Origin of the sequence: Lacinutrix sp. Bg11-31, assembly GCF_002831665.1 — a bacterium.
Taxonomy (GTDB): domain Bacteria; phylum Bacteroidota; class Bacteroidia; order Flavobacteriales; family Flavobacteriaceae; genus Lacinutrix.
In genome coordinates this window covers 1,960,833-2,076,175 of sequence record NZ_CP025118.1, presented here as the reverse complement: position 1 = coordinate 2,076,175, position 115,343 = coordinate 1,960,833, and the positions used below count along the sequence as shown (strand labels likewise).

At 32.4% G+C, this 115,343-nt stretch carries 98 protein-coding genes, 2 tRNA genes and 1 pseudogene (2 of these 101 cut by a window edge); 52 read left to right on the top strand and 49 right to left on the bottom strand.

Annotation, left to right across the window (positions count from 1 at the left end):
* From rplF to CW733_RS09245, 19 genes are all read left to right on the top strand, one after another.
* A protein-coding gene (gene rplF / locus CW733_RS09335) for a 50S ribosomal protein L6 (RefSeq protein WP_100996939.1) crosses the window boundary here: on the top strand, positions 1 to 57 show its 3' portion. 486 nt of this gene lie to the left of the window's left edge; 57 of the gene's 543 nt are visible here — the last part of the coding sequence; its start codon lies off the left edge, out of view; it ends in the stop codon at positions 55 to 57.
* A 10-nt stretch (positions 58 to 67) separates the two neighbouring features.
* On the top strand, positions 68 to 424 hold the full coding sequence (gene rplR, locus CW733_RS09330) for a 50S ribosomal protein L18 (protein ID WP_055446725.1): 357 nt from the start codon (positions 68 to 70) through the stop codon (positions 422 to 424).
* A gap of 6 nt (positions 425 to 430) precedes the next feature.
* Positions 431 to 955, top strand: a complete 525-nt coding sequence (gene rpsE, locus CW733_RS09325) for a 30S ribosomal protein S5 (protein WP_055446724.1) — start codon at positions 431 to 433, stop codon at positions 953 to 955.
* An 11-nt stretch (positions 956 to 966) separates the two neighbouring features.
* Positions 967 to 1,149 (top strand): 50S ribosomal protein L30, encoded by a 183-nt coding sequence (gene rpmD / locus CW733_RS09320; RefSeq protein WP_100996938.1) that lies wholly within the window; start codon positions 967 to 969, stop codon positions 1,147 to 1,149.
* 13 nt (positions 1,150 to 1,162) lie between these two features.
* Positions 1,163 to 1,615, top strand: a complete 453-nt coding sequence (gene rplO, locus CW733_RS09315) for a 50S ribosomal protein L15 (RefSeq protein ID WP_100996937.1) — start codon at positions 1,163 to 1,165, stop codon at positions 1,613 to 1,615.
* A 15-nt stretch (positions 1,616 to 1,630) separates the two neighbouring features.
* Positions 1,631 to 2,986, top strand: coding sequence for a preprotein translocase subunit SecY (secY, locus tag CW733_RS09310; protein ID WP_100996936.1), 1,356 nt, complete (start codon positions 1,631 to 1,633; stop codon positions 2,984 to 2,986).
* Positions 2,987 to 3,048: 62 nt separating this feature from the next.
* Positions 3,049 to 3,264, top strand: coding sequence for a translation initiation factor IF-1 (gene infA, locus CW733_RS09305; RefSeq protein WP_007094967.1), 216 nt, complete (start codon positions 3,049 to 3,051; stop codon positions 3,262 to 3,264).
* Positions 3,265 to 3,269: 5 nt separating this feature from the next.
* On the top strand, positions 3,270 to 3,386 hold the full coding sequence (ykgO, locus tag CW733_RS09300) for a type B 50S ribosomal protein L36 (protein ID WP_076732133.1): 117 nt from the start codon (positions 3,270 to 3,272) through the stop codon (positions 3,384 to 3,386).
* A gap of 2 nt (positions 3,387 to 3,388) precedes the next feature.
* Positions 3,389 to 3,763 (top strand): 30S ribosomal protein S13, encoded by a 375-nt coding sequence (gene rpsM, locus CW733_RS09295; protein WP_034061873.1) that lies wholly within the window; start codon positions 3,389 to 3,391, stop codon positions 3,761 to 3,763.
* Positions 3,764 to 3,872: 109 nt separating this feature from the next.
* On the top strand, positions 3,873 to 4,265 hold the full coding sequence (rpsK, locus tag CW733_RS09290) for a 30S ribosomal protein S11 (RefSeq protein WP_034061869.1): 393 nt from the start codon (positions 3,873 to 3,875) through the stop codon (positions 4,263 to 4,265).
* 193 nt (positions 4,266 to 4,458) lie between these two features.
* Entirely contained in the window at positions 4,459 to 5,064 is a 606-nt protein-coding gene (gene rpsD / locus CW733_RS09285) for a 30S ribosomal protein S4 (RefSeq protein ID WP_100996935.1), read from the top strand.
* A gap of 92 nt (positions 5,065 to 5,156) precedes the next feature.
* Positions 5,157 to 6,149 (top strand): DNA-directed RNA polymerase subunit alpha, encoded by a 993-nt coding sequence (locus CW733_RS09280; RefSeq protein WP_100996934.1) that lies wholly within the window; start codon positions 5,157 to 5,159, stop codon positions 6,147 to 6,149.
* Between the two features lie 123 nt (positions 6,150 to 6,272).
* Positions 6,273 to 6,743 carry a 50S ribosomal protein L17 gene (rplQ, locus tag CW733_RS09275; protein WP_100996933.1) on the top strand — a complete coding sequence of 157 codons (471 nt, stop codon included), beginning with the start codon at positions 6,273 to 6,275 and terminating at the stop codon, positions 6,741 to 6,743.
* A gap of 121 nt (positions 6,744 to 6,864) precedes the next feature.
* On the top strand, positions 6,865 to 7,584 hold the full coding sequence (locus tag CW733_RS09270) for a hypothetical protein (RefSeq protein ID WP_100996932.1): 720 nt from the start codon (positions 6,865 to 6,867) through the stop codon (positions 7,582 to 7,584).
* Positions 7,585 to 7,689: 105 nt separating this feature from the next.
* Positions 7,690 to 8,385 carry a hypothetical protein gene (locus tag CW733_RS09265; protein WP_100996931.1) on the top strand — a complete coding sequence of 232 codons (696 nt, stop codon included), beginning with the start codon at positions 7,690 to 7,692 and terminating at the stop codon, positions 8,383 to 8,385.
* A 96-nt stretch (positions 8,386 to 8,481) separates the two neighbouring features.
* Positions 8,482 to 9,585: a glutamine-hydrolyzing carbamoyl-phosphate synthase small subunit gene (carA, locus tag CW733_RS09260; RefSeq protein WP_100996930.1), complete on the top strand. Its 1,104-nt coding sequence runs from the start codon at positions 8,482 to 8,484 to the stop codon at positions 9,583 to 9,585.
* 153 nt (positions 9,586 to 9,738) lie between these two features.
* On the top strand, positions 9,739 to 11,031 hold the full coding sequence (eno, locus tag CW733_RS09255) for a phosphopyruvate hydratase (RefSeq protein ID WP_100996929.1): 1,293 nt from the start codon (positions 9,739 to 9,741) through the stop codon (positions 11,029 to 11,031).
* Positions 11,032 to 11,208: 177 nt separating this feature from the next.
* Complete coding sequence (locus CW733_RS09250) at positions 11,209 to 12,495, top strand: citrate synthase (protein ID WP_100996928.1); 1,287 nt, start codon at positions 11,209 to 11,211, stop codon at positions 12,493 to 12,495.
* Positions 12,496 to 12,558: 63 nt separating this feature from the next.
* A complete protein-coding gene (locus CW733_RS09245; protein WP_100996927.1) occupies positions 12,559 to 13,473 on the top strand; it encodes a dimethylarginine dimethylaminohydrolase family protein in 915 nt (304 codons plus the stop codon).
* A 63-nt stretch (positions 13,474 to 13,536) separates the two neighbouring features.
* Here the strand turns inward: CW733_RS09245 and CW733_RS09240 are convergent, their stop codons facing one another.
* The 7 genes from CW733_RS09240 to CW733_RS09210 form a co-directional block, all read right to left on the bottom strand.
* A complete protein-coding gene (locus tag CW733_RS09240) occupies positions 13,537 to 16,851 on the bottom strand; it encodes a zinc-dependent metalloprotease family protein (RefSeq protein ID WP_100996926.1) in 3,315 nt (1,104 codons plus the stop codon).
* Between the two features lie 72 nt (positions 16,852 to 16,923).
* The gene (locus tag CW733_RS09235) at positions 16,924 to 20,646 is read right to left on the bottom strand and encodes a M4 family metallopeptidase (protein WP_100996925.1); all 3,723 of its coding nucleotides are present in this window, start codon (positions 20,644 to 20,646) and stop codon (positions 16,924 to 16,926) included.
* A gap of 685 nt (positions 20,647 to 21,331) precedes the next feature.
* Entirely contained in the window at positions 21,332 to 22,057 is a 726-nt protein-coding gene (locus CW733_RS09230) for a DNA alkylation repair protein (protein WP_100996924.1), read from the bottom strand.
* Between the two features lie 139 nt (positions 22,058 to 22,196).
* Positions 22,197 to 23,363, bottom strand: a complete 1,167-nt coding sequence (locus CW733_RS09225; protein WP_198520069.1) for a M28 family peptidase — start codon at positions 23,361 to 23,363, stop codon at positions 22,197 to 22,199.
* Between the two features lie 52 nt (positions 23,364 to 23,415).
* On the bottom strand, positions 23,416 to 25,668 hold the full coding sequence (locus CW733_RS09220) for a TonB-dependent siderophore receptor (RefSeq protein WP_232730340.1): 2,253 nt from the start codon (positions 25,666 to 25,668) through the stop codon (positions 23,416 to 23,418).
* A gap of 52 nt (positions 25,669 to 25,720) precedes the next feature.
* Positions 25,721 to 26,617 carry a FecR family protein gene (locus CW733_RS09215; RefSeq protein WP_100996921.1) on the bottom strand — a complete coding sequence of 299 codons (897 nt, stop codon included), beginning with the start codon at positions 26,615 to 26,617 and terminating at the stop codon, positions 25,721 to 25,723.
* 60 nt (positions 26,618 to 26,677) lie between these two features.
* Positions 26,678 to 27,193: an RNA polymerase sigma factor gene (locus CW733_RS09210; RefSeq protein ID WP_100996920.1), complete on the bottom strand. Its 516-nt coding sequence runs from the start codon at positions 27,191 to 27,193 to the stop codon at positions 26,678 to 26,680.
* A 131-nt stretch (positions 27,194 to 27,324) separates the two neighbouring features.
* Here CW733_RS09210 and CW733_RS09205 point away from each other — a divergent pair, with 131 nt between their 5' ends.
* The 4 genes from CW733_RS09205 to CW733_RS09190 all read left to right on the top strand — a co-directional run bounded on the left by CW733_RS09205 (position 27,325) and on the right by CW733_RS09190 (position 32,190).
* Complete coding sequence (locus CW733_RS09205; RefSeq protein ID WP_157811564.1) at positions 27,325 to 29,019, top strand: LamG domain-containing protein; 1,695 nt, start codon at positions 27,325 to 27,327, stop codon at positions 29,017 to 29,019.
* A gap of 150 nt (positions 29,020 to 29,169) precedes the next feature.
* On the top strand, positions 29,170 to 30,498 hold the full coding sequence (gene ffh, locus CW733_RS09200; RefSeq protein WP_100996918.1) for a signal recognition particle protein: 1,329 nt from the start codon (positions 29,170 to 29,172) through the stop codon (positions 30,496 to 30,498).
* Between the two features lie 72 nt (positions 30,499 to 30,570).
* Positions 30,571 to 31,452: a bifunctional 5,10-methylenetetrahydrofolate dehydrogenase/5,10-methenyltetrahydrofolate cyclohydrolase gene (locus tag CW733_RS09195; protein WP_100996917.1), complete on the top strand. Its 882-nt coding sequence runs from the start codon at positions 30,571 to 30,573 to the stop codon at positions 31,450 to 31,452.
* 15 nt (positions 31,453 to 31,467) lie between these two features.
* Entirely contained in the window at positions 31,468 to 32,190 is a 723-nt protein-coding gene (locus CW733_RS09190; RefSeq protein ID WP_100996916.1) for a TIGR02206 family membrane protein, read from the top strand.
* Here CW733_RS09190 and CW733_RS09185 read toward each other — a convergent pair.
* The 7 genes from CW733_RS09185 to CW733_RS09155 form a co-directional block, all read right to left on the bottom strand.
* A complete protein-coding gene (locus CW733_RS09185) occupies positions 32,183 to 32,605 on the bottom strand; it encodes a VOC family protein (RefSeq protein WP_100996915.1) in 423 nt (140 codons plus the stop codon). The genes CW733_RS09190 and CW733_RS09185 overlap by 8 nt on opposite strands.
* A gap of 20 nt (positions 32,606 to 32,625) precedes the next feature.
* Positions 32,626 to 33,435 (bottom strand): 23S rRNA pseudouridine(2604) synthase RluF, encoded by an 810-nt coding sequence (gene rluF, locus CW733_RS09180; protein ID WP_100996914.1) that lies wholly within the window; start codon positions 33,433 to 33,435, stop codon positions 32,626 to 32,628.
* A 16-nt stretch (positions 33,436 to 33,451) separates the two neighbouring features.
* Complete coding sequence (locus CW733_RS09175) at positions 33,452 to 34,279, bottom strand: alpha/beta hydrolase (protein ID WP_100996913.1); 828 nt, start codon at positions 34,277 to 34,279, stop codon at positions 33,452 to 33,454.
* Between the two features lies 1 nt (position 34,280).
* Positions 34,281 to 34,649, bottom strand: coding sequence for a cupin domain-containing protein (locus CW733_RS09170; protein ID WP_100996912.1), 369 nt, complete (start codon positions 34,647 to 34,649; stop codon positions 34,281 to 34,283).
* 21 nt (positions 34,650 to 34,670) lie between these two features.
* Positions 34,671 to 35,645: a YitT family protein gene (locus CW733_RS09165; RefSeq protein ID WP_100996911.1), complete on the bottom strand. Its 975-nt coding sequence runs from the start codon at positions 35,643 to 35,645 to the stop codon at positions 34,671 to 34,673.
* Positions 35,646 to 35,754: 109 nt separating this feature from the next.
* On the bottom strand, positions 35,755 to 36,306 hold the full coding sequence (locus CW733_RS09160) for a hypothetical protein (RefSeq protein WP_100996910.1): 552 nt from the start codon (positions 36,304 to 36,306) through the stop codon (positions 35,755 to 35,757).
* Positions 36,307 to 36,454: 148 nt separating this feature from the next.
* Positions 36,455 to 37,987, bottom strand: a complete 1,533-nt coding sequence (locus tag CW733_RS09155) for a helicase HerA-like domain-containing protein (RefSeq protein WP_100996909.1) — start codon at positions 37,985 to 37,987, stop codon at positions 36,455 to 36,457.
* A gap of 128 nt (positions 37,988 to 38,115) precedes the next feature.
* Between CW733_RS09155 and CW733_RS09150 the strand changes: the two genes are divergently transcribed.
* The 9 genes from CW733_RS09150 (at position 38,116) to secDF (ending at position 51,783) form a co-directional block, all read left to right on the top strand.
* Positions 38,116 to 38,745 (top strand): 7-carboxy-7-deazaguanine synthase QueE, encoded by a 630-nt coding sequence (locus tag CW733_RS09150; RefSeq protein WP_100996908.1) that lies wholly within the window; start codon positions 38,116 to 38,118, stop codon positions 38,743 to 38,745.
* Between the two features lie 414 nt (positions 38,746 to 39,159).
* Positions 39,160 to 40,833: an asparagine synthase B gene (asnB, locus tag CW733_RS09145; RefSeq protein ID WP_100996907.1), complete on the top strand. Its 1,674-nt coding sequence runs from the start codon at positions 39,160 to 39,162 to the stop codon at positions 40,831 to 40,833.
* Between the two features lie 110 nt (positions 40,834 to 40,943).
* A complete protein-coding gene (locus CW733_RS09140) occupies positions 40,944 to 41,471 on the top strand; it encodes a hypothetical protein (protein ID WP_100996906.1) in 528 nt (175 codons plus the stop codon).
* A gap of 6 nt (positions 41,472 to 41,477) precedes the next feature.
* Complete coding sequence (locus CW733_RS09135) at positions 41,478 to 43,361, top strand: zinc-dependent metalloprotease (RefSeq protein WP_100996905.1); 1,884 nt, start codon at positions 41,478 to 41,480, stop codon at positions 43,359 to 43,361.
* A 332-nt stretch (positions 43,362 to 43,693) separates the two neighbouring features.
* The gene (gyrB, locus tag CW733_RS09130; protein ID WP_100996904.1) at positions 43,694 to 45,643 is read left to right on the top strand and encodes a DNA topoisomerase (ATP-hydrolyzing) subunit B; all 1,950 of its coding nucleotides are present in this window, start codon (positions 43,694 to 43,696) and stop codon (positions 45,641 to 45,643) included.
* Positions 45,644 to 45,737: 94 nt separating this feature from the next.
* The gene (locus tag CW733_RS09125) at positions 45,738 to 46,766 is read left to right on the top strand and encodes a DUF6588 family protein (RefSeq protein ID WP_100996903.1); all 1,029 of its coding nucleotides are present in this window, start codon (positions 45,738 to 45,740) and stop codon (positions 46,764 to 46,766) included.
* Positions 46,767 to 46,848: 82 nt separating this feature from the next.
* A complete protein-coding gene (mdh, locus tag CW733_RS09120) occupies positions 46,849 to 47,775 on the top strand; it encodes a malate dehydrogenase (RefSeq protein WP_100996902.1) in 927 nt (308 codons plus the stop codon).
* 196 nt (positions 47,776 to 47,971) lie between these two features.
* A complete protein-coding gene (locus CW733_RS09115) occupies positions 47,972 to 48,571 on the top strand; it encodes a hypothetical protein (protein WP_100996901.1) in 600 nt (199 codons plus the stop codon).
* Between the two features lie 185 nt (positions 48,572 to 48,756).
* Positions 48,757 to 51,783 carry a protein translocase subunit SecDF gene (secDF, locus tag CW733_RS09110; RefSeq protein ID WP_100996900.1) on the top strand — a complete coding sequence of 1,009 codons (3,027 nt, stop codon included), beginning with the start codon at positions 48,757 to 48,759 and terminating at the stop codon, positions 51,781 to 51,783.
* A 190-nt stretch (positions 51,784 to 51,973) separates the two neighbouring features.
* Here the strand turns inward: secDF and CW733_RS09105 are convergent, their stop codons facing one another.
* The 6 genes from CW733_RS09105 to folE all read right to left on the bottom strand — a co-directional run bounded on the left by CW733_RS09105 (position 51,974) and on the right by folE (position 57,711).
* Positions 51,974 to 52,825 (bottom strand): serine aminopeptidase domain-containing protein, encoded by an 852-nt coding sequence (locus CW733_RS09105; protein WP_100996899.1) that lies wholly within the window; start codon positions 52,823 to 52,825, stop codon positions 51,974 to 51,976.
* A gap of 505 nt (positions 52,826 to 53,330) precedes the next feature.
* Entirely contained in the window at positions 53,331 to 53,828 is a 498-nt protein-coding gene (locus CW733_RS09095) for a DUF192 domain-containing protein (protein WP_100996897.1), read from the bottom strand.
* Positions 53,828 to 54,763, bottom strand: a complete 936-nt coding sequence (lgt, locus tag CW733_RS09090; RefSeq protein WP_100996896.1) for a prolipoprotein diacylglyceryl transferase — start codon at positions 54,761 to 54,763, stop codon at positions 53,828 to 53,830. The genes CW733_RS09095 and lgt overlap by 1 nt, the downstream gene beginning before the upstream one ends.
* A gap of 353 nt (positions 54,764 to 55,116) precedes the next feature.
* Complete coding sequence (gene yidD, locus CW733_RS09085; RefSeq protein WP_193786893.1) at positions 55,117 to 55,350, bottom strand: membrane protein insertion efficiency factor YidD; 234 nt, start codon at positions 55,348 to 55,350, stop codon at positions 55,117 to 55,119.
* Between the two features lie 70 nt (positions 55,351 to 55,420).
* Positions 55,421 to 56,902, bottom strand: coding sequence for a cysteine--tRNA ligase (cysS, locus tag CW733_RS09080; RefSeq protein WP_100996895.1), 1,482 nt, complete (start codon positions 56,900 to 56,902; stop codon positions 55,421 to 55,423).
* Between the two features lie 131 nt (positions 56,903 to 57,033).
* Entirely contained in the window at positions 57,034 to 57,711 is a 678-nt protein-coding gene (gene folE / locus CW733_RS09075) for a GTP cyclohydrolase I FolE (RefSeq protein WP_100996894.1), read from the bottom strand.
* A gap of 262 nt (positions 57,712 to 57,973) precedes the next feature.
* On the opposite strand from folE, the gene CW733_RS09070 reads away from it, so the two are divergent.
* Entirely contained in the window at positions 57,974 to 58,444 is a 471-nt protein-coding gene (locus tag CW733_RS09070) for a hypothetical protein (RefSeq protein WP_100996893.1), read from the top strand.
* A 13-nt stretch (positions 58,445 to 58,457) separates the two neighbouring features.
* A complete protein-coding gene (locus tag CW733_RS09065) occupies positions 58,458 to 65,789 on the top strand; it encodes a T9SS type B sorting domain-containing protein (protein ID WP_232730339.1) in 7,332 nt (2,443 codons plus the stop codon).
* Positions 65,790 to 66,207: 418 nt separating this feature from the next.
* On the opposite strand, the gene CW733_RS09060 is transcribed toward CW733_RS09065, so the two are convergent.
* Together CW733_RS09060 and CW733_RS09055 are read right to left on the bottom strand one after the other, a co-directional pair.
* Entirely contained in the window at positions 66,208 to 67,146 is a 939-nt protein-coding gene (locus CW733_RS09060; protein WP_100996892.1) for a calcium/sodium antiporter, read from the bottom strand.
* 23 nt (positions 67,147 to 67,169) lie between these two features.
* On the bottom strand, positions 67,170 to 69,161 hold the full coding sequence (locus CW733_RS09055) for an endonuclease (protein WP_100996891.1): 1,992 nt from the start codon (positions 69,159 to 69,161) through the stop codon (positions 67,170 to 67,172).
* Between the two features lie 563 nt (positions 69,162 to 69,724).
* On the opposite strand from CW733_RS09055, the gene CW733_RS16625 reads away from it, so the two are divergent.
* Both CW733_RS16625 and CW733_RS09045 read left to right on the top strand, forming a co-directional pair.
* On the top strand, positions 69,725 to 69,877 hold the full coding sequence (locus CW733_RS16625) for an SsrA-binding protein (RefSeq protein ID WP_100996890.1): 153 nt from the start codon (positions 69,725 to 69,727) through the stop codon (positions 69,875 to 69,877).
* A gap of 102 nt (positions 69,878 to 69,979) precedes the next feature.
* Positions 69,980 to 70,053 (top strand) — tRNA-Arg (locus CW733_RS09045).
* A gap of 107 nt (positions 70,054 to 70,160) precedes the next feature.
* On the opposite strand, the gene CW733_RS09040 is transcribed toward CW733_RS09045, so the two are convergent.
* The 5 genes from CW733_RS09040 to CW733_RS09020 form a co-directional block, all read right to left on the bottom strand.
* Positions 70,161 to 70,442, bottom strand: coding sequence for a helix-turn-helix domain-containing protein (locus CW733_RS09040; RefSeq protein WP_100996889.1), 282 nt, complete (start codon positions 70,440 to 70,442; stop codon positions 70,161 to 70,163).
* Between the two features lie 194 nt (positions 70,443 to 70,636).
* Positions 70,637 to 72,292 (bottom strand): type I restriction-modification system subunit M, encoded by a 1,656-nt coding sequence (locus tag CW733_RS09035; protein ID WP_100996888.1) that lies wholly within the window; start codon positions 72,290 to 72,292, stop codon positions 70,637 to 70,639.
* Entirely contained in the window at positions 72,292 to 73,428 is a 1,137-nt protein-coding gene (locus tag CW733_RS09030; RefSeq protein WP_100996887.1) for an AAA family ATPase, read from the bottom strand. The genes CW733_RS09035 and CW733_RS09030 overlap by 1 nt, the downstream gene beginning before the upstream one ends.
* The gene (locus tag CW733_RS09025; RefSeq protein ID WP_100996886.1) at positions 73,428 to 74,612 is read right to left on the bottom strand and encodes a restriction endonuclease subunit S; all 1,185 of its coding nucleotides are present in this window, start codon (positions 74,610 to 74,612) and stop codon (positions 73,428 to 73,430) included. Before CW733_RS09025 ends, CW733_RS09030 begins: the two co-directional genes overlap by 1 nt.
* Positions 74,605 to 77,565 (bottom strand): type I restriction endonuclease subunit R, encoded by a 2,961-nt coding sequence (locus tag CW733_RS09020; RefSeq protein ID WP_100996885.1) that lies wholly within the window; start codon positions 77,563 to 77,565, stop codon positions 74,605 to 74,607. The genes CW733_RS09025 and CW733_RS09020 overlap by 8 nt, the downstream gene beginning before the upstream one ends.
* Before the next feature lie 600 nt (positions 77,566 to 78,165).
* Between CW733_RS09020 and CW733_RS16705 the strand changes: the two genes are divergently transcribed.
* On the top strand, positions 78,166 to 78,300 hold the full coding sequence (locus tag CW733_RS16705) for a hypothetical protein (protein ID WP_255411454.1): 135 nt from the start codon (positions 78,166 to 78,168) through the stop codon (positions 78,298 to 78,300).
* 125 nt (positions 78,301 to 78,425) lie between these two features.
* Here the strand turns inward: CW733_RS16705 and CW733_RS09015 are convergent, their stop codons facing one another.
* From CW733_RS09015 to CW733_RS08950, 14 genes and pseudogenes are all read right to left on the bottom strand, one after another.
* Positions 78,426 to 79,622 carry a primase-helicase family protein gene (locus CW733_RS09015; protein ID WP_100996884.1) on the bottom strand — a complete coding sequence of 399 codons (1,197 nt, stop codon included), beginning with the start codon at positions 79,620 to 79,622 and terminating at the stop codon, positions 78,426 to 78,428.
* A gap of 2 nt (positions 79,623 to 79,624) precedes the next feature.
* Positions 79,625 to 79,942, bottom strand: coding sequence for a hypothetical protein (locus tag CW733_RS09010; protein WP_100996883.1), 318 nt, complete (start codon positions 79,940 to 79,942; stop codon positions 79,625 to 79,627).
* Positions 79,942 to 80,274: a helix-turn-helix domain-containing protein gene (locus CW733_RS09005; protein WP_100996882.1), complete on the bottom strand. Its 333-nt coding sequence runs from the start codon at positions 80,272 to 80,274 to the stop codon at positions 79,942 to 79,944. Before CW733_RS09005 ends, CW733_RS09010 begins: the two co-directional genes overlap by 1 nt.
* 111 nt (positions 80,275 to 80,385) lie before the next feature.
* A complete protein-coding gene (locus tag CW733_RS09000) occupies positions 80,386 to 81,450 on the bottom strand; it encodes a hypothetical protein (protein ID WP_100996881.1) in 1,065 nt (354 codons plus the stop codon).
* A 9-nt stretch (positions 81,451 to 81,459) separates the two neighbouring features.
* Complete coding sequence (locus CW733_RS08995; RefSeq protein ID WP_198520068.1) at positions 81,460 to 82,704, bottom strand: phage integrase SAM-like domain-containing protein; 1,245 nt, start codon at positions 82,702 to 82,704, stop codon at positions 81,460 to 81,462.
* 298 nt (positions 82,705 to 83,002) lie between these two features.
* Positions 83,003 to 83,253: pseudogene (locus CW733_RS08990) on the bottom strand (thioredoxin family protein).
* Positions 83,254 to 83,273: 20 nt separating this feature from the next.
* Positions 83,274 to 83,876 carry a DUF3365 domain-containing protein gene (locus CW733_RS08985; RefSeq protein WP_100996878.1) on the bottom strand — a complete coding sequence of 201 codons (603 nt, stop codon included), beginning with the start codon at positions 83,874 to 83,876 and terminating at the stop codon, positions 83,274 to 83,276.
* A gap of 14 nt (positions 83,877 to 83,890) precedes the next feature.
* Positions 83,891 to 84,154: a heavy-metal-associated domain-containing protein gene (locus tag CW733_RS08980; RefSeq protein ID WP_100996877.1), complete on the bottom strand. Its 264-nt coding sequence runs from the start codon at positions 84,152 to 84,154 to the stop codon at positions 83,891 to 83,893.
* 230 nt (positions 84,155 to 84,384) lie between these two features.
* Entirely contained in the window at positions 84,385 to 84,660 is a 276-nt protein-coding gene (locus tag CW733_RS08975; RefSeq protein ID WP_100996876.1) for an ATP-dependent Clp protease adaptor ClpS, read from the bottom strand.
* Positions 84,661 to 84,683: 23 nt separating this feature from the next.
* The gene (prmA, locus tag CW733_RS08970; protein WP_100996875.1) at positions 84,684 to 85,520 is read right to left on the bottom strand and encodes a 50S ribosomal protein L11 methyltransferase; all 837 of its coding nucleotides are present in this window, start codon (positions 85,518 to 85,520) and stop codon (positions 84,684 to 84,686) included.
* Positions 85,521 to 85,716: 196 nt separating this feature from the next.
* The gene (gene tpiA, locus CW733_RS08965) at positions 85,717 to 86,466 is read right to left on the bottom strand and encodes a triose-phosphate isomerase (RefSeq protein ID WP_100996874.1); all 750 of its coding nucleotides are present in this window, start codon (positions 86,464 to 86,466) and stop codon (positions 85,717 to 85,719) included.
* Between the two features lie 13 nt (positions 86,467 to 86,479).
* Positions 86,480 to 87,556: an ABC transporter permease gene (locus tag CW733_RS08960; protein ID WP_100996873.1), complete on the bottom strand. Its 1,077-nt coding sequence runs from the start codon at positions 87,554 to 87,556 to the stop codon at positions 86,480 to 86,482.
* A gap of 1 nt (position 87,557) precedes the next feature.
* Positions 87,558 to 88,865, bottom strand: a complete 1,308-nt coding sequence (locus tag CW733_RS08955) for a BT_3928 family protein (protein ID WP_100996872.1) — start codon at positions 88,863 to 88,865, stop codon at positions 87,558 to 87,560.
* 85 nt (positions 88,866 to 88,950) lie between these two features.
* Entirely contained in the window at positions 88,951 to 89,490 is a 540-nt protein-coding gene (locus CW733_RS08950) for a DUF1599 domain-containing protein (RefSeq protein WP_100996871.1), read from the bottom strand.
* Positions 89,491 to 89,596: 106 nt separating this feature from the next.
* Here CW733_RS08950 and folP point away from each other — a divergent pair, with 106 nt between their 5' ends.
* The 4 genes from folP to CW733_RS08930 all read left to right on the top strand — a co-directional run bounded on the left by folP (position 89,597) and on the right by CW733_RS08930 (position 92,280).
* Positions 89,597 to 90,418: a dihydropteroate synthase gene (gene folP / locus CW733_RS08945; protein ID WP_100996870.1), complete on the top strand. Its 822-nt coding sequence runs from the start codon at positions 89,597 to 89,599 to the stop codon at positions 90,416 to 90,418.
* Positions 90,419 to 91,075 (top strand): hypothetical protein, encoded by a 657-nt coding sequence (locus tag CW733_RS08940; RefSeq protein ID WP_100996869.1) that lies wholly within the window; start codon positions 90,419 to 90,421, stop codon positions 91,073 to 91,075.
* 33 nt (positions 91,076 to 91,108) lie between these two features.
* Complete coding sequence (locus tag CW733_RS08935) at positions 91,109 to 91,900, top strand: diadenylate cyclase (RefSeq protein ID WP_100996868.1); 792 nt, start codon at positions 91,109 to 91,111, stop codon at positions 91,898 to 91,900.
* Positions 91,901 to 91,992: 92 nt separating this feature from the next.
* Positions 91,993 to 92,280, top strand: coding sequence for a DUF3667 domain-containing protein (locus tag CW733_RS08930; RefSeq protein WP_100996867.1), 288 nt, complete (start codon positions 91,993 to 91,995; stop codon positions 92,278 to 92,280).
* A gap of 374 nt (positions 92,281 to 92,654) precedes the next feature.
* Here the strand turns inward: CW733_RS08930 and CW733_RS08920 are convergent, their stop codons facing one another.
* A complete protein-coding gene (locus CW733_RS08920) occupies positions 92,655 to 94,421 on the bottom strand; it encodes an ABC transporter ATP-binding protein (RefSeq protein WP_100996865.1) in 1,767 nt (588 codons plus the stop codon).
* Positions 94,414 to 95,166: a tRNA pseudouridine(38-40) synthase TruA gene (gene truA / locus CW733_RS08915; RefSeq protein ID WP_100996864.1), complete on the bottom strand. Its 753-nt coding sequence runs from the start codon at positions 95,164 to 95,166 to the stop codon at positions 94,414 to 94,416. Before truA ends, CW733_RS08920 begins: the two co-directional genes overlap by 8 nt.
* 140 nt (positions 95,167 to 95,306) lie before the next feature.
* On the opposite strand from truA, the gene CW733_RS08910 reads away from it, so the two are divergent.
* Entirely contained in the window at positions 95,307 to 95,804 is a 498-nt protein-coding gene (locus CW733_RS08910; protein WP_100996863.1) for a metallophosphoesterase, read from the top strand.
* Between the two features lie 135 nt (positions 95,805 to 95,939).
* On the opposite strand, the gene CW733_RS08905 is transcribed toward CW733_RS08910, so the two are convergent.
* Positions 95,940 to 96,350: a DUF4293 domain-containing protein gene (locus CW733_RS08905; RefSeq protein WP_100996862.1), complete on the bottom strand. Its 411-nt coding sequence runs from the start codon at positions 96,348 to 96,350 to the stop codon at positions 95,940 to 95,942.
* Positions 96,351 to 96,553: 203 nt separating this feature from the next.
* Between CW733_RS08905 and rho the strand changes: the two genes are divergently transcribed.
* Entirely contained in the window at positions 96,554 to 98,272 is a 1,719-nt protein-coding gene (gene rho / locus CW733_RS08900) for a transcription termination factor Rho (protein WP_100996861.1), read from the top strand.
* Positions 98,273 to 98,496: 224 nt separating this feature from the next.
* Here the strand turns inward: rho and CW733_RS08895 are convergent, their stop codons facing one another.
* The 4 genes from CW733_RS08895 to proS form a co-directional block, all read right to left on the bottom strand.
* Positions 98,497 to 98,868, bottom strand: coding sequence for a hypothetical protein (locus tag CW733_RS08895; protein ID WP_100996860.1), 372 nt, complete (start codon positions 98,866 to 98,868; stop codon positions 98,497 to 98,499).
* A 175-nt stretch (positions 98,869 to 99,043) separates the two neighbouring features.
* Positions 99,044 to 99,295 (bottom strand): 30S ribosomal protein S20, encoded by a 252-nt coding sequence (gene rpsT / locus CW733_RS08890; protein WP_100996859.1) that lies wholly within the window; start codon positions 99,293 to 99,295, stop codon positions 99,044 to 99,046.
* A gap of 30 nt (positions 99,296 to 99,325) precedes the next feature.
* Positions 99,326 to 99,397 (bottom strand) — tRNA-Glu (locus CW733_RS08885).
* Positions 99,398 to 99,547: 150 nt separating this feature from the next.
* Positions 99,548 to 101,026 carry a proline--tRNA ligase gene (gene proS / locus CW733_RS08880; protein WP_100996858.1) on the bottom strand — a complete coding sequence of 493 codons (1,479 nt, stop codon included), beginning with the start codon at positions 101,024 to 101,026 and terminating at the stop codon, positions 99,548 to 99,550.
* A gap of 100 nt (positions 101,027 to 101,126) precedes the next feature.
* Between proS and CW733_RS08875 the strand changes: the two genes are divergently transcribed.
* Together CW733_RS08875 and CW733_RS08870 are read left to right on the top strand one after the other, a co-directional pair.
* Positions 101,127 to 102,074, top strand: coding sequence for a hypothetical protein (locus CW733_RS08875; protein WP_100996857.1), 948 nt, complete (start codon positions 101,127 to 101,129; stop codon positions 102,072 to 102,074).
* Positions 102,075 to 102,112: 38 nt separating this feature from the next.
* Positions 102,113 to 103,630, top strand: coding sequence for an OmpP1/FadL family transporter (locus CW733_RS08870; RefSeq protein WP_100996856.1), 1,518 nt, complete (start codon positions 102,113 to 102,115; stop codon positions 103,628 to 103,630).
* A 98-nt stretch (positions 103,631 to 103,728) separates the two neighbouring features.
* On the opposite strand, the gene CW733_RS08865 is transcribed toward CW733_RS08870, so the two are convergent.
* A complete protein-coding gene (locus CW733_RS08865) occupies positions 103,729 to 104,754 on the bottom strand; it encodes a glutamine synthetase beta-grasp domain-containing protein (RefSeq protein WP_100996855.1) in 1,026 nt (341 codons plus the stop codon).
* A gap of 193 nt (positions 104,755 to 104,947) precedes the next feature.
* Between CW733_RS08865 and CW733_RS08860 the strand changes: the two genes are divergently transcribed.
* The 7 genes from CW733_RS08860 to CW733_RS08830 form a co-directional block, all read left to right on the top strand.
* Positions 104,948 to 107,134: a glutamine synthetase III gene (locus tag CW733_RS08860; protein WP_100996854.1), complete on the top strand. Its 2,187-nt coding sequence runs from the start codon at positions 104,948 to 104,950 to the stop codon at positions 107,132 to 107,134.
* Between the two features lie 198 nt (positions 107,135 to 107,332).
* Complete coding sequence (locus tag CW733_RS08855) at positions 107,333 to 108,850, top strand: curlin (RefSeq protein ID WP_100996853.1); 1,518 nt, start codon at positions 107,333 to 107,335, stop codon at positions 108,848 to 108,850.
* A 380-nt stretch (positions 108,851 to 109,230) separates the two neighbouring features.
* A complete protein-coding gene (locus tag CW733_RS08850) occupies positions 109,231 to 110,742 on the top strand; it encodes a curlin (RefSeq protein WP_100996852.1) in 1,512 nt (503 codons plus the stop codon).
* A 414-nt stretch (positions 110,743 to 111,156) separates the two neighbouring features.
* Complete coding sequence (locus CW733_RS08845; protein ID WP_100996851.1) at positions 111,157 to 112,650, top strand: curlin; 1,494 nt, start codon at positions 111,157 to 111,159, stop codon at positions 112,648 to 112,650.
* A 357-nt stretch (positions 112,651 to 113,007) separates the two neighbouring features.
* On the top strand, positions 113,008 to 114,522 hold the full coding sequence (locus CW733_RS08840) for a curlin (RefSeq protein ID WP_100996850.1): 1,515 nt from the start codon (positions 113,008 to 113,010) through the stop codon (positions 114,520 to 114,522).
* Positions 114,523 to 114,630: 108 nt separating this feature from the next.
* Positions 114,631 to 115,176 (top strand): hypothetical protein, encoded by a 546-nt coding sequence (locus tag CW733_RS08835; RefSeq protein WP_100996849.1) that lies wholly within the window; start codon positions 114,631 to 114,633, stop codon positions 115,174 to 115,176.
* A 4-nt stretch (positions 115,177 to 115,180) separates the two neighbouring features.
* Positions 115,181 to 115,343: the 5' end (the start) of a CsgE family curli-type amyloid fiber assembly protein gene (locus tag CW733_RS08830; RefSeq protein ID WP_100996848.1), read on the top strand. 605 nt of this gene lie beyond the right edge of the window; only the first 163 of its 768 coding nucleotides appear in the window; it begins with the start codon at positions 115,181 to 115,183; its stop codon lies beyond the right edge, outside the window.

Sequence of the window (115,343 nt, the reverse complement as noted above, 5' to 3'; positions counted from 1 at the left end):
AAAGGTGTGAAGTTTGTAGGTGAAATACTAAGAAGAAAAGCTGGTAAATCAGCATAATAATTAAGTTATGAAGTTAACAAAAAACCAAAGAAGACTAAGAATTAAAAGCAGAATCCGTAAGGTTGTTTCTGGTACAGAAGCAAGACCAAGGTTAGCTGTTTTTAGAAGTAATAAAGAAATTTATGCTCAGGTTGTTGATGATGTTACAGGTAAAACTCTAGCAGCAGCATCTTCAAGAGATAAAGACATTAGTTCTGCAAAAGGTAACAAAAGTGAAGCCGCTACTTTAGTTGGTAAAGCTGTTGCTGAAAAAGCAATTAAAGCAGGAGTAGATACTATCGCTTTCGATAGAGGTGGTTATTTATATCATGGTAGAGTAAAATCATTAGCTGAAGGAGCTAGAGAAGCAGGACTTAAATTCTAAGAAATTATGTATAAAAAATACAGAAGTGCAGAGTTAGTAAAACCAAGTGGTTTAGATCTTAAAGATCGTTTAATTGGTGTGCAAAGAGTTACTAAAGTAACAAAAGGTGGTAGAGCATTTGGTTTTTCAGCAATCGTAGTGGTTGGTGATGAAGCAGGTGTTGTAGGACATGGTTTAGGAAAGTCTAAAGATGTAGCAAGTGCAATTGCAAAAGCTATTGAAGATGCTAAAAAGAACCTTGTACGTATTCCTATTATCAAAGGAACATTACCTCATGAACAAAAAGGTAAATACGGTGGAGGACGAGTAAACATCATCCCTGCAGCTCCTGGTACAGGAGTAATTGCTGGTGGAGCTGTAAGAGCTGTATTAGAAGCAGTTGGGGTACACGATGTACTATCTAAATCTCAAGGATCATCTAATCCACATAACGTAGTAAAAGCTACTTTCGATGCATTATTGCAATTAAGAAGTGCTCAAACTATTGCTCGTGAAAGAGGAATATCTTTAGAGAAAGTTTTTAACGGTTAATATTTACAGAAATGGCAAAGATAAAAGTAACAAAAGTTAAGAGCGCGATCAACCGTACTAAAAGACAAAAGTTAACATTGTTAGCTTTAGGTTTAAAAAAGGTAGGACAAACTATTGAGCACGATGACACTCCTAATATTTTAGGAATGATTAGAAAAGTTAATCACTTAGTTTCTGTAGAAGGAGCTAAATAACATATACTGAAAAATGAATTTAAGTAATTTAAAACCTGCAGAAGGTTCAGTAAAAAATCAAGGAAAAAGAATAGGTAGAGGACAAGGTTCTGGAAAAGGTGGTACTGCAACACGTGGTCACAAAGGAGCAAAATCTCGATCTGGTTATTCTAAGAAGGTTGGTTTTGAAGGTGGTCAAATGCCTCTTCAAAGACGTGTACCTAAATTTGGTTTTACAAATATCAATCGTAAAGAACATCAAGGTATTAACTTAGATACTTTACAAAGATTAGTTGATGAAAAGAAAATTAAGGATACATTAGATTTTGAAACAATCGTTTCTTTAGGATTAGCTGGTAAAAACGAGCTTGTAAAAATCTTAGGAAGAGGAGAGTTAAAAACTAAGTTAACTGTAACTGCACATAAATTTACTGCTACTGCGAAAGCTGCTATTGAAGCTGCTGGAGGAGAAGCTGCAACTTTATAAGACCTACTAGAGAATATGAAATTTATAGAAACGATAAAGAATGTTTGGAAAATCGAAGAACTAAGAAACCGAATCATATTTACTTTAGGTTTATTATTAGTTTATCGTTTTGGAGCACAAGTTGTTTTACCAGGAATCGATGCTTCGCAATTAGCAAGCTTACAAGGTAAAGCAGATGGTGGTGGAATATTTGGTTTATTAAATGCCTTTACTGGCGGAGCTTTTGCAAATGCATCTGTTTTTGCTTTAGGTATTATGCCATACATCTCTGCTTCTATTGTAGTTCAGTTAATGGGAATTGCTATTCCTTATTTACAGAAGCTTCAAAAAGAAGGTGCTAGTGGACAAAAGAAAATAACTCAGATTACAAGATGGTTAACCATAGGTATTTGTTTAGTACAAGCACCAGGTTATTTAGCTAGTTTAGGACCAATGTTTGGTATTCCGGATTCTGCATTCTTGTTAGGTCAAGGTGGCGTATTCTACTTTTCATCTATAGTAATATTAGTAACAGGTTGTATTTTTGCAATGTGGTTAGGAGAAAAAATTACCGATAAAGGTATTGGTAATGGAATCTCTTTATTAATTATGGTTGGAATTATTGCAACATTACCAAAGTCGTTCTTACAGAATATGAGTGCTAGATTTACTACAGGTAATGGAGCTATGATGATCCTTTTTGAAATACTAATTTGGTTTGCTATTATTGCAGCATCAATATTATTAGTAATGGCTGTTAGAAAAATAGCAGTACAGTACGCAAGAAGATCTGCAACAGGAGGATACGAGAAAAATGTATTTGGTGGAGCAAGACAATTTATTCCATTAAAGCTTAATGCTTCTGGTGTAATGCCAATTATCTTTGCACAAGCTATAATGTTTGTACCCGGTTTAATAGGTGGTTCATCTTTATTAAAAGAAACGACAGCTGGGCAATGGATGATTGCTAATTTTTCTGATATGTTTGGATTATGGTATAATATTGTATTTGCATTGTTAATTATTATATTTACATATTTTTACACAGCTATTACTGTACCTACAAATAAGATGGCAGACGATTTAAAACGTAGTGGAGGTTTTATACCAGGTATACGTCCAGGATCTGAAACATCAGAATATTTAGACAAGATTATGTCTCAAATAACTTTGCCAGGTTCAATATTTTTAGCCTTAATTGCAATATTTCCAGCATTTGTTTTCAAATTAATGGGAGTGCAATCAGGTTGGGCATTGTTCTTTGGTGGAACATCATTATTAATTATGGTTGGAGTTGCAATCGATACTATGCAACAAGTAAATTCTTACTTGTTAAATAGACACTATGATGGCTTGATGAAAACTGGTAAAAACAGAAAAGCAGTAGCTTAATGTAAATAAGGTTTAGAAATCTAGGCAAGGTAATTGCATATAGATTACTAAAAAGAATATATATGGCAAAACAAGCAGCAATAGAACAAGACGGAACAATCATTGAAGCATTATCAAATGCGATGTTTCGTGTAGAATTAGAAAACGGTCACATTGTGACAGCACACATATCGGGTAAAATGCGTATGCATTATATTAAGTTGTTACCTGGTGATAAAGTAAAATTAGAAATGAGCCCTTATGATTTAACTAAGGCTCGCATAACTTATAGATACTAATTACGATGAAAGTAAGAGCATCAGTTAAAAAGAGAAGCGTAGATTGTAAAATCGTGCGTAGAAAAGGTAGACTTTATGTCATTAACAAAAAGAATCCTAGATTCAAACAAAGACAAGGATAATTATGGCTAGAATTGCAGGTGTAGATATACCAAAAAACAAAAGAGGAGTGATCTCATTAACTTATATCTACGGAGTAGGTAGAAGCAGATCACAAGAAATTTTAGCATCAGCTAAAGTAGACGAAAGTATTAAAGTTCAAGATTGGGACGATGATCAAATAGCAGCCATTCGTGATGCCGTTGGAACATTTACAATTGAAGGCGAATTACGTTCTGAAACACAATTAAACATTAAGCGATTAATGGATATTGGGTGTTACAGAGGTATACGTCATAGAGCTGGTTTACCTTTAAGAGGTCAACGTACTAAAAATAACTCTAGAACCAGAAAAGGTAGAAGGAAAACTGTTGCGAACAAGAAAAAGGCAACTAAATAATAATTAGAAATTTGGTCTTTAGTGTTTAGACGTTGGAAAGAATCTGTTTGAAATTATTTAGGTTTAGGATTCTAGCGACTATCAACTAACTACTTAGAACTATAGAAATATGGCAAAGACAAATGCAAAATCGGCTAAAAAACGTAAAGTTATAGTTGAATCTGTTGGAGAAGCACACATAACAGCATCTTTTAACAACATTATTATCTCATTAACAAACAAAAAAGGTGACGTGATATCATGGTCATCTGCAGGAAAAATGGGGTTTAGAGGTTCTAAAAAGAACACACCTTATGCGGCTCAACTTTGTGCAGAAGATGCATCAGGTGTAGCTAAAGAAGCTGGCTTAAAGAAAGTTAAAGTTTACGTAAAGGGTCCAGGAAATGGTAGAGAATCTGCTATTCGTTCTATTCATAATGCAGGTATTGAAGTAACAGAAATTATTGATGTTACTCCATTGCCACATAATGGATGTCGTCCTCCAAAACGTAGAAGAGTATAATAGCATTATTTTAATAATGTTATGCAAAATGCAAAATAAATTAATATCAGCTATTTAATATAGTTGATATTAATTTTTTGTGTAAATTTGCAAACTGAAAATATTATTAACAAGTATCAACGAGAGATCAACGCTAGTCGAAGGATAAGATTAAGACCTTAATTCACCAAGCACTCTCATAAAACAATTTAAAATGGCAAGATATACTGGTCCTAAAACTAAAATAGCTCGTAAATTTGGCGAAGCTATCTTCGGAGACGATAAAGCTTTCGAAAAAAGAAATTACCCACCAGGACAACACGGAAATGCACGTCGTCGTGGTAAAAAATCTGAATATGCAATCCAATTAATGGAGAAGCAAAAAGCTAAATACACTTATGGTGTATTAGAAAAGCAATTTAGAAACATGTTCAAAAAAGCAACTGCATCTCCAGGGATTACAGGTGAAGTTTTGTTACAATTATGTGAATCTAGATTAGATAACGTAGTTTTTAGAATGGGAGTTGCACCAACAAGAAGTGCAGGAAGACAACTAGTATCTCACAGACATATTACAGTAAATGGAGAGTTGGTAAATGTACCATCTTACCAATTAAAAGCTGGTGATGTTGTAGCTGTTAGAGAAAAGTCTAAATCTCTTGAAACTATCGAAAGATCGTTATCAAACTCAAGTAATGTTTACGAATGGATTACATGGAATACAGCAACAAAGGAAGGAACTTTTGTTTCTATTCCTGCTAGAATTCAAATTCCAGAAAATATTAATGAGCAATTCATAGTAGAATTATACTCTAAATAATAATTAATCATATTGGTATTTGGCCAAAGGGTTTTTAGTGTTCTTCAAACTTATTAACCGCGCAACTAAATAACAATTAAAACGAAGAAAATATGGCAGTATTTAATTTTCAGAAGCCTGATAAAGTAATCATGATTGATTCTACTGATTTCGAAGGTAAATTCGAATTCAGACCACTAGAACCAGGTTACGGATTAACAGTAGGTAATGCTCTTAGAAGAGTTTTATTATCTTCTTTAGAAGGATTTGCAATTACATCTATTAGAATAGAAGGAGTTGATCACGAATTTTCAGCAATTGCTGGAGTCGTAGAAGATGTAACAGAAATTATTTTGAACTTAAAACAAATGCGTTTTAAACGTCAAATAGAAGATGTAGATAACGAATCTGTTTCTATTTCTATTTCAGGTCAAGATAAAATTACAGCAGGTGATTTTCAAAAATTTATTTCAGGATTTCAAGTTTTAAATTCAGATTTAGTTATTTGTAATTTAGATCCTAAAGTAAGTATTACAATGGAAATTACAATTGAAAAAGGAAGAGGTTATGTTCCTGCAGAAGAAAATAAGAAAGCTTCAGCACCAATAGGAACAATTTTTACTGATTCAATATACACACCAATAAAAAATGTTAAGTATAGCATTGAGAATTACCGTGTAGAGCAAAAGACAGATTACGAAAAATTAGTTTTCGAAATCCAATCAGATGGTTCTATTACACCTCAAGATGCTTTAACTGAAGCAGCAAAAACGTTAATTCACCACTTCATGTTATTCTCTGATGAGCGTATCACTTTAGAAGCTGATGAAATCGCTCAAACGGAAACTTATGATGAAGAATCTCTTCACATGAGACAGTTACTTAAAACTAAGTTAGTAGATATGGATTTATCTGTACGTGCGCTTAACTGTTTAAAGGCTGCAGAAGTAGATACTCTAGGAGACTTAGTATCTTTTAATAAAAATGACTTAATGAAGTTCCGTAACTTCGGTAAGAAATCTTTAACTGAGCTTGAAGAGCTTGTAAATGTAAAAGGTTTAAATTTCGGAATGGACTTATCAAAATACAAATTAGATAAAGATTAAAGAATTTTAGAGTGTAATATTCGACTGAATATTACACTCTAAAACTTAATCAACACAATAAATAATTAATCATATTTTGCTCCTCGAATAAGAGTTTGGTAGCAAGATGATAAAACAAATGTCATGAGACACGGAAAAAAAGTAAACCATTTAGGTCGTCAAACGGCTCACAGAAAAGCAATGTTAGCAAACATGGCTTCTTCTTTAATAGAGCATAAGCGTATTAATACTACAGTAGCTAAAGCAAAAGCTTTAAGAGGTTTTGTTGAGCCAATGATTACTAAAGCAAAAAATGATACGACACATAATCGTCGTCTAGTTTTTTCTAAATTACGTCAAAAAGAAGCCGTTACAGAATTGTTTAGAGATGTAGCAGCAAAAATTGGTGATCGTCCTGGTGGTTATACAAGAATTATCAAGTTAGGAAACCGTTTAGGTGATAACGCTGATATGGCTATGATTGAGTTAGTAGATTATAATGAAATCTACAACGCAGACAATAAAGCTAAGAAAACTACACGTAGAAGCCGTCGAGGTGGTAAAGCAACAGCTGCACCAGTTGAGACTAAAGCATCTAACGATGAAGAGGAATAGAAATTAAAACTATTATAAAAAAAAAGGATAAGCTAGTTTAGTTTATCCTTTTTTTTTGTTTGAAAATCAAAATAACGACACTATATTTGTGTAATTACTATAAATCTTTAACCAATATTTTATGAAAAAATTATTTTTTATGGCACTTATGTTAAGTGCAAGTCTTTCTTTTTCTCAAACTAGTTCTTCTACTATAATACCAGATGGTGGTGGAAATAATGCCAGTGATATACAGAATATTAACAGTAGAAGCGGTATGTGGATTCAATCTACTAAATCTAATAATTATGAAGGTACTTTTTATCTTTTTGAAAATTGGATATATAAGGCAGAAGTGTTTGATATTAAGGGAAAAGGCTATGATTTACCTAATTGTAATTTTAATGTTAAATCTAATCGGTTAGAAGCTCTAATAGAAAACGATATAGATGATAAAAATGGTAAAATTTTCGCCTTTAATTCTGCTGACTTAAGTAAATTTAGAATTGGACAAAAACTGTTTGTTAAGAAAAACACAAATAAAGGAGCCAATAGTATGGTTGAGTTGATACAACAAGGTCCTAAAGTGTCATTGTATAAGTATTATAATACAACTATAAAAACTACTAGAATAAACCCGATGACTCAACAAAAGATGGGAAGGGATAAGATTATTCTTTCTCCTACTTATTTTACTGAAAGTGAAGGAGTAATGACTGAGGTTAAGCTTAAGAAGTCTGCGATATTAAAAATTATGGCCAGTAACAAAAGCGAAGTAAAAAGCTTTATAAAGGAAAATAAGCTAAATATTAATGAGGATGAAGATGTTTCTAAAGTTTTTAAATATTATAATTCTTTATAATTTTAATAAATGTTAAACAGAAAAAAAGGATAAACTATATTAGTTTATCCTTTTTTTTGTGTTTAAGGTACAGTTATTGATGATGTAATATTAAATAAAGAAAACATGAAAAACATTAACTTTAATGTTCTTTTTTTAACACTATTTAGTATTAGCATTAGTTTTTCTCAAAACTTTGTTGATATATCCGATGAAAGTACTAGGTTTCAAAATTTACTAGAAAAATCTAATAATGGAAATTTTAAATCATTAAACAGTTCTGATTTTAATGGGACTACTTTAGTTTTTAAGGATGATAGAACAGCTATATTAAAAACGATGTCAGGTGATTCTTTTAAGTTGCCTAACGTAAATTACGATGCTTACTCAGATAGGATTGTTACAAAAATTAATAAAGATTCTATATTCATCTATAATGATGCTGTTATAAATTATGTTGATTTTAATAATACAATTGCAAAAAAATATTTAATTGACAATTCAGGAAGTCGTTATCTTTTTACTTTAGAAAATGGAGAGAAAGTTTCATTTTTAAAAGGCTACATAGGAAAAGTAATCAAAGGAAAAGTTAATCCAATGACCAAAAAGATGATGACTATGAATAGGTTGAAAATTTCAAACATCTATTTTATAACTAAAAACAATAAAACTGCAATAGAAATAAACTTAAAGAAAAGTAATATACTTTCAATTTTGAATGATAAAAAGAATGAAATAACAAAGTTTGTTAAATCTGAAAAACTATCATATAAGAAAGAAGAAGATGTAATAAAAATTATTAAACGTTACAATTCTCTGTAATGTTAATAAGCATTTAATATAAAAAGGATAAACTATTTTAGTTTATCCTTTTTTTTATGCAATTTTGCTAAACTTTTTGACATAACGACTACATTTATGAAATACCAAAAATTAAAAAAAGCATTAATATTATTAGCAGATGGAACCATTTTCCATGGTAAGGCAGTTGGAAAAGAAGGAAGTGCATTTGGAGAAGTCTGTTTTAATACAGGAATGACAGGTTATCAGGAAATCTTCACAGACCCTTCTTATTACGGTCAATTAATGGTTACTACCAATGCGCATATTGGAAACTATGGTGTTAATAATGAAGAGGTAGAATCTGATTCTGTTAAAATTGCAGGGTTAATTTGTAAAAATTTTAGTTATAATTTTTCTCGGGAAGCAGCAGATGGTTCATTAGAGGATTTTCTTAATCAAAATAATTTATTAGCAATTTCAGATGTAGATACAAGAGCACTTGTAGCATACATTCGTGATAATGGAGCAATGAATGCTGTTATTTCTACAGATATTGAAAATATCGACGCGCTTAAAAAACAATTGGCAGATACGCCAAACATGAATGGTTTAGAGCTAGCATCAAAAGTATCGACTAAAGAACCTTATTTTGTTGGAGATGAAAATGCTTCAGTTAAAATAGCAGCTTTAGATATAGGTATTAAAAAGAATATCTTAAGAAACTTAGCAAAAAGAGATGCTTATATAAAAGTCTTTCCTTATAATTCTAAGTTTGAAGCTTTAGAAGCTTTCAAGCCAGACGGTTATTTTTTATCAAATGGACCTGGAGATCCAGAACCATTAATAGAAGCTCAAGATCTAGCAAAAGAAATTATAAAAAGAAATTTGCCATTGTTTGGAATCTGTTTAGGACATCAAGTAATAGCATTAGCTAATGGTATTTCTACTTATAAAATGCATAATGGTCACAGAGGAATTAATCATCCTGTAAAAAACTTGGTAACAGGTAAAGGAGAAATTACTTCTCAAAACCATGGTTTTGCTATTAATAGAGAAGAGACAGAAGCTCATGAAGATGTAGAAATCACACATGTACATTTAAATGACAATACTGTTGCAGGAATAAAAATGAAATCTAAAAATGTTTTCTCTGTTCAATATCATCCAGAAGCAAGTCCTGGACCACACGACTCGTCTTACTTATTTGACGAGTTTATAAATAATATAAAAAATAAGTAATATCAAATAAGCAATAGAATGTATTTTCTGTTGCTTATTTTATTTTACTAAAACGTTGTAGATAATTTTTTATTCAATTCTAATATAAATACTATATACGACACAAAATTAAACCGTAAATTTAAAGGTTAAACAAAATTTAAAAGACCAATTATGAGTATAATTATCAATGTTCACGCAAGACAAATTTTTGATTCAAGAGGAAATCCAACGGTAGAAGTAGATGTAGAAACTGAAAATGGTTTTGTAGGAAGAGCTGCTGTACCATCTGGGGCATCAACAGGAGAACACGAAGCAGTAGAGTTGCGTGATGGTGGTGATAAATTTATGGGTAAAGGTGTTACTAAGGCTGTAGAAAATGTAAATACTATTTTAGCTGAAGAACTTTTAGGTGTAAATGTATTCGAGCAAAACTATATAGATACTTTAATGTGCGAAATAGATGGAACACCCAACAAAGCTAAGTTAGGTGCAAACGCTATTTTAGGTGTTTCTTTAGCAGTAGCTAAAGCAGCAGCAGCAGAGTTAGGGATGCCATTATATCGTTATGTTGGAGGTGTAAGTGCTAATACTTTACCAGTACCAATGATGAATATTATTAATGGAGGTTCACATAGTGACGCACCAATTGCATTTCAAGAATTTATGGTTATGCCAGTAAAAGCGGAGAGTTTTTCTCATGCATTACAAATGGGAACAGAAATTTTTCATAATCTAAAAAAGGTATTACACGATAGAGGCTTAAGTACAGCAGTTGGAGATGAAGGTGGATTTGCTCCAAATTTAGAAGGAGGAACAGAAGATGCTCTTGATACAATTAAAAAGGCAGTTGATAACGCAGGTTATACATTAGGAGACGATGTTATGATTGCTTTAGATTGTGCAGCAGCAGAATTTTATGTTGATGGAAAATACGATTACACTAAATTTGAAGGTGAAACTGGAAAAATAAGATCAAGTAAAGAACAAGCAGATTATTTAGCTGAATTGTCTCGTAACTATCCAATTATCTCTATCGAAGATGGTATGGACGAAAACGATTGGGACGGTTGGAAATACTTAACAGAGCAAATTGGTGATAAAGTACAATTAGTTGGTGACGATTTATATGTTACTAATGTAGAGCGTTTATCTAAAGGAATAAAAAACGATATTGCTAACTCTATTTTAATTAAAGTAAACCAAATTGGAACTTTAACCGAAACTATTGCAGCAGTAAATATGGCTCATAATGCTGGTTATACTTCAGTAATGTCTCATAGATCTGGTGAAACAGAAGATAACACTATTGCAGATTTAGCTGTAGCATTAAATTGCGGACAAATAAAAACAGGTTCTGCTTCACGTAGTGATCGTATGGCAAAATACAATCAGTTATTACGTATTGAAGAAGAATTAGGAGAAGTAGCATACTACCCTAAAATGAAGGCTTTTAAAATAGGATAAGCCTCTCTATTATACAATTATAATTTAAAGCCTTTCAGTTACACTCTGAAAGGCTTTTTTTATTCCATAACTTTTATCAATATCTTAATTGTTAAATCATTGTAAAGAAGTTTTAAAAATCGCTACTTATTTCGTAAATTAGCATTCCGCATAAACAAGTAAAAATTCAATAAAAATATGTCAAAAACTGCTACGTTAGAAATCGACGGAAAAAAGCATGAGTTTCCTTTAATAGTAGGAACAGAAAATGAAGTTGCAATAGATATTAAAACACTAAGAGCTGTAACAGGTGGTGTAACAACTTTAGATCCTGGATATAAAAATACAGGAGCGTGTGAAAGCGCTATCACTTTTCTAAATGGAGAAGAAGGAATCTTAAGATATAGAGGGTATTCTATTGAAGAGTTAGCAGAGAAGGCAGATTTTTTAGAAGTAGCTTACTTGTTAATTTTTGGAGAGTTACCAACTCAAGAGCAATTAGATAAATTTAATGCAGATATTAAAGAACAATCTGTAGTAGACGATGATATTAAAAAAATAATAGATGCTTTTCCTAAGTCAGCCCACCCAATGGGAGTGTTGTCGTCTTTAACAAGCGCATTAACAGCTTTTAATCCTTCTTCTGTAGATGTAGATTCTGATGAAGAAATGTACAAGACTGTTTGTAAAATAATGGGTAAATTTCCAGTATTAGTCGCTTGGACTATGCGTAAGAAAAAAGGATTGCCATTAAATTATGGAGACAGTTCTTTAGGTTATGTAGAAAACATTTTAAAAATGATGTTCTCTAAACCAAATGAAGAATACAAGCAAAATGAAATTTTAGTAAATGCACTAGATAAATTGTTAATTCTACATGCAGATCACGAGCAAAACTGTTCTACTTCTACTGTAAGAATAGTAGGTTCTGCACATACTGGTTTATTTGCATCTATATCTTCAGGTATTTCTGCACTTTGGGGACCACTACATGGTGGTGCAAACCAAGCAGTATTAGAAATGTTAGAAGCTATTAAAGAAGATGGAGGAGATACAAAAAAGTTTATGGCTAAGGCTAAAGATAAAGAAGATCCTTTCCGTTTAATGGGCTTTGGACATAGAGTTTATAAAAACTTCGATCCTCGTGCAAAAATTATTAAGGTTGCAGCAGACGAGGTATTAGCAGATTTAGGTGTTGAAGATCCTGTACTTGATATTGCAAAAGGTTTAGCTTCTGAGGCATTAAGCGATGAGTATTTTGTAAAACGTAAGCTTTATCCTAATGTAGATTTCTACTCAGGTATTATTTACAGAGCAATGGATATTCCGGTAGAAATGTTTACTGTAATGTTCGCTTTAGGTCGTTTACCAGGTTGGATTGCACAATGGAAAGAAATGCGAGCGCGTAAAGAACCAATTGGACGTCCAAGGCAAATTTATATTGGTGAAAACCTTAGAGCCTTTAAGTCTGTTGAAAAAAGATAATATTTAATAAATTTTAGACAAAGCTTCATAAGAAATTATGGAGCTTTTTTATATACTCTCATCATGTTAAAACTCAATGTTAAAAATGAAACATCACGCCTTAGAGCAGTTGTTTTAGGTACAGCAAAAAGTAATGGTCCAACACCTAGTTTGGGTGAAGCTTACGATCCAAAATCTGCGGTACATATTAAAGCAGGAACCTATCCTGTAGAAGCTGATATGGTTAAAGAAATGGAAGCAGTCGCTACTATTTTTAAGAAGTACGACGTTAAAGTTTATAGACCAGAATTAATAGAAGATTGCAATCAAATTTTTGCTAGAGATATAGCTTTTGTTATAGATGACGTCTTTGTAAAGGCAAATATATTGCCAGATCGCGAGAATGAGCTAGATGCTATTCAATACATAATAGATCAAGTAAGTGCAGAGAAGGTTATTCGTCCACCAGAAGAAGTACATATAGAAGGTGGTGACGTTATGCCTTGGAATGATTATATTTTTGTTGGTACATATAGAGAAGACGAATATTCCGATTGTATTGTTGCGCGTACAAATGTACAAGGTGTAGAATTTCTAGAAAAAACCTTTCCTAATAAAAAGGTAAAGTCTTTTAATTTAAGAAAATCGCAAACCAATCCAAGAGATAACGCTTTGCATTTAGACTGTTGTTTTCAACCTATTGGAACAAATAAAGCGATTTTACACAAAGAAGGATTTCTTGAAGAAGAAGAATATGAATGGCTTTTAAATTACTTCGGAAAAGAAAATTGTTTCATTATCTCTAAAGAGGAAATGTATAACATGAATAGTAATATATTTTCAATTTCTGAAGATGTTATTATTTCTGAAAAAAACTTTACAAGATTAAATACTTGGCTACGCGACAATGGTTTTACGGTAGAAGAAGTGCCTTATGCTGAAATTTCTAAACAAGAAGGTTTACTTAGATGTAGTACTATGCCATTGATTAGAGATTAGTATAAAAACAAAAAATGCGTCACAATTGCGACGCATTTTTCTCACTATCAATTATAGAGTCTCTCAATCTATAATCAACTTCTTTATAACTTTATTTTTACCAGCTACTAACATTTGAACAATGTAAGTTCCTGATGCTAAATTTGAAACGTTAATTCTATTGTCATTTTTTACCAAGTTTTTTGATAACACTTGTCTTCCTAATAAATCGAATAATGTAACATCTAATTCATTGATTGAACTAAAATTGATAGTCAATTCTGTTGATGCTGGATTAGGATACATTTTTATTAAGTTACTATCAAATTCAGTAACACCTAATGTAGAGGTTTGAACACCACAATAGGTTATACTCCAGGAATTTAAAACACCATCATCACCAATACCTGTATCTGTAACATTTAATTTCCAATCACCAAAACTACTTTCTCCATTAAAAGCAGAAAGAGGTTGCACAGGTTGTAAGGTTCCAGAAATAGCAGGACTAGTTGTAGAACAAGTAATAGAAGCAGAGCCTGCATCATCAAAAGTTGCAATCATGTCTGGGTTTCCTTCACATTGCGTTGCTATCAAAGCTACAGAAGTACCTTGAGGACTAATTAATTCTAAAACAACATCTCCAATAAAAGGATGCGTAATGTTTACACTAATATTAATGTCTGATAAAGGAATGTCATTTCCAATAGTTATCGTACTATTTAAAGTTTGTGTAGAAACAATTGGTGTTGGTGCTGTACTATTCGCAGTTAAACACTCAGTCGAACCAGTTATAAAACTATATCCTGATGTAAATGTACCTTCAGCACAATTGCTTTTAGGTCTTACTCTCCAATAGTAAGTAGTAGCTTCACTTAGAGCTGTAGATTGTGTATACGAGTTACTAGTTGTAGAGCCAGTTTCAATAATAGTACTAAAGCCTGAGTTGCTAGCTATTTCAATATCATAGACTTCAGAAGTACCACTAGTATCTTCGCTCCATGTATAATTTGGATAAGTAGATTGATTAGTACTGGAATCTGCAGGACTACTAAGAGTGGGTGTTGGATATGCACTAGGTTTCAAAGTTAAATTAACATTTTGATTTCTAGTAATAGTTGTAGATGTACCATCTGCAACTATTGTATAATCTTGGGCAGTTGCACCAGAATAACCAGTAACAGTCATAGTAATCGTTTCTTGTGTATTATTAGCAGTAGCAGGAGAAAAAGCTGCATTAGCTCCTGTTGGTAGGCCAGTTGCTGTAAACATAACAGTTTCTAAAAATCCTGTAGATGGTGTATATTCAAAACCATAAGATGTAGAATTTGTATTATTACATTCTATTTTAGTAATATCTAAAGCTGTTAAAAAGAACGTAGGTGTAGTTACTTCTTCAATAGTAATTATTGCATCATTAACATCTAAGAAAATATTATCTGCAGCTTTTACCATTAAACGACCAGTAGTTGTAGTGGTTGGAGGAACAGTTATATCTGCAGTTCCATTATTTAATACACTATTGGCTAATATTACAGTATCTGTAAAATCTCCTAATGCTGAGAAAGTAATGTTTACTAATTGAGCATTTACTGTAAGTATGTTTGTTGTATTAGCTACATCCCAAGTAATGGTTTCTGTAGTACCTTGAATCCAAGTAGTATTTGAATTTTGACTAGATACTACAAAAGGTCCAGAAGTCATGTCTGTATTAACAGTCATTAAATCATCTGCTGTTTGTCCTCCATAAATAACGTTATCTCTTACTGTTAAAGCAAACTCGAAAGCACGTTGTACTTGAGGAATTACTTCCCAAGTTGGCATAAGATTATTTCCTAAAACATCACTTAATTGAGGAAAGTACCTGTTAGGCGCAGTTGTTCCTCTTCTAGATCTAAACATTGGACCGGCAGTTGCTGTAGGAGCTGGTTGTAGAGGAGATTGCATATCTTCATTATCATTTTGTTCCCAAGTGTATGTAATTACATCTCCATTAGTAGCTGTATCTGGATCTGAACCAGTTCCTGTAAGTTCAAATGCTGTTCCAATAGGTATAGTAAAATTGGCTCCGGCATTTGCTGCTGGAGGTAAGTTTGTTACTATTATTTCATCAAAACAAGTAGAACTAACACCACCTTGAATGTTTGCGCTTATGTCTCTAATGTTTACATAATTAAAATAATCGTCAGAATTATCTTGTACATTTTGGCCAGTACATATTCCAGCATAACCCATAATTGTAGAACCACTACCAGGTTCTACTTCTGTATTGTTACCACTTTTTAAGCATGTTGTAGTACCATTATGTGTATGGTAACCACCCATTTGGTGACCAATTTCATGCGCAACATAATCAACATCAAAAGAATCTCCTGTTGGATTTGATCTACCTGTCATTCCACTTCCTTTATTTCCAGAATTACAAATACAACCTATACAGCCAGCATTTCCTCCACCATCTGTATTAAAATTGTGCCCAATATCATAATTAGCATCACCAATACCTGGGAAACCAGCAGCATCTCCATCAATTACTTCCTGTGTTTTGTCGTTGTATTCACCATCCCATGGATCTGTTGCGGCATCATAATACATGATATCAAAATTGTTAGGTACAAATTGATATGTAATTCCCATTTCCTTTTCATAAATACCATTAACACGCGTCATGGTAATTACCATTTGCGCCATGATATTAGATTTTTTATCAAAATCTGTAGTTGCACTTCCAATAAATAATGCACCATACTCACCAGTACAAGACATTGCTAATTCGTAACGCCTTACTTTACTGTCGTCTGTAGCTCTAAAAACTTCTTTTGGAGGAGTTTGCATGGCTTTTTTATACATAGTATTATCTGTTTCACAAGAAAAAACATCTCCTGAAGTATTCACCAAATCATCACGCTTGTATGTTATATATATAGACTTGTCTTGAGTGTAAGGGTCAATAAAATATGTCGATTTTCCTGGCTCAAAAATTTGACCATGAAAGCCAGCTTGAGAAACACTAAAACGAATAAAAGTTCCTGGATTTTCTATAGAGCGACCAACATAACTTTTTATGTTTGGAAGTTGAGTTGCTAAACTTGGATGTAAAATTTCGGTATCTAAAACACGATAGTTTTCTACTTCTCCATCTGCGTTAGGAACATTAATAATATGAGAGGACTTTCCAAAAAACTGTCCTTGAATAGGTGCGTTATAAATTTTGTTTTTAATAGATTGAATGTTTACAGTATATAAGTTAAATGCAGTTGGCATTTTATCTTGATTAAAACTGATGTCTTTTATATCTGTTTTTTGAGATATTTTAGACCAATCTGCTGCTCTATTTTGTGACCATGAAATACTCATGATACAGCAAAGAACTACTGTGAAAATAAATGTAATTTTTTTCATAATAATTAGTTTTGATTAGAATATTAAAAAGCCCGATAGTATGGCACCACCAGGCTTTAAAGTTTACTTAAACTACTTAATAATAAACTTGAATGTATTGTTTTTGTTAATCACTAAAAAGTACATTCCAGCAGCTAAATTAACTGTAGAAACACTTGCATTATTTGTGTTAACTTTCTCTGTGTGAATTAATGCGCCTGTAATTGAATATATTGAAGTTGTTTCAATAAGGTTAGCAACACTCTTTACGGTAATGTTTTCGTTGTTAGATATCAAAGTTGGGTAAATTTGAAATTCTGAAGTTTCAAACTCTGTATTAGATAACGTGTTTGGCTCATGTAAAGCAAATGTGCTAAATCCAGTAAAGTTAGCTTTGTATGTTCTGTATTGTTGAGCCGCATTTGTTTCTAAAAGAGAACCTGCAATTATATAATTTCCAGATCCATCTGATGCATCATCAATAGCTCCACTTACTTTAATTATTTTTAAAGCACCAGGATCTGTAAAGCCTGTTAGTTCAGCATCTGTAAAATATAAAGTTACATCGTAAGTTGCTGTACTAGCATTTGCACCATCTGCTTCAATTTTAAATACTTTACCAGAGTGCTTTCCAGTTATATTGCTATACGAAGCAGTAATTCCAACTTCTTCTACATTAAGTGTTACACAACCTAAATCTACAGAAGCATTTTCTATAATACCTAAGACTCCACCGTCTTGATCACTAATAAAATAGATTTGATTACCTGTTTTTACAGTTTCACTATCTGAATTAGCTAAATCGCCTTCTACAGCTGCAGCTTGACCAGTTACTAAAATATTATCAATAGAGAAACTATAAGGTCCTGCTGCTATAGAGTCATTATACCATCTCCAAATTAAAGTAAACGCTTTATTATCTAAAGCAGGCATTACCATATTAAATGTTCCAACTTTGTTTGGCCCAAGTCCTCCTGGTGATCCATCTGTAGCAAACTTTTCAACAGATTCATAAGTTGCTCCATCAAACGAGTACATAAATTCTCCCCAATCAAATAATGCAGTTTGGTCATTTTCACCACCAGCTTCATAATCAAACTTAACAGTTACATTAGAGATACCACGAGCATCTACAGGTTTACTTATTAAATGTATACTACTAAAAACTGTACCATCATAAGTTGGTTCTGGTGTATTAGATAGATTTGGAACCACATAAGCTCTTCCTGTTGAAGTTGGTCCAGTACCATTAAATAACCATGTATTGGCATCAAATTCAGAATTTACAAACCATCCAGTTGGTGTAGTTGACACATCAAACGTTTCGTTTAGAAGTTCTACAGTTCCAGATCCTACAATTGGTACATAATCATCGTCCATAATTGTGATTGTATGTTTTCTTATACCTGTATCATTAGGGAAGTCCATTTGAATTTTTTCGGTTCCTTCAATTATTGCATCATTATAAATAGTAACTGTAACTTGTTGTGTATTAGAAGTTGCTGAAACTGGGAATGTTAAACTAGAAGGAGAAATATCAAAATCTTCACCTAAAGAAGCGGTAGAGTCACTAAATGTAAAATTAGCAGTTTGCGCTGTTGTTACAGTAGCAGCAGTTATAGATACAGTAATGGTTTTAACCTCATTACATCCATTTGTTGTAGTTGCTTCGTTTACTAAACTAGCACTAGATGCTTCGTATAATAAAACATTTGCATCTGGAGTTACATACTTTTCTCCAACACATACAGCGTGCCAAGCATTTGTTACTTGTTCTACTTCTGCAGAAGTATAATTCATTTCTGCAATTAGTAATGTTGCTTTTCTCATTTCTTCAAACTTAGCGTTTGGAGTTAATAGCAATTCTGCTTGAAATGTAATTTGTTCTGCAATTGCATAACCAAGACCTGTTACAGAATAGGCCTCTCCTCCTGGATTATCAACTCCATCTTGTGTAGATGGGTCTACAACAGCTTTGTCTTTTCCTGGAGATAATGTTTGTCCAGAACCTGTAACTAATAAATAAAACCATTTGTTAAGTACACCACTATTGTTGTGTACACCACATTGATCGTTTGCTAGTGTTGGTTCACCGCATTCTGGTTCTGCCCAGTCTGATCCACCATAACAAGAAGGATTACCAGCAGCGTTTGGATCATCCATCCAACGTAACGCTCTTGAATCTGCAGATCCAGGTGCTAAACCTCCGTCTCTTTCATCAATCTGTTCTCCAATTCCCCAAGGATCGTATGGAGGTACAGTACCACCAATTTGAATAACATAATTTTCTACGGCTGCTGCCCAGATATCAGAGAAACCTTCGTTCATAGCTCCAGATTCTCTTGCGTAAACAAGATCTGCAGTTGCAGAACACACTCCATGTCCAATTTCATGTCCACAAACATCTAAAGATGTTAATGGTAAAAAAGAACCATTTGGGTTTCCTCCACCTTGGTAACTTCCATCTCCATAAGTCATAGCTGTTCCGTTCCAAAAAGCATTATCATAAGCATCACCAAAATGCACATAATTAAGAATTTTAGTTCCTTTATTATCATGACTACTTCTACCGTGCTTTTCTGCCCAATATCTTACCACAATTTCTGCTCCCCAATGTGCATCTAATGCAACATCATCATTCTTTTTTTCATTATGAGTTGGATAACTTAGACTAAAATCATTTCTTAAATGCTCTGCAGATGACCAATTATTGTCTGAAATTTCTGCAACCGTTTGTGCTTCTGCTGATCTTGAGTAACCATCATAAATTGAATAAGAGGGAATACCATTAACATTAACTGGAGCGCCACCAACACCATCATAAGATCTTGTTTCGTTTAATACTAAAGATTCGTCTGCTGGAGTTGCTGGATCATCAACAACACCATAAGATGATAAATTTATTGTTCCATCTAAAGAATATGCTGTTACACTTCCTCCTAAAGGAGCATCGCTTGTAAATGTTGATAACGTAGTTTCAAAAGTTCTATTTCCAGCAAATCTTGTGTCACCACTTGCTTGTACAAAATAAGGAGCGTAAGAAACTACTTTTTTAGCTTCATCTCTTTTCTCATTAATTTCGTTAGCATGCTTAATAACGGCATCAGCTAATAATATTTTTCCTGATTGCGCATCTACAAAAACGTTTGCTCTATAAACAGGTTCTGAAGCATAAATATTAAATTTATATGCTAATTTTAATTTAGCTTTATATGATGAGTAATCGTTAACATATACTAATTCACCTACAGGAAAATGTTCTACATAACTAGCTTCAAGACTACTTAATGCGTTTGCATCGAATGTTTTTGCCATTTGTTCTGTAATAACATCCCATACATATTTATCTGCGCCTACGTGTTGCGTTGCTTTATTTCTAGCATGCTCTTTAGATAAGGTAACAGGAGCATTCATGCTCTGCTCTATATTATAATGCTCTAATGTTACAAACTTAACTTCGCCTTCTTTTACAAAAGCTTTGTATCTAGCATGTGCTATGTTTACATCATTATATGTAGCAGAAAATGTAATGATTTCAGATCCAATTTTAGATTTTGATACATCTGTAATTTTAAATTGAAAAGCATCATTGTTAATTTGAAGTGTGTTTTTTAGAAAACCTGGTAAGTTTTCAATAGTTAAACTGTAATTGGGTTTAATTTTAATACTTGAAGGTGTTTGTCGTTCTTGGTTCATTAAGTACGACTCAATTTTTGTGTCTGTTTTTAGACTGTTTTCAAGGTTTTGTTGTTTTTGCTGAGCTGATAAAAATCCAGAAAAAAGGACACAGCATGCAAGAAGTAAAATTTGTTTCATAATTACAATTGTTAATTAGTTAAAAGTTTAAAACCCTAACTATTAGGATTAAATCTTGGTTAAGCTAAAACTTGAGTTTTTGGCAAATGGACAAATATGCCCTTAACGTTATTAAGACAATCGAAATTAATTTTACCCTAAAATTAATTGTGATTTCCTTAACAAAATTAAATTTGTTAACTAATTATTGAGAGAGATGTATTAATTAATACGGTAGTAAATAGTGATAAAGAGCTTACAAAAACGCTCCTTTTTATTTTTGATGTAAATACGGTAAAATGTTAATATAGAAAATAAACTTGAGAGAGAGAGAGAGAATAAACAACTTATGTAAAAATCAATTAGAAGGTTTTAAATACAAAATAAAATTTATAATCAATTAACTAACGTCTGTTAGCCGTAAATATATAAAGTTATGTTAAATATAAAAATTTTAAAAAGACTTTTACTATGCGTACATAAAGAAAGATTAAATTTAGCTCTAAAGCTAATATTTTGAGTGTATACTAACGAGTTTTATTAAGGTATCATAATTCTTGAAAGAAAATTCACCCATTTAAATACGCATAATCTTACAGTAGAAGTATTCCATAAGCTTCTATATTGTGTTTATAATACTGTTTTATTAGGAGTTAAAATTTTAGAGAAGGAAGTTAGCTTCTAATAGTTTTTATAGTGATATATCTTACATTTTATAAACACTATTGATAATTGGTTTTCGATAGTGATCCCTTGGGTAATCAGACATTCTTATGTTTTCTTTTTGTAATTCTGCTAATGCATTTTTTGCAATCCATTTTGCAGATTTACTTTCAAATTTTAGTATCTCTCGAGCCACATCTATTGCTTTTCTATTTAAGTCAATATTACGTTTGCCAATATTTCGTAAAGCCCAATTAATGGCTTTTTTCACATACTGTCTCTCGTCATTTGCTTCGCGCTTTATTATTAGAAAAAACTGTTCAAACAACTCGTTTTCTGAGGTTTTATCTGCCATACAATATGATGCTAAGATTGCAAAGCTAGCTCTTTTTTCAAATTGGGATTCTCTCTCAGACCACTCTAATATTTTAGCAATGGCAAATTCACTTTTAGAGAAAAGCCCCATACAAAAACTGTCACAGATTTCCCAGTTCTCGAATGTCTTAACCCATTTTTCCATTAAAGGTTCTGTAACATCTTTAGGTTTAAACATTTTGCTACACAAAAGTCGTGCTTCGTAAATTCCGCTATCAAAAAGTTGTAAAGCAAGTTCGTTGTTTTGCCCAATGTCTTTGGCTATTATTTTTAAATCCTTATGATAAATACCTAAAGAATTGTTAGAAATTATTCCAAATTTTTTCTCTTTGAAGATTACCTTATCAGCATCTCTTAAATCATAAAGACATTCTATAATTTTATTGTAAGTCATTTGTTGCTATTTTAAGTCTTAGACAATTAAAGGCTATAAATATTGCATTCTTAGTAGACCACGAAATGCTTAAACGGGATAATAAGACTTACTTCATTGTAGAAAATGAGTAGTTTTTTTATAAAACAGCTTCTAGCTTTTATTGAATTACTATTTTTTTTGTAACTCTAGTCTTGTCATTTTTTAAAGTAGCTAAATAAATACCGCTATTTAAAAAGCTTAAATCGATAGTTTCTGTCTGGCTGTTTATTTTTGCTTTATAAACGATCTTTCCTAATACATCTAGTACTACTATCTCTAAATTTTCAGTTATAGAATCTTTTAGTTTTATATTAAATTTACCTGTAGAAGGATTTGGATAAAAACTAATATCACTTTTAGAATTAAAAGTTGTAACATCTAAAGTATTAAGAGCAACAGCAAACTCTAAAGCAGTACCTAATGCACCTTTAGTAACTTCAAAAAGATAGTTTACATCCATATTAGCTAAAGTATCTGAACTTGTATGTGCATGTGGTGTTTCATTTTTTTCGTAAAGACCAGTGATTATCTCTCCATTGTTTTCAAAAGGAACATAATCTGAAGAATACGCATAAGAAATTTCGGTATTTAAGTTTGAATAAAAACCAAAACAATTAGCCATAATAGTTGTTGAAGCAGCAGAAGCGGCATTATTAGAACTAGGTGTGTTGTCTTGGTCGTTTTCGCAAACAATAGTGTTGTTTATTAAACCATTAACACCTCCAACTTCATCGATATTAAATACTAGAGAAATATCTAAGTTATCTGGTATTACTGTATTGTTTACGTAATAATTACTTCCTATTAAACCATCTTCTTCTCCACTAAAATGAATGAATTTTATTGAGTATTCTGTGTTCACATTTTTTAATAATCTGGCTAGTTCCATAATTAGCACAGTACCACTTCCGTTATCATTTGTACCTGTTCCATTTATAGTGTCGTAATGTGCATCTATAATTAGGTAAGTATTTGGATATACAGATCCTGTTTTTGTAATAATAATATTATTTGTTGTATTCCCTCCATAACTAAAAGGTTGCTCTACTATGTTTGTGTAACCTAAGTTTTGATACCTTGTTTTAATCCAGTTTTGCGCATTACCAAGTGCAGTAGAGCCAACATCCTTAACTCCAAAGTTTTCGAATGCAGTTAAGTCTGTTAATATATTTGAAGAAGAAACATTGGAAACAACAGTGTTATAGTATGCGTTATAGGTTTGAGCGTTTAAAGATGAAATACTTAAAGTAAGTAAGATTACTAAAGTTTGTAATATTTGTCTCATTATTGTGGGCTTTTGCATGAAAATAAATGTATAAACAGTAAACAAATGTATGTTATTTAAAACGAACTCTAAAACTCAAATTAGGAGTAAAACCAAGCGACTTACTATCAATTTTAGAGATAGAATTATCTTCGTTTAAAATGTAATAACTGTTAAGTGTGTTTTCTCGATTTAAAAGATTCCAAATCGAAAAACCTAATTCGGCTTTTGTGTTTTTAGCTAAATTAAAATTATAAGTTCCAGAAAAATCGGTTCTAAAATAATCGTCTAAATTGGTGTTATTTGCTGGGTTGTAATTTATAGTATTATCGAATATTGGTTGTTGTTTGTTAGGAGTTGTAGTTGGTTTTCCAGATTGCCAATTAAAACCTAGTGCCAGTTTTAAATTATTAAGAGTGTAGGTGCCTGCAAAAGTGAGTGCTTGAGAAATAGCAGTATTGTTAGCGAATGCTTGTGCATTATTTAGTGTAGGAAACGAATAAGTGTTGTCGCTTACAGAGTAACTTAGCCACGTGCTAAAAGCGTTAAATTGCTTATTTATTAAAAAGTCTATACCTTTAGTTTTGTAGTTTCCAATGGCATGTATGTTTTGATATTGGTTTTGAAATCCTTGACTTCTTGTAGTTATACCATCTACATGTTTAATAAAAGCTTCTGCGCTTACTAAGAGTTTATTTTTGTTGTAATGCAAACCAATAGAAGCTTGTTTGCTTTCAATAATTGGTAACGTGGTGTTGTTTGCTAAAACCCAACGGCGTTTTTCGATACCTAAAAAATCGTTTTGTCTATCAATAACTTGAGAAGTGACTTGACTTTTAAATTCGCCTAAAAGTTCAGCCTTAAAATGTTTTAAAAATTTATGATTGACACTTAAACGCGGTTCTAATAATAATACGTTAAAAGGTTTGTAATAATTGCTTCTAGTTCCAATTTTTAAATGTGTTCTATTGTTGTAAGACGAAAAAGTAAACTCACTAAAAGTGGAATGTGTACTAACCTCATGTTTTATTTCACTCCTAAATTCAGGGTTGTTTATTTCTTCAAGATTGGTAATACCTACTTGTGAATATTGGTAGCCATTTATCCAACGCAAACGTTCATTAAAGTCTAATTTAAGTTGTAAAGTGATGCCATGATCTAAAACAGCATTGTTTTGTTGTAAGCGTTGGTTGTTTTCTGCATCAAAATTTGTGGCATTTAGTTTATAGTCTGAAACGTTTAGTTGTACTTCGCTACTTAAAAAATCACTCCACTGCCTATTATAGTTTAATCCTGTGGCAAGATTTCGTTGTGTAATACCACTATTTAAAGCAGTTGTTATATTATTGCTAGTATTACTTTCTAAGTAGTCTAACGCATTAAAAATAGTAGTAAAACTAAATCTTAATTTATCTTTAACTGAAAGGTCGTGCAATAATTTTGCGCTTATATCGTAAAAATAGAATGTCTCGTTTGAAGTTGAATTTTGGTTATCTACTGAAGGATTATCAATATCTGAATCCTGAAATATACGATCGAAATACTGTTGATACGTTGGTGTGTTTGCAACATCTGTAATAGACCGTCTTGCAGATAATTGCAACTCCATATTATTCTGTAGCTTTAGTTTAGTAAACGCATTTGCTTCAATTAAATTTAAGCCTAAACCTGCAGAGCTCTCTTCGTTTAAATCGTTATCTAAACGCATATCTATTGTGCTCGAAACACCATCGCCATATAATGCGCTTGTGCCGTTTTTAGAAATAACAACATTAGAAACTAGGTTAGGATCGAAGGCAGATATTAACCCGAAAAAATGACCAGATTGATACATCTTTATACCATCCCAAAGTATTAAATTCTGGTCGTGTGTTCCACCTCTAACATTAAGATTAGAAACAGATTCATCAACACTTAAAACGCCTGGTAATGCTTGAACAGTTTGTAAAACATCAGGTTCTATTAAACCAGGAAGGATGCCATAATCGTTTGGGTTTAAAACAATTTCGCCAGTTTTATTTTTTGAAATACCTGTTGTTAAATAGGTGTTTAGCTGTACTTCTTGGAGCGCTTCAATTGGCCTAGTTACTTTTCGACTGGGAGCAATGGCAACAAAGCGACTGTTTATAATTTTGAAGTTTAAATTAGTGTTTGTTCTTAGGTAGGTTATCGCATCGTTATAGGATAATAATGTTGAAGGTTCAGTGATTTCAACACCTTCTATAGTTTTGTCTGCGTAAGTAAATCTAATATCAAAACGTTTTTCTAAAGCTTTTAAAACTGTGGTAAGTGGTATCTTTTCAGTTTTAAAAGTTTGTGAATTCACGCTAATAAAACTAAAAAAGAATAGGATAATTAAGAGAGTGAACTTAATTTTTTTACTCACGCTTTAGCGATATCTTATTGTTGTTTTTAGTATAGGCTAAGTTAAGTGGAATAGTAATGACTTGCAATGCAATGTCCAAATTATTATGCGCAAAACGACCTGTAAACAACTGGTTTGTATCTATATTATTAACGCTAAAAGTAACATTGTATTGTCTTTCAAACTCTGCTATTACTTGAGTGTAAGGCATGCTTTTAAAAGCAGACTCATTGTTAATCCAAAACGGACTAGTATTTTTTATAGTTGGTGTTTCAACTAAGGTGTTCTCTAAAATTAAAAAACGTTCTCCAGGTTTTAAAATACGGCTTGTTTCATTGTATTCTACTTTTACAGAGCCTTCGTAGCAAATAACTTCAAAAAGATTAACTCTGTTTTTAACGTTAAACTCTGTGCCTAAAACAGAAATATTTCCAGACGATGTGTGTACAGTAAACTTAGAGCCTTTGGCAACTTTAAAGTAAGCTTCTCCATTTAAGTCTAGATCTCTACTATCACTCCAACTACTCTTATTAAAAGCTAAAGTAGATTTTGCATTCAATTTTACTTGAGAATTATCAGGTAAAATTACATTTTCTTTTTCAGCAAATTCAGTTGTTATATTGGTGTCTAAAGTTGTAGTGTAATAATAAGAACTAAAGCAAATAGCTAAAATTGCAGCTACACGTAAAAACGGCTTTAACCAATTGTTTTGTTTCTTAGTTTTGTTTTTTAAGACAAGATTTAATTTTTCTAATTCACTTTCAGATTCAAAATCTAGAGACTTAAATTGCTGCAAAGCAGAATCCAACCTAGTTAACTCATCGAAGTCTTCAAGCTGTTTAAAAGCTTCAAGCTCCTGAGAATTCAGGTTGTTGTCTAACCATTTTTTTATTAAATCTTCTCGTTTCATAATTCTTATTCAAGTATATAACAACTATATATTAAAAACTCCTACCATTGTTTAAATTCACTATAACTCCTTTATGTCTTGACGCAATTTTTTTAACGCTCCATAAATACGTTTTTCTACAGCTTTAGTACTAATGCCAAGTATCTCTGCTATTTCTTTATGTCTTTTGCCTTCAACACGATTCATCATAAAAGCAACACGTTGCGCATTCGTTAAATTAGAAAGTGCTGTTTGTAATTTTTTATTATATTCTTGTTCCTCCATTACAAATTCTGGAGACTCATTAGTGTAATGTTTTGGTTTTGTTTGATGGTGTTTTAAAACAATTTTATGATGCTTTACTTCATTTAACATTAAGTTGTTTGCAATAGTAAAAAGATAGCTTTTTGCTTTTTCTGGTGTTACTTTTTTACAGTTCTCCCAGAGCTTTATAAAGGCATCTTGGGTTTTGTCTTTTGGGTTTAAGTGGTCACCAAATTTATAGTACAAGAAATTACTTAAATCTTTTGCGTGCTTTTTAAACAAAGCATTAAAGATGATTTCATCACAAATATTATCATGTAAATTTTTTGCCATAGGTGTTTATAAAAACTTTCTAAATGTAAAAAAAAAGGAATACAGAGTTAGGGATTTTTAAAAGTATATTGTTTTTATATTATATCAGCCTATTAAAAACAAAGATTATGAACTTTAATTTGTTTAAAATATTGAGTAAAAATAGAATTACTTTATGTGTTATAGCCTTATTGGTATTTGCATGTCAAGAAGAATTAACAGAAGTTGCATTACCAAATAATCAAGAGATGATTATTGAAAACTCTAGTTTGGCAGAACTAATACAAAACACTGTGTCTTTAGATGGTTCGATAGATAATATTATAGATAATGCTAATTGCTTACTCATTAATTTACCTGTAACTGTAGAAATAAACGGTGTTACTGTTATTATTGATAGCATTGAAGATTACCAAGTTGTAGAAGCTATTTTCGATGAGATAAATACAGATGAAGATAGTGTAGAAATATTATTTCCTATTACAGTTACTCTAAACGATTATACAGAAGTTATAATCATTAATAATGATGAATTAGAGGTTTTTAAAAATGAGTGTTCTAGTGAAAATGAATCAGATAACGATATAGAATGTATAGATTTTCAATATCCAATTGTGTTTTCAATTTACAATACAAACATTCAACTAACAGAAACAGTAATTATAGATTTTGATGAAGCACTTTATAGTTTTATTGAAAACTTAGAAAGCGGTGTTTTAGCAAGTTTAAACTTTCCAGTAACCATGGTTTTAAGTGATGGCAATATTGTAGTTGTTAATGATAATCAAGAGTTAGAAGCAGTAATAATTGATGCTAAAGATGGTTGCGAGGAAGACGATGACTATGATTGGGATGATGATAACTGCGATATAAACCAAGTTGAGGCCAATCTCCTAGAATGCGAATGGACTATTACTAGTTATAATAACGATACTGGGTTTAATATTTTTAATATCGATTTTATGGATAATGGAAATACAACAATTACTTCCGATAACGAGTCTTACACTTCAGATTGGACTATTTCTTTAGATGGAGATATTTATTTAGATTTTTCAAGTATTTCTGGAGGAAACATTCAAGTTTTAGAAGGCAATTTTATTCTAGTAGAATGTACGCCAAATCAAATGATATTTCATGATCCAATCAATACGGATATTGAATTGATTTTAGATAAGGATTGTTGCAATAATCCAGGTGTTTTGTTAAACGATTTAATAATTTATATGCCTTTTGCAGAAGAAGCTCACGATTTAATAAGCGGTTTTAATGCACAAAACATTACAAATACATTTGTAGAAGATAGAAGCGGAAACTCTTTGTGTGCTATGGCATTTACAGGAAACGATACATTCGAAATTCCTGTAAATACAGATAACCAACTTATTCAAGGCGATAGTTTTTCTATTAGTGTTTGGTTTAAAATGCAAAATACAGTAGCAGGAGATTTAGAAATATTCTTTAGGTCACCAGGAAACGCAACTCAAGGATTTCAGTTAGGAGTTTACGACTTAAACACGCCATTGCTTTCAGATAATTTAGGTTTTAATCTTTGGGATAATGACTGGAATGGAGAAGTTGATGTTGTATGGGAAAATACAGACTGGCATCATCTTGTAATAACTGTTGATGCTAATAATGCGGTTAAACTTTATAGAGATGGAATTTTAAGAAACGATATTGGGAATTCAACTATAAGTATTGGTACTCAAGCTGCAAATACATATATTATAGGTGAAGGTTTTGTTGGTCATTTAGACGATTTAAGAGTTTATAAAAGAACATTAAATCCAAATGAAGTAAACACATTATATACTTTGGATGGAGATTGTTATGACTGTTTATAATTAAAATATAGTTTTTGTTAAGTCGATTAATAATCAAAACTAAAAGGTTGCTAAATTTAGCAACCTTTTTTTATGGAATTATTTGCACCCGAAACTTCGTAAATAGGCTTCAAATTCCTATTTTTGTGCTTCTTAAAAACAGAAAGAATTATGTTTAATAATTTAAGTGAAAAGTTAGATAAAGCGCTACACGTACTAAAAGGTCACGGAAGCATTACAGAAGTTAATGTTGCCGAGACTTTAAAAGAAGTTCGTCGTGCACTTTTAGATGCCGATGTTAACTTTAAAATAGCTAAAGATTTTACCAATCGCGTAAAAGAAAAAGCATTAGGGTCTAACGTATTAACGGCGTTACAACCAGGACAATTAATGGTTAAAATCGTTAAAGACGAATTAACCGAGCTTATGGGAGGAGATGCTGCAGGCATAAACCTATCTGGAACTCCAACCGTAATTTTAATGTCTGGTTTACAAGGTTCTGGTAAAACAACCTTTTCTGGTAAATTAGCAAACTTTTTAAAAACTAAAAAAACTAAAAAACCTTTATTAGTTGCTTGTGATGTTTACAGACCAGCAGCAGTAGATCAATTACATGTAGTAGGAGATCAAATAAAAGTAGACGTTTATAGCGATAAAGGAAATAATGATCCAGTTGCCATTGCATTAGCAGGTATTGCATATGCAAAGCAAAACGGACATAATGTGGTGATTATTGATACAGCAGGTCGTTTAGCTGTAGATGAAGCCATGATGACCGAAATATCGAACATTCACAAAGCCATCCAACCTCAAGAAACACTATTTGTTGTGGATTCTATGACAGGTCAAGATGCTGTAAATACAGCTAAAGCCTTTAACGATGTCTTAAATTTTGATGGTGTAATTCTAACAAAATTAGATGGTGATACAAGAGGTGGAGCAGCAATTTCTATTAAATCTGTAGTAAACAAGCCAATTAAATTTATTGGTACAGGTGAGAAAATGGAAGCGATAGATATTTTCTATCCTTCGCGTATGGCAGATCGTATTCTTGGAATGGGAGATGTTGTATCTTTAGTTGAAAGAGCTCAAGAGCAATTTGACGAAGAGGAAGCAAGAAAAATACAGAAAAAAATTGCTAAAAACCAGTTCGGGTTTGATGATTTCTTAAAACAGATTCAGCAAATTAAGAAAATGGGTAATATGAAGGATCTTGTAGGCATGATTCCTGGAGCAGGAAAAATGATGAAAGATGTAGATATCGATGATGATGCTTTTAAACACATTGAAGCTATTATTCATTCTATGACAGTTCAAGAAAGAACAAATCCTTCGGTAATAAATGCAAGTCGTAAAAAACGAATTGGAAAAGGATCGGGAACTTCGGTAACACAAGTAAATCAGCTTTTAAAGCAGTTCGACCAAATGAGCAAAATGATGAAGATGATGCAAGGCGGAAAAGGAAAAGCAATGATGAATGCAATGAAAAACATGAAGTAATTCTTGTTTTAAATTTATAATATTAAGTCTAAGTTATACTAGATAAAAACAACCAATTAAAGGAATTCAATAATGACTATACTCGACGGTAAAAAAGTATCAAACGATATTAAAAACGAAATCAAAGCTGAAGTTGATAAAATGAAAGCTAATGGTGAGAAAGTGCCACACTTAGCTGCTGTTATCGTTGGGAATGATGGAGCTAGTTTAACTTACGTTGGAAGTAAAGTTCGTGCTTGTGAGCGTGTTGGTTTCGAATCTACAATGGTTCGTTTGTCTAACACAACAAGTGAGGTTGAGTTATTAGATAAAATTGAAGAATTAAATAATAATGAAGATATAGACGGTTTCATTATTCAGTTACCATTACCAGCACAAATAGATACACAAAAAGTGTTAATGGCTGTCAATCCAGATAAAGATGTCGATGGTTTTCATCCTATGAATTTTGGAAAAATGGCGTTAGATATGTCAACATTTATTCCTGCAACACCATTTGGTATTTTAGAACTTTTAGACCGTTACGAAGTATCTACAAAAGGAAAGCATACTGTGGTTATTGGTCGTTCTCATATTGTTGGAAGACCAATGAGTATATTAATGGGAAGAAAAGGATTTCCAGGAAACTCAACAGTTACACTTACACATAGTCACACTAAAAATATTACTCAAATTACATCACAAGCAGATATTATTATTTCGGCATTAGGAGTTCCTAATTTCTTAAAAGCAGAAATGGTAAAAGACGATGTTGTAATTATTGATGTTGGAATTACAAGAGTTCCAGACGAATCTCACCCTAAAGGTTACGTTATTACTGGAGATGTAGATTTCGAAAACGTTAGTAAAAAAGCAAGTTTTATTACGCCTGTTCCTGGTGGAGTAGGGCCTATGACAATTGCAATGTTACTTAAAAACACATTATTAGCAAGAGAACGTCACAGAGCAATGTAATTTGTATATTGTAGCGTGATATTTTTAAAATCAATACTAATTGTCTCAATAGAAATAGGAAGTATTCAGCATATTATGCCAATTGCATTTGCTGTTATTTTTGCTATTATTTTAATTAAATTTTCTAAAAGCAAGCTCAATAAAAAGCAACAAGAAAAGGTTTTTAAAGGCTTAGGTGCTTTTGTTTCACTTACAGTTTTAGCATTTCATATCAATCTTATTTCAAAAGGAGGTTATAGTATAGTTGCAGATTTACCATTGTTTCTATGTAGTTTTATGGCACTTTTTATTTTTATTTTTACAGAAAGCAGAAAATATTGGCTTTATGAAATTTTACTGTTTTGGATTATTGCAGGAACAAGTCAAGCTGTACTTACGCCAGATATTCCTATCGGCTTTCCAAGTTTTGATTATTTTAGATATTGGATTGCGCACTTAGGTTTACTAGTCATCATTTTTTATGCAACTTTTGTTTTTAATTTACTACCTACTTGGAAAAGTATGTTTAAATCCTTTTTAGTATTACAGGTTTATATGCTTACTGTTTTAGGAATAAATTACCTGTTAGGTTCAAATTATTCATACTTAAATAAAAAACCAGAATCGGCTTCTGTATTAGATGTGTTAGGAGATTGGCCAATGTATTTAGTAGTTGTTGAAGTTTTTTTAATCCCTTATTTTTTTATTATTTACTTGCCGTTTTTTATTGCTAAAAAGCTAAAGAAAAATCCTATTTAGCAAATAGCTGACTCCTATCTTTAAAAGCTTTAAACTCTAAAGCGTTTCCAGCAGGATCTTTAAAAAACATTGTCGCTTGTTCTCCAACTAATCCTTCAAAACGAACATAAGGTTCTATAATAAATTTAATGTTTTTTAGTTTTAGTTCTTCTGCGAAAGCGTGAAAATTATCCCAAGGTAAAACAACACCGTAATGTGGAACAGGAACATGTTTACCATCAACTTCGTTTATTGTTTCGGCTTCTAAAGATTTTTCTTTAAAGTGAATAACCAATTGGTGTCCAAAAAAATTAAAATCGACCCAATGGTCACTGCTTCTGCCTTCTTCACAGTTTAGAATGTCGCGATAGAAAATGCGACATGTTTCTAAATTATGAACTGGAATAGCAATGTGAAATGGTGACAATTGAGACATGATTAATAAGTATAAAACAATTACTCTTTTCTTCTGTTAATAGAATGAATTTTATTTGTTTCTTTAATTTCTGTAGTTTTAGAGGTCTGTTTAGATTCATTATAATGCTTGTCTGAATCTTCTAAAAGCATATTCAAAGTTTTTAATTCATCTGTTGTAAACTCACGATATTCACCTACAGGTACATCAAGCTTAATATTCATTATTCGAGTACGTTTTAACGACGTTACTTCGTAGGTTAAATATTCGCACATACGTCGAATTTGCCTGTTTAAACCTTGTGTTAGAATAATACTAAAGGTATGAGAATCTATTTTTCTAACGGTACATTTTTTAGTGGTTTTATCTAAATCTTCAAGATATATTCCGCTAGCCATGCGTTTAATAAAGGTTTGCGAAATTGGTTTATCTACAGATACAAGATATTCTTTATCGTGATTATTACTCGCGCGAAGGATCTTGTTTACAATATCTCCATCGTCTGTAAGGAAAATTAAACCTTCACTAGGTTTATCTAATCTACCAATAGGGAAGACGCGTTTTGGATATTTTATATAATCTATAATATTGTCTTTCTCAACGCGAGTATCAGTCGTACAAACAATACCTACAGGTTTGTTAAATGCTAGATATACAAAATCTGCTTTACGTTCTGTAATCGATTTACCATCGACTTCAACAACATCGCTTTGGGTAACTTTTGTACCTAATTCTGGAACAGATCCATTAATAGTTACACGTCCAGCGTCTATAAGTCTATCTGCTTCGCGACGAGAACAATAACCAGCTTCGCTGAGGTATTTGTTAAGTCTGGTGAGTTTTTCTTCCATAATGCAAAGTTACAATTTAACTAGCGATATATTCTAGAATATGATTGTTTACAACGTCGTTTCGTAAACCATGACCATATCCTGTTGTAGAGATAAATGTTGCTTTTTTATGATTTTCTACAATCAATTTAGCATCATTATATGGAATGATTTTATCTTCTACATCGTGAATAATAAGTGTTTCTGTTTCTATGTTTTTAGCAAAATTAGCCAAAGAGAAATAAGAAGGCAGATTGTTAAAACGTTCTAAAACTAAATTGTTTAATCCGTTTTCTATACGTTTGTTATAACCCATCATGTCAACATAGCGCTTAAAAACACCAGTAAATTCTGAAGGAGCACCAAGTAGAATAAGTTTTTCTAGATTTTTGTTTTGGTATTTATTTTGGTAGAAACCCGAAGCCATTCCGCCAACCGAATGACCTATAATTATGTCTGGTTTGTAGTGTTCTACAGTAAGGTGAATGCATTCAGAATAAATAACCGCATTAAACTGCTTACCGCTAGAGGCTCCATGCGCAGGAGCATCAAGAGCAATAACATTATAATCTAATGCTCTAAGTTGGTTAATTAAAACTTCCCAACGGTGTGTATTGCTTTCCCAACCATGAGCCAATAAAATAGTTTTACCAGTACTTTTCCAATTATAAGTTAAGATATTAAAGTCTTCATATTTTAACTGATGTGTCTTTGCCGAGTCTAAAAAAGCTTTCTGGTTTTCTAAAACACGTCCTTTTCGAGGAGTTGCAAATAAGTCCAATGCTTTATCTGAAGCATATTTTGGAGAAATATAACTTATCGCGTTTAGCGAGTTTCCTATTATTTTTATTATTGAATTGGCCATACTATTCTTCTCTGTTTACTAAGTCCATAGAAAAAGCAGGTGTGCAAATTGCAATATACTCGCATGCTATAGTGAATGGATTTGAGTATTGTACACGAGTATTTCTTTCTATTTTAATAGATTGTCCAGCTTCTAAAATAATTTCTTCTCCATCTATAATAAATTGCTTTTTGCCCTTTATTATGTATGTGTATTCATCGAATCCTGGTGTTTGAAACGGTTCGCTCCAGCCAGCGGGAGCAATCATGTGTGCAATACTAATGTCTTTATTGCCATCTGTGGCTTGACCAAAATGTTCTTCTATAACTTTACCATCAGTTGTTGGGGCAACAAATGGACTATTTTGTATGGTGTATTTTTTGTTCTTCATATTCATTTCAACTTAATGTTACTATTTAAGTGGTTTTCTCTTAATCATTCCTCCTCTTAAGTCCTTTACAATTCCCATGGTTATAAAAGCGTTCTTGTCAATTTTATCAATTTCAGTATTCAGTTTAGCGAGTTCAAGTCTCGTTACAATAGTGTAAATAATATCTTTATCGTAATTCTTTCCTTGAGTTTCAAATCCGCCCTTACCGGCATAAATAGTACAAGCACGACCTAGTTTTTTTGTAATCATTATTCGTAATGCTTCATGGTGTTTAGAAATAATAGTTACGCCTACATATTCTTCTACACCATCTACAACAAAATCTACAGTTTTTGCTGCAGCTAAGTAGGTTAAAATAGCATATAAAGCAGTTTCAATTGAAAGAATATAAGCGCCAAAAGAAAAAATAATTAGGTTTATTAAAAACAATACATCTCCTATTGTAATCGATAATTTCCGACTAATATAAATAGCTAGAACTTCTGTGCCATCAATTACACTTCCTCCACGCATTGCCAAACCGATTCCTAAACCTAAAAAGAAGCCACCAAATATTGAGATAAGTAGTTTGTCTTCTGTAATTATTGGGTACTCAACAAAATGAACCACTAAAGCCAGAAGTGTAATTGCTATTATACTTTTTAAAGCAAATTTTTTACCTATAGTTTTTGTAGCTAATATTATAAACGGAATGTTTACAATTATTAATAAAGAACTTATAGATAGGTTTGTGGTGTTTTCTAAAAGTAACGAAATACCAGTAGCACCACCATCTATAAAATGATTTGGTAATAAAAATCCTTTTAAACCAAAACCTGCTGAAAAAACACCAATAATAATAAAAATGGATTCTTTTATTGCATGACTTATTTCTACTTTTATGTTGTTAAGAACTGGAGCAATATCTTTTTCGGTTACCGCTTTTTTTACTAGTAGGTTGTTTTCTATCCTTTTGCGAGCAATGTCTGTAAGGAATTTTGAAAAAATTGGATTCATTGCGTTGTGTCTTTAAGGTTGTATAAAGAGGGTTAACTCTTATTTTTTTAATACTAACTCTTCTGAGTAATTGAATACTATGACAGAAAACGGAAGACTGACTACTATTTTACCACCCAACCATAAAATATTTAATTTTAGCAGTATCTGGAATATTTGTTGCTTCAATTTTTTTAGACATATCGAAACGTAATTCTCCAGGTAACTCTTCTTTACTTATAGTAAAAAAGGTATTATTTTCGTTTACTAAAATCACAACATTTCGCAAGGTGTTTTCTATGCTAGATATTTTGTGTTTTGCTTTAATATCACCAAATGTGCTTAATGTTGAAATGCCAGTTTTGGTTTTATAACGCGAATCTAAAATTTTAATCGATCCAATAGTGGTTGTAGAATCGAGAGCTTCTTTTGGAGATAACTCTAGTAATTTTTTTCCACCTTTTTCAAAGATTAAAATAGCATTTACATTTCCTAAAAATTCATCTCCAGCTATTTTTTTAACGATAGAGTCTTTTGCATAAATAGCTTGAAGATCTTTAACTTGTGTTGAGTCTGTAAGTAATCCAATATTATGTTTCGAAATTGAAAACGGATTGACTTCTGTGTTACAAGAGGTCATTAATATAGAAATTGTAAGTAAAGTAAAAATTGTTTTTTTCATCAAAAATTGTTTTAATTTTTGTTTCCGTTTTTATACTGAAGCTGCTTCAGTAAAACGGAAACCTTATATTTTTATTAGTTTTAAAAGTAGAGTAATCAATTCCAAGTAAGATTACTTACTTAACACTACTCGCTACCGACTTTTTTTTCTACATTATCTTCTTCAAAATACCAAAAACACTCCTTATAAAAGTAGCGCTTGTTAGTACTTTAATAATTGGATTCTGTGCAGTACTCCGTCTTCTTGTGCTAGTTCTACTTTTTGCTTTTTTAGCTTCAGCTTCTTCTTTTGCCTCTTTTTCGTCAGCTTTAATTTTTGCTTCTTCTGCTTTGTCAATCCTTTTGTTAAGTATTTCGTAAGCACTTTCTCTGTCTATTTCCTTGTTGTATTTTAATACTAGTTTAGAATCGTCAAGCAAGTTTTGTAGCTCAGTTTTTGTTAAAACATCCATACGACTCATTGGTGCACGCATCATTGTTGCTGCTAATGGAGTAGGACGCCCTTTTTCATCTAAAGCAGAAACTAAAGCTTCCCCAGTTCCTAAAGAGGTTAGAATTTCGGCAGTATCATAATAATCTGTATCTGGATAATTTTGAGCTGCCAATTTAATAGCTTTTCTATCTTTTGCTGTAAACGCACGTAATGCATGTTGGATTTTTAAACCTAATTGACTTAATACACCTTCTGGAACATCAGTTGGGTTTTGTGTAACAAAGTATAAGCCAACACCTTTACTACGAATCAATTTAACGATACTTTCAATTTGGTTTAATAAAGCTTTAGAGGCTTCATTAAAAATTAAATGTGCTTCGTCTATAAACATAATTAATTCTGGTTTTCCAGAATCGCCTTGTTCAGGCATGGTTTCATAGATTTCGGCTAATAAGCTCAACATAAATGTTGAAAATAACTTTGGCTTGTCTTGAATATCTGTTAGACGAATAATGTTAATGTAACCTTTGCCATCGCGAGTAGTTCTTAATAAATCTTCAACTTCAAAACTTTTTTCGCCAAAGAAAATATCTCCACCTTGTTGTTCAATTTCTACAATTTTACGTAAAATAGCTCCAGTTGAAGCGCTTGAAATTCTACCATATTCATCAGAAAATTCTTCTTTACCTTCTTTTGTAGCGTATTGTAATATTTTTTTAAAATCTTTTAAATCTAAAAGCGGTAGTTTATTATCGTCACAATATTTAAAAATTACAGCTACAACACCAGATTGGGTATCTGTTAAATCTAAAATACGGGATAATAAAACAGGTCCAAACTCAATAACTGTTGCGCGTAAACGCACACCATCTTGTTCTGAAAGAGACATCACTTCCACAGGAAAACCTTTAGCTTCGAAATCTAAACCAATTTTTGCATGACGTTCATCAATTTTTGGGTGACCAGGACTTGGTTGTGCCAATCCACTTAAATCACCTTTTATATCCATAAGTAAAACAGGAATTCCTTGTTCGCTTAGATTTTCCGCTAGAACTTGAAGTGTTTTGGTTTTTCCAGTTCCGGTTGCTCCAGCAATTAATCCATGACGATTCATGGTTTTTAGAGGGATCTTTACAAAAGCATCTTTAATAGTTTTACCATCTAACATAGCCGAACCTAATGTTATAAACTCGCCTTTGGTAGTGTTTCCATCTGTGATGTGTTTAAAGAATTCGTCTTGTCTACTCATAATAAATGTTGATTTGTGTAAAAATACTAATCTTAGCTGAAATGACTGAATAATCTTTCAGAATTTAAAAGGAAAAACTTCTAACTTCCAACGGCAAGCTTCAAACTTAATCTCTATCTTTGCAAGCTATGACGCAAGAGGTTCAAGATTTAGTAAATCAAGGAAAAATGTTGCCTTTAATGGAAGAGTTTTACACCATTCAAGGAGAAGGTTTCCATAAAGGTACAGCTGCTTATTTTATAAGAATTGGTGGTTGCGATGTTGGTTGCCATTGGTGTGATGTTAAGGAAAGCTGGAATGCACAATTGCATCCTCCTACAGTAATTGAGGATATTGTTGCTAATGCAAAAAAGTATAGTAATACTATTGTTGTTACAGGTGGTGAACCATTAATGTGGGACATGACAGCACTTACAAAGCAATTAAAAGCAGATGGTATGAGTATTCATATTGAAACTTCTGGTGCTTATCAATTGTCTGGACAATGGGATTGGATTTGTTTGTCGCCAAAAAAAATGAAGCTTCCAACACAAGGTGTTTACGATAAAGCAAACGAACTAAAATGTATTATCTTTAATAAAGACGATTTTCGCTTTGCGGAAGAGCAAGCCGAGAAAGTAAATGGAGATTGTATTTTATATCTACAGCCAGAATGGAGCAAACGCGACACAATGGTGCCTTTAATTGTAGATTATGTTATGGCTAATCCCAAATGGAAAGTATCATTACAGACGCATAAGTATTTAAATATACCTTAGAAGGTAGGTAGTGCTCAGTCTTCAGTAGGCAGTCACAGTTTGGTAGATACTCAAAAGCATTAAATTATTCGTTATTGTGAACATTTTTCATTATAAAAAATGTGTGGCAATCTCATGATGCATTCTTAAAACTCTCTGTGAAACTCTGCGTGAACTCCTTGAATATATGAGACATAAGAATAAGAATCTGTGAAAATTAGTGTAATCCTTGTTAAACCGCATCAGAGTAAGTACTAAAACTTCAATTTCAAATCACTCAGCCAAAAAAGCATTCAAATTAATTTCATTTAAGTTTGAAATTAATTATTTTAGTTTCAATTTAAAAGCATTTACTTGTTTTCTGTTTTAAAAATGAAACATTAATCTGATATTTGCTTCATAATCAATAATAAAAGAATTTAAAATATATAAGTTATGTGTGGAATTGTATGTGCTTTCGACCTTAAACAAAAATCTGAAGATTTAAGACCTCAAGTTTTAGAAATGTCTAAAACTATTCGTCATCGTGGACCAGACTGGTCTGGAATTTATAGTGATGATAAAGCTATTTTAGCGCACGAGCGTTTAGCAATTGTAGATCCAGCTTCTGGAAAACAACCACTATTTAGTCCTGATAATAAATTAGTATTAGCAGCTAATGGCGAAATATACAACCATAGAGAGTTGCGTAAGCAATTTGAAGGGAAATACGATTTTAAAACAGAAAGTGACTGCGAAGTAATATTGGCGCTATACCAAGAAAAAGGTGTTGATTTTGTAGATGAAATGAATGGAATTTTTGGATTTGCTATTTACGATACAGAAAAAGATGAATATTTTATTGCTCGTGACCACATGGGAATTATTCCTTTATATATAGGATGGGATCAAAATGGAACATTTTACGTTGCTTCCGAATTAAAAGCATTAGAAGGAATTTGTACTAAAATTGAATTATTTCCTCCAGGACACTATATGTCTAGTAAAGATGGCGAATATGTAAAATGGTACAAGAGAGATTGGAGCGATTATGATGCAGTAAAAGATAATGAAACTAGTATTGCTGAAGTTAAAGAAGCGCTTGAAGCAGCAGTACACAGACAATTAATGAGTGATGTGCCATATGGTGTATTATTATCTGGAGGTTTAGATTCTTCAGTGGTGTCTGCAATAGCAAAAAAATATGCGCAAAAACGTATAGAAAGCGATGATACGTCTGATGCGTGGTATCCACAAACACATTCTTTTGCTGTAGGTTTAGAAGGGTCTCCAGATTTAGCTGCAGCACAAAAAGTAGCAGATCATATTGGGACAGTGCATCATGAAATAAAGTTTACAATCCAAGAAGGTTTAGATGCTATAAAAGATGTGATTTATAACATAGAAACTTACGATATTACTACTATTCGTTCTAGTACACCAATGTATTTAATGGCAAGAGTTATTAAGTCTATGGGAATTAAAATGGTATTATCTGGCGAAGGAGCAGATGAAATTTTTGGAGGCTATTTATACTTCCATAAAGCGCCAAATGCGAGAGAGTTTCATGAAGAAACGGTTAGAAAATTAGATAAATTACACATGTACGATTGTTTAAGAGCTAACAAAAGTTTAGCCGCTTGGGGAATTGAAGGCCGTGTACCATTTTTAGATAAAGAGTTTATGGATGTTGCTATGCGCATCAATCCACAAGATAAAATGATTAACGGAGAACGCATGGAAAAGTGGGTGGTTCGTAAAGCATTTGAAGATATGTTGCCAGAAAGCGTAGCTTGGAGACAAAAAGAACAGTTTAGTGATGGCGTAGGTTATAGTTGGATTGATACACTTAAAGAAGTAGTTGATGAGGCAATAACAGACGAGCAAATGGAAAATGCAGCATTTAGATTTCCAATACAAACACCACAAAACAAAGAGGAATTTTATTACCGTTCAATTTTCGAAGAGCATTTTCCAAGTGATACAGCAGCTTTAAGTGTGCCACAAGAAGCAAGTGTAGCTTGTAGTACTGCTATTGCTTTAGAATGGGATGAAGCATTTAAGAACATGAACGAGCCTTCTGGTAGAGCGATTGCAAATGTGCATGATAAATCTTATGCACAATCCTAATCGTCATTACAATAAATAGAGTTTAATAGCTTTAAAACCTCGCTTCGGCGAGGTTTTTTTTTGTTTAGAACATAGTTAAGTTTTTCTACAGCATAAAATAAGTGATATTTATGAGTGTAAAAAATCATTCAACTGATTGTGTTTTAACCTATATTTGTGTAAAACATAGGTTTTTGAATGCATTAGGGAAAATATTAATTGTATCTGCTTTTTTATTTGTCAATAAAAATTGCAAAGCACCAAGCTCAAGTGTTAATGTTGGCACTGAATCAGAAATGATGAAGGTTGAAGGTGAAATAAAAATTAGATATATAGAAATGTACGGGTCTGTTTGTTGTCCTAGAGATTACAAGCACGATAATCATTTGCTTAATTATATTAAAGACTTCGAAACTGAAAATAATATTAGTTTAGCCTTTAATTTTAAATTGCAATTAGGTAGAGAAGGAGAAGCAGTATATTTTCTAAGCCTCGAGAATCTTTCTTTTAAACAACAAGAAAATTTTATAAATGAGCGTTCTGCCGGAATAAAAAGTGACGACAAATCTGTAGTAAATAATTTGAATAACCCAGTGTCTATTAAAAAGCACCTAGAGTCATGGGACAATGTATCAATTAATAACTTAATTAAATTTTAAAAAAAAATGAAAAAAACTACTTTACAATTAAAAAGCTTAACGCTTTTGTTTTTTTTAACAACTATTTTTTCTTTTGCGCAACAAATTGAAAAGTGTGCTACAGATAAGTTAATGGAAATTGAACGTCAAAAAAACCCAGCTATGTTCGATCATAATAGAGCAGAGTTAGAGGCGTTTACACGTAACTATAAGTTAAATAATGTCAGTTCAAAATCATCAATGATGGTTACAGAAATTCCAACGGTTATTCATGTAATCCATAATGGAGAGGCGGAAGGAACATATCCAAATATGAGTACTGTGCAATTAACAAGTGCAATTGCAAACCTAAACGCTGCTTTTCAAAATACAGGTGTTTATGCTGGATCAACATTCTACAATAGCCCAATGAATGTAGAATTTGTATTAGCAAAGGTAAAAGAAGATGGAACAGTAACAACAGGGATAGAAAGACACAATGTTGCAGGTAAATCGTATGCTTCAGAGTATGATAATAATGGAATTAGTGCTGGAGGAGTAGGGGTTGATAGTGTTGTTTTATTTAATGACTATTTTTGGAATCCGCAAGATTATATGAATGTATGGATTGTTAAAAAAATTGATGGTGTAGACATTGGAACTGGAAATAGTGGCATTTTAGGTTATGCTACACTTCCTGGAACTAATCCTGGAGTGCGTGATGGTTTGGTGTGTCAAGCAAGAGCTTTTGGTTATAATCCAACATATAGTTCTAGTAATCCAGGAGCAACTCCTGGTTACGATTTTGGTTCAAGTTTATTTCCTAGTTCTGGTAACGGTACTGCAGATCACGAAGTTGGTCATTATTTAAATCTACAGCATACCTTTAACGGTGATAATAATGGTACTGTATGTCCTCCAGTAAGTGGAACCGTAGGAGCAGATGATGATGGTTGTGCGGATATTGCTCCACATAAAAGAACAAACTCTATTTGTCCAGGAGATAGCGCAACAGGAAATGATTGTACTGGAGGTTCTAATGAAAATATTCATAATTTTATGGATTATTCTTCAGACCCTTGTTTTACAGGTTTTTCTAACGATCAAAGAACAAGAGTACACGCTGCTGTAGATGGCCCAAGAGTTGCTTTTAAAACATCAATTGCAGCTAATGCACCTTCTGGTAATTATCCCGCTGCTGTTGCAAATACTCCTGTAAAAACTGTAGCAGGAAGTTTTCTTGGAGGAGTATTTGAAGTGTCAATAAACGGTAATACTTTTAAGTCTTTATCAGAATATAATGATGGTTTTTATTTAAATAGGGTTGCTTCTCAGCCAACAATAACTTTAGTAGAGAATACGGTAACAAATATTACTGTTATAGCTGGTTTGGCAGGAACTAATGATGAGCTTGTAGATGTTTATATAGATTATAATAATGATGGTGCTTTTGCAACAAGCGAAAGAGTACATCAATCTCAACCTGCAAGTGCTATAGCAGGAGCTGCTGTTGCAATAAGTTTTACAACACCTATGGTAGGAGGTTTTGTAAATAACCAAAAACTTAGAATGCGTGTGATTTCAGATTTTGATAATCACGGGTCAACAATTGCTAATGCTTATTCAACACAAATTGGTAACATAGAAGATTACTCAGTAATTTTCAATCCTACATTATCTGTAACGGATAACGAAATTGAAGTTGGTGCTATAAGTATTTATCCTAATCCAGCTAACAGTGTTTTGAATATTAAAAATGCATCTAATAAAGAAATTACTACGTTAACTATATTTGATGCTTTAGGAAGAAGCGTTTATACAAACTCTGGTACAAATAAAGTATCTGTTGAGAACTTAGGTGATGGTGTTTATTTCTTAAAATTAGACTTTGAGAACAACAACAGTGTTACTAAACGTTTTATTAAAAAGTAAAACAGTTTGTTTTTATAATTAAAAGTTTAAAAGCTTCCTTTTTGGGAGCTTTTTTTATGCGCTTTAGTTTTTTTAAGAACTTAAAAACAACACCTCTAATCGGTTTTTTAGTTTTTCACTTTTCCGAAGAAAAAAAAATCAATAAAAATTCAATTTAAGGCACTTTTTAGATCTTTTAAGCGGTTTTTAAGAAATCAACAATTGTTAATAAAAACCAGCCAAATCCGTTAAAAGGCGTAATAAAGCCTTAATGTTTTCGTATATTTGGTTGTTGTTGAGAATTCAGTTTTTCAGCAATACTAAAATGAATCAAAAGCAATAAAATAATATATATGAGCGAAAAGAAAGAAGAGTTCAATAAACATAATTATTCGGCAGATAGTATTCAGGCCTTAGAAGGTATGGAGCATGTACGTATGCGTCCTTCAATGTATATTGGAGATGTTGGTACACGTGGTTTACACCATTTAGTATATGAAGTTGTAGACAACTCGATTGATGAAGCTTTAGCTGGACATTGTGATAATATTACAGTGACTATTAATGAAGATAACTCGATTACTACAGAAGATGATGGGCGTGGTATTCCAGTAGATTTACACAAAAAAGAAGGCGTTTCTGCACTTGAGGTTGTAATGACTAAAATTGGTGCTGGTGGAAAGTTCGATAAAGATTCTTATAAAGTCTCTGGTGGACTTCACGGAGTAGGTGTTAGTGTTGTAAATGCGCTGTCTGATCATTTACGTGCTACCGTTTACAGAGATGGTAAAATTTGGGAACAAGAATATTCTAAAGGTAAAGCTCTTTATCCTGTAAAAGCAATTGGTGAGTCAGATAAAAGAGGAACAACCGTTACTTTTAAACCAGATGCAACAATATTTACACAAACGTTAGAGTATAACTACGATACCTTAGCAAGTAGAATGCGTGAATTAGCGTATTTAAATAAAGGGATTACAGTTCATTTAATTGATAGACGTTTTACTAAAGAAGATGGTTCTTTTGAAGGTGAAACATTTCATTCTGAAGAAGGATTAAAAGAATTTATCAAGTTTCTAGATGCTGCTAGAGAGCCTTTAATGAAAGATGTAATTGCTTTCGAAGGAGAGAAAAATGGTGTGCCAGTTGAGGTTGCCATGATTTATAATACAAGTTATGCTGAAAACTTACACTCGTATGTAAATAATATTAATACGCACGAAGGTGGAACACATTTATCTGGTTTCCGTCGTGGATTAACACACACGTTAAAGAAATATGCAGACGAGTCTGGAATGTTAGACAAATTAAAGTTTGATATTGCAGGAGATGATTTCCGTGAAGGATTAACAGCTATTATTTCGGTAAAAGTTCAAGAGCCTCAGTTTGAAGGACAAACAAAAACTAAACTAGGAAACAGAGAAGTTTCTGCAGCAGTAAGTCAATCTGTTTCAGAAATGCTGACTGATTATTTAGAAGAAAATCCAGACGATGCTAAAATTATTGTTCAAAAAGTAATCTTAGCAGCTCAAGCACGTCACGCAGCACAAAAGGCTCGTGAAATGGTACAGCGTAAAACAGTAATGAGTATTGGCGGTTTGCCAGGGAAATTATCTGATTGTTCAGAGCAAGATCCTGCAAAATGTGAAGTGTATCTTGTCGAGGGAGATTCGGCAGGTGGAACGGCAAAACAAGGTCGTGACAGAGCGTTTCAAGCAATTTTACCATTGCGTGGTAAGATTTTAAATGTTGAAAAAGCCATGAAGCACAAGGTTTTTGAAAACGAAGAAATTAGAAATATTTTTACTGCTTTAGGTGTAACCATTGGTACAGAAGAAGATAGTAAAGCACTAAACCTTTCAAAATTAAGATACCATAAAGTAGTGATTATGTGTGATGCCGATATTGATGGTTCTCACATTGAAACACTAATTTTAACATTCTTTTTCCGTTATATGAAAGAATTGATAGAAAACGGACATATTTATATCGCAACTCCACCTTTATTTTTAGTAAAAAAAGGAACGAAAAAAGAGTATGCTTGGAATGATGAAGAGCGTTTAGCTTTAATGGAGCAATATGGAGATGGAGCAAAAATACAACGTTATAAAGGTCTTGGAGAAATGAACGCAACGCAACTTTGGGATACCACAATGAATCCTGAGTTTAGAACATTACGTCAAATTCAAATAGATAATGGTGTAGAGGCAGACAGAGTATTCTCAATGTTAATGGGAGATGAAGTGCCACCACGTCGTGAGTTTATAGAAAAGAATGCAGTCTATGCAAATATTGATGCTTAATACTTAATATAAAACTAAAAAAACACCTTCAGTTAAACTATTGAAGGTGTTTTTGCGTTTATAAATGTAGAACCCGAATCTAATACATATTAAAATGAAAAAAACAGGATTAATTATCATTGCTTTAATTTTAACTTTAAGCAGTAACGCTCAAGACAATTTAGAACAATTACTAGCTGCTGGTGTCGCAGATGCAGCACGTTTTTCTACAGATTACATTAAACCTGCAAACGATGGTTTGGCATATGGTATTAATACAGGTTGGTTTAATAATGCAAAAACACCAAAACGTCTTGGTTTTGAGTTGTCTATTATTGGTAATGCAACATTTATTAATGATGAAGACAAGCAGTTTATATTGAATACAAATGATTATGAAAACATAAGTTTTCAAGATGGAAGTACAAGTAAGCCGGTTTCTACAGCATTGGGACATAATGATCCAGCTGTTTTTGTAGAGATAACTTACGACGATCCTATTTTTGGGGAACAAACAACAGAGTTGGAACTTCCAACAGGAATTGGTTCTGCAAATATTAATTTAATACCTACAGTTTTTTTGCAAGGAAGCTTTTCTCCTTTTAAAGGTACGCAAATAAAAGCACGATACTTTCCTAAAGTAGATACAGAAGATGCTAAAGTTGGATTATATGGTTTTGGTTTACAACAAGATTTCACTTCTTTTTTACCAGTAGATAAAGTACTTCCAATATCAATATCAGGACTAATTGCTTACACGCATTTGGATGGTAGTTATGACTTTACAGATACAGGGGTTGTTGATGGCGAAAATCAGCAAATTCAAACAGAAACCAATACAATGTTATATCAATTAATAGTTGGAACAAAGCTAAAAATCATTAATTTCTATGGTTCTGTTGGGTATATGAGCGGAAAAAATACAACCGATTTATTAGGAACATACCGTGTTTCTGGTGAAGGATTAGGAGGTGCTACTCTTTATTCAGAAGAAATAGTAAATCCGTTCTCAATAGAATCTGAAACTAAAGGAGTAATAACAACAGTTGGAGCAAATTTAAGTTTAGGATTCTTCGGTTTAAATGCAGCTTACACAATTGCAGATTTTAATAGTGCTTCAGTAGGAATGAATTTCAGCTTTTAAAAGTCTAGTTTTTAACCGTTTTTTGAAGCAAAATTTGTAAATTCGTACTTTAAAATTATACACAAACTAAAAATATATTAAAATGAAAGTAACAGTAGTTGGAGCAGGAGCAGTAGGTGCAAGTTGTGCTGAATATATTGCTATTAAAGATTTTGCAAGCGAAGTTGTAATCTTAGATATTAAAGAAGGTTTTGCCGAAGGTAAAGCAATGGATTTAATGCAAACCGCTTCATTAAACAGTTTCGATACAAAAATAACAGGAAGTACAAACGATTATGCAAAAACAGCAGGTTCTGATGTTTGTGTAATTACTTCTGGAATTCCTAGAAAACCAGGTATGACTCGTGAAGAGCTTATTGGTATTAATGCAGGAATTGTAAAAATGGTATCTGCTAACTTAATAGAGCATTCTCCAAATACAATTATTATTGTAGTGTCTAATCCTATGGATACAATGACATATTTAGTACATAAAACTACAGGGTTACCAAAAGAAAGAATCATTGGAATGGGTGGAGCTTTAGATTCTGCACGTTTCAAGTACCGTTTAGCTGAAGCTTTAGGAGCACCTATTAGCGATGTAGACGGAATGGTAATTGGTGGACATAGCGATAAAGGTATGGTACCATTAATTGGTAAAGCTGTAAGAAATAGTGTTTCAGTTTCAGAATTTTTATCTGAAGAACGCATGGATCAAGTAGTTCAAGATACTAAAGTTGGAGGCGCAACGCTTACAGGTTTATTAGGGACCTCAGCTTGGTATGCACCAGGAGCAGCTGTATCTGCAATGGTTCAAGCTATTGCTTGTGATACTAAAAAAATATTCCCATGTTCTGCTCTATTAGCAGGAGAATTTGGATTAAATGACTTAGCAATTGGAGTACCTTGTGTATTAGGCGCTAACGGAATTGAAAAAATTGTTGAAATTAGCTTAACAGATGCTGAAAAAGCAAAATTAGCAGAGTCTGCTGAAGGTGTTAAGAAAACTAATGGATTATTAGAATTATAATAAGTATATAATAGAAATTGGTGAGATCTATAAGTCTTACAAATTTCAAACAATACATAAAAAAAGCCTCGCAATAATAGAATTGCGAGGCTTTTTGTTTTTAATAGGCTTTATAATCTGATTTAAAGTCATTTAGCACTACAATATTTATCCAAAGAGAGTAGTAATACAACCTTAATTTTTTTATATTTGGCGCATGAAGACGAAATGGTATTTTGGTACTTTAATTGTAATACTCGCTTTGTTTGGTGCATGTCAAGAAAACTTGACGGTCCCGAACCAAGAGATTGTATTACAGTTTTCTAGTACTAATATATCTTCAAGTGAAGTTAAGCTTGCTATTACTAATGTAAAAGAGCAATTAGAAACTATTGGTGTTTCTAAAGTCGATATTCGCGAAGAAGCTAACGGTCGCTTAGTTATTTCTTATTTTAGTGACAGTACAGTTGCTAATGTAAAAGATGCACTGTCTACAGCAACACTGGCAATCTATTATGCTTCTAACGAAGGTAATCAATCAGAACTCCCAACAAAACAAACCTATAATATCGATGTTTTCGAAATCACGAAAAGTAGTGATCCTGGTTTTGGCTCAAGCGGAAAATTATTATTCGAACTTAAACAAGATTACGATAGATTCTCGAATCCAAACGTATTTGTTTATGCAACAGAAGCTACTTCAGTCGAAAAAAATGTTGAGGTTCAAGTCGCTTACAAGCAAAACAAAACTATTGCAATTGCAATAAATAATATTCCTCACCAAATTCCTGAATGTCGAGCTGGACCAGTTTCGTAACAGGAATAATAAACTTCCTAATTTTTTTTTTGAAACAATAATGTAAAGCTTCGGTTTTAGTTATTGTTCCAAATCTATAGTTTTCATAATTCATATTGAAAACTATCAATTCATATTAAAAACCATTACTAACAATTGTCAGCTCCGAAAATTCGGAATTAAAACCTGACGCAAATAACAAAACAATGCAAAATAAAGGATTAGTAAAGCTGTTCGCAGTTTTATTTGGACTGGTAAGTATTTACCAATTGTCTTTCTCGTTTAAAAACAACTCGATCGAGAAAAACGCACAAGAAATAGCCGCTTCAAAATTTAGTGAAGATGTTGTAGATTTTAAAGAGAGACGTAAAGCGTTTGAAGTAAATTATCTTGATTCTCTTTCTAGTTCACCAGAAAGTGTATTCTTAGGAGAAGACTACTCTAAAGTTAAAGATAATGCAATGAAATTGGGTCTTGACCTTAAAGGTGGTTTAGAAGCAATTTTACAAGTATCAGTAAGAGATATCTTAAAGGGATTAGCAAATAACACTAAAGATCCTGTGTTTAATAAAGCATTAGATGATGCTGATATTTTACAAACAAACTCTCAAGACGATTATATTGAGTCTTTCTACGTAGCTTTTGATGCTATTAAAGGAGACAAAAAATTAGCGTCTCCAGATATTTTTGGAACACGTTCTTTAGTAGAAGCAGGAACTGTAACTATTGGAATGAGTGATAGTGATGTAAAAAGTGCATTATCTAAAAAAATAGATGAGTCTATAAACTCTGCGTTACAAGTATTACGTACACGTATTGATCAATTTGGAGTAGCATCTCCAAACATTCAACGTTTAGGTTCTTCTGGACGTATTTTAGTAGAGTTACCTGGTGTTAAAGATGTAGAGCGTGCAAAAGCATTAATTACAGGAACAGCAGAATTAGAATTTTGGTTCGGTTACAAAGCACAAGATTTAGGTCAGTATTTTAACGACTTAAACAACGTTTTAAAAGCGAAGCAAGAAACTGTAGCAGTAGATGCTGAAGCAGATGAAACTCAAGAAGCGGCAGAAGAAACGGCAGACGATATTATTGGAGATTTAACTGGAGCAGAAGACGAAACAGCAGTAGCTGTTAATCCGTTTTACGACTTAGTAGCAGTAAACTCAACAGGATATTATTCTGGAGCAGGTTTAGTAAAACTTACAGACCAGAAGAAAGTATTAGAAATGTTAAATTCTAAAGAGGCTATCGCAATGCGTCCAGCAGCTGCAAAGAATATAAGATTTGTATTCGAAAAGCCTAAAAAAGATAGTGAAGTAACAACTTTACACGTTTTAGAAGGTAACAGAGATAATGTACCACCATTACATGGTAGTATTGATGATGCAAGAGAAGGTTACGATCAAGGAAATAGAGTAGTAGTAAACATGCAAATGGATGCTGCTGGATCTAAAACTTGGGAAGTAATGACAGAGCGTGCTTACAAAGAAGGAAGTAACATTGCTATTGTTTTAGATGATGTTGTGTATTCTGCACCAGGACTTAGTAGAGGTAAAATTGCAGGAGGTCGCTCAGAAATTTCTGGAGACTTTACAATTAACGAAGCAATCGATTTATCTAATGTTTTACGTGCAGGTAAATTACCAGCAAGAGCAAGTATTATCCAGAGTGATGAGGTCGGACCAACTTTAGGTCAAGAAGCTATCGATAGTGGTACAATGTCATTTTTAATTGCATTAGCATTAGTGTTAATATGGATGGTATTCTATTATGGTAAAGCAGGTGCTTTTGCAGATGTTGCAATGGCATTAAACATTTTATTAATCTTTGGTATTTTATCTGGATTAGGAGCTGTATTAACGTTACCTGGAATTGCAGGTATTGTATTAACAATAGGTATGTCTGTAGATGCAAACGTACTTATTTTCGAACGTATTAGAGAAGAATTAGGAAAAGGAAAAGACCAAAAATCTGCTGTAAAAGACGGATTTAGTAATGCATTATCTTCTATTTTAGATGCCAACATTACAACAGGTTTAACTGCTTTAATTTTATTCTTATTTGGTACAGGACCAATTAAAGGTTTCGCAACTACTTTATTAGTAGGTATTGGTACTTCTTTATTTACAGCAATCTTTATTACGAGATTACTAGTAGACTGGTATGTAAACAAAGGCGGTAAATTAGATTTCTCAACAAGTATTACTAAAAACTTATTTAGAAATATCAATATCGAGTTCTTAAAGAAACGTAAAATGGCTTACATTATTTCAGGAGTATTAATTCTTGGAAGTTTAGCATCATTATTTACAAACGGATTAGATCAAGGTGTAGATTTTAAAGGAGGTAGAACTTACCAGGTACGTTTCGATCAGCCAGTAAGTGCTTCAGAAATAAGTACTTCATTATCAGATGCAGCCGTTTTTGGTAGTGCAGATGCTAAAACTTTTGGTGACGATAATCAATTAAAAATTACAACTAAATTTAGAATTGACGAAGCATCAGAAGAAGCAGATAATGAAATGAGAGAAACATTATTTAATGCATTACAACCACACTTAAACGGAATGTCTTACCAAGACTTTATTTCTAATAAAGAAGGTAAAACAGCAGGTTTAATGAAAAAGTATAAAGTAAGTCCAACAATTGCAGATGATATTAAGCAAGAGTCTTTCTGGGCTGTTTTAGGATCATTAATTGTAGTATTCCTTTACATATTATTCCGTTTTAAAAGATGGCAATTCTCACTTGGTGCAGTAGCAGCAGTATTCCACGATGTATTAATCGTATTAGGAGTATTCTCTATTACATACAAGTTTATGCCATTCTCATTAGAAATCGATCAAGCCTTTATAGCAGCAATTCTTACTGTAATTGGTTACTCATTAAATGATACGGTTGTAGTATTCGATAGAATTCGTGAGTATTTTAACGAACACTCAGATTGGGAATTCGGTAAAGTTATCGACAAGTCTTTAAGCTCTACATTAAGTAGAACATTAAACACCTCTTTAACTACATTAGTAGTATTATTAGCCATCTTTATATTTGGTGGAGAATCTATTAGAGGATTTATGTTTGCCTTAATAGTAGGTGTAATTGTAGGTACGTATTCATCTTTATTTATCGCAACACCAATTATGTTCGATTCAGTAAAAGGAGATGCTGCAGATGCATTAAAAGACAAAGTAGAAGAAGAAGAAGAATTAGAAGAAGGAGCGAAAGCATAATTCTTAAATTTCTTAATATAAAAAAAGCCTTTCAGTTTTATACTGAAAGGCTTTTTTTATTTATAATAAACGTAGAATTACAATTCAGTCGTTTCCTTTTGGGCGTTCCCTTGCGAAAAGCAAGGTCAGGCTCTCACAAGTCGCTCTTTTCAAGGAGCTCCAACAATTGCTCCATCCTTAACGCGCTAGCCTAAGTATTGCTTTCAATACATTCCTTAGTCATAAACCAAAGAGAGGTTTTAAAACGTTCCCTGAAAAAGCCAAAATGTCCAATATCTGGTACGTTTAATACTTCGGGATCTAAATGTAATCGCTCTACTTTAGCATTAGGAAAAAGCTTAGATAACCAATCTACAGTTTGCTTTGGTGCAAATGCATCATTAGGAAAGCTTAAAACTTTAATAGAACAAGTAATAGAGTCTAGGTGTAAATCTTCTTTTTTAGCAGTATCTAAAAAGTAGTTTTTTCTATTTCCCCAAACACGCCATTGGTAAGCAACACGCTTTGGAAGGTTTTCGAAAAGCTTTAGTTTTCTTGCAGGAAAATATCCGTATAAAGAAGTTGCAATTGGGATAATAGCATTCCAAAACAAAAACATCTTTGGTTTTTCTAAACCCTTAAAAAGATTCCAATAACCAGATTGCGAAGCAACAGTAATAATAAAATCTGCAAGCTTAATATTTTTGTTAAAAGCAATAAGTTGCCCACCAATACTATGTGTAATTAGTGTAATCTTGTGTTCAGGATTTTTTGATTTTGCAAAACTTAAAATTGATGCTTGATTAGAAGCCCAATCGTATAAGTTAGAAGTGTTGTTTTTTACGGCTTTACCATGAGATAATCCAATACCAGAATAATCAAAAGTATAAACAGTAAAACCTAGAGTACAAAAGTGTTCTGCAAATTTTAAATAGTAGTCTTGTAAAACACCAGTTGCAGATGAGATAACAATGCTTTTGTTATTAGAATTTTTTGGTAGAAATTGAGTAATAAAAATAGAATGAGTGTTTTGCTGTTCTATTTCTAAGACCTTCTGTTTCATTGGTTATTAATTTTCTTACTGTACGAATTTTGTAGCCTTAAATAGATAATATTAATTTAGGTTAAAAAGGAAGTTTATCCCAAGTGCATTTGAGACAATCTAACAAACTATCAGGTGCTGGTTTGTCCAAAAATAATTCATTAAAATAAGGCTTTTCTTTACTGTACTTAACTATAAACATTTTGCCAAAACTCTTTTCTTGAATTGATCTATCTGAAGTTTCTAACTTAGTTGTCATCGGAAATGAGCCTTCCCATAAACTATCATCAACATAAAAATTATACAAATACTCATTGGATACCTTCGCTCCGTATTCGATACCTTTAATGGTGCAAAATGTATAGCCTACATTAGTTTTTAAATAACTTCTTCTGTATTTATTTCCGAAATAAATATAACAAATCACAATAATCGTATATTAAAAGTAAAAATTAAATTTGATTTTTTCATTTAATATACGGTTGTAGATATTTGTTACTTAACTACAAATTTCATGGAGAGTAGATTACTCTTCAATCTTAAATACAAAATAGTCCATTCTGTCACCAACTTCTAATAGCCATTCTTCGGCTAAACCAGCATTAACCTCTAGTACAAACTGTGCTAAAGCATTAGATGGTAAAGAAGCTTCGTTAAATGGTTGTGCGTTTTCCTGAAAGCTAACCACTCTTTTGTTATGGTCTAAAAAGATAAGGTCAATAGGAAAGCGTGTGTTTTTCATGTAAAAATTACGCTCTCTAATTTCGTTAAAAACAAACAACATCGCTTGATTGTTTTTCATCGATTCGCGATACATTAAACCTGTTTCAATTTCAAAAGGTGTCTTCGCAATTTCAATATCTAGCTTGGCTATAATTGTATCTGCTGTAGTTTTGTATAATGTAAGCTCGCCTTCTTTTGTAAAAGTAACTTCGGGTTGCTTAATAGATTTTGGCTCGCTTTTACAAGCTATAATAGTTAAGCTAAAACTTAATAATAGTAGGGCTATTTTAAATGTTTTCATTAGTTGTAGTTAGATTTTTGTTTGTAAATAAACATAAAGTATAAGCCAATTAATATAAAAGGAATACTTAATACTTGTCCAGTATTCATAAACCAAATATAATCGTCTCGTCCATCTACTTGTGCAATTTTTACAAATTCTACAAAGAAACGAACCGTCCATAGTAATACTAAAAAAAGACCAAATAAGAAACCTGGTTGATTGTTTTTATTAGTTTTTAAGTAGAAGTACAATAGAATTAAGAATACAAAAATGTAGCAAAACGACTCGTACATTTGTGCAGGATGTCTATAAGGTACTGCTTGTAATAAATCTAAAAATTTAGGGTCGTTAGAAACTGCACGATATGCTTCTTTATAGTCTGCAATTCCTGTTAGTTTTACAATTTCTCCTTTAGAGTATTCTTCTTGTATAAAACGAACGCCTAATGGGAAATCTCCAGATAGTTTACCTACTATTTCAGAGTTGATAAAGTTTCCAAAACGAATAAAAATAGCTCCAGAAGCTACTGGAATAACTATGCGATCTAAAATCCACATTAACGATTTGTACTTGTACTTTCTTCTGTATAAATACATGGCAACAATAATACCTATCGCAGCGCCATGACTTGCAAGTCCTGAAAATCCTGAAAATTCAAATCTTGGATTAAAATGGAATGGTAAGAAAACGCTAAAGAAATCTTGAGAAAATAATTCTGGTTGATAGAAAATAACATGACCTAAACGTGCGCCTAGCATAGTTGCTAAAACGGTGTATATAAATAAAGGATCAAGATATTCGATCTTTACATTTTCTCTATTAAAAATGCGTTTCATTATATGCCATCCTACAATAAATGCAGAGACCCACATTAAACTATAAAAATGAATTTTGAAATTCCCAATAATATCAATTCCTGTTATAGGATTCCAGTTGAATTCTAATAAATACATAGATTGTTTTTTGTGATTGTAAATATAGTATTTATGCTCTATTTATTTTAGTATATCACAAATCATTAACATAACCACAATGTTTATTTTAAACAAAACCATTGGTGTGTGCGTTAAGGATGGAAAGGTTTGTTTGAGCTCTTTTTTTATTTTCGAAAAAAAGCGAGCCTTGAGAGCCTGACTTTTTGCTAGTTTTCAAGGTTTTTCACCTTGTAAGTTATAAGTGAAAAGGAACGCCCTAAAAATAATTAAGGGACTGGGTCGTAACCTTTGCCTCCCCAAGGCGACAGAGCGAAAAGAAAAGTACGGTGTACATTTTTAGCGAATGGGCGAGCTGGCTAGTTGTCATCCTTTCACGGAACTGGGTCATAGCCTTTGCCTCCCCAAGGATGACAACTAAAAATACGTTTTATGCTCAATTTCATGCCTTTTAAAAAACCATGTTTTTCTAAAGCTTCTTTTGTGTAATGAGAGCAGGTGGGCTGGTATCTGCACGTAGCTGGTGTAAATGGAGATATAAAAGTTTGATATACTTTTATTATAAATAGAAAAGGTGCTATTAATATTTTTTTCACAATATTTGTCATTCCTGCGAAGGCAGGAATCTTTTTTTTTTTTTTTTTTGATTCCTGCCTTCGCAGGAATGACAGTTATGGACTAGTTTGTAGAAAAAGTTGTGCCTTCTCTACTATCGTTTAATGTTATGCCAACTTCGGCTAGTTCGTCGCGAATTTGATCGGACAAAGCGAAATCTTTATTCGCTCTAGCTTCTTGTCTTAATTTTATAAGTAATTCTACCGCTCCAGAAAGTTTTTCTGTGCCTTCGGCAGAATCTTTCGCATTGTTTAAGCCTAATAGTTCAAAAACAAATGTGTGTAATGCATTTGTAAAGTATTCTAAATCTTCGCTAGAAATGGTTGTGTTTCCTTCTTTTATAGCGTTGATGTGGTTTACGGCTTCGAATAAATTGGCGATTAAAATAGGAGTATTAAAATCGTCGTTCATTGCATCGTAACAAGTCTGTTTCCATGTTTTAACATCGAAAGAAGAAGTGTTTGAGGCTTTTAAGTTGTCTAAATCATTGACTGCATTCATTAGGCGATTAAAGCCTTTTTCGCTTGCTAAAAGACCAGTGTCTGTTAAGTCTAAAATGCTTCTGTATGCAGCTTGCATCATGAAAAAGCGTACTACATTTGGGTTGTAAGGTTTGGATAGGATATCGTTTTTGCCCGAAAGTAATTCGGCAGGATTAATATAATTTCCTGTAGATTTACTCATACGAGAACCATTAAGTTCTAACATGTTTGCATGCATCCAGTAGTTTACTGGTGCTTTACCTTTTGCTGCTTGGTTTTGTGCAATTTCACATTCGTGATGTGGGAATTTTAAATCCATTCCACCTCCATGAATATCGAATTGTTCGCCTAAGTATTTTGTACTCATGGCAGTACATTCTAAATGCCAACCAGGGAAACCGTCGCTCCAAGGTGATGGCCAGCGCATAATATGGGTTGCTTCTGCTTTTTTCCAAAGAGCAAAATCTTGCGGATTCTTTTTATCACTTTGCCCGTCGAGTACACGTGTATTATGAATTAGGTCTTCAAGCTTACGTTTGCTTAAAATACCATAATTGTTAATCTTGTTATATTTATGAACATCGAAATAGACAGATCCATTTACTTCGTAAGCAAATCCGTTATTTATAATAGTGCTAATAAGTTCAATCTGCTCTATAATATGACCAGTCGCAGTAGGTTCTATACTTGGTGGTAATAGGTTGAAAGTGTTAATTACATTATGGAAATCTACAGTATAACGCTGTACAATCTCCATAGGTTCAATTTCTTCTAAACGTGCCTTTTTAGTAATCTTATCTTCACCAATATCTGCATCATTTTCTAAGTGTCCAGCATCTGTAATGTTTCTAACGTAGCGTACTTTGTAACCTAAATGTTTTAGGTAACGAAATACCATATCGAAAGACATGAATGTTCTTACATTTCCTAAATGCACATTACTGTAAACTGTTGGTCCACATACATACATACCAACATAACCTTCTGTAATAGGTTCGAAAGTTTCTTTTTTTCCGGTTAAAGAATTATAGACTTTTATGTGTTGGTTTTTGTAAAGCTGCATTGGTGTTTGGTGTAAAGTTGAAATACTCCATTTTAAAAGAGGCTTTCTAACGCGTTAATTTATTAGTTTTAGATTCGGCATCTAATCTAATAATTTTCTTCGAAAATAAATTCTAATTGTTTTTTTGTTAACTAGAATTTAGTCTCTAATTTAATGTAATCTAAAAACTCACGTTTTGTTTCTTTATTTTGAAACTGTCCACCAAACTCTGAAGTTACTGTGCTACTTTCAATATCGCGAATACCACGAGAGTTTACGCATAAATGTTTAGCATCTATAACGCAAGCAACATCGTCTGTATTTAATACTTTTTGAAGCTCTTTTACTACTTGAATAGTTAAACGTTCTTGTACTTGAGGGCGTTTTGAGAAATAATCTACAATTCTATTCATTTTAGATAAGCCAACAACAGTACCATTAGAAATGTAAGCAATGTGTGCTCTTCCAACAATAGGGAGTAAATGATGCTCGCAAGTAGAGTAAACAGTTATGTTCTTTTCTACAAGCATTTCTCCGTACTTATATTTATTATCGAAAACCGATGCTGTTGGTTTTTTCTCTGGATTTAAACCTCCAAAAATCTCATTAACAAACATTTTAGCAACACGTTTTGGTGTGCCATTTAAACTATCGTCTGTTAGGTCTAAACCTAGGGTTTCCATAATATGGCGAACATCGTCTTTTATTATGTCTATTTTTTCTTTGTCCGAAAGCTTAAAAGCATCAGCCGTCATTGGTGTGTCAGAAGATGTGCCTACGTGGTTTTCTCCTAATTCGTCATTTGTGTTTGTAGTATTCTCAATTTTCATGTGTTCAAATTCTAGCTATAGTCATAAATATGTAAAAAAATAGTCGTAAAAAATACGCTATACTTTCAGCATTATAATATTGAAAAAAAAAGGGATAAATATTCCTATAAATCTTCGGTTAGCAAAGATAAGTAATAAAAAAATTAGAGCAACAAGGTAGGAGTTTTTATATTTTGGTTGTTATATTTTTAGATCAGTGAATATTAACAAAAAGTTAATTATTTTTTGCTATTTTTAGCATCTTAAAAAACGGTATTTATTTATGAAACTCAAATTACTTTATGCATTTGCTTTATTGTTTACAATTAGCTTTTTTAGTGCAACGGCCCAATCTTCAAAAATGCAACCACTTAAACTGGTTAAATATAAAGATAATGTTAAGGCTCCATTATCATCTCAAGAGCTGTCTTTTATAAAGGAAGTTTATTCAGATAAATTTGATGCTTATGTGTTGAATAGGCCTCAAAAATTAAAAGATTTAAAAAATTTACTTAGAAATAGAATTATTATTAAAGAAATGCCAGAATTAGTAGGTAATACTGAAAAGTATAAAACATTAGCTGAGGCAGGATTGTTTAATGCTTATAATTCAGCATTAACTTTCGATACAACCTATAATAAAAGCACTTTTAATGTTTTAAAGTATAATCTTGAATTTTATGGTAGAGGTTCAAGAGTTTATAGGATATCTAATACCAATTTTTTCATCGTAATACTATCTCAACATCAATAAAAAAAATACAACAATGAATAAGTTTACTATACTAATTACATTTTTATTTATTTCAACTGTTGCATTGGCTCAAGATGTTTTAATGCAAACAGGAACAATTACTCAATGTTCAGGAATGTTTTACGATTCTGGAGGAGCTGGAGGAAATTATGGTAGTGATGAAAGTTTCACACTTACTATTTGTCCTGATGTTGCTGGAAATCAAATTCAACTTGATTTTACAGATTTTAGTACTCAAACAGGAAATGACACAATAACATTTTACGATGGAGATGATATTACAGCAAATAACTTTGGAACCTATTCTGGAGCAGGAGCAGCTAATAACCCGGGTTTTGTGTCTGCAACACCAAATAATGCAACAGGTTGTATAACTATTGTATTTACTTCGGATGCTTCTGCAACAACTACTGGTTGGGCAGCTACAATTTCGTGTTTTGAGCCTTGCCAGACAATTGTTTCTCAATTAGATAGTTCTACGCCTACTCCAAATGGAGATGGTTATATTTGGGTTTGCCCAGGTGAAGATGTAACACTTAATGGTAGTGGAAGTTTTTCTGTAGATGGTACAGGAGCTGCTTACGAGTGGGATTTAGGAGATGGTAATACTATGGCTGGTGAAACAGCAACTTTTTCTTACCCTAATCCTGGAGTATATATTGTAAACTTAAATATTACAGACACCAATACCGATCCAGCACCTGGAACAGGATGCACAAATACAAATTTAATTAATCAAGTCATACAGGTAGGTACTGAGCCTGATTTTTCAGGTACTCAAGCGGCACAAAGTACATTGTGTTTTGGAGATACTACTACTATAGCAGGTGTAGTAACACCGGTTGAGTTTATAAACGATTGTACTCCACCAGTTAGTGGAACAACTTTTTTACCAGATGGAAATGGAGCTACTTATCAAACTTGTGTTACTGTAGATTGTTATGATTCTGCTCAAACGGTAACAGACATAAATCAAATTATAGGTATTTGTGTTAATATGGAACATTCTTATTTAGGTGATTTAGATATTAATATTATTAGCCCTACAGGTGCAGTAGCAATACTAAAAGCATATCCTGGAGGAGGAGGTACTTATCTAGGAGGAGCTAATGATGACGGTTCTACTACGCCTGGAGTTGGTGCAGATTATTGTTTTTCTACAGCAGGAACAGTTACTTTAGAAAATGGACCAACAATAACGGCAGGAAGTAATCCGGCAGGTAATTCTATAACTCCTGGAACATATTTACCAGAAGGAACTTTAAACACACTATTAGGTAGCCCATTAAATGGAGATTGGTGTATTCAAATTATTGATAATTTAGGTGCAGATAATGGGTTTATTTTTTCTTGGAGTATCGAGTTTGATCCAAACTTACAGCCTCCAGAACTATCTTTTACACCAACAACAGTTACAGAGGGTTGGGATGCTGATACTACAATAACAAATACTACAGGAAATACTATTACTGTTGCTCCGCCAACTGCTGGGCAACATTGCTACACATACAGAACTACAGATGATTTTGGATGTGAATATGAAGAAGTGGTATGTATAGATGTGTTACCAGAAATTGTAACAGCAGCTCCAAATAATTTATTTTTATGTAACCCAGGAGCACCTCCTTATATTTTCGATTTAACGCAAAATGATGCTATAATAAATGGACCTGCTACGAATCCTGCAGACCAAATTATAACGTATTATGAAACGCAAGCTGATGCTGATAATGAAACTAATCCTATTGCAAATCCAACTGCGTATTCTTCAATTGCAGTAATAGGTGTGCCGGAAACACTATTTGTTAGAATAGAATATTTAACTTCAGGTTGTTTTGAAACATATTCTTTTACATTAAATATTACTGCTCAACCAGTTATTAATCCAGCTTTGGATATGGTGTTATGTGATGATATTTCTAATGATGATACTGAACCTTTTGATTTAGAATCTCAAAATTTAATAATATTAGGAACACAACCAGCAACAGATTATACTGTTACTTATTATGCGTCTCTTACAGATGCTGCGGCAGGTGTAAATTCTTTAGTTAGTTTATATAATAACACTAGTAATCCACAGCCTATTTTTGTTAGAGTGGAATTAACTGCAGACGCTACGTGTGTTAATGTAACTACAAATCCATTAGGAGAATTTAATCTTATTGTAAACCCAAGTCCAGAGATTACATCTTTAACAAGCAATACAGATATATGTTCTGGTGAGGATGCTACATTTACAATTACTGGGACAGCTAATCATATTGTAGATTATAATATTAATGCAGGAGGAACACAGCAAGTAACTCTTGATGCAGCTGGACAAGCTGTAGTTACTGTAGCAGCAGTTGCTGCAGACCAGGTAATTACATTAGAATCTGTTGTGGATCCAGCTACAACATGTACTACTCCTTTAACAAATACATTAACTGTTGTTGTTAATGCAAATCCAACTGTTGTATTAACGAGTAATACAAGTGTATGTTCTGGAGCTGATGCAATATTCACAATTACAGGAGATGCAGGTAATGTTGTAGATTATAATATTAATGCAGGAGGAACATTGCAGGCAACATTAGATGCTGCAGGTGAAGGAGTAATAACTATTACTGGAGCAACTTTAGATCAAATTATTACTTTAGAATCTGTTGCAAATCCAGTTACAACATGTTCAAGTGTTTTAACTGACACTAACACTGTAACTATAGGAGCTAATCCAGTTATAACATCTTTAACAACAAATACAGATATATGTTCAGGAGCAGATGCCATTTTTACTATTAATGGTACTGCAGATGATGTTGTAGATTACACTATTAATGGAGGAGCTACACAACAAGTAACTATTGATGCAACAGGTCAAGCTGTTGTAACAATTACAACTGCAACTGTAGATCAAACCATTTTATTGGAAACAGTAACTAATCCAGTTACTTTTTGCTTTGGAACTTTAACTGATACAGCAACAGTTACAATCCTTCCAAACCCAACAGTTACACTTACAAGTAATACAGCAGTGTGTATTGGAGATGATGCAGTATTTACTATTACAGGAGTTTCAGGGAATATTGTAGATTATAATATTAATGGAGGAGGAACTTTACAGGCAACACTTGATGCAGCAGGAGAATCTGTTATTACAATAGTAGCTCCAACAGTGGATCAAGCTATGAATTTAGAGTCTGTAAATAATCCAACAACAACTTGTACTAGTGCTTTAACAGATTCAAATACAGTTACAATTAACCCACTCCCAACAATAGTTGTACCAACACCACTAGAAGTTTGTGATGATGGCACACCAGATGGAATAACAGAAATAGAGCTAACCATAAAAAACAACGAAATTTCAGGCGGTAATCCAGCATACGCTGTAACGTATTACTTTTCACAAGCAGATGCAGATGCACAAGCTAATCCATTAGCGAGCCCGTACACTAACGTTGTGCCTAACATGCAAACTATTTTTGTAGGCGTACAAGATGTAAATACAGGATGCTACGACACAACAACATTAGATCTAGTAGTAGAGCAAGCACCAGTAGCTTTTACACCAGCGAATTTAGAATATTGCGATCCAGACAGTGATGGATTTGGCGTCTTTACACTTACCGATTCGGAAGCAGAAATCACAGGAGGCGCACCAGGACTTACGGTAACTTACCATGAAACGATGTCAGATGCAGACAACAATGTTAATGCATTAGCAAGTCCTTATAATAACATTGTAGTCAACATGCAAACCATTTACGTGCGTGTAGAAAGTTCTACAATTGCAACCGACTGTGCAACATTTGTAGACTTAGTACTTATTGTCAATCCAACACCACAAATAACAACAGCATTAGTATTAACACCACTAGAAGTTTGTGATGATAATGCCGATGGTTTTGCTACGTTCGATTTACCAACCAAAGATCCAGAAATTCTAAACCTATTAGATGCAGATACTTCTAACGATTTAGACCCAACATTATACACTATTACGTATTACACCTCAGAAGCTAATGCTGAAGCACCAACCAATGCTATTGCAACACCAAACGCCTATGTAAATACAACGGCAAACATGCAAACCATTTGGGTACGAGTAGAAGATAATGCTACAGCTTGTTATAAAACAGTAGCCTTAGAATTAATAGTAAATCCATTGCCAGTATTAGTACAGCCAACACCACTAAGTTTATGCGATGTTAATAATCCAGGCGATGAAGTAGAAGCCTTCAACTTAGAAGATGCTAATGCACAAATACTAGCCGGACAAACAGGTATTACTTTAACTTACTTTAGCACACAAGCAGGAGCAGACACTAACGACGCAACAGTAGAAATCGTTAGTCCATATTCTAACACAAGCAATGCACAAACGGTTTACGTTAGAGCAACAAACAATGTTACAGGATGTGTAAGTACGATTACTCTAGATTTAAGAGTAAACCCATTACCATCACCAGTAGCAATGCCGTTACCATCAGACGAATGTGATGACGATAACGATGGTTTTTACGATATGTTCGATCTAGACGGTCAATCTGCAATAATAGCCAATGGCGAGCCAGACATCACTATTAGCTACTACGAAACAGAAGCCGATGCGATGAGCATGACAAATCCATTAGTAAGTCCATACGCAAACATCGTAGCCAATCTGCAAACCGTTTATGTGTTAGCAGAAAACGATATTACCGGTTGTTTTACCATTGTAACTATGGATTTAGTAGTATTACCATCACCAGTAGTCCCAATAGCAATCGACGACTATATTATTTGTGATGATGATAACGATGGTGTTAACCAGTTTGATTTTGATGCAGTAATCACTCCTCAAATTTTTACAGGAGGACAAACAGCAGCAGACTTTGTATTAACCTACCACACAACACAAGCACTAGCAGACTCAGGAAACAACCCAATAGTAAACACCAGTAATTATACTAATGTTGCTAATCCACAAACAATATATATACGTTTAGTAAGCAATGCTAACGGTTGTGTAACTACAGGAAGCTTTATTATAAGGGTAGAATTTCCACCAGTAATCGATGCTAATTATGATAATGAATTAACCCAATGCGACGATCTAGATGCTAATTATATGGAAGCCAATGATGGCTTTACAAGTTTCGATTTAACGGTTGAAGACATCGAAATCACAGGTGTTACAAACGTGAGTTGGATAGTTACTTATTACGAAACATTAGCCGATGCTCAAGCAGATACTAATGCTATAGCAGACCCAACAGCGTATACTAATATCGTTAATGGACCTCAAACCGTATACGTAAGAGTTACCGATAGCGACACAGGCTGCTTTAGCTTTACAACCGTAACCATTAGAGTGATCCCAAATCCATCACCAAGTCCAAATCCAGTAGATTTAGAATTGTGTGACGATATAGACATTGTAGGACCAAACGACTTATTAGAAACCTTCGATTTAACACAAAACGAAGGCTTCATTATCAATGGAGAAGTAGGTGTAACAGCAAGTTACTACATTACACAAGACGATGCTGTAATGGGTAACAATGCAATAGTAGATCCAACACAACATATTAACGAAGATCCTGCAAATCCAAACGTAGCAGTAACACCACAAACTATTTTTGTACGTCTTACCAATGGTACAGATGCTACAGGATTAAACGGAACAGGTTGTTACAGTTTAGTAAGCTTCGATGTTATTGTAAACCCATTACCAGTGGTTACACCAGTAAACGATTACGTTATTTGTGAGCTGAATACAGACAACGTTGCAGACTTCGATTTAACAACGATGACAGCAGCGATATTAAACGGACAAGATCCTTTAATATTCACAGTCACTTACCATGAAACGCAAGGCGAAGCAGATGCTTCAATGAACGATTTAACAGCAAGTGGCGATTACACAAATACTAGTGATCCACAAACTATTTACGTAAACATTACAAACACAGTAACAGGATGTGATACCACAGCATTAACCTTCAATTTAGTAGTAGACGAAGCAGCACAAGCCAATCCAGATGGTGTTGCAATACTTTACCAAGTATGTGACGATACTATGGAGTTTGATAACGATACAACAAACGACATGGTTGAGTTTGATTTAGCAACACAAAATCCTTTTGTATTAGATGGCCAAGACCCATTAAATTACACGGTAACGTATTACGATAATCAAGTCGATGCAGATGCAGGTACAAATCCGCTACCATTTACATATACCAATACAGTAAACCCACAAGTAATTATTGTAAGAGTAGATAATGATATTCCAGGCACACTAAATTTAGATCTTACTACATTAACTGTAGGATTAGATGTTAATGGCGATGGCACAATAGATACAATCGACACCACTGTACCAGCAGATGGCATATTTGATATTGTAGATATTAATGGTGATGGAGTAGCAGAAGGATTTGATACCAATGCAGATGGCATTATAGATTACATCGACTTAGATGGTGATGGTCTTGGTGATTTAGTAGATTTAAACAACGATGGAGAAGTAGATAACGATACGTCTGCTTGTTATGAAACAGCAGAAATCACTTTACAAGTAAACCCAATGCCATCATTTACTTTAGAAGCAGAGTATTTATTATGTATCAACACAAATGGTACAGAAGTAATTAACTCACCAGTAATAGACACAGGGTTAGATCCAGCATTCTATACTTTTGTATGGAACTTAAATGGCACAGATATAGCAGGCCAAACAGCAGAATTCTTAGAGCCAACCGAAGGCGGAACTTATGGTGTTATAGCAACAGATATCGCAACAGGATGTCCAAGTATTGAAGTTAACACTTTCGTAACAGTAAGCGAGCCACCAGCAGTAGCTTATGAGATAACAAGCTTAGCTTTTGCAGATCAACACGATATATTAGTAACAGCAACAGGTACAACAACGACCTCAATAGCAGTATACGAGTTTAGTATCGATGGCGGCAGTTGGGAATTAGGAACGTTAAATGCAGCAGGAGCATATGTGTATACCTTTACAGATGTTGCAGCAGGAGAACACATGGTAACAGTAAGAGACACGGTAGGTTGTGGAGAAACAACAATTCCAGTTATGGTTATGGATTACCCATTATACTTTACACCAAATGGAGATGGTTACCACGACACATGGAATGTTTACGATATTGGAAGACAGCCAGACGCTGTTATTTATATCTTCGATCGTTACGGTAAACTATTAAAACAGTTAAGCCCAGCAGGAGCAGGATGGGATGGTACTTACAACGGTAACCCAATGCCAACAAGTGATTATTGGTTTACTTTAGAATATAGAGAACCAAGTACAGATGAGAAAAAATCTATTCGTAGACACTTTACACTAAAGAGGTAGAAATCATAGGATAAGTCTTTAAAACTAAAAAACGCCTGAACATTAGTTCAGGCGTTTTTATTTATTTACAAAATACTAGTTACTGTTTGAGTTTTCTTAAAGATAGGTGCGTCAATAATTTTATAGTTAAATTGAATACGTATAAGAGCTTTTTAATACAGTATAATCATATTGTTGGTCTTAAGTGGGCTGTTGAGTGAGTAGCGTTAAGGATGGAAACGGCATCCTTTTTTTTACTTATAAATACAAGTAATCTAGAATATAAATAGATCTCTATTAATTAAGATGCTGAAATGGGTTGAGTTAAAAAAAGATACAGTGGACAGCCTGACCAAGATGATGCTTTTTAGCATGTTTTGGTAACGCCCAAAATATATAATTCAAATCTTTTTAGGCTCATTTTACTTCTAAATAGGTGTTATTTAAAAGAAAAATATAGAAATAGACAATACCCTAAAACTAATAGTAAGCCCTTGTATCTACTAATTTGCATGAATTTTGGGATTAATATTAGAACTAATAGAATTGCGGAAAAGCCAATCATCCAGAAAATGTCGCTATCTAATATTTTTGCATCTGTAACAGGTATGTCTTTAATAATAGAAGTTAGTCCTAAAACTGAACCTATATTAAAAATATTAGACCCTATTAAATTACCTAAAGACAAGGCTTTTTCTTGTTTGGCAGCAGCAATGATTGAAGCAGCTAATTCTGGTACACTAGTACCAATTGCAATTACAGTTACAGCTATTACAGCATCGCTAACACCTAGTGCTTCGGCAAGGCTTTTTGCTCCATCTACTAACCAAACAGATCCAAAATATAGCGCTATTGCACCAATAAGTAGCCATGTTAGAATTTTATAATTTGCTACTGTTGCAAGGACATCGTCTACATCGTCTGAACTTGCATCTGATTTAGAGTTTTTAATTATAACAACTATAAATACTACTAAACAGCAAAATAGAATGATGCCTTCTGTACTTGATAACATGTTATCGTTGGCAAGAAAGTAATATAGTAGGAATGAAAAGAATAGCATTACAGGCCAATTAAGCTTGTAAAAAGATTTATCTACAGCTATAGGTCCCAAAAGTGCAGTAATACCTAAAACCAATCCTATATTGGCAATGTTTGAGCCTACAACATTGTTAATTGCGATAGCAGGAGCATTATTTAATGCTGCTTGTAAGCTAACCAATAGTTCTGGTGCTGAAGTTGCAAAAGAGACAACCGTCATACCAATAACCATTTTAGAAATATTTAATTTAAAAGATAAAGCTATTGAAGCTTTTACTAAAAAATCTCCTCCTATTACTAAAAGTATAAGGCCTAAAATTACCCAAAGTATGCTCATGAAATTAGTTTTTTGCGAAGATACTATTTAACTAGAAACTTTTTTGTTTCTGTTTTGCCTTCGGAAGAAATTCTAGCATAATATATTCCGCTTGATAATTCTAAATTAAGAGGCGAGTTGTTTTTAAGTGTTTTGGATTGTATTTTTCTACCTTCGGAAGAATATATAACGACTTGATATTCGTTGTTTTTTCCAGAGATGAACAGTTGATTGTTTACTGGGTTTGGATAGAGTTTTATGGTTTCGGTTTCGAAATCTGTAACACTTAAATTGTTATTCCATGCAATTCCAGTATTTGTTCCCCAAATATAATCTACCAATTCTGGCATATCGATTAATGGATTCCTATTAAATTGCCATGTGTAGATGACGTTGTTTCTATTCATTTCGAAATCGTCTGGTGGATCTTGATTGTGCCATTGTAGTAAGGTTGCTAAATCTCCCATCTGTCCATCTATATCTGGATAACCGTTTACAACGGATAATCCATTATAACGTAATTGCATATATAAAACACTACGTGCAACATCTCCCTTAAAACTACCTACATTGCTTGTTGGGCCATTATATTGTCCGTAATGTTGGTTACTTCTTGAGCTATTTTCTGGTCCATCTGCAGCTCTTAGAGCGTGCGCATCTGAGTTCCCATGACGTAAAGAATCTGCGGTTGTGTTCCAATAGGATTCAATTCCGTCTGCTATATCGTCGAGATCAATACTCCCATAACCTGCTAAAGATCTTGGAAAAGTATGTTCTCTATTCCATTTTCCAGTACTAATAGAACTTGTTTGAAAATCTAATTTTGATCTTCCTTGTTCGGTATAAACCAACCAAACTTGGTTGTTGTTGTTAGGGTTTTGGTCTGCTTCTTTTAGAATATCAATAATATCTGAATAGGTTTGTGCACGAACAACACCTTCTTCTGCAATAATGTTTTGTATTGCTTGTTCTAAATTAGCTCCAGATTCTCCATTTAAAGTATCGTAATAACCTGCTGGTTGTGTACTTTGTACAGCACCTGTTGGTATAGGATTTGTACTTGAAGGAATTGGGGCATTAAAAGGTGAGGCAACAGGATTAGCATCTACAACACGTAGATTTACAAAATTGTTGAACGGAATATAAGGCGAAGCTAAATTAACAAACTTAATTAATAGTTCCTCATCTCCATCGTTAACACCATCATCTAAAATAGAAATTGATGTTGTTACAGTGTTTTGGCCATTAGTTATTGTAACTGTTGTGTTTCCTGTATAGTCAGCAGTATTAAAACCAGAATTATTTAGCGTAAAGTTAATTACAGCGTCTGCTGTTACATTAGTCTCTGCAGTAAAGGTGATGTCTAATGTTTCTCCTTCATTATATTGAGATTGTATATTAGAAATTGTAATAGGATTAAAAACAACACCAGAGCCGTCGTTTAATTGCCTTGGAGTTGGAGTCGCAGCTGTATAAGTTCCATCATTATTAAGTTGAATGGATTTAGGATTTGCATTTGTACCGTTATCATTTATCTGCTCTAGTGATTCAAATCCAGGAGCATCATTAAAAAATTCAAGTAAATTTGTAACTGCAGAATCATTAGTTTCATAAATAACAACATCCACGATATTAGTTAGCGTTGCATCGGTTAAATCTGGAAAATCCGAAGCGTTTGCTTGGTAAATAACAGCAGCATCTGGACCATTTTGTATAAGGTTTTGAGAGATAAGTAATTGAGGAAAAGGAGTAACTAAATCACTACCTATAACAAAAAGGCCATTAATATCTGTAGTTAAGCCATCTAGGTCTAAAGCGAAATAACTTTTGCCTCCTGTGCTACTTGTATTAGACCCATTAAATAATACTAAAACATAACCATTTAGACTAGCATTAGGACTTGAAGTTTTTAATTCTATAAACTCTTTTGTGTCAATGCTTGGTGTATCGCAATCTATTTCGTTTATAACAACAGCTTGACTAAAAGCAATATTGCATAAAAATAATAAAACTAAACATTGGTAATACTTTTTCATTTGGGGTCTTTTTTGCAAATATACGACTATAACCTAACCAGAATATTATTGAAAGGTTATTTAACTTTTTGAATTTAGATTAATGAAAGCATGAAATATGATGGCTTTTTTAATGAAAGCTCCCTTGGTTAATAAAAAAGAAGTCAAAAAGACCCTACAATTGTTCTGTATTTATATGTAAAATTACTTTATTGATTATGAATTAAAACTATATTCAAGACTATTTGTTTAATGTTGAAATAATATACGTCTATTCTGTTATATAAGTAAAGCGAGTTACATTAGTTTATGATGTTTTGTTTGGTTGTTAATATCGAAAAAATATATCTTCAAAAAACAATCATGAAATTTCATGTTATTATTAACCTTAAACTAAAATATGATGCTAACACTTGCAAAAATTATTATCGATGTTATATTATCGATATTTCTGTAACCACAAAATGTAAAACTTAGTCTAGAATAAGTTTTACTATTTTTTTAAAGGAATCAGCATTTGGCAAACACTAATTAAAAGTATAATTTTGAAGTCTTAAATAATAGTAGATTATTTTTATTGTATTATGAAAAAACAAGCGTTTAAAATACTAGCAAAAGTTAATAAGGCAGTTTTGCCTAGTTATACAAGAAAGAGACTAGATTTAAGTAAAGCCACTAAACTACAGATGGCTGTTTTTGGTTGGAAACTGTATGTTACTAAAAATGCATTGGACTAATTCCATTAGTCATTTTAAAATTCATTTGATATAAATTTATAATTTTCTGCTTTTACTTTGTCTATTGTATAAAAAGATATATATTTGCACCCAGAAAAAAAAGGCCTCGTGGCGCAACTGAATAGCGCACTTGATTACGGCTCAAGAGGTTACTGGTTTGAATCCAGTCGAGGTCACTAGAGTAGATAAGGGTTTCAAGAAATTGAAACCCTTTTTTTATTTTCCATTTGCAGAATATTTGCAGAAAATATAAGATTTAATACTACTATTAATTTATCTCTGATTATTCGTTTTTTCTCAGTATAGCTAGTATCTCCTGCTTATTGTAATAGCGCTTATTACCGATACTGTAACTTTTCACAATTCCCTTGTTTGTCCAATTCCAAAGTGAAACTAGACTAATTTTTAAAAAATCGGCTGTTTCTTGTCTTGTTAAATATGCATCGTTCCCATTAGTGTGCAATTCATTTAGATAATGTTTTATTTTTATTAAAAGCTTATCTGCTACTTTATCTGCGAGTTCTTCAAAAGTGATTTCTTGGATTTGAATTGTTTTTGATACCATAATTGAGTTTTTATATCAAATATAAAACTCAATAGTAATTTAATGAAACAATGTTTTAATTTCAATTAGATATTTCTAAATCAATATAAAACTGTTTATTAATCTCTAGGGTTACTGTATAACGAAAATAACCACGCTCATAGCAATTAAATGAGTGTGGTTATGTTCTTATATGCTTTTGGGTAGAAGGTTGTTTAAATGGAGTCTAAACCTAATTCTTTTAAATAGTTATTATGTTCGGCAAGTGCTTTTGCTGATTTCTTTTCTATATCAATTATTTTAGCATTTACTTCTTTTAAATCAATTTTAACTTCTGCTTTTGCTGTACTTACATATCTAGAAATATTAAGGTTATAGTCGTTTTTCTCTATTTCTGCCATTGATACTCTACGAGCATAACGCTCAATAGGTTGCTCTGGTCGATTCATATAAGTATCAACTATTTTCTTAATATCATTAGGTTCTTTAGCGTCTATGACACCATTCACTTTACCATTACGTAAAATATTTTGACGTTTCTCTTTTTTATAATGCTCACTTGCATTTATAAACAATACATCATCGTCTTTTTTACATTTTTTCAATATTAATATACATACAGGAATACCTGTTGAAAAGAATAGATTTGATGGTAAACCAATTACTGTATCTATGTTACCATCTTTTAATAATTTGGTTCTTATTCTAGATTCTGCACCACCTCTAAATAGAACACCGTGAGGTAAAATAATAGCCATTGTACCTTCATCACTTAAAAAGTGTAAACCGTGTAATAAGAACGCAAAATCTGCTGCTGATTTAGGTGCTAAACCGTAATTTTTATAACGGAAGTTTTCTCCCATTGCTTCGGATGCATCCCAACGTAAACTAAAAGGTGGATTTGCTACAATAGCATCAAAGGTTGTTTTTTTAGCTGGATTCATTTCATTTAATAAATCCCATTCGTTTTTTAAGGTATCACCGTGAAATATTTCAAATTCTGAATCTTTTACACCGTGCAATAACATATTCATACGTGCTAAGTTGTACGTTGTTATGTTTTTTTCTTGACCGTAAATTCTACTAATTGTACCGCCTGCTTTTTCTATTTTGTCTTTTACATTTAACAATAAAGAACCTGAACCACAAGCAAAATCTAGTACTCTATTTAATTTTTTCTTTTTTCCTGCTTTAGGGTTTTGACTGTCTAAGGTTACAATTTCTGATAGTATTGTAGACAATTGTTGTGGTGTATAAAACTCTCCTGCTTTTTTACCAGAACCTGCTGCAAATTCACCAATTAAATACTCGTACGCATCGCCAAGCGTATCGCTATCTGTTGAAAAATCTGCAATACCTTCTGATATTTTTTGAATGATTTTACACAGCTTCTTGTTTTTTTCTTCGTAAGTTTTTCCTAGTTTTTCTGAATCTAAATTAATTTCTGAAAACAAGCCTTTAAAAGAACTTTCAAACGAATCATTTTCGATATGTTTAAATCCTTTTTGTAAGTCTCTTAATAAATCTTCATCTTGTTTTCTAGCAAGTTCGGAAATACTACTCCATAAATATTTTGGCTCAATAACATAATGCACTTTTCTACGCATTTGTTTTTCAAAAGGCTCAATGTCTTTTGGGTTAGCTTCATACCAAACTGAAAGCGGTGTGCGCTTGTCGTCTTCCTCTAATTTAGGATAATCTGAACCTAATTCTTTTTTTACGGAACCTTCGTAATTATCTGATAAGTAACGTAAAAATAAAAATGAAAGCATATAATCACGAAAATCATCTGCATTCATTGCACCTCTTAAATCATTAGCTATATCCCAAAGTGCTTTACCTAATTGTTCTTGTTTTTGTTTTGCTGTCATTATGCTACAGTTTCAGTAGTTTCGTTAAAAATTTCTGGTAAATCAAATTCATATTTATCAAGAAATCCATTAAATATTTTTTTAAATAATTCTTTATTATCTGCTCCCATTTCTCTAGGGTCATAAACAGAATACTTACCGTGACTAAATAGCTGTAAGGCTCTATTGAAAAGAACTTCATCCTCTAATCCTTGGATGCATTTGTTTATTTTGTCATATCCAAAAAAGCTTGCTGTTTTTTCTAAAATACTTCTAAGTGTATTAAAGTGATATGTGTAAATCTCTTCTGTTGCTACAGCCTTTTTTAATTGACTAATTATAGCAATATGATGAAAAAAAGGCACATCACCTGTATTATGAAGTGCATAGCTTTGCGAATCTTTTGAATGTAAATAGTAACTTTTGTTTTTAATACTTCTGGTTAATTCATTAAACATTACATTAAAAAACAAACTATGATGCGTAGATACTATAGTTTTTATTTTATTATCTTCTCTCTTAATTAGATTACCTAAATCACAAGCTACAGAAATAGCTTTGTTTTCGTCTAATGAAGAAATAGGGTCATCTATGTAAAAGTACTTTACCCAATTATATGCACCTGTATCTTCATTACTATTTACTTGGTCTATTGCTACTTCACATATTGCTATAAAAAAACACCAAATAAAAAGATTTTCTTCACCTCTTGATATTTTAATATTATTAACTCTCTCTAAAGTATCATCGATCAAAACATCTCTTGAAAATGTAACCGTGTAGTTGTCATAATCAATAATAAAATTAAGATTTACATAATTTTGAAATAATGCACCAATTTTGGTTTCCATTTCTAATTCTTGTAAACCATCAAAAAAAGCAGAATCTTTATTGAATGTTAAAACTCTTTCTGTGTCGTTTTCAATGTCATTATTCCATATAAAAAGGTCTTCGGTAAATGCATTGAAATACAAAGTATCTCTAGCACCACCTACTTTACCTAGTTCTTTAAACTCCATAGATAACCTTGTTTTCCCTGTACCATTATGAGCAAAAAACAAAACAAGTTCTTTTTCTGGTCTATGGTCACCAGTAAGATCTTTACGGAAATGAGTAGCAACCTCTGTTAAATTACTAAAATTGGTTATTGTACTCATTATGAAATGTCATTTATATTAGGAAACAATCTTTGCATCAAACCTTTTTTATGGTCTTTTAATGCTTCTATTTTTGTTGTTTGTGCTTCTATTAAATCATCTAAGCTAGAAATACAATTGGCTATTTTTGGTTGTTCATCAGTATCGATATTTGGGTAAGAAATTATTTTATCCTTTAATATTGAATAATGTCTCTTGTATTCTTTCATTATTAAAGGATTGCTTTGTAAAGCATAGAACAAATAACGTGTATCTATAAGTGTATTTCCTTTGAGTATTTTAATACCATCAGCTCCTTGAATAAATGGACTTTCAACAATTTTAAGAGCGCAAGTATGGTCTCCAAAAACTATCAAAGGAAAATCATTTTTAACTAGTGCTTTTTTATCATCAGACCAACCTGCAATTTCATTTTGAGATTGGTCAATTATAGGATATTTACCATTTTCTTGAAATTGAGAAGATTTTAGTTTCTTGGGTGGTGAAATGTTTAAAACTAAGTTGGATAATTTATCTTCTTCCCAATCTCCATTATTTTCGAACTCTGGAAAACGAAATTGCGGTTTGGTTTCTCCATTAACAGGAAACAACTGTTGTAACAAACCCTTTTTGTGGTTTTTTAAATAATCTAGTTTTTCGGTCTCTGATGTTATTAAATTATCTAATGAAGAAAGACAACTAGCTATTTTTTCTTGTTCTTTTGGCTTAGGGAAATAAACACTATACTTTTTCATTAATGACTTATCACCTCTAGGCATTTTAACTCCTTTTGCTCCTTTCATTACATAATTAATGAAAACGTCATTTTTTAAAATATGTTGTAAAAAAAACTCGGATATAGAAGAGCCTGCCCTAAAAACAATAACATCATTTGAAGCAGTTCCTTCTTTATCAGAAAACCACACCTTCTTTAAATAAGGTCTAATATTAGCTATTAAAATGTCCCCTTTTTTATATGTTGTAAAAGAACCTGAATCTGGTAGTTTATTGGATTTTTTAACGCCACCATAATTGGGCAGAAGGTTTTCTGTGCTTATATAAGTCTTAATATCTAGTTCTGCTTTTGGTGTTTTATCATTTACAAAAACAGATACCTTTTTATTTCCCAAATCAGATATTTCCCAACCGTTTTCAAATTCAGGAAAACGTAATGAAGGAACTATTTTGTGTTTTTGTTTATTCATAAGCGTTTAATCCTGCTATTTCACGCCCTAAAGCTATTTTATTTAATAATGGCACTAAGTCTTCCATTAAAGCTAATTCTTTTACTCTGCGGTCTTTCCAGCCTAATTCTAAAGGCTCTAATAAATCAGTAAGTTTTTCACCATCAAAAATCATACGGTTCATAATTTCATTTATAAAAGCATTTAGACTTTCTTTTGTAAGACTATGCTTGTCTGCAATATCTTGTATTTCTTTAGCAGATATTTCATCTTTAAATTTTTGATAACCAAAGCGTATTTCTTTTTCATTTAAGGCATTACCAACCTCTAAAGTATTTATGTAAGCAATGATGCCTTCGCGTTCGTCCATTAAATTGGAGCTAGAACCTAATAAATTTATTAATTCCTCACGTGTCATTTTATGCTTGGATGGTTTGTCTTGTGTAAATTGTGCTATTAAGCCTATGATATAATCATAGTCTATAATCGCAGATGAAAATAACACATATTCAAAATTTAATTGCTGAACATCTTTTGATGCTTTATCCCCTTGTTTGTTCTGTGTTGCTTGTAGACGTTTTGCTGTGTCTAAATACACCGATTTAAAGGAACGTAAATCATCTTCAGGTAATAATGCTTCAATAGTTTCGTTTTGTGTTTCTTCAAGGTCGGTATATTGGTCTAATTGTGTTTTATAACGTTGTACTTCTTTAAAAGCATTTATAAAACCTGCACGAGCTTCATCTCCTTTTAAATTACTTACTTCTGAAGGAGAACAAGATAAACCTTTAGCCTCCATAAATTGGTTTAATTGTTCTACAGCCTCTTTATATTTTTCTATTACTTTAGGTGCTGCATCAACTAACCAAATTTCTTTTGCTTTTTCTATTTTAGCTCCAGAGAAACGAATCATCGCTTTATTTACTTCTTCTTCCTGGTCTCTAAATACTAAAATATTACCATAAGGTTTTGTATCGTTTATTACTCTATTAGTACGAGAATAGGCTTGTATTAAACCGTGATACTTTAAATTTTTATCTACATATAGCGTATTTAAATACTTAGAATCAAAACCAGTTAATAACATATCTACCACTATCATCACATCAATTTTATTTTTGTGAGGATAATCTGCATTTGAATATTTTTGGTCTTTTATGCGTTGCTGAACATCTTGATAGTATAAATCGAAATCGTTTATTCTATGATTGGTATTGTATTGGGTGTTATAGTCTGCAATAATAGTATTTAATGCTTCTTTCTTTTTATTCGGCTCTACCGTATTATCAGCTTTTTCTTGTGGTAAATCCTCTTGTATTTGTTGTATATCTTTATTACCCTCTGCTGGCGGTGAAAACACACACGCTATTTGTAAAGGTTTATAATCTTCATTTTCCTTTACTTTCTCTGCCTGTAGCTTTTTAAAGGTTTGGTAATACTGAATAGCATCATTTATAGAAGCTGTAGCAAATACCGCATTAAAACGCTTGTAATGTGTTGCTTTATCGTGTTTGTTTAATATCGCTTTCGTTACCGCTAACTTATGTACATCATCACCTACCGTTATTTTTTCTTCTGGTTTAAAATAGTCGATATGAAAACGTAATACATTTTTATCTTCTATTGCGTTTGTAATGGTATATGCGTGTAATTCTTTTTGAAAAACATCTTCTGTAGTTTTATAAGATGCAGTTTCTCCTTCAATTGTTTTATAACTTGAATTTTCTTCAAAAATAGGTGTTCCTGTAAAACCGAATAGTTGTGCTTTAGGAAAGAACTCTACAATAGCTTTATGGTTTTCTCCAAACTGTGAACGGTGACATTCATCAAAAATAAAAACTACTCTCTTATCTTTTAATTGCTCTAAATGTTCTATATAATTTTTATCGTTTTTTGTATCTAACGCTAAACCTAATTTTTGAATGGTTGTAACAATTACTTTATCTGCATAATCTGTAGAAAGCATTCTTTTTACCAATGTTTTTGTATTGGTATTTTCTTCTACACTACCTTCTTGAAATTTATTAAACTCATCTCTTGTTTGTCTATCTAAATCTTTTCTATCTACAACAAATAAACATTTTTCAATATCATCATTATCTTTTAAAAGTGTAGAAGCCTTAAAAGATGTTAGTGTTTTACCACTTCCTGTAGTGTGCCAGATATAACCGTTTCCTCTATCTTGTTCTATACAGTCTACAATAGCCTTTACTGCATAAATTTGATAGGGACGCATTACCAATATTTTTTGCTCAGTTTCTACTAACACCATATATCGACTAATCATTTCACCTAGAGTACATTTAGCTAAAAATTTATCGGTAAACTCTTCTAAACCATCTATTTTAGAATTGTTTTTCCTTGCTAATTTATATACAGGTAAGAATTGTTCATCAGCATTAAAAGCAAAGTGTTTGTTATTGTTATTAGAGAAGTAAAAAGTCCTAGATTGATTACTAACAATAAATAACTGCATAAAGCACATTAACGAATTGGTATATCCGTTACCAATATCATTTTTATAGTCTACTATTTGTTGCATAGCACGATTAGGACTAATTTCTAAGGTTTTTAGCTCTATTTGTACAACTGGCACTCCGTTAATTAATAAAATAACATCATATCTATGATTGCTATTTTCTGTATTCATTCGAAGTTGGTTAATTACCTCAAAATCATTCTTACACCAATCTTTTATATTAACTAATGTGTAATGTAATGGCGTATCATCTTCTCTAATAAATGTATTTCTTTTTCTTAAATGATTAGAAGATTTAAATACATCTGGATTTATAATTTCAGTTAATAACTTATCAAATTCAGCATCAGTTAATTTCACTCTATTCAATGCTTCAAACTTCTGTCTAAAATTTAATTCTAAAGCACTCTTTGTTCTAATATCTTTACGATACGTATATTTTAAATCCGATAATCTTTCGATTAGTTCTTCCTCTATTTGTTGTTCTTTGGTCATTGATGCAAGTAGCGTAATTTGAATTGTTAAAAATATAATATTAATTTGAATATATTATGAGGGTTTACTCATTTACTTTTTATTGCGATATAAGTATAGCAACAATGCTGTTGCGTTGTTTTTTTTTGAAACAATATTGGTAGAAGTATTATAATTAAAGTTTCGCGATGTTGTTGTTGATTGTTGCTAATTTGTTTTAAACAACAAGATAGCAAGAGTTTAAAGTATAAACAAGCAGTAAACAATGCAGCAACAAACACAAAAAAAAGCTGTTGTTAAATTGTTTGAACCTTAAAATAATTGAGGATTTCATACTTAAACAAGCATTAAGCAATGTAGTTGTAGTAGTAAATCCTAAAAAGAATACTGTTGGTATTTTGTTGTTGGTTGTTGTTGGTTTGTTGCAACTGCAAAAGAATAAAGGTTTTCGTGTAAATAAGCATTAAGTAACGTAGTAGTGTGCCAGAAACGAATACTGTTGGTACTCTGTTGTTGGTTGTTGTTGGCTTGTAGAACCTCAAGATAATTGAGGGTTTTACGTGTAAATAAGCATTAAACGATGTAGTAATATATACGAATAGGAGTGCTGTTGGTTTACTGTTGGTTGTTGCTGTTGTTGTTGTTGTTGTTGTTGTTGTTGTTGTTGTTGTTGTTGTTGTTGTTGTTGTTGTTGTTGTTGTTGTTGTTGTTGTTGTTGTTGTTGTTGGTGGTTTTAATAGTAAGATTTGTATGTAAACAAGCGATAAACAATGCAGTAGTATTTACAAAATTACTGTTGTTGCTTTATTGTTGCGTTGTTGTTTATTACCGTAAGTGCCAGCTAGCATGGCGTTACAGTAATTAATCAACAAATCAACAAGTTAATCTATATCCTTAAACATTTCTTTCGTAAATGTGTAATGACGTCCTCTGTGCTTAGATTCTTCAACAAAGGGATTGTTTGCCATAGTCATTGACATATGATATTTAGTGTATGTACTATTCTTAGATTCTAATTGGTACTCATTTTTTATAAGGTCGGTTATTTTAAAAGAATTGGTTCTAATATTGTTTTTATTAAGTTTATCTACTAAATCGCCAACTGAATATTTTAATTCTTCAGTATCAAATTGTATAAACTCGTCTGATAATATTTGTTCTAACTCTTTGTTTAGAAAAGTTTTGTTTCCATTCATTAATATATCTAAAGCTTCTGTGTGTATCTGTTCTTTTGTAAACCACATTCTTGTTTTTCTAGGACTATAGATTTTTCTGGTGTTTATAAAATTTATAAAATGAGGTAGTTCTTTGTTTAGCGATTCTAAAAGGTTTGGTTTGTCTGCTGATAAATCAAAAGGAATAATTTTACGCACCCAATATCTTATTTCTGAATTGTCGATATAGACAAAGTTTTTTTCGTTATTCGAGCATAATATAAATTTGCCAAAAAAGTTACCTTCTATTTTGTCTTTCCCTTTTGCTTCACTCTTGTAAGTTTTAGCAGTAGATAAGTTTTTTAAACGTTCGCTATCTTCTCTTTTATCTAGTAGTACTTCGTCTACAGCAATAATTAGTTTTGAAGCCCAATCGGAATTGAATCGACTTCTAAAATCTTCATTATTATTGATAGTCATATTGTTTTGAAATATTAGCTTCACCCAATTAAGAAAGGTTGTTTTCCCTGTATTTCGCTCGTTACTAACAAGACAAAGTATAGGTAGTACTTGCATTGGTTTTTTCCATAAAATACTTAAGTAGTCTAACCCAATTAGATATTGCTCTCCAAAAATATGTTTTAGAAATTTTTCGGTTTCGGGAAAATCACCTTGAGTTAGAGTATGATCTAATCTTTCGTATTTATTATAAAAACCATTAATAACGTGTTCGAAATTAGTGTGTGATGGTATTAAGCAAAAGCCATCATATTTTGGAATGCTTTTTGCGAATTCTTTATCATGGTCTGTAATAATTTCACTTTTAGACCATGGAGCTAACAACTTAATAGTGTCTTTACTATTTAATGGCATTTTTACTTTTTTGTAATATGCAGTTCCTATTCTAAGATATGTATCTTTCATAATTATATGTTTATAGTTAAATAATACGCTCTAGAAAGGTCAATTTTTTTAAATTTTTCAACAAATCTAAAATCAACTACTGCGCGTTGTATAGTGTTATCATCTTTGCAAGTTTTTATAATATTTTCTTCAATTTGATAAAGTGGTAATCTGGGTTTGTATTTAATTACTTGTATAGCAATATTTATTTTCTCTAATAAATTGTTCAGTATTCTTATTGACAACGAATTATTAGAATTTGCTAATGAGCTTAGTAAGTCTGCGTGAATATCTTCTAAGATTGCTAAACCATCTGGTTTATATGTTATTGTATTTCCCATTATTGAAACCTTTTTCTTTTGTTAGACAATAAAGTGTCAGCATCGGCTTCTACTTCTATAATGGTTTTTTGTTTTCCCTCTTTTATCCAATCTATTATTTCGGACTTAAAGAAGAATAAACGACCGTTTTTTTTGTGGTGTGGGATTGTGTTTTTCTGACAATAACCATAAAGAGTTGGTTTTGTGTAGCCAGATAATTTAACTATTTCATCAATAGTTTGTGGGTCGTCCGTTAGGGATTTTGTTTCTGCCTTTTCGATTAAGGCTTTTAATTCTTTAAGGTCTTTTTTAACCTCGGCAACGTCTAGTTGCGTTTGTTCAAATGCTATCATTTTGAGCTATTTTAAATTAATAATAGTCAATGATAGTCTTTAGTTATAGGTTTTTTTAGAGTTCTGTAGTTGTGGTAATAACAAAAGTAGTTGAGGTAGTAACTGAAGTAATTAAATTGTTTTTTTTGGTTTGGTTTTGAAATTATTCTTTACATTTTCATATTCCCAATTTGTAAAGTTTTCAGTTAACAGTTTTATGAAATTTTCTTGAACTTGACCTGTTCCGAAGTATTCCCAATAATTCTCATAAAACTCTCTAAACCTATATTGAATTAAGAATTTTTCCCCTTTTGGTGCTTGGTTAAAGGTTTGTTTTTGTATGTTAGGTATTCCGCAAAAAGCTTTTTTTATAAATAAATCCAATTGTTTTTTTGTTAAAAAAGGTTCACCGTTTTTGCTGTTTTTGGAAGTGAATATTTCAAAGTGTTCAACAATTATATCATATGGCATAGATTTACAGAACACATTTTTATATATGTCGTATATACTTGTTGGTTTCGAGTCATCTAATTTGCTGCTATTTTCTTTCTTGTTTTTGTAATATTTTAACTGTTGTTTTAATAATTTAACTTGTGGTTTTACAAAATCTAAAATAATTCTATTTGTGTTTTTTGCAATTAATATATGATTTTCAATTTCTTCCAAGTTTTTGTGTAACTCTTTAATAGCAATGTCAGTATTTAGTTCCTTGTAATATTCACGTATTGAGAGAAGTAGGTGTGTTGATATAATGTTATAAAACTCTTTTCTTTTAAAAATGATTGTACCATCTACATAGGAGAAATGTTTAATAAATTCATCCGATAATTCTCTTAATTCCATGGTGTTGAAGAATTGAATATTATTTCTAATATTAGTCGTATAAAGAGTTAGTTCAGCTATGAAATCGATATATGCATCTTCAATATAATCAATGCATATTTTATCTTTATCATCCTTGCCTATTCCTTTGCAAAAATCACATTTGTCAATTTCATTTTGAGGAATTGATGAATGAATTTCTTGTTTAATATATGCCAAATATTGGTCAAAGATTTCTTCGTTATTTACATAAGTTTTAAATAAATCAATAGATTCTTTTATATGAGGTATGAAATGATTATAACCTTTTTTGTTAATAAATTCAGCTATTTCTTCTTTGGAAATAGAGTAACGATTATCTATTTTTTTTAACATATAGTCTTTTTAAAAGTCCATTATTGAGTTAGCAAAATCTTTCTTGGCTTCATCTTCAAAACCTGCAAAGTAATTTTTAGTAACACTAAGGTCGCTATGGTTTAGGGCTTCACTTATAAATTCCATACTAGCGCCTTTACGTAATGAATTGGTAGCAAAACTATGTCTAGCCCAATAGGTAGAAATATCGTTAGGTAAATTATTCGCTTTTGCAACTCTTTTAATATGGTCGTTAATGTAGCGTGTGAAGTTTTTAATTTTTTTGTATTGTTCTAAAATATCATCATTTTTATTAATAATATCAAATACAAAACCTGTTTTAGATTTATTGCCATATTTTTCTATAATACTTGAGGTGAAATCTGTTAGGTATATAATAATCTCAGTTTTTTCAGCAGTTTTGTCAAATGTTTTTGCTCTGTAATATGTGAATTTATCGTCTTTAAAATCTAAGTATTTTAAAAGAGCAATATCTTTTAAATTAATACCATTGCAAGCAAAACTAAAAAACCAAAAATCTTTTGCTTTTGCTTCATTGTCGTTTGCTGTTGTAGCATTAAATAATACTTTTAATTGATTAGAATTTAAAGCTTTTTTTACTTTTTTAGTTCGTGGTATTTTGTATTTGTTCTTACCAAATGGATAGTGTTCACTATTTAGGTCGTTAGCATCAATGGCGGTATTGAAAATAACACGCAAAGTTCTAGTGTAAATCGAAATAGTGGTATAGCTTTTTCCATTAGATAACATGTATTTTTCATAATCCTTTAACCAATCAATATCAATATCTTGAAACCTTAATTTCTCTATGGTGCATTTTTTTATTTCTTTACTGAAACCACCTAGAGAATTTAGTGTGTATTTAAAACTTTCTGCAGTGTTTATTTTATTGTTTTTAATGTTTTTTTCTACTGCAAGATTAAAATGATAGTGTACATTATTTTTATCTGAAGTTTTTCTAAATAGTTTAAATTCAAATTTTTTAAAATCGAAAGCATCCATTGATTCAGCTTCATCATTAGCTCTATTCTCTATTGCTTGAAGTTTTAAGCGTAAGTCTTTGTTTTTACCTCTAAGATTTTTGTTTTTTGGGTTAAGCCAAATTTCTTCATACTCAACTTCGGTTAAGTCGATGTCTAAGTTGTACCATTTCTCTTTTTGAGTAGCTTTTCCATAAACACGAAGTTTTATAGGATACATTCCTGAATCTTTTTTTCTGCGCGTATCTAAACGGATAGAAATGTTGTAACTCATAGCATAATAGTTTCTGCAAATATATGTCATTTGCAGAATATTTGCAGAAAAAACAACATAATAAACCAGTAATAGATATTACTAAATAGTAGTGTTTTTATTGCATAATGCTGATTTACAAGGTGTTTAGGTAGTAGAGTAGTAGTGTTAATTTGTGTGGTTTATTGATTACGGCTCAAGAGGTTACTGGTTTGAATCCAGTCGAGGTCACTAATAAAACCAGCACATTTCAAAGCTTTTTGAAATTGCTGGTTTTTTATTTGCAGAATATTTATTGAAATATTGTTTTAATTTTAAGCTATAATAATTTCGTTTTTTTTTGTAATACACCACAATGTCTCCAAACTTGTTTTCCTTTTTTAAACAGTAACATTGTTGGTAGACCCATTACTTGATACTTTATAGCAAGTGATTGGTTTTTATCTACATCTATTTTAATAATAGAAATATTCTCTCCTAAAGTGTCTTTTACTTGTTTTAAAATATTAGATGGTCCACACCATGTTGCAAAAAAAAATCGATTAATACTGGTTTGTTATTTCTGAAAATTTACTCATACCTGATTTAATTTATTTATCGAATGTAACACTCCAAAGACCTCTAACTTCATTAATATTATAGCCTGTAGCTTTATCTTTTGGATAGAGTATTGCTAATTTTTTTAGAATTGGTTTTTCTATATTTTCATTAGGTTTTCCATGACATTGTAAACACATTGTGTTAGTTGTAATTGGATAATATACCTGAATTTTGTTTTCTAATAAATCTACAATTGGTTTATGTTCTTTATTGTTTTTAATATCATTTTTAAAAGAATTAATATAAGTTAATTCTTTTTTATTTGCTTGATTGTTTGGGTTTCTAGTTTTATCCGAAACTCGTTTTATAGTAGCTTTATGTACAACAGTCATGCTATCTGTTAAAGGATACGCTTGTGTATTACAAAACGTTAAAGCTTCTAATGTTCCTTTTTTTTGAATAGTACTCATTAGGTTTTTACCCAAAACGGATTTGGTTGAAAAAGCATATTGCAAACCACGTTCTGCATAAGCAGAAGTGTCTAAAATGCTTATAGTATTTTTACTTTCTTCTAAATTGGTTTTATTATCTTTTGAACGATTACAACTAAAAATTATTGATGAAAAGAAAACGAGAAGAATTGCTTTTTTCATTATTTTAATTATTTTTAAAACTTACCAATTGCACAACTTACAAAAGATTTAGCTTTAGAGGTTAGAGAGTTTATATCTTCGATAGAAGGATAGCCTAAAGTTTTAAGTTTGTCTTTTACAGCTAAAACGTCTACTTCGTTTTTGTAATTAAAAGATACTTTACTTTCGTCGATATCTATTTTTAAATCTAAAACATTATTAATTTCAGATAGTTTTGAAGTGATTGTATTAGCACAACCACCACATTTTAAGTTTTGTACTATTATTGAAGTTTTCATTTATAGACTATTAAAGAAATTGAATTTATAACCCAAAAATAGCTCTTAATATGAATTTTTGCTGTAACAAAAGTTACATTAAAGTGTTGTTTTTAGGAAAGGCGGTTAATGTTTTATGATAAATCTATTAATAGAACCTAATAATAGTAGATTTTGAAATTTTATAAGAATAAAACGGTTTTGAATTATGAGGCGTTTTTTAGATTTTTTAGCAAAATTTAATGCTGAGATTATATAATCTCAGCATCAATTCCTGCTTCTAAAATGCTAGAACAGATAGGTTTTAAATCTTTTAAATCACCTGTTTTCACTGTGCATTGTCCTTTGTAATGTACTAAAATTGTACACTGTTCTGCTTGTTCTGGTGTGTGTTTACAGGCTTTTATAAGTGTATCTATAACGTGATCGAAAGTGTTATAGTCGTCGTTATAAACCACAATTTCGTTGTTTGGTTTTTCTAACGTTTCAACATCGTGTTGTTCCTGTATTTTTTCTTTGATGCTCATTTACAGTATTTTATGCTAAAATATTAATTTTCGAAATGTAAAGCAACCCAATCATTACGTTTTAACTTATTTTTTAACTTTAAACCGTTTGTATTGCATTCTTTCTCAATAGTTGGAATATCGGCTTCGTAGAATCCGCTTAAAAATAGAGAACCATTTCCGTTTAAACATTTTGCATAAGTCTTAATATCGTTTAAAAGGATATTACGGTTTATGTTTGCTATAATAGTATCGTATTTTTTATTTACTAATAAATTGGCGTCACCTTCGTAAACAGTAATGTTTTTAGCATTATTACGTTCTGCATTTTCTACACTATTTAAATAGCACCAGTTATCTATATCTATAGCATCTATTGGATTTGCACCTTTCATTTCGGCTAAGATTGCTAAAACGGCTGTACCACATCCCATATCTAAAACAGATTTTCCTTGAAAATCGTTTGCCATTATATGTTGTATCATCATATGTGTTGTTTCATGATGTCCTGTACCAAAACTCATTTTTGGTTCTATAATAATATCGTATTGCGTGTCTGGCTTTTCGTGAAACGGTGCACGAACAGAGCAAAGATTATCCACTATAATTGGATTGAAATTTTTCTCCCATTCGCTATTCCAATTTACTTGTTCTATCTCGTCGAAAGTGTAAGAGATTTCGAACTCATCGCTTGTTAACACGTAAATATCTTGTAAGATATCTTCTCTCCATTCTTCTTTTTGGATGTATGCTGTAACTCCGGTTTCGGTTTCAACAAAGCTTTCGAATCCTGCGTAACCAAGTTCTGCAATTAGAATTTCGGTTGCTGGTTGTAATGGTTTTACTGTAAAATAATAACCTATGTATATTGTATTTGACATTGAATAGTCTTTGTTTCTGGCAGGTACTCCTGCGTTAGCGGTTGTAATGGCATCCTTTTTTGCGAATTATTTTAATTTATACTTCTTTTTAAAGAAAGAAATAATTTTAAAAAAATCCTAAAACAAGTTTAGGACTACTTCGCAGAAAAGATATAATGGAAAACGCGACCCTTGTGGTAACGCCCAAATTATTTAATTAAAATGCATTTATTATGGCGTAAAAATCGTCGGCTTTTAAGGCTGCTCCACCTATAAGTCCTCCGTCTACGTCTGGTTTACTAAAGATTTCTTTAGCGTTTGCAGGTTTTACACTACCGCCATAAAGAATAGTCATGTCTTGAGATACTTGCTCGCCATATTTGCTGTTTAATGTCTCTCTAATAAACTTGTGCATGTCTTGTGCTTGCTCTGGACTTGCTGTTTCGCCAGTTCCAATTGCCCAAACAGGTTCGTAGGCTAAAACGATGTCTTTAAATGCAGAAGCTTCTAAATGAAATAGCGCATTTTTAATTTGATCACCTACTATTTTTTCTTCGTCACCTGCTTTTCTATCGGCTAATTCTTCGCCAAAACAAAAGATTACTCTCATGTCGTTTTTTAAGGCAGCGTCTGCTTTTTTTGCTAAAAGTTGGTCTGTTTCGTTAAAATAAGCACGACGTTCGCTGTGTCCTAAAATTACTGTTTGTACACCAACGCTTTTTAACATTTTAGCGCTAATTTCTCCTGTATAAGCACCATTGTCTGCAAAGTGCATGTTTTGTGCTACAACCTCTATGTTTGAGTTTCTTGTAGCATTGAAGGCTTGAAATAGATTTACAGATGTTGGTGCAATCATTACTTCTGCATTAGACGTTTGCTTTTGTTTTAAAAGCTCAGTTATTAATACTTCGGTTTGCGATAAATCGTTATTCATTTTCCAGTTTCCGGCTACTATATTTTTTCTCATAATAAATGTTGTTTTATTCTAGTTTTACTTTTGGATCTAACCAAGCGTAGATAATATCTACAAAAATATTAATAATTATAAAGAGTAAGGCTATAATTAACACAGAACCCATAATTACAGGTAAATCTAATGTGTTTAATGCGTTTACTATTTCTTTACCAAGTCCATTCCATCCAAAAATATATTCTACAAAAACGGCTCCTGCTAGCATAGAGGCAAACCAACCAGATATTGCGGTTACTACTGGATTTAATGCGTTTTTAATGGCGTGTTTTTTTATAATTTGAAATTCGCTTAAGCCTTTTGCTCGTGCTGTACGAATGTAATCTTGGTTAAAAACTTCTAATAATGAATTTCGCATTAATTGAATAACTACTGCTAATGGGCGAATGCCTAAAACTAATGCGGGAAGGATTAAGTTTTTAAGCTTAATGTTTACTTTTTCGCCAAAGTCGTCAAGTTCGAAAAGACTACCTGTCATTTCTAAATTGGTGTATTTATGAAGCACAAAACCAAAAAACCAAGCGAATAGAATAGCGCTAAAAAACGAAGGAATACTCATGCCAATAGTACTAAGTATTTGTATTGCTTTGTCTAAAAAGGTGTCTTTTTTTAATGCTGAAATTATGCCTAAACTTATGCCTAAAAATAAAGCTATGCCTATGGCTGAAATAGCTAATACAAATGTGTTAGGTAGTGTTTCGGCTAAAACAGTACTTACTTTTTTACCTTGTTTTGTAAAGGATTCTCTTAAGTATGGAAACTTTAAAACGGTTGTTGTATTACCGATAGTAAAGAGTTTTGCTTCCGAATATTTTTGAGGTCTTAAAAAAGTGTAATCGTCTTCTGTATTAGAGTGAAACGAGATAGGAGAGAGGTCGTTTAAATAATATAGGTATTGTGTGCCTACAGATTTATCGAAACCATATTTTTTTTTAACGATGGCTAATTGCTCGCTATCTTCGTTTTGTCCCAGCATCATTTGTGCTGGGTCTCCAGGTAAGATATTGAATAAAAAGAATATAACAGTGACTACTCCAAATAAGGTGAGTAGTGCATAGAATGTTTTATTTAAGAGGTAGCTTATCAGGTTATTCTTCTTTTAGTGTTATTTTTATTAACTCGGTATAGTTACTTGAGGTCATTGAATTAAGTATTTCTAATTCTGAACCTTCTTTTATAACATTCATGCTTTCAATTGTCTCAGGATCTATAGCTTCAACTTCGTCTTTGGTTACTTCTTCTTCGTTAACAAAGTAAGCAGTGCTTATTATAACAACTGGCTCAGGTTTGCGTTCAACTTTAGGTAAGTCTATTTCCTCGGCATCGTTAAAATGCTCTTTTTGCATTACAGTTCCTTTCTCTAATTTTAAAATTCCAGGATTAGAACGTACTACTGTTTTTAATGCTTTTTCATCACATAAATAGAAGTCGAAACCGAAACCGTATTTTTCTTTTGCATACTGTTTGTCTTCGTCTCCTGAAGATGATAAACCAATTACCGTATAGCCGTTTTCAATAGCTTTATCTGTTACTTTTTTAATGTTTTTTAAGCCTTGCTCGTTAGCCTTTTCAAGATTGTAAGCGACTACCATAATAAGGTGATCTTCGGCTAAAAATTTAGTGGTAAAATCTTCATCATCAGTTTCGATAGAAAAATCTTTAACTGGAGGATCGTATCCTTCTATTAAAATTTTAGTTTCAACACTAACGTATTCTCCATCTACAGTTGGGTAACTACCATCGGTAACATATTCTAGGTTTTCTCCACCAACATTAAAGGTCCAAGTGTATTCTTGTACCGCTTTTTGTGCATCATCTGGCACAACCATACCTTCTGCAATGTTTTTACCAACAGCATAGGCTCTAAAATCCCAAGTTGGTAAATGCATTAACACATGGTAACCAAACCATAAACTACCAATAAAGCCTAATAATGCTAGAATAGTCGTTGGGAACTTACCAAATATTGGTTTTATATGTTTTATTCCTGCGACTAAAACAAGTATAAGAATAAGTAGAATTAAATCTTTTGTGAAACTTTTCCATGGTTTTAAAGGAAGAAAATCGCCAAAACAACCACAGTCTTTTACAACTTCGAAATAAGCTGCGTAGAAAGTTAAGAATGTAAAAAAGACAATCATTCCTAAAAGCATCCAAATGGTGAACTTACGTTTGTAACCAATTAATAGAAAAACGCCTAATACAACTTCTAGCACAACTACAAATACCGAAATACCCAAAGCGTAAGGATCTAAAGACGGTAGGTTTAATACCTCTGAACTAAAATATTCTTGTAGTTTGTAAGAGAAACCTAAGGGATCGTTAAGTTTTATTAATCCTGAAAAGATGAATAATCCTCCAACTAATAGTCTGCAAATGTGAACTAAGTATTTCATAATCTTCTGTCATTCCTGCGAAGGCAGGAATCTATTTTAATTATTATAGTTTATAAGTGGATTCCTGGCTGCGCAAGAATGACAATTATTTTTCGTTTAAATGAATCATAGCAAAAATGGCGTAATTTATCATGTCTTGATAATTAGCGTCTATACCTTCGCTTACAATTGTTTTACCAGCGTTGTCTTCAATTTGTTTAACGCGTAATAATTTTTGTAAAATTAAATCGGTTAAAGAACTTACACGCATATCTCGCCAAGCTTCACCATAATCGTGGTTTTTGTCTAGCATTAATTGTTTGGTGATGGCTACTTTTTTATCGTATAAAACGGTAGCATCTTCTGTAGATAAATCGGGTTGCTCTACAATACCTTTTTCAAGCTGAATAAGCGCCATTAAAGAATAATTTATAATTCCTATAAATTCGCTTTGTTCACCTTCATCAACTTTTCTTACATCGTTTTGTTGCAAACTTCTAATACGTTGTGCTTTTATAAAAATCTGATCTGTTAACGATGGCAATCTTAAAATTCGCCATGCGCTTCCATAGTCACTCATTTTATTAATAAACAGACTGCGACACGTTTCTATAACAGCATCATATTGTTTTGAAGTATCTTGCATATATTAATTCAAATTTTCCGTAAATTTCGCATAAAATTGTCTAAAAGTCAAGGTTTCACATCTATAGTTTTTAAATGTGCTACAAACAACAAATATAAAGCTATCAATGACCATTAATTGCAGAGGAAAACTTATCGATTTATCTACACCAAAAGTAATGGGTATTCTTAATGTTACTCCCGATTCTTTTTATGATGGCGGAATGTATAAAGAGGAGTCTAATATTATTAACCAAGTACAAAAAATGCTTGATGATGGTGTTACTTTTATAGATGTTGGTGCTTATAGCTCTAAGCCAAATGCAGATGAAGTCTCTCAAGATGAAGAACTCCAACGCATAATTCCAATTATAGAATTATTGGTTAAACAGTTTCCAGAAATTATAATTTCTGTAGATACGTTTCGTGCAGAAGTTGCTAAACAATGTATTGAAAAAGGAGCTGCTTTGGTAAACGATATTTCGGCAGGACATTTAGATAATAATATGTTGGAAATAGTTGCTAACTTAAATGTGCCGTACATAATGATGCATATGCGTGGTACTCCAAAAACAATGCAACAACAAACAGAATATAATAATATTTTAAAAGATATTATTTTATATTTTTCTGAAAGAATAACAAAAGCTAGAGCCTTAGGGATTAAAGATGTTATTATAGATCCAGGTTTTGGGTTTGCTAAAACATTAAATCAGAATTTCGAATTATTAAACGTTTTAGAAGGTTTTAAAATAACCGATTTGCCTTTGTTGGCTGGCATGTCTAGAAAATCTATGATTTACAAAACATTAGAAACTTCTGCATCTGAAGCTCTAAATGGAACAACAGCGTTAAATATGGTTGCCTTGCAAAAAGGAGCTGCTATTTTAAGAGTTCACGATGTTAAAGAAGCAGTAGAATGTGTCACACTTTTTAATCAACTTAAATAAATGAAAAAATTATTAATCGTTTTATCTGTAATCGTTTTATTGGGTTGTAGTGACAAATCTGTATTACTTCCAGAAATAGAAAATGCCACAATTACTGAAATAACAGATGTGTCTCCAGCGTATATTTTTTACGATGAAACCAAACCAGATAGTTTAGAATTAAATAAAGGTAATTTAATAATCTCAACGCATTGGTTAGTAAATGTGGACAAACGTTTAACTCTAAAACAAGTAATTCCGTCAATTATTGAATTACAAGAGAAAAAGCGAAACTCTAGCCATAAAAATGAAAGCGCTCGTAATTATTATACGTGTAACGATACAAGTATTAAAAATTTAGGGTTTCTTGATTTTACTGATGTGGTTTATGTTTATGAGAGCAAAGAGTTTGATTTGAAAAATAATATCAGTTTAGCATTTATTGATACAAATAGAATTCAAATTTTAGCATTAGATAGTTTAGATCAAGAAACTAGTATGCCAAATCTGGCTAGTCAATTAGAAGAGGTGTTATCTAAAAACGAAAACACCAAAACACTAAATTTAGCTTTCAATCAAAAATTATCTTTTCAAGATTATATCACTTTTAAATCTAAGCTATCTCAATTAAATTTAGAGAATACTATAATTAATAATGAAGAGTATCTCTTTAATTAATATATTTAATCATTCTAAAATCAATATTTACCATTGGAAATTTTCGACACCATACTAAACTTCGGCATAATAGACTATATAGATGTCTTCTTAGTTGCCTTGCTTTTATATTATATATATAGATTAGTTAGAGGCACAGTTGCCATTAATATTTTTCTTGGTATTGTGTTTATTTACTTCATCTATTTAATTGTAGAAGCGCTTAAAATGGTATTGCTAACAAAAATTCTTGGCGGTTTTATTAGTGTTGGGTTTATAGCTTTAATTGTAGTGTTTCAGCAAGAGGTTAGAAAATTTTTATTAATGATTGGCTCTACAAACTTCGCCTCTAAACGTGGTTTTTTAAAACATATTAAGTTTTTAAAAATGGAAGGAGTTTCTGCATCTTCTACAGATATTGAGGTTATAATTGCGGCTTGTAACAAAATGGCAACATCTAAAACAGGTGCACTAATAGTTTTAGAGCGTGAAAATAATCTTGATTTTTTGGTTAGTACAGGAGACGAGATGAATATTAAAGTTACGCAGCCTATTATAGAAAGTATCTTCTTTAAAAATAGTCCGCTTCATGATGGTGCAATAATTATAGAAAATAATATTGTTAAAGCAACACGTGTAATTTTACCTGTTAATAACGAGAAAACCATTCCACAACGTTTTGGATTAAGACACAGAGCAGCAGTTGGTATTACAGAACGTACTGATGCTATTGCAATAACAGTTAGTGAAGAAACTGGACAAATTTCTTGTTTTAAAAACGGAACGTTTGTAGATTTTAAAGATTCTACAGAGTTAATAGAAATTATTAAAGAAGACTTAATTTAAATATGGTTTGTAAAAATTGTAAAAGGCTATTGCCATAACAAATAAACTTCTGTAATGGTTGTGGAGCAAAAGTGATTAAAAATAGGCTAACGATGCTAAATCTATTCGAAGATTTTGCTTACCGTTATATGAATTATGATAATCAGTTTTTAAAAACATTTTATTTATTTACAAGCCCAGAAAAGGTTATTGGAAGTTATATTAACGGAACACGTAAAAAGTATGTTAATGTCATTAACTACTTTACAATTGTATTAACCCTATTTGGATTGCAGTTGTTTATTATGAATATCTTTTTTAAAGATGCTTTAAATATTAAAGATCCTGAAGGTTTTGCTAAAACACAAGGGCAAATTCAATTAGTAATAAGTAATTATTAGAGTTTAATATATATATCGTTACAGTTCCTATTACTGCTTTTATGACGTGGTTAGTTTTTTATATAACAAATAAAAGAACACATAACTATACAGAGCATATTGTTGTTAACCTATATTATTCGGCTCAAGTAATAATTATAACAGCTTTGTCCACATTGTTACTCATGGTTTTTGGGCTTAATTTTTTTACTATTAGCTTTATTTTTTCTTTCCTATTCTTTATTTGGGCTATATTTTAAAAAGAATATATGGTTTAGCAATAGGAGATACTATAGTAAAACACTGCTATTTGTAGTATTAGCTGTTGTAGTTATAGGAGTAGTTTTTGCGCTAATATTAGTACAAATATTTGGTATAGAATTTAGTTTTTCTACTTAAGCCACATCAGCTTTTAAAAACTGTACTTCATAAAGATTTCTATAATACCCATTTTCTTTTTTAAGTAGTTCTTCGTGAGTACCTTGCTCTACAATTTCACCAGCATCCATTACTATAATTTTATCAGCTTTCTGTATGGTCGCTAATCTGTGAGCAATAACAATAGAAGTTCTGCCTTTAGTAATTTTATCTGTAGCATTTTGTATTAATTGCTCAGAATACGAATCTACCGAAGAGGTTGCTTCATCTAAAATTAAAATACTAGGATTAGTAACATAAGCTCTCAAAAAAGAGATTAATTGTCGTTGTCCAGAACTTAACATAGCACCACGTTCTTTTACATTGTAATTGTAACCATTTGGTAAACTAGAAATAAAATCGTGAATACCAATATCTTTAGCAGCTTGTATTACTTGTGCTTCAGAAATATTAGGATTATTTAAAGAAATATTTACCATAATAGTATCGGCAAACAAAAAGACATCTTGTAACACTACTGCAATTTTACTTCTTAATGAAGATAAAGTTACCGTTTTAATATCGATATTATCCACTAAAATTTCACCACTATTTATTTCGTAAAACCTGTTTAATAAATTTATAATAGTAGATTTTCCAGCTCCAGTAGAGCCTACAATAGCAACAGTTTCTCCTGATTTTACATCAAGAGAAATGCCTTTTAGTACTTCCTCATTTTCAACATAACTAAAGTGAACATCTTTAAAAGTAATGTCACCTTTAAATTTTGAAACTTCTATTGTTCCTGTATCATCAATTTGAGATGTGGTGTCAATAATTTTAAATACACGTTTGGCAGCTACCATTCCCATTTGTAGCGTGTTAAATTTATCTGCAATTTGTCTTAGCGGTCTAAATAATAGCGGAATCATCATCATAAACGAGAATAGTTGACCTACAGTTGCGGTACCTTCAACAAGAACCATTAATGCTCCAAAGTATGCTACTAATCCTGTGGTGATACTCGCTAGGAAATCAGCAATTGGAAAGAAAATTGAATTATACCAAATTGTTTTTAACCAACCTTTTTTATGTCGCTCGTTAATAGCTTTAAAATTTCTGTTTTCTGTTGTCTCTCTTGTAAATAATTGAAGAATTTTCATTCCTGTAACGCGCTCTTGTACAAAAGAGTTAAGGTTTGAAACTTCTGTTCTCACTTGCTCGAAAGCCGTTTTCATATAACGTTGAAAAATCTTAGTTGCATACAAAACAATTGGCATGGTTACAAACACTATTAAGCTAAGTTTTATATTGGTAGAGAGCATGTAAATAGATATAACTAACATGACAGTTAAATCTCGCATAATCATAAACAAGCCTTGTCCAAAAATATCTGCAATGCGCTCCATGTCTGTTACAGCTCGTGTTATTAGCATTCCAACCGAAGAATTATCATAATACTTCATTTTGAATTTTAGCATATGATTAAACAGTAAAATCCTAACATCCTGCACAATATTCTGTCCAAGCCAAGCAGCATAAAACTGAAAGAAAAATTGAAAAATTGTTTGTAATAGAAGTAAAGAAATCATTAAAATAATGTAATACAAGAAGCCTTCTTCTTGCATTGTTTTTATGTGATCGTCAATTACTATTTGTAGTAATTTAGGTGTAGCAATACTTAAACCTGCAATAATTAAAACAGATAGAAGTACACCGTAAAAAACAGTTTTATACGGTTTTGTATATTCAAACAAACGCTTGAATAAGGTAATGTCGAATATGTTCTCTTTTTTATTACTCAATGTCTAATTTAATTGTTTCTGGATATTCAATTTTTGTTAAGTATAAAGCGTGAGCAGGAACAGAAAATCCAGCTTCGCTTCGGTTTTTAGATTTAATAATATCGTGAAGCGTTTCCACTTCAACTTTGCCAATGCCAATATTAATAAGTGTTCCAACAATGGCGCGAACCATATTTCTTAAAAAACGATCTGCTTTAATTGTAAAATGAAGTTCGTTCCCTACAACCTGCCATTCAGCCTTCATTATATCACAATTATACGTTTTTACATCTGTATTACTTTTAGAAAAGCATTGAAAATCTTTATAGTCCAATAATATTTTGGTAGCTTCTTTTAGTCTTTTAATATCTAATTTCGGTTTTAGTAAAAAAGCTTGTTCTGTATTAAACGGGCTTTTTTCTAAAGCGATTCTATATAAATACTGTCTGCTAATGGCATGAAACCTAGCATGCAAATCTGCTTTTACTTTAAAGATATTTTTAATAGCAATATCTACAGGTAAAAACGAATTTAATTTATATATAATTTGCGGTATATCGAAGATTACTTCAGTATTAAAATGTGCAAACAATTGTTTTGCATGAACTCCAGCATCTGTTCTACCAGCTCCCATTGTAGAAATAGGCTCTCTTAATAAAGTCGAAAGTCCTTTTTCTAAAACTTCTTGTACAGAAATAGCATTAGGCTGTATTTGCCATCCATGATATGCTTTTCCGTTATATGAGAGTTCTATAAAATATCGCAAAGAAACTTGTATTTTTGTTTTCTAAAGAAACAAAGATAATTGTTTTTGTTCCTAAAGAAATGCTAAATAATAATAAAAGCGAAACAATAAGGTTGACGCTTTCGCGGAAGTACTAATCACTAAAAACAAGTTCTACTTAAATGAAAAAAATCCTACTATTATCAGACACTCATAGTCATATTGATAACGATATACTAAAATACGTTAAACAAGCAGACGAGGTTTGGCATGCAGGAGATATTGGAGATTTAAAAGTAACAGATGAAATTGCAAAACTAAAACCATTAAGAGGTGTTTACGGAAATATTGATGGTGATAAAGTGCGTTTAGAATTCCCAGAGAATAATCGTTTTATGTGCGAAGATGTAGATGTATGGATTACACATATTGGTGGTTATCCAAATAAATACAATGTAAGAGTAAGAGAGGAGATATATAAAAATCCTCCACGTATTTTTATTTGTGGACATTCGCATATTCTAAAGGTAATGCCAGATAAAAAATTAAATTTAATCCATATGAATCCAGGAGCAGTTGGTATACACGGTTTTCATAATGTAAGAACCATGCTTCGGTTTACTATAGATGGAACCAAAATTGAGAATTTAGAGGTTATAGAATTCCCAAAAAGGCATTAAAAGTTTCGATTCTATACCAGCCTCAAGAATGTTTCCTTTTCTTTGGAAAGAACTAAGGATAGAAAAAATAGGAACATAAAAAAGCCCAAGATCTTCACCTTGGGCTCACGCACTAATACTACTAAGATGTTAGGTTTATCGTAACCTATCTACAGATTTTACGAGATCTTCATCCTTTTTAATCGCCTTATTAGCCAAAACCAATAATACAATAGACAGAATTGGAAGAAAAATCCCAATACCTTTCTCAGAAACCAAAGCTTCTCCAGATACATTTAGAGATTGATATACAAAAAATCCTAGTAAAATAACGTTCAATATGATGTTAAGTCGTCCCAATACAAATTGCAACTTCCTATTTTTAAACATAAATATGGATAACAAAGATAGAGCAGCAGAACCTAAAAATAGTCCAAAATACAAAAGCTCATCCATTGCGAAGACTTTTACATCTTCGTTAGTTATCCATAAATGAAATACAAAAATCAATCCAGCCGAAATTCCAGCAGTAAGCAGTAAATAGACAGATTGAATGCGTTGTATCATTTATTTTAATCGAATAATTTCTGGTTCAAAAATATAACTTCTTTTGGAAATTTTAACTAAAAATTTAAAATAAAGTTGTATAATTGCACAAGCGCGTTGCAATGGTCACATTAGCAATACGTTAATTCTTCAGAATCACATTATAATTTTCTTCGGAAATTTTCAAAAACATATTTTTCTAAAAATATTCAATTAAACAATTCATGTTTGAAATCTCACAATTAAAAGAAATGAAGCTTCCTGAGTTACAGGATATGGCTAAAAAGCTAGCTATTCCAAAGTTTCGTTCATTAAAAAAATTAGACTTAGTTTATCAAATTTTAGATAAACAAGCAGCTAACCCTAAGGCAGTAGAAGTTGTAAAAGCAGATATTCCTGTTCCTGCAGTTGAAGAAAAACCTAAAAGAGAGCGTGTACAACGTGCTGCGGCAAATAAGCCAAATCCTAGACCAAAAGCACAACCAAAGCCTCAAGCGAAAGTTATGCCAAAAGCAGAAAAAGAGACCATAGCTTTTAAAGAGGAGGAAAGCAAAGAAATTAAAGAGAATAAAGACGATAATAAACAAGTAAAAGAGCCAGTTAAAGCACAGCAACCTAAGGTACAGCAGCCAAAACCACAGCATAAAAAGCCTGTTCATAATCATCAAAATAAAAAAGACGATAAAAAGGATAACAACCCAAATCGCCAGAATAATCAGAACAAAAACCAAAATAAAAACCAGAATAATCAACGTAACCAAGGTAAAAATGGAAATACGCACGGAAACGATGACACTCGTAATCGTTACCGTGAGCCAGATTTCGAATTTGATGCTATCATTGAAAGCGAAGGTGTGTTAGATGTTATGCAGGATGGTTATGGATTTTTGCGTTCTTCAGATTATAATTACTTATCCTCTCCGGATGATATTTATGTATCGCAATCTCAAATTCGTTTATTCGGATTAAAAGTAGGAGATACAGTGTTAGGAAACGTAAGACCTCCAAAAGAAGGTGAAAAATATTTTCCACTTATTAAAGTGAATAAAATTAACGGACAAAGTCCAGATGTGGTTAGAGACCGCGTGTCTTTTGAACATCTAACACCATTATTTCCACAAGAGAAATTTAACATTGCAGGAAAGCAAGCTACTATTTCTACTCGTATTATGGATTTGTTCGCTCCAATAGGAAAAGGACAACGTGGTATGATTGTATCGCAACCAAAAACTGGAAAAACAATGCTACTTAAGGATGTTGCCAATGCAATTGCAGCTAACCATCCTGAAGTATACCAAATGATTTTACTAATCGATGAACGTCCAGAAGAAGTAACAGACATGCAACGTAATGTTCGCGGAGAAGTTATTGCTTCAACCTTCGATAAAGAAGCTCACGAACACGTGAAAATCGCAAACATAGTATTAGAAAAAGCAAAACGTTTAGTAGAATGTGGACACGATGTAGTGATTTTATTAGATTCTATAACGCGTTTAGCAAGAGCTTATAACTCTGTGCAACCAGCTTCGGGAAAAATACTTTCTGGTGGAGTAGATGCAAATGCATTACACAAACCAAAACGTTTCTTTGGTGCTGCGCGTAACATCGAAAATGGAGGTTCGCTTACCATTATTGCTACAGCTTTAACAGAAACAGGTTCTAAAATGGACGAAGTAATTTTCGAAGAATTTAAAGGAACAGGTAACATGGAACTTCAATTAGATCGTAAGATTTCTAATCGTCGTATTTTTCCAGCTATCGATTTAACATCTTCAAGCACACGTCGTGATGATATATTATTAGATAAAGTTACAATTCAAAGAATGTGGGTAATGCGTAAATACCTTGCAGATATGAATCCAGTAGAAGCAATGGAATTTATCAATGAGCGCTTTAAGCAAACAAGAAATAACGAAGAGTTTTTAATCTCAATGAACGGTTAGGGTTTATCCTGATTTAGTTTTAAAAACTTATTACAAAACAACAAAGCCTTGATTATATAATCAAGGCTTTGTTGTTTTATGTAGTGAAATTCTTAGTTAGTTTTAAAAAAAACAAGCATTGACTAATAGAAAGTCAATGCTTGTTTTTTTTTGTTATTAAATTTTTGAGGTTTTTATAAAAAAAATAAGACCTAAAAATTAATAGTATTGTATGCTTTGAATTATTAGTAAGCTAATAAAAGCTCTTTGTATTCTTTTAAGTCAGAGATGTTATCTTTGTTATTAAGGTTTCTAGTAAGCGCTATTAAATACTTAAGACTTTCTATAGGAGATACTTCATTGTCTTCTACAGTAGGTTCTTCTTCTCCATCTTCTTCTAAAGGCTCGTCCTGAGGAATAGGAAGAAGAAAAGCTTCATGTTCTTCTATGTGTTCATAAGCAAGCCTAAGTACTTTAACCACTAAAGGAACTTCCTCTTCTATAGCAAAAACTCGTAATGCTTTTATATCATCAATTAGTGTATCTGTATTGATTCCAGATTTATCAAGATTATTAAGAATTTTATCAATTACTTTAATTGCGTTTGTGTTTTCCAAAAGAGTAAGATTTATATGAATGGTTGATTTTTGATAATTGCAAATTTATACTTTTAGAAATTAAATCATAGACCTTATTTCGAGTAAATTGACATAGTCACTAAAAGAATTTTTATAAAACAAAAAAGCCTATCGAAATTTCGATAGGCTTTTTTTTCTTGTAGAATTAATTTGACTATATCGCTGAAACGAATTTAGTTAAACCAGACTTTAAGTTAGCTGCTTTGTTAAAATGAATAACATTTTTCTTTGCTAATCTATCTAACATAGAATGTACTGAAGGTAATAAAGCTTCAGCTTCCTTCTTATCAGTTAACTCACGTAATTTTTTTATCGCATTACGAGTTGTTTTATGCTGATACTTATTTCTTAAGCGTTTAGTTTCGTTACTTCTAATTCTTTTTAACGCTGACTTATGATTTGCCATTTGTTTCTTTATTTCTTTATTAAAAAATTGTAGCCCGTAGGGGAGTCGAACCCCTCTTACATGGATGAAAACCATGCGTCCTAGCCGATAGACGAACGGGCCATTTATTTAAGAGTGTGCAAATATAAAACTTATTTTCATTTCTGCAAAACTTTTCAAATAACTTTCACAACGTTTCCATTGCGGGTGCAAAAATACAACTATTTTCTACTTTTGCAAGACCTAACTAAACTTTTTTTTAAAAAAATTTAGTTAATATGCTTTTGCGAACAATACTCTGCGTTTTGAAGGCTTTCCTGAATACACACAAACACCATCTTCTAGCTTTCCTTCTAAAGGAAGACATCTAATAGTTGCTTTTGTTATCTCTTTTATTTTATCTTCAGTCTCTGGTGTACCATCCCAATGTGCTGAGATGAAACCGCCTTTCTTTTCTAGAGTAGCTTTAAACTCTTCAAAATTTTCAACTTCCGTAGTGTGAGTGTCTCTATGTTTTAATGCTTTGTTAAATAAGGAATCTTGAATTTCCGTCATTAAGCCTTCAATCTTTTCTGTTAAAGAGTCTAATGAGACTGTTTCTTTAGTTAAAGTATCTCTTCTAGCTAATTCTACGGTTCCATTTTCAAGATCTCTTGATCCAATTGCAATACGTAAAGGTACTCCTTGTAATTCGTGTTGTGCAAATTTAGCTCCAGGACGATAGGTCGTTCTGTTATCGTATTTTACTGTAATATGTTTTGCTCTAAGATCTTTTATTATTCCGTTTACAACTGTTGTAATTTCTTCTAGTTGCTCATCAGTTTTATGAATTGGAACAATTACTACTTGGTTAGGTGCTAGGTTTGGAGGAAGTACTAAGCCGTGATCGTCACTATGTGTCATAATTAAAGCACCCATTAGTCGTGTTGAAACTCCCCAAGAAGTAGCCCAAACATAATCCTGTTTCCCTTCTTTATTAGTAAATTTTACATCAAAAGCTTTTGCGAAATTTTGCCCTAAAAAATGAGATGTTCCAGCTTGTAGCGCTTTTCCGTCCTGCATCAATGCTTCAATACAGTAAGTCTCATTTGCTCCAGCAAAACGCTCGCTTTCAGTTTTTAAACCTTGTACAACTGGCATTGCCATGAACTTTTCAACGAAAGTAGCATAGACATTATTCATTGTTTCTGCTTCTGTTATAGCTTCTGCTTTTGTTTCGTGAGCTGTATGTCCTTCTTGCCAAAGAAATTCTGCTGTACGTAAAAATAAACGTGTACGCATTTCCCAACGAACAACATTTGCCCATTGGTTAATTAGTAATGGTAAATCTCTATATGATTGAATCCATCCTTTAAAAGTGCTCCAAATTATTGCTTCACTTGTAGGTCTTACTACAAGCTCCTCTTCTAGTTTAGCTTCTGGATCTACGCGAAGTTTTCCTGGATTGTCTGGGTCGTTTTGCAATCTATAATGAGTTACTACTGCACACTCTTTTGCGAAACCTTCAGCATTTTTTTCTTCAGCTTCAAACAGGCTTTTAGGTACAAATAGTGGGAAGTAAGCATTTTGATGTCCTGTCTCTTTAAACATTCTATCTAATTCTGCTTGCATTTTTTCCCAAATAGCATAACCATAAGGTTTTATTACCATACAGCCTCTAACTGCCGAGTTTTCAGCTAAATCGGCCTTTACGACCAGTTCGTTATACCATTTTGAATAATCTTCTGCTCTTGTTGTGAGTTTTTTGCTCATATATAGTATTTTGGCACAAATATTGTGATTATGTTAAAAAAAGAAATAGTTCGACAAAACTAACTATTTTTGTTATGTTCAACAATAAAAACAAACAGTTATGCAATTAAAAAAATACTTATTAAATAAATTACCAGCGTTTGCGGTAGTTTTATTTACTCTAGTGCTTACGTCTTGTGGGTCTTATCAATATGTTGGGCAAGATAGTGATGGAATTTATAGTGAAGATGAAGCTCAGAAAGATGTTGTGCAAGCCGATGCGCAAGAAAATGGTGATAATACTTATTATAAAAATTACTTTAAAGAAAAATCATTAGAAATGGATTCTGATGGAAATGAAGAAGTTTTTGTAGATATAGATTCTTATGAAGGATCTTATTCTGAAGATAATGTTGAGGTCGCTAATGTTGCTTCAGGCTATGGTGCTTGGGGAGAGAACAGTAGTGAGGTGTCTATAAATATTTATAACACAGGTTTTAATAATTATTGGAATAGACCATATTATGGTTGGAATAGTTTTGGTTGGAATAGCCCTTATTTTGGTTGGAATAGTTTTGGTTATGGTTATGGGAATTTTGGTTATGGAGGTTTTTATAACCCTTATGGATATAATTATGGCTATGGTTATGGAGGTTACTATGGGAGAAATGGTTACGGAAGAAATGGTTTAGCATATAACACTACAAGAAGAGGAGGTATTTATGGAAGACAGTCATCTGCTTTAGGTAGAAGGGTTGAGGCTTCTAGAAGAAGTAATTCTACGTCTACTCGTACAAGAACATCTTCAACTCCAAGAACGAGAACAGTTACGCCAAGAGTGAGAACAAATAATTCTACACCAAGAGTTAGGTCTACTACACCAAGGGTTAGAAATTCAACTCCAAGAACAAGAGGTAATAGTTCTACGCCTAGGACTTCGAAACCTAGAGTAAGAAGTACTACGCCAAGAACAACTACGCCAAGAACGTCTTCACCAAGTAGATCTTCTACTAGAAGTTCTTCTGGTTCATCTTCAAGATCTACATCAGGAGGTAGAAGGAGAGGTTAGAAGATTGTTTTTAAAAAAAAATGAATTAAAAAAATAATATGAAAAAAGGAATATTTTTATTCATAGGTGTTATGTCTATGTTTACAATTAGTGCTCAAGATATAAGCGATGCGTTAAGTTATAGTAGTGGAGAGATTATAGGTTCGGCAAGATACAGAGCGCTTAGTGGTGCATTTGGGGCTCTTGGAGGAGATTTAAGTGCTGTTAGTGTTAACCCAGCTGGTTCTGCTATCTATACAAATAGCTTTGCTTCGGTATCGCTAAATGTTAGTGATGTAGATAATGAAACAGCTTATTTTGGGAGAAGGAATGCTTCTTCAGATTCAGATTTATCTTTAAATCAAGGAGGAGGTGTTTTTGTTTTTGAAAGTAGAAATGAAAATTCACTTTGGAGAAAGTTTGCTTTAAGTGTTGCTTTTGATAATACTAAGAATTATGATGATAATTGGAAGTCTAGAGGTGTAAATACTACTTCTATAGATCAGTATTTTTTAAATAATGCTCAAGGCTTGCGTTTAGGTGATATTTCTGCTTTACCAGGAGAGTCGTCTGCAGATGCTTATGCTGGAATTGGAAGTGCTTATGGTTACACTTATCAACAAGCTTATTTAGGTTATGATTCTTATATTTTAGAGCCAGTAAGCGATGCGGATGATAATACACTATATACATCTAATATTGCAGCTGGAAATTTTGATCAAGAATACACTTACGCTGCTACTGGTTATAATGGTAAGATTGCATTTAATTTAGGAGCCCAATATGGAGATGATTTATATTTAGGGTTAAATTTAAATTCTCATTTTCTAAATTATGAACGTTCTACTTTTTTGTATGAACAAAACAATAATACAGATTCTGTTATAAATCAAGTAGGTTTCGAGAATAATATAATAACAAATGGTGCTGGATTTTCATTTCAACTAGGTACTATCTATAAGTTGTCTAACGAGTTTAGAGTCGGTTTTACATACGATTCTCCTACTTGGATGACAATTACTGAGGAAACTTCACAATATATTGAAACTGTTAGAGTGGATGGAAGTGAAAATGTTTTACAAATTGTGAATCCGCAAGTGGTGAATTTGTTTCCAGATTACAATCTGCAATCACCTTCTAAAGTAACAGGGAGTTTAGCTTATATTTTTGGAAAACAAGGATTGATAAGTTTTGACTATTCTAGAAAAGATTACAGTAAAACAAAGTTTAAGCCAAAATCTGATGCTTATTTTAGTGCGCAGAACGATATTATTGCAAATAATTTAACTGCAGCAGCTACCTATAAGTTGGGTGGTGAATATAAAGTTGATCAGTTTAGTTTTAGAGGAGGCTACCGTTTTGAGGAAAGCCCATATAAAAATGGAAAAACTGTTGGAGATTTAAATGGTTATTCTTTAGGTTTAGGGTATAATTTTGGTAACACAAAATTAGATTTAACTTATGATGATTATAATCAATCAAAAGAATATCAATTATATAGTACAGGATTAACTGATGCTGCATCTATTGATGCTAATAATTCTAATATAACACTAACATTAGGGTTTCGATTATAGAAAAACTAATTATCATTTAAAATGATGATTTGTGTGAATAAAAAAAAGCGTTTGAAAATTTTCAAACGCTTTTTTTATGAATATAATTTTTATATAAATTAGCTGATATTAGCAGACTTTACGGTCTTGATAATACGTCCTGCAATTTTGTATGGATCACCATTAGAAGCTGGTCTTCTATCTTCTAGCCAGCCTTTCCAGCCTTTTTCGACTGTAATAATTGGAATTCTAATAGAAGCTCCTCTGTCTGAAATCCCATAGCTAAAGTCGTCAATAGAAGCTGTTTCGTGATCTCCTGTTAAACGTTGATCATTGAATTCTCCATAAACAGCCATGTGTTCTTTAACAACTGGTCTAAATGCTTCGCATATTTTTTCGTAAGTTTCTTGGCTTCCGCAAGTTCTTAATACTGTATTCGAGAAGTTTGCATGCATACCAGAGCCATTCCAATCCATATCTCTACCTAATGGTTTTGGATGGTATTCAATATAGTAACCATATTGTTCTGTTAATCTATCTAATAGGTAGCGAGAGACCCAAATCTCATCACCAGCTTTTTTTGCACCTTGAGCAAATAATTGGTATTCCCATTGTCCAGAAGCAACCTCTTGGTTAATTCCTTCAAAATTTAAACCAGCATCAATACATAAGTCTGCATGCTCTTCTACTAGTTTTCTACCATGTGTATGTAAACCTCCAACAGAACAATAATACATTCCTTGTGGAGCAGGATAACCACCAATAGGGAAACCTAATGGTAATTGAGTCTTTGTGTCCATTATAAAGTATTCTTGTTCAAAACCAAACCAGAAATCATTGTCTTCATCTTCAATAGTAGCTCTTCCGTTAGAAACGTGAGGAGTGCCATCTGCATTTAAAACTTCTGTCATTACTAAATACCCATTTATTCTTGCAGGATCTTTATAGATTGCAACAGGTTTTAATAAACAATCAGAAGCTCCACCAGAAGCTTGTTTAGTAGACGACCCATCAAAAGACCAATTGTCAAGTTCTTCTATTGTTCCTTGAAAATCTTCGTGTTCCTCAACTTTGGTTTTACTTCTCATGTTTTGAGTAGGAAAATAACCATCTAGCCAAATGTATTCTAATTTTATTTTTGCCATAATACTTACAGATAATATTAATAATATGTTTGCAAATATAAAATGAATTTTAAATAACCTATAAAAATTAAGAGGTAAAATTGAAATTTTTATTAAATCAGTGTTAATAACCCTATTTTTTTAAGGGTGTTGATAATTTTAAAGGTTAAAACGGCTTGAAATTAATATATTTGTAAAAAAAATAGTCAGAAATATGTCAACTCTAAGATTTTTCGCCATAAAAGAAACATTAAACAGAAAACCTGTAGTTATAAAAGAAGAAAAACGACGTTCAGAAATTTTCGGACAAAACGTTTATGATTCAAAAAAAATGCGCCAAACACTTACAAGTGACGCTTTTATAAGTTTAACAAATGCTATTGAAAAAGGAGGAAAGATAGATAGAGCAATTGCAGATCAAATTGCTTCTGCAATGAAAGATTGGGCATTGTCTAAAGGAGTAACGCATTACACGCATTGGTTTCAGCCATTAACTGGAGCTACAGCAGAAAAGCATGATGCTTTTTTTGAAACCATAGAAAATAATGGAGCAATAGAGAAATTTGGAGGCACTCAATTAGTACAGCAAGAGCCAGATGCTTCTAGTTTTCCAAATGGAGGAATAAGGAATACTTTTGAAGCAAGAGGTTATACAGCTTGGGACCCAACATCTCCTGCGTTTATTTATGGTACAACATTATGTATTCCAACAGTATTTGTTGCTTATACAGGCGAAGCTTTAGATTATAAAACGCCTTTGTTAAGAGCGTTGCAGGCGGTAGATACAGCAGCAGTTGCTGTATGTAAGTATTTCGATAAAAATGTAAAAAAAGTAAACGCTTCATTAGGTTGGGAACAAGAGTATTTTTTAATAGATAGCGCTTTGGTGTCCTCTCGTCCAGACATTCAATTAACAGGGAGAACGTTATTAGGTCATGCTTCAGCAAAAGGACAACAATTGGATGATCATTACTTTGGCACCATCCCAAATCGAGCAATGTCTTACATGCGAGATTTAGAAATTGAATGCATGTTATTGGGTATTCCTGTAAAAACAAGACATAATGAAGTGGCTCCAAATCAATTTGAGCTCGCTCCTATATATGAAGAGGCAAATTTAGCTGTCGATCATAATGCGTTATTAATGGATGTTATGGATAAGGTTGCAGAGCGTCATAATTTTAAAGTATTGTTTCATGAAAAACCATTTCAAGGAATTAATGGGTCTGGTAAACACAACAATTGGAGTTTAAGTACAGATACTGGAGTTAATTTATTAAGTCCTGGAAAAACACCAATGAGTAATCTTCAGTTTTTAACTTTCTTTATTAATACAATAAAAGCTGTAAATGATAATGAAGAATTACTTCGTGCAGCCATAGCATCAGCTAGTAACGATCATAGGTTAGGTGCAAACGAAGCACCTCCAGCAATTATTTCAGTATTTATAGGTGAACAGCTAACACATGTCTTAAGTGAATTAGAAAATGTAACCAATGGTAAACTATCACCTCAAGAAAAAACCGATTTAAAACTTAACGTAGTCGGAAAGATTCCAGAAATACTTTTAGACAACACAGATAGAAATAGAACGTCTCCTTTTGCTTTTACAGGAAACAAATTTGAATTTAGAGCAGTAGGTTCTAAAGCTAATTGTGCAAACCCAATGACATTGTTAAATTCTATTGTAGCAAAGCAATTAATCGATTTTAAAATTGAAGTAGATGCGTTAATAGCTAAAAAGGATCTTAAAAAAGACGAAGCAGTCTTTAATATATTAAGAGAATATATTAAAAAGAGTAAAGCTGTTTTGTTCGAAGGTAATGGTTATGGAGAGGTTTGGGAGAAGGAAGCAAAGAGAAGAGGGTTAAGTAATAACAAATCGACACCAGAAGCATTAAAAGCTAAAATCTCTAAAAAAGCATTGTCTTTATATAAGGACTTGGGTGTAATGAATGCAACAGAAGTAGAAGCGCGTTACGAAATAGAGCTTGAGGATTATATTATGCGTATTCAAATTGAAGGACGAGTGTTGGGTGATTTGGCTAGAAACCATATTGTGCCAACTGCGGTTAAGTATCAAAATATTTTAATTGAAAATGTAAAAGGTTTAAAAGAGATCTATGGGAAAGACTTTAAAAAGGTGTCTCAAGCTCAGTTAGAATTAATTGAAGAGATTTCTAAACATATAGAGTCAATAAATAAACTAGTAACTAATATGACTGAAGCTAGAAAAAAATCAAATCAAATTAAATCTATTGAAGATAAAGCTAATGCGTATTGTAATAAAGTAAAACCTTTACTGGAAGCTATAAGGTATCCTTGCGATAAGTTGGAATTATTGGTAGACGATGAGCTTTGGCCGCTTACAAAGTATCGAGAATTGCTTTTTACTAATTAAATTGATGTGAAATTTGAGATAAAGGAATTAATTTATATTTAAATAATATAAATATATTTTGTAAGCACTTGATTTTCAGTATATTTTGTGTTTTTTTTAAAAAATATTGATTTCAACAATTCCAATATGACGAATATCATTTTGGAATTGTTGTCTTATAAGTAGCTTTGAATTGTTATTAATCAATATATATTTAACATGAAAAAAGTAATTTTAGGTGCTGCGGCACTATTATTCTCGGGCGCAATGATGGCGCAAGTTTCACAAAATGCATTAAAAGACACAAACGGAAATAATTCTGTTGATGCTCAATTATCTGTAGATTTATCAGGAACTGGTAATCAAGGTGAAGCTGTACAAACAGGTAACACAAACAAGTTACAAGTATTACAAGCAGGAACTAATCAATCATCTTTCTCAATACAAGGTGATGGTGCAGGAACTGGAGACAACAGAGCAAGAATCTGGCAAACAGGTGATGTTTCTGGAATTAGTGGTGTAGAAAACGCTGCAGACGTAAGACAATTAGGTTCTGGTAACCAGTCTACAACTAGACAAGAAGGAGACCAAAACGAAGCTGTTACGCGTCAAGGTATGAAAGATGGTGGAATAAGCGGAGGAAACAAAGCTTATATTAACCATGGTACTGCAGAAAACGGTGAGTTAAACTACGCTATGGTAGAGCAAGATGGTCAAGGTAACAGTTCTAAAACTGTTCAGTCTTATGACAACAATGAAGCTAGAACTGTACAGGAAGGCGATGGTAACATGTCTGGAATTCGTCAAAAATCAGGCCCTAATGGTTCTTTAGGCAACTCTGCATTAGCTGAGCAATACGGAAACATGAACGCTACTAAGATTTATCAAGATGGACATAGTCAAACTGCTGCGTCTTTACAAGTAGGTAATAGTAACAAAGCTAATCAAACACAATTGGGTAACGGTAACTGGGCTAAAGTTAATCAAGGAGGTGATACTAGTGGGCCAATTGATAACTTAGGTTCTGTACAGGCTGATATGGATGGGTATCTTAATTCTTTTGCAGATCCAACTTATACTAATGGTAGTGATAACACAGGAAATGGTTCTAAGGCTGGTTTAGCTAAGCAATATCAATCTGGAGATGGTAATTCAGCTTATTCTGGACAATGGGGAGACGATGGTGAAGACAGTAATTATTCTGAGCAAAGCCAAATTGGAGATGATAACAGAGCTTATGTTAACCAAAATGCATACGGTCCTTCTAATGGTGGCGCTAATTATGGTCGTCAAGATCAAGCAGGTAATGGTAACTTTGCAGTATTAGGACAAAATGGTAGAGATCATGTAGCTTATCAAAGACAATATGGTAATTATAATGATGCTACTGCTACACAAAAAGGTAAAGGTAACTTAATGAGTTCATACCAATCTGGAGACGGTAATGTTGCTATTTCTGCTCAAAGAGGTCATTATAATCAAACTCTAGTAGTACAAAAAAGTGGTACTGGTGATTTTTCTGGACATAGTTTCGTATCTAGTCAAAATGTTGCAAATGGTATGCCTAATGGTAATGGTGGTAATACTATTAGTGTGTTACAATTAGGGCCAACTGGAGATATTATGAATGATGGTGAAGGGTGTGATTTCCAAGCTCCATCAGATTTAGATATGCCAGGTGGTGTAGGTGGATTTGATTTAGATGCGCCTTGTACTCCAAGCACTTCTGGATGCTAATATCTCTGTAAAATAAGATTAGATAAACAAAATGTTTAATCAAAACATATTAATTTAAGGAGGAAACTATATAGTAAGTTTCCTCCTTTTTCTTTATTGTCTTTTCTTAAACAAATAATTAGATTAAAGTTATTATATGTTATTTTTAAAACCAAAAAAAACTACTCTCCTACGTAATGGTACGTAGGGTTTCTACGTAGTTCTACGTAGTTTTAGGCTTCGGCTGAAAAATAAAAACGTAGTATTTTGCTTACTCATATTTACATTTCAACGATGTTAGTAATAGACTAATCGAAAATATGGTCTAAATGATAAGTTTTTAATGGTCATTTCAATTTAATCTCTATATTTACAATGCTATTAATCAATATATATTTAACATGAAAAAAGTAATTTTCGGTGCTGCGGCACTATTATTTGTAAGCGCTTCTTTTGCGCAAGTTGCACAATCACCATTAACAGATTATAACGGAACAGTTTCAGTCGATGCACAATTAGCTATCGATTTAAATGGAGCAACTGGTAATCAAGGTGAAGCTATCCAAACAGGTAACACAAACAAGTTACAAGTACTACAAGCTGGAACAAATCAATCGTCTTACTCAGTACAAGATGATGGCTTAGGAACAGGAGACAACAGAGCAAGAATCTGGCAAACAGGTGATGTTTCTGGTATTAGTGGTGTAGAAAACGCTGCAGATGTAAGACAATTAGGATCTGCCAATGAGTCTACATCAAGACAAGAAGGAGACTTCAACGAAGCAGTAACACGTCAAGGTATGAAAGATGGTGGATTAAGCGGTGGAAACAGAGCTTTAATCAATCATGGTACTGCAGAAAATGGTGAGTACAATTATGCTATGGTAGAACAAGACGGTCAAAATAACCGTTCTAAAACTATCCAGTCTTGGGATAACAACGAAGCAAGAACTGTACAGGAAGGAGATAATAACATGTCTGGAATCCGTCAAAAATCAGGTCCTAATGGATCAGCTGGTAACTCTGCATTAGCAGAACAGTATGGTAACATGAATGCGACTAAAATCTACCAAGATGGTCACAATAACACAGCACGTTCTGTACAAGAAGGAGAGCAAAACAAGTCTAACCAAACTCAATTAGGTGATGGCAATACAGCTTTAGTAGATCAAGGTGCAGATGTTGAGCCTATTAATGCATTTGGATCTGCACAAGCAGATTTAGATAACCTTATCAACACTTATGCAGATTCTGGTTACTCTAATGGTCCTGATAACACTGGTGGTGGTTCTACTAAAGGTAGAGCATTACAAGTGCAAGATGGTAACTCTAACACAGGCTACATTGGTCAATGGGGAGACAGCAGTGAAGACAGCGATTATGCTGAGCAAAACCAAACAGGTGATGATAACAGTGCTTACGTAGCTCAAAACGCTCATGGTTCTGCAACAGGAGGTGCAAATAGCTCTCGTCAAGATCAAACAGGTGATTTTAACTTTTCTGGTTTAGGGCAAAATGGTAGAAACCATTTAGCTTATACTAGACAAAATGGAGATGGTAACGTTGCTATTGGATCTCAAAAAGGGAACCATAACTTATTAAGTACATACCAAGAAGGTGATGGTAACTGGGCAGTATCTGGACAAAGAGGTGTAGATAACCAAACATTAATTGTACAAAAAAGTGGTGTTGCAGATGGTTCAGGTCATAGTTTTGATGCTAGCCAAAACATTGCAGATGGTGGAGCAAATGGAGGTAATACTATTCAAGTATTACAGTTAGGTCCTTCTGGAGATATCTTTGGTGCACACGAAGGATGTGATTTCCAAGATCCTCAAGATTTATCTATGCCTAATGGGCCAGCATCATTTGATTTAGATGCGCCTTGTGCTTCTGGTACTTCTGGATGCTAAAAACTAAATAAAATATTACATATTTACTAGTATTAGTATTTTATATAACATATTAAAAAGAGGATGATAATATAGCAATCATCCTCTTTTTCTTGTTTTATACTTTTCTTCTCTACTGTTACTTTAGAATCTTAAATAAAGGACGCTTAAATTAGTGTTGTAAATCCTTTAACTTGTTATTATACTATATATTAGGTGTTATTTCTACGTAATTCTACGTAGATTATTAGTGTGTGGTTTATATCGTAAAGTAGTATTTTACTTACGTATAATCCTATTTTAATTGCATTTCAACGGTGTTAATAATTGGGTAATCGAAAATAGGTCTAAAATGAAAAATCTTAATTACTGAATTAATTTTTGTAAAGGTTTAATCTCGATCTTTACGTTGCTATTAATCAATATATATTTAACATGAAAAAAGTAATTTTTGGTGCTGCGGCACTATTATTCTCAGGCGTAATGATGGCGCAAGGTCCAGTTTCACAATCAACTTTAAAAGCCGTAGACGGTTCAGATACAGCAGACACACAGTTAGCTGTAGATTTGGCTACAGACGATGGTAACTACGGTGAAGCAATCCAAACTGGTAACACAAACAAGTTACAAGTATTACAAGCAGGAACAAACCAATCATCTTACTCAGTACAAGGTGATGGATTAGGAACTGGAGACAACAGAGCAAGAATCTGGCAAACAGGTGATGTTACTGGAATTAGTGGAGTAGACAACGCTGCAGATGTAAGACAATTAGGTTCTGGAAACGAATCTACTACAATGCAAGAAGGCGATTCTAACGAAGCAGTTACGCGTCAAGGTTTAAAAGATGGTGGATTAAGCGGTGGAAACAGAGCTTTAATTAATCATGGTACTGCAGAAAACGGTGAGTTTAACTATGCTATGGTAGAACAAGATGGTCAAACTAACTCAGCTTGGACAGTTCAGTCTTTCGATAATAACGAAGCAAGAACAGTACAAGAAGGAGATAGTAACATGTCTGGTGTTCGTCAAAAATCAGGACCAGATGGTTCAGCTGGTAACTCAGCTTTAAACGAGCAGTATGGAGATATGAATTCTTCTAAAATTAAGCAAGTAGGGCATAACAACTATGCGCAAGCGGCTCAAAAAGGAGATGCTAACAAAGCAGACCAAAAGCAAACTGGTGACTCTAACGCAGCTTATGTAGATCAAGGTCAAAACCTTTATGGAATTACAGATGGGTTAACAGGTCCTACTTTAGATGTATTTGCAGATCCTTTAGCTACTCAAGGCGCTGGTGGTCCAGATTCTCAAGCAGGTATGGCAATACAGAGACAAACTGGTAATAGTAACTTCGCTTACGCATCTCAGTATGGTTCAGATGGTGAAGCAAGTAACCATGCAGAACAATACCAAGTAGGTAATAGTAATCAAGCGGCAATAGATCAAAATGCAAACGGTATTGCAAATGGTGGTGCTAACTATGCACGTCAAGATCAAACAGGAAATTCTAACGTTTCTTTCACGGGTCAAAACGGTAGAGATCATATGGCATATTCTCGTCAAAATGGTGATTTTAACATTGCTTTAGCTTCTCAAAAAGGAAATGCTAACTTAGTAAGTACTTTTCAAGAAGGAGAAGATAACTGGGCAGTATCAGGACAAAGAGGTCATGATAACCAAGTATTAATTGTACAAAAGAACGATGGTATCTCAGGTGGACATAGTTTTAAAGCTAGTCAAAATATTGATGATCCTTATACTAATGGTGGTAATACAATTAGCGTATTACAATTAGGTCCTTCAGGAAACATTATGACAGATGGTGAAAACTGTGACTTCCAAGATGCAGTTACTCCAGGTATGCCAGCAGGTGTAGATGGGTTCGATTTAGCTGCTCCATGTACTCCAGGTGCATCAGGATGCTAATATCTAGTTTATTAAGTATTGTAATTATATAATACATAAACAAAACATATTTAAAAGAGGATGATATATAGCAATCATCCTCTTTTTTTATTTTCTAATTCTTTCTCTTTTGTGTATGTATTGAATCACACGCTTAGTGCACTTTTAAAAAACATGTAATGTATTGTATTACGTAGTTTTTCAAGCTTCTCGAAAACAACATTATAGTATTTTTCTTATATTAAAGTGTATTTCAACGAAGTTAATAATAGAGTAATCGAAAATATGGTGTAAATGATAAAATTTTGATAAAGCTTTCAAATTTATTTCGAATTTATTCTGTATATTTATAGTGCTATTAATCAATATATATTTAACATGAAAAAAGTAATTTTAGGTGCTGCGGCACTATTATTCTCGGGCGCAATGATGGCGCAAGTTTCACAAAATGCATTAAAAGACACAAACGGAAATAATTCTGTTGATGCTCAATTATCTGTAGATTTATCAGGAACTGGTAATCAAGGTGAAGCTGTACAAACAGGTAACACAAACAAGTTACAAGTATTACAAGCAGGAACTAATCAATCATCTTTCTCAATACAAGGTGATGGTGCAGGAACTGGAGACAACAGAGCAAGAATCTGGCAAACAGGTGATGTTTCTGGAATTAGTGGTGTAGAAAACGCTGCAGACGTAAGACAATTAGGTTCTGGTAACCAGTCTACAACTAGACAAGAAGGAGACCAAAACGAAGCTGTTACGCGTCAAGGTATGAAAGATGGTGGAATAAGCGGAGGAAACAAAGCTTATATTAACCATGGTACTGCAGAAAACGGTGAGTTAAACTACGCTATGGTAGAGCAAGATGGTCAAGGTAACAGTTCTAGAACTGTTCAGTCTTGGGATAACAACGAAGCAAGAACGGTACAAGAAGGCGATGGTAACATGGCTGGAATTCGTCAAAAATCAGGTCCTAATGGTTCTTTAGGAAACTCTGCATTAGCTGAGCAATACGGAGACATGAATGCGACTAAAATTTACCAAGATGGACATAGCCAAACAGCTGCGTCTTTACAAGTAGGTGATAATAACAAAGCTAACCAAAACCAATTAGGTAATGGTAACTGGGCTAGAGTTAACCAAGGTGGTGACGGTAGTGGGCCAGTTGACAGATTTGGAAGCTCTCAGGCAACTTTAGATACATTTCTTGATAATATTGCAGATCCAGGTTATATGGACGGTGGTTCTAATATAGGTAATGGTTCTAAAGCTGGTTTAGCTTTACAAAACCAAGATGGAGATAATAACTCTGCTTATGCAGGACAATGGGGAGATCAAGCAGAAGATAGTAACTATGCTGAGCAAAACCAAACTGGAGATAATAACGCTTCTTATATGAACCAAAATGCATACGGTTCGGCTACAGGTGGAGCTAATTCTGCTCGTGCTGATCAAGTAGGTGATGGTAATCAAAGTGTTTTAGGGCAAAATGGTAGAGATCATTTATCTTACCAAAGACAATATGGTGATGGTAACAATGCTATAGCTACACAAAAAGGTAGAGCTAACTTATCTAGCTCTTACCAATCAGGAGATGGAAACATTGCAATCTCTGGTCAAAGAGGTCATGATAACCAAACTTTAGTAGTACAAAAAAGTGGTATTGCTGATGGTTCTGGTCATAGCTTCGTATCTAGTCAAAACGTTCTTGATGGTGGTATGCCAAATGGAGGTAACACAATTAGTGTATTACAATTAGGTCCAACTGGAGATATTATGAATGACGGTGAAGGATGTGATTTCCAAGATCCAAATGATTTACAAATGCCAGGTGGTGTTCCATCATTTGATTTAGATGCTCCTTGTACTCCAGGTACTTCTGGATGCTAATATTTAGTTAATAAAGATTAAATTAGATAATATTTAATCATAACATATTTAAAAGGAGGATGACTAATATAGCAAGCATCCTCCTTTTTTATTAAATTTGAAAATAATATGAAAACAATAAATAATAATAAATGCATTACAGTTGTACTGCTGATAATTTTTAGCCTTAATTTTACTTGGAGTCAAACCTATAGTGAAGATGAAGAATCTGAGAGTACAGAAGCATCAACAACAGTAAATGGGCAAGAATTTTCGCAAAGTGATTTTTCGTCCTTTTTCAATACAACACCTAACGTAGTTTTAGAGACAATACAAAGTAATTCTATTTCTATTCAACAAGTAGGCTCAACTAATAATGTGTCTGCAAGAGTGGCTTCAAGAGCTAGTGAAATTAATATAAACCAAAATGGTTTAAATAATAATGTCAATTTAACGTATCAAGTTGATGCAGTAGTTGCAACGTTAGGACAAAACGGTAACGATAATACTATTTTAGATTATGTTATAGATCCTAATGCTAAAGTATCTTTAGATTTACAACAAAATGGCAACAATTTAACTTTCGATAAATTTGGAACTAATGAAATAACAAAAAACATTAAATTTACACAAACAGAAGCTTCACCAACGATAATAATTAGAAGCTTTAATTAAATAAATGCGCATCAAGTTTTTTAAAAATATAATTTCTCTGCTGTTATTTGTATTAGTTGTTTCAACTAGTAGCCAAGCGCAGAATGTTGTATATAATAAAGAAGTTAAAGCGCAAATTAAAATAGAAAGAACTAGTGAGTTCACAACCTTCGCTGCAACCTCAGAAA

Excerpts from the sequence above, each read along its gene's own strand:
- secY (WP_100996936.1), top strand. The coding sequence starts at position 1,631 with ATGAAATTTATAGAAACGATAAAGAATGTTTGGAAAATCGAAGAACTA.
- lgt (WP_100996896.1), bottom strand. The coding sequence starts at position 54,763 with ATGTATTTATTAGAATTCAACTGGAATCCTATAACAGGAATTGATATT.
- cysS (WP_100996895.1), bottom strand. The coding sequence starts at position 56,902 with ATGCAGCTTTACAAAAACCAACACATAAAAGTCTATAATTCTTTAACC.
- CW733_RS09015 (WP_100996884.1), bottom strand. The coding sequence starts at position 79,622 with ATGAAAGATACATATCTTAGAATAGGAACTGCATATTACAAAAAAGTA.
- rpsM (WP_034061873.1), top strand. The coding sequence starts at position 3,389 with ATGGCTAGAATTGCAGGTGTAGATATACCAAAAAACAAAAGAGGAGTG.
- CW733_RS08905 (WP_100996862.1), bottom strand. The coding sequence starts at position 96,350 with ATGATACAACGCATTCAATCTGTCTATTTACTGCTTACTGCTGGAATT.
- CW733_RS08855 (WP_100996853.1), top strand. The coding sequence starts at position 107,333 with ATGAAAAAAGTAATTTTAGGTGCTGCGGCACTATTATTCTCGGGCGCA.
- infA (WP_007094967.1), top strand. The coding sequence starts at position 3,049 with ATGGCAAAACAAGCAGCAATAGAACAAGACGGAACAATCATTGAAGCA.
- ffh (WP_100996918.1), top strand. The coding sequence starts at position 29,170 with ATGTTTAATAATTTAAGTGAAAAGTTAGATAAAGCGCTACACGTACTA.
- CW733_RS08955 (WP_100996872.1), bottom strand. The coding sequence starts at position 88,865 with ATGAAATACTTAGTTCACATTTGCAGACTATTAGTTGGAGGATTATTC.
- CW733_RS09030 (WP_100996887.1), bottom strand. The coding sequence starts at position 73,428 with ATGAGTACAATAACCAATTTTAGTAATTTAACAGAGGTTGCTACTCAT.
- CW733_RS08940 (WP_100996869.1), top strand. The coding sequence starts at position 90,419 with ATGAAAAAATTATTAATCGTTTTATCTGTAATCGTTTTATTGGGTTGT.
- CW733_RS08910 (WP_100996863.1), top strand. The coding sequence starts at position 95,307 with ATGAAAAAAATCCTACTATTATCAGACACTCATAGTCATATTGATAAC.
- rplO (WP_100996937.1), top strand. The coding sequence starts at position 1,163 with ATGAATTTAAGTAATTTAAAACCTGCAGAAGGTTCAGTAAAAAATCAA.
- CW733_RS08850 (WP_100996852.1), top strand. The coding sequence starts at position 109,231 with ATGAAAAAAGTAATTTTCGGTGCTGCGGCACTATTATTTGTAAGCGCT.
- rpsD (WP_100996935.1), top strand. The coding sequence starts at position 4,459 with ATGGCAAGATATACTGGTCCTAAAACTAAAATAGCTCGTAAATTTGGC.
- rho (WP_100996861.1), top strand. The coding sequence starts at position 96,554 with ATGTTTGAAATCTCACAATTAAAAGAAATGAAGCTTCCTGAGTTACAG.
- asnB (WP_100996907.1), top strand. The coding sequence starts at position 39,160 with ATGTGTGGAATTGTATGTGCTTTCGACCTTAAACAAAAATCTGAAGAT.
- CW733_RS09195 (WP_100996917.1), top strand. The coding sequence starts at position 30,571 with ATGACTATACTCGACGGTAAAAAAGTATCAAACGATATTAAAAACGAA.
- CW733_RS09115 (WP_100996901.1), top strand. The coding sequence starts at position 47,972 with ATGAAGACGAAATGGTATTTTGGTACTTTAATTGTAATACTCGCTTTG.
- CW733_RS09160 (WP_100996910.1), bottom strand. The coding sequence starts at position 36,306 with ATGAAAAAAACAATTTTTACTTTACTTACAATTTCTATATTAATGACC.
- CW733_RS09210 (WP_100996920.1), bottom strand. The coding sequence starts at position 27,193 with ATGGCAAAAAATTTACATGATAATATTTGTGATGAAATCATCTTTAAT.
- CW733_RS09060 (WP_100996892.1), bottom strand. The coding sequence starts at position 67,146 with ATGAGCATACTTTGGGTAATTTTAGGCCTTATACTTTTAGTAATAGGA.
- CW733_RS08985 (WP_100996878.1), bottom strand. The coding sequence starts at position 83,876 with ATGAAAAAAGCAATTCTTCTCGTTTTCTTTTCATCAATAATTTTTAGT.
- CW733_RS09000 (WP_100996881.1), bottom strand. The coding sequence starts at position 81,450 with ATGTTAAAAAAAATAGATAATCGTTACTCTATTTCCAAAGAAGAAATA.
- CW733_RS09235 (WP_100996925.1), bottom strand. The coding sequence starts at position 20,646 with ATGAAACAAATTTTACTTCTTGCATGCTGTGTCCTTTTTTCTGGATTT.
- CW733_RS09215 (WP_100996921.1), bottom strand. The coding sequence starts at position 26,617 with ATGAAACGAGAAGATTTAATAAAAAAATGGTTAGACAACAACCTGAAT.
- gyrB (WP_100996904.1), top strand. The coding sequence starts at position 43,694 with ATGAGCGAAAAGAAAGAAGAGTTCAATAAACATAATTATTCGGCAGAT.
- rpsK (WP_034061869.1), top strand. The coding sequence starts at position 3,873 with ATGGCAAAGACAAATGCAAAATCGGCTAAAAAACGTAAAGTTATAGTT.
- CW733_RS09105 (WP_100996899.1), bottom strand. The coding sequence starts at position 52,825 with ATGAAACAGAAGGTCTTAGAAATAGAACAGCAAAACACTCATTCTATT.
- CW733_RS08870 (WP_100996856.1), top strand. The coding sequence starts at position 102,113 with ATGAAAAAAGGAATATTTTTATTCATAGGTGTTATGTCTATGTTTACA.
- yidD (WP_193786893.1), bottom strand. The coding sequence starts at position 55,350 with ATGACAAATATTGTGAAAAAAATATTAATAGCACCTTTTCTATTTATA.
- CW733_RS08860 (WP_100996854.1), top strand. The coding sequence starts at position 104,948 with ATGTCAACTCTAAGATTTTTCGCCATAAAAGAAACATTAAACAGAAAA.
- CW733_RS09270 (WP_100996932.1), top strand. The coding sequence starts at position 6,865 with ATGAAAAAATTATTTTTTATGGCACTTATGTTAAGTGCAAGTCTTTCT.
- CW733_RS09230 (WP_100996924.1), bottom strand. The coding sequence starts at position 22,057 with ATGACTTACAATAAAATTATAGAATGTCTTTATGATTTAAGAGATGCT.
- CW733_RS09280 (WP_100996934.1), top strand. The coding sequence starts at position 5,157 with ATGGCAGTATTTAATTTTCAGAAGCCTGATAAAGTAATCATGATTGAT.
- secDF (WP_100996900.1), top strand. The coding sequence starts at position 48,757 with ATGCAAAATAAAGGATTAGTAAAGCTGTTCGCAGTTTTATTTGGACTG.
- CW733_RS08980 (WP_100996877.1), bottom strand. The coding sequence starts at position 84,154 with ATGAAAACTTCAATAATAGTACAAAACTTAAAATGTGGTGGTTGTGCT.
- CW733_RS09025 (WP_100996886.1), bottom strand. The coding sequence starts at position 74,612 with ATGAATAAACAAAAACACAAAATAGTTCCTTCATTACGTTTTCCTGAA.
- CW733_RS08840 (WP_100996850.1), top strand. The coding sequence starts at position 113,008 with ATGAAAAAAGTAATTTTAGGTGCTGCGGCACTATTATTCTCGGGCGCA.
- carA (WP_100996930.1), top strand. The coding sequence starts at position 8,482 with ATGAAATACCAAAAATTAAAAAAAGCATTAATATTATTAGCAGATGGA.
- CW733_RS09140 (WP_100996906.1), top strand. The coding sequence starts at position 40,944 with ATGAGTGTAAAAAATCATTCAACTGATTGTGTTTTAACCTATATTTGT.
- CW733_RS09170 (WP_100996912.1), bottom strand. The coding sequence starts at position 34,649 with ATGAAGAACAAAAAATACACCATACAAAATAGTCCATTTGTTGCCCCA.
- eno (WP_100996929.1), top strand. The coding sequence starts at position 9,739 with ATGAGTATAATTATCAATGTTCACGCAAGACAAATTTTTGATTCAAGA.
- CW733_RS09010 (WP_100996883.1), bottom strand. The coding sequence starts at position 79,942 with ATGGGAAATACAATAACATATAAACCAGATGGTTTAGCAATCTTAGAA.
- CW733_RS08950 (WP_100996871.1), bottom strand. The coding sequence starts at position 89,490 with ATGCAAGATACTTCAAAACAATATGATGCTGTTATAGAAACGTGTCGC.
- CW733_RS09070 (WP_100996893.1), top strand. The coding sequence starts at position 57,974 with ATGAAACTCAAATTACTTTATGCATTTGCTTTATTGTTTACAATTAGC.
- CW733_RS08835 (WP_100996849.1), top strand. The coding sequence starts at position 114,631 with ATGAAAACAATAAATAATAATAAATGCATTACAGTTGTACTGCTGATA.
- CW733_RS09040 (WP_100996889.1), bottom strand. The coding sequence starts at position 70,442 with ATGGTATCAAAAACAATTCAAATCCAAGAAATCACTTTTGAAGAACTC.
- CW733_RS09155 (WP_100996909.1), bottom strand. The coding sequence starts at position 37,987 with ATGAGTAGACAAGACGAATTCTTTAAACACATCACAGATGGAAACACT.
- CW733_RS09065 (WP_232730339.1), top strand. The coding sequence starts at position 58,458 with ATGAATAAGTTTACTATACTAATTACATTTTTATTTATTTCAACTGTT.
- prmA (WP_100996875.1), bottom strand. The coding sequence starts at position 85,520 with ATGTCAAATACAATATACATAGGTTATTATTTTACAGTAAAACCATTA.
- CW733_RS09175 (WP_100996913.1), bottom strand. The coding sequence starts at position 34,279 with ATGGCCAATTCAATAATAAAAATAATAGGAAACTCGCTAAACGCGATA.
- CW733_RS09125 (WP_100996903.1), top strand. The coding sequence starts at position 45,738 with ATGAAAAAAACAGGATTAATTATCATTGCTTTAATTTTAACTTTAAGC.
- rplR (WP_055446725.1), top strand. The coding sequence starts at position 68 with ATGAAGTTAACAAAAAACCAAAGAAGACTAAGAATTAAAAGCAGAATC.
- rluF (WP_100996914.1), bottom strand. The coding sequence starts at position 33,435 with ATGGAAGAAAAACTCACCAGACTTAACAAATACCTCAGCGAAGCTGGT.
- rpmD (WP_100996938.1), top strand. The coding sequence starts at position 967 with ATGGCAAAGATAAAAGTAACAAAAGTTAAGAGCGCGATCAACCGTACT.
- ykgO (WP_076732133.1), top strand. The coding sequence starts at position 3,270 with ATGAAAGTAAGAGCATCAGTTAAAAAGAGAAGCGTAGATTGTAAAATC.
- CW733_RS09005 (WP_100996882.1), bottom strand. The coding sequence starts at position 80,274 with ATGATAGCATTTGAACAAACGCAACTAGACGTTGCCGAGGTTAAAAAA.
- CW733_RS09240 (WP_100996926.1), bottom strand. The coding sequence starts at position 16,851 with ATGAAAAAAATTACATTTATTTTCACAGTAGTTCTTTGCTGTATCATG.
- CW733_RS16625 (WP_100996890.1), top strand. The coding sequence starts at position 69,725 with ATGAAAAAACAAGCGTTTAAAATACTAGCAAAAGTTAATAAGGCAGTT.
- CW733_RS09095 (WP_100996897.1), bottom strand. The coding sequence starts at position 53,828 with ATGAAAACATTTAAAATAGCCCTACTATTATTAAGTTTTAGCTTAACT.
- CW733_RS09225 (WP_198520069.1), bottom strand. The coding sequence starts at position 23,363 with ATGAGACAAATATTACAAACTTTAGTAATCTTACTTACTTTAAGTATT.
- rplQ (WP_100996933.1), top strand. The coding sequence starts at position 6,273 with ATGAGACACGGAAAAAAAGTAAACCATTTAGGTCGTCAAACGGCTCAC.
- rpsT (WP_100996859.1), bottom strand. The coding sequence starts at position 99,295 with ATGGCAAATCATAAGTCAGCGTTAAAAAGAATTAGAAGTAACGAAACT.
- CW733_RS08930 (WP_100996867.1), top strand. The coding sequence starts at position 91,993 with ATGCTAAATCTATTCGAAGATTTTGCTTACCGTTATATGAATTATGAT.
- CW733_RS08845 (WP_100996851.1), top strand. The coding sequence starts at position 111,157 with ATGAAAAAAGTAATTTTTGGTGCTGCGGCACTATTATTCTCAGGCGTA.
- CW733_RS09265 (WP_100996931.1), top strand. The coding sequence starts at position 7,690 with ATGAAAAACATTAACTTTAATGTTCTTTTTTTAACACTATTTAGTATT.
- mdh (WP_100996902.1), top strand. The coding sequence starts at position 46,849 with ATGAAAGTAACAGTAGTTGGAGCAGGAGCAGTAGGTGCAAGTTGTGCT.
- CW733_RS09250 (WP_100996928.1), top strand. The coding sequence starts at position 11,209 with ATGTCAAAAACTGCTACGTTAGAAATCGACGGAAAAAAGCATGAGTTT.
- rpsE (WP_055446724.1), top strand. The coding sequence starts at position 431 with ATGTATAAAAAATACAGAAGTGCAGAGTTAGTAAAACCAAGTGGTTTA.
- CW733_RS08875 (WP_100996857.1), top strand. The coding sequence starts at position 101,127 with ATGCAATTAAAAAAATACTTATTAAATAAATTACCAGCGTTTGCGGTA.
- CW733_RS09165 (WP_100996911.1), bottom strand. The coding sequence starts at position 35,645 with ATGAATCCAATTTTTTCAAAATTCCTTACAGACATTGCTCGCAAAAGG.
- CW733_RS09245 (WP_100996927.1), top strand. The coding sequence starts at position 12,559 with ATGTTAAAACTCAATGTTAAAAATGAAACATCACGCCTTAGAGCAGTT.
- folP (WP_100996870.1), top strand. The coding sequence starts at position 89,597 with ATGACCATTAATTGCAGAGGAAAACTTATCGATTTATCTACACCAAAA.
- CW733_RS08975 (WP_100996876.1), bottom strand. The coding sequence starts at position 84,660 with ATGAGCATCAAAGAAAAAATACAGGAACAACACGATGTTGAAACGTTA.
- CW733_RS09055 (WP_100996891.1), bottom strand. The coding sequence starts at position 69,161 with ATGAAAAAGTATTACCAATGTTTAGTTTTATTATTTTTATGCAATATT.
- proS (WP_100996858.1), bottom strand. The coding sequence starts at position 101,026 with ATGAGCAAAAAACTCACAACAAGAGCAGAAGATTATTCAAAATGGTAT.
- CW733_RS09020 (WP_100996885.1), bottom strand. The coding sequence starts at position 77,565 with ATGACCAAAGAACAACAAATAGAGGAAGAACTAATCGAAAGATTATCG.
- CW733_RS09035 (WP_100996888.1), bottom strand. The coding sequence starts at position 72,292 with ATGACAGCAAAACAAAAACAAGAACAATTAGGTAAAGCACTTTGGGAT.
- tpiA (WP_100996874.1), bottom strand. The coding sequence starts at position 86,466 with ATGAGAAAAAATATAGTAGCCGGAAACTGGAAAATGAATAACGATTTA.
- folE (WP_100996894.1), bottom strand. The coding sequence starts at position 57,711 with ATGAAAATTGAGAATACTACAAACACAAATGACGAATTAGGAGAAAAC.
- CW733_RS09150 (WP_100996908.1), top strand. The coding sequence starts at position 38,116 with ATGACGCAAGAGGTTCAAGATTTAGTAAATCAAGGAAAAATGTTGCCT.
- CW733_RS08995 (WP_198520068.1), bottom strand. The coding sequence starts at position 82,704 with ATGAGTTACAACATTTCTATCCGTTTAGATACGCGCAGAAAAAAAGAT.
- CW733_RS09135 (WP_100996905.1), top strand. The coding sequence starts at position 41,478 with ATGAAAAAAACTACTTTACAATTAAAAAGCTTAACGCTTTTGTTTTTT.
- CW733_RS09185 (WP_100996915.1), bottom strand. The coding sequence starts at position 32,605 with ATGTCTCAATTGTCACCATTTCACATTGCTATTCCAGTTCATAATTTA.
- CW733_RS08865 (WP_100996855.1), bottom strand. The coding sequence starts at position 104,754 with ATGGCAAAAATAAAATTAGAATACATTTGGCTAGATGGTTATTTTCCT.